The following is a 115,343-nucleotide window of genomic DNA, read 5'->3' as shown; positions in this document are numbered from 1 at the left end:
TCAAGATGGATTAAAGCACCTGATCCATCGGGAATAAACATGTAACCGTCTCGATCGCCTAAGAGAGTGTGACCTAAGAACGGATAGACATAGAGACTAGCCATGCGATAACGATCGTTCTCCTCCACAATTTGATCTTGAGGAACATCTACCGTTATACCTAAATCAGTTAAAGTCACGCTTACTTTAAAGCCAATTTCAAGCTCAGGATAGTAAATATCTGCTTCAAAACCATCTGCAGTACGCGTCACCATTTTATCCGGATTTTCAGAATACATATCGGCGCGGTATACCACAATATTTGTTCCAACTAGGTACTCCATCACAATGCCTGATTGGGTGAAATTTTGCCAAGTTTCATTACTACCAATTGGCTCATCTACAGTAGAGTACATCAACGCTCCTGATTCCTTTTCTCTTAGAATAATAGATAGATTCTCCTCTTTTAAATACAACTCGTAGTTCTCATTTTCAATGAAAAATGGGTGCCCATTAATTGCATCTTGTTTAGTATCAAGTACTAAAGCCAACCCCTCTTGTTCTTCAAGTAGCTCCTCAAGCTCTTCTTCATCAAGTTCAACCTGTTCAGGCTCTTCAATTGGAGGTGCTTGCCCATCTTCACTATCCACACCAGCTTCTTGGTCAGGCTCAATATCAATCGGCGTTTGTGGCCCAGTGATTTCCATATCTTCTTGATCACCAGTCAAGAGAAAGACAGCGAACCAGCTGACCAAGCCAATGAATAGAATTAGTTTAATTAAACGCATTGGTTTAACGGTTTTCAATGCGATACACCCCCTCATTGAAGACTGATACAATAAATTGAAACATCTGTACAACTAAAATGTAAATAATAAATAAGAAAAGTATGGCAATGATCATTAAGAATAATGTCAAGAATATTATCTTGAACGTTTCACGGATGGTGTAGTCATTTATCTCTTTAATCATCAGGAAAACAAGTACAGCAATCCAGACATAAACGATTGTGTTTGCCAACCCTAATAAATACGCCTCATTATAAGTTAAGACATTGCTTATTAAAATAATAAATGGTTTAAAGAAAAAATAAGGGGCAAAGGCATAGACAAAGGCTGTAAATACATGTTTGAACTTTCCTTCACCTTCATTAATAGTCGTAATTAAATAGTTCGACCCCAGTACAAGCGCGGTTACGCCAAAGAACATGATTGAGTCCATACCTAACGTGTATTCGCCATCTCTTACATAAGTAAAGATAAATCCCGAGAAATACTTTTCCATAATAAAAAGAAGATAAATTACGAACAACCAAAAACTAGCCGACCACATACTTCCTTTTCCTTCATATTGAATACTGTAAAAGCTATTAAGTGGATGACGAATCATTTGTTTCATAAAAACAACATCTTCAAGAAAAGTTAGGTTGTAGCGTTTCTTAATCCGCTGGAGAAAGCGCAACCAAATATGATACCTCTTCTCAATTAACGTTAAGATCCTAACTACTATCGTAATGACTACTAAGCTAACAATAACGGATACTAAATTCTCTCTCAGCCAATCATTACGAATTTCCCAGAAGGCATCAGAGTATCCTTCATGGTATTTCGCCTGCCTAAAAGAGGTGAGCGCTTCTGCGTAATCCTCTTCTTTAAACAAGGCTTCACCTAAACCCAAATAGGCAAAATCAAAGAGACTATTAAGGCGAATAACTTCCTCCCACGGTTCCTTACTTGCTTGATAATCACCATTTTGATAAAGTTCTAATGATGTATGGACTAGATTAGCAAACTCAGTTGGTTGAAAAATTTGAATTTGATTACGATCTTGATCAAGGGCGTAAATACGATCATTTTGATCAACCGCTATTGATGACAGTCTACGAAATAAGCCAACCCGTTGACGACCATCATCCTGTCCACCGAAGACAAACAATAAATTTCCTTCACTGGTATATTCATAAATGAAACCGTCTTCACTTGCGACAAAGATATTATCGAGTGAACCCACCTCAACAGCGGCTGGAAAAGCGTCTGCCACACGCGTTTGAAGGATATTTTGCCCGGCGACATTTAACTTTCTAATTGCTTGTACCCGTTCACCTTGCGAAACTGAATAGACTAAGCCACGATCATCAATACTTATATTTGTTGATGTAGGAGGCACAATATCAATCATCCGGCTTAATTGTTCATCGTTAAAAATAGCCCGCCTAAATACCGTCATCGGAGTTACCGCAGTTGCATTCGGTGCAAAATAGCCTAGAAACTGTCCCGTATTCGCATTTATTTGAATAATACCATTTGAGTTACCACGCGAAATAATGTAAATGTTATCCCTTTGGTCAACAGCTACCTTTAGCGGAGTAAAATTTGCATGCTCACCAAACAAAATACTTTCTGGTCGCCCAAAAGCTTGAAGAAGATTACCTTCAATTGAATAGACATATACGTGTGCGTTTGATTCATCTGCTACATATATTTTGTCATCATGCGAGATAAACAGACCGGTTGGACGTGATAATTCTTCCTCACCGAACACGCTAACTAAATCTCCTTGCGCATTCCCGACAACAATCCGCCCATTTCCGGTATCGGCTAAATAAATTAAACCATCTGCGCCTATTTTCATATCTTGAGCTTGTGAAAAGATTTCGTCGCCGAATTTAACAATGGTTTCTGTTACCATGTATGCCGTTTGGGTTTCAACATAACGTCCATAGCCGTCTTCGGTAAAAGTTCGGTAAGCTGTATTTGCTTTAGTTATTGGAACAATGGACAAAAACAAAGTAAATCCTATTAGCAAAAGCAACGCTATTCTTTTTAGTCGTTTCATCATTAACACCTACTTCAATCCAGAATGCGCCATTGTATTCATGACCTTGCTTTGTAAAATGATAAACAGCACTAAGTTAGGTACGAACATAATAAGCGAGGCAACTGCTGCCATCCCTTGACCAACTACAACATTTGTTTGTGCTGCCAGCGTGCTCATAAAAAATGCAAGGGTTCGCATATTCTCACTCGTTGTGTAAAGTGTTGATGTTTCTAAATCATTCCATACGAGTTGAAATGCTAGGATCGCAGCAGTAGCAATTGCCGGTTTAATTAAAGGCAAGATGATTTTCCAATAAATCTTTAAATCGTTAGCGCCGTCCATTACAGCTGCTTCTATCAATGAGTCGGGAATTTGATCAATAAATTGTTTAATAAGAAACAATCCGACTGGCATTGCAATTAACGGTAAAATATGGGCCAAAAACGTATCTTCAATACCTATTAATGATACCGTTAAAAACCTTGGAATCATAACAGCGATTGGCACGAACATTAAAGCCGTGTTATTCATTTCAAGTAACAATTTCTTCCCTTTAAACTGTTTTTTGGATAATGCATAACCCGCTAAGGTAGACAAGGCAATAGACAGGATAACAACCAAAACGGTAACAAATATACTGTTAAACAAATAGCGACTTAGAGGGATACCCGATGATTCAGCTAATTGAAACAGGTTACGAAAATTCTCTGTTGTTGGTTGCTGAACAAAGAATCTTGGCGGAAAAGCATAAAGCTCATCAAGTGGCTTAAATGCATGATTGACAATAAAAACAATCGGAAGCGCCATAAATATGGAAAATGGCACTAAAAATATATAAAATTTTAGCTGGCTACGGTGAAACCGCTTAGGATTTATACCGCTACTTTTGAAAGCCATCTCATCATTCCTTTCTTAAGTTTCACTAAACAATTTTTTAGAAATATAGGCAAACAGGTAAATAATGAGCAATAAAATAACAGATAAGGCAGCAGCATAGCCCATTTCAAAACGGATAAAGCCGTAATCTTCAATGTGATTAACCATTAATTGACCGGCATAAGACGGCGTTGGATTAGCTCCTGTTAATTGGACACCAACAGCACCTGAAGAGAAAGTACCTACAATAGCCATAACTGCGCCAAAAAGCATTTGCGGTCTCATCGATGGAATGGTGATGTAGATGAGTTCCTGAAAACGATTTTTAACCCCATCAATAGCACCAGCTTCATACAATGACTCATCAATATTTAGTACACCTGACATCATTGCGAGAAACCCTACCCCCATGCTACTCCAGAGCGCGACAACAATCATAATAAGTAAGATATAGCGTGTATCCTGAAGCCAGATGATTGGCTCCGTAATAACACCCATATTCATTAAAATATTGTTGGCATAGCCTAACTGATTACCACTGAAAATAACGCGCCAAACTACTGCCATAGCAATACCAGCTGTCATTGATGGCGAATAGAAGATCAAAGCGAAAATTGTTCGTGGTATGCGGGTAAGTTGGGCAAGTATCCAAGCCAGAATAAACGATAAAATATAACCCCCCGGCCCAACAATAACAGCAAATAAAATAGTATTTGGTAGAACATATTGCATAAAAATTTCATCTTGTGTTATTAAATTAATGTAATTCAGAAAGCCGATAAAATCTGGCGCTTCAATTGTGTTAAAATTAGTAAATGATAGAAAAATCGCCATTAAAACAGGTACAATGATAAATAGTGTAAATAGTGAAAGATACGGCAATAGAAAAAGATATGGATTTTTCTTGTTTCCCTTCATACTTAATCCTCCCATAGCTCTTCAATACGTAATTCTGGATTCAGATAAGGATCAATTACCTGACCGTTTTCCATAAACCCAAATTCTTCAAGCTTACGCACCGTTTCTCGATTAATACGCTTACTTGCCAAGTCAATAGCTGTTCGTAAATTATCGCCATCCAGCACAACTGCATTATAAGCATTACTCAACTCTCGTTCTAATAAGTAACTACCAGGTACACGAGGAACTTCCGCAATCCACTCAGCTTGTTCTAACACAACATTTTTATGGCTACTTGCCCATGGTAAATCTGCATAAGCAGATAAATTGGCGGTATTCCACATGTATTCTGGTCCATAAGTGGTCTGCAAGGTATTTCCAAAGGCTACCTGAACTTCAGTTGATGACCACCACTTTAGAAAAGCCCATGCTTCTTCAGAATTTGCTGTGTCTTCAAAAATCATATTGCTTTCTGCTCCCCCGGTTGACCATCGTTCAATTTCACCTGTCTCATTTTCAATTCCTGGTACTAACGCAATATCCCAAACGTTAGCAATCTCTGGTGCTGCATTAAGAATTAAATTGTACATATAGTAATCTGATATTCCAATTGGAATAGATCCATCCCTAAACTGTTGATAAAAACTCGGCACATCATAAGGAACATTGTAAATGGTAAAAAGATCAGTAAGCAAACGCATACCTTCGATTGCCTCATTTTCATTTAAACGTGTTCGATGAATCGTTTCCCCATAAAGCTGACCACCACTCTGATAGATAAGCGGCATCGTTCCGGCAAATATTTTCATTCCCGGCATACCAGCTGTAGGATAGAAAAAGTTCATGCCACGTCGCTGAAGTTCTGGCAAATAAGATCGTACTTCTTCAATAGTATCTGGAATTGCTAAATCCAGCTCTGCTAGGATATCTTCTCGGTAAAACATAACCCAAAAATTCATTGTATCTGGTAATGCATAAATACTATTACCAATCATGGCCGGCACAAGCATGCCAGGTGCAAAATCACGAGATACTTCGTGAAAATCGGCAAACTCAGTCAGATCTTTTAATGCTCCCCTAATACCAACTTCAAAAGGAAGTGCATAATTAACACCCAGCGCAACATCAGGTGCTTCTCCAGCTGCGTTAGCTAAAATTAGTTTGTTTTGGTCAGGCATAAGTGATAAGTCAACTTCAATACCCGTTTCTGCTGTAAAACTTTCATCGATTAAACGTTGCATAATCTCAACATATTGTCTCGGGCGATTAACCCATACTTGCAGGTGGTCTGAATTAACCTGACTCACCTGATAATCTTGCTCGCCAAATGTATAGAAAAATCGCTCAACATTTGCCCATATTCTAGTCAAAAAGCTTGGTTGTACAGGAATATCAGCTGCATCTTGATAGAGATAAAATTGATCTATACCAATACCATTGTTATTCATATCCTGAAGCAAATTACTTAAATAGGCTGTTACTGAGTTAGCACCTGTTGATAATTCCGCTTTCCGACGAGCAAGCTTCTCCACTTGATCAGCTAAACTTCTAAGCTGTTGCTCAGCAATCGTTAAACCGGAGAAAGCACCAATTTCATTCCGATTAGGATTAAATGCTTTTACACTCTCATATAAATTTGCTAATTCATCAGCCCATTTCATTAACCGTTCGGTCACTCCAGGTATATAAACCTCAACGTTAATATCTCGGTGCCGATCAACTTCTGGTCCAACTAAATTGGTTAATTCCAATGAGAGTGATTGAATTTCTTGAATTAGCTGTTCAACACGTTCTAGCGTTGCTTTAATGGGTTCAAGCGTAATTTGATAGCTAACTGTATTTAATCCAGCTTCAAGATAAATAGGTATCGCTTTACCCGCATGATCACTCAACGTATGATGCGTGTACTGCGACGCATAAGAAAACGGATAATCACGTAAAGCTTGCACGGGTATTACATCATTTATCTCAATATTCATAAAAACTGGGAAGTCGACTTTGGCATTCTGTTGATAATGTAAACCAAGATAATAATAACCAGATTCGGGAACTTCTATTTGATAGTAAATCTTATCACCTGCAGATTTAAAAGCACCCGGATCAATATGATTTAACACACGCTTACTTCGACTACTTGGTGATAAATTAACGTTAAAGGATGCATTTGCTCTAATTGACGAATCGTTTCGTTTTAATAATTCACTCGCAGCCTCAACTTCAATATAATGATCGCCTGAAACCTGCACATCTTCATGGTCGGGCAATTCTATTCTAGGAGCCAATTCAATTGTACGTATAAGTAAATTGCCTTCTGTGATTTTTAAACTCACTTCATTTTCACCTTGATCAAGCTTAATAAGAAATGGTAGACTATCGCGATAGCTTGAATCAATAACATATTTCTGTTGCCAGTCTTCTATTTTAATTGGTTGAGGAATAATCTCATTGCCATACTTATCAACCTGGACCGTTTCAGGATTTTTCCAAGCATTTTCAAAAACAATATTACGCATCTCATAGAAAGGGAAGGTACCATTAACTTTCATCTCAAGCTGGGTTGGCAGTACACTAAATCCGTCAATTTGATAGGTAAAGCCTAGATGATAATAGGCTGTTTCTGGGGCATTAATAACGAACGTTGTCGTTTCAGCCTGGTCAGCTTTAATAACTTCGATCCCTTGAAACGTCATGACACGACTAGCTTCTACTTCACCCATTTGATCATAAACAATTACCTGCCCATCGTAGTAAGGCGCTTCAAGCTCATCTACATAATTGCTATAACGATTCGCTTGTTGAACATTACTTTTGTTCATTTCATTTAATTCGGTAAGATTAGTTTCAGCCTGTTCATCTGCCTCTTCTGTAGTTGCCGTAACTTCAATATGTCCTAACGGTATACTAGCTAGATAAAAAAACACTGTCATTACTATTAATTGAACATTGCATTTGCAAAGCACATTCCTCACCCCTGATATATCATGATCTACGTTCTAACTTTAAATTTGAACAGCTAAGTTAACGCTCTATTTACATATAAATATATACGTATATGTAAGCGTTGTCAATAACACTATTGTAAATCACTTAGTTTTTTTTGCTTTCAATTAATGTTTTTGTTAAGATTAAAAGAGGGATTTTAGATCAATAAACAGTTTGATTAATCTTTTTATTAATCAAACTGGATAACATGTGGTCTTTACAAACTAAACCACAGTTTTTTATTTTTATTAATTTACAAATAGAAAGGAACGCGGCGCATGCAACTCTATATTGATGATCATTCATTACCCGTTTTTAACGCTTTAGCAAGTCCTGTTCGCTTAAAAATTATTCAATTACTATCTGATCAGCAATTAAACTTAAAGGAACTGTCTGAAGCGCTACAAATTAGTAGTCCCATTGTTAAAAAGCATGTTGAAAAGCTTGAAATAGCAGGAATCATTCGAACAGAGAAGGTACCTGGTAAATCTGGTATTCAAAGACTATCTATTTTAAAAGTAGATCATATTGAAATTAATTTTCCTAAGAAGATTCAACAATCTTATCTAATCTATGAGACCTCTGTTCCAATCGGTCATTATACTAATTTCTCTGTTCAGCCATCCTGTGGACTTGCATCAGATAAGGATTTTATTGGTCCTGTCGATCAATCCAAGTATTTTTTAGCACCTGAACGTGTGACAGCAGGAATTTTATGGTTTACGCAAGGTTATATTGAATACAAGTTGCCAAATTACCTTGAAGCAGATGATCAGTTAAAGCAAATCGATATTAGTTTTGAAATATCCTCTGAGTTTCCTTTTTCGAACTCAGTTTGGCCTTCCGATATAACATTTAGCTTAAATAATATTGAACTTGGCACATGGCAAAGCCCTGGTGATTTTGCCGACACGCGTGGTAGTCTCACGCCTGAGTGGTGGCCCAACAATATTAATCAATACGGCCTATTAAAAACATTACGCATCACTACGCATGGCACGTATATGGATGGAGATAAGCTTTCGAATGTAACAATTGACGATATGGATGCAAATACAGATGGTTGGACAATTCGAATAGAGGTTAAAAAAGATGCTGAGCACGTTGGAGGCGTAACCCTTTTCGGAGATAAATTTGGAAATCATAAACAAGACATCGTGTTTAAAAGCTATTACATATAAACTGTTTTGTTGAATTCTAAACGAGTATACGCTAAGTACAGATATTGATTTTACAATCTTTTACCTATCCTAAAAATAGATAAGCACCTATTATTTATCATATACTCGTTGTTTTAATTAAAAAAGTTATGAGGAACTCATTTCTTTGTCTATTTTCTAATAACTCTTGCCTTAACACGTTGCTTAGTCGATTCAACTTGGTCACCCGGTTGACCAAAATATGGGCTGCCATCATAATTCCAGAATAAGCGCTGAATGCAAGCATGTCGATTATGATCGTACAACGAATTTCCTTGAATCTCTTTGTATGGTCGCGCGTGATAGATTATAATAGTTTCACCATGTTCATCTACTGAAAAACTGTTATGTCCTGGTCCGTATAATGATGTTTGTTCTGATGTAATAAAGATCGGTTCCGTTGTCTTCGTCCAAGCGCTTGGGTCAAGTAGATCGGCATCTTCATCCGCTTCCAGATAACCCATGGCATAGTTATGATCTGTCGCATTACCAGAAAAGACAATAAACACCTTACCATTCCCTTTCAAAAAGGAAGCTCCCTCGTTTACAGCGAGGACACTATTTTCCCAAGCATATTCAGGTGTTGACAATAACACTTGATTTTTTATGGTCCAAGGATTCTCCATTTCACCAATATACAGATTTGAAATGGTATCATTTTCAACCTTTTGTGCCCAAACAAGGTAACGTTTCTGCTGATGCTCAAAAGTTGTTGCATCAAGTGAAAAACTTTGAAAATTGGTATTTATCTGCCCTTTCTCTCTCCATTCACCCGTTAAAGGATTTGCTGAGTCACATTCCAACACATACGGACGAATAGCCCATACATCATCATGCTCTCCCGCCGCAAAATGAATGTACCATTTGCCGTTAATATAATGAATTTCTGGTGCCCAAATATGCGCTGACATCACGCCAGCTTCATGTTTTTCCCATATCACAATTTCTTCAGCATTTGGTAAGTCTTTAATTTCACGCGCTCGCCTTAGGACAATCCTGTCATACAATGGATATGAACCCGTAAAGTAGTAAAAACCATCCTCATGTTTAAGTAAGTATGGATCTGCACGCTGCTCAATAAACGGTGTAGGATAAGCGTCAACAATTAATTCACCTGATACAATATCAGGATTACTAGCACTTACTTGATTATCCCAAGCAACCGGAAAAGAAGCGACTAAATCATTTTCTAAATTTACTTTTACTGATGTAGGCAAGGCCGGCTGCTGATCCCCTATTACCTCAATCTCTACTATTGGTACGTCTTTAATCTTCATTGGTCATTCCCTCTCTTTTCCAACTTAATGACTAGCTGTTATTAGACTATATTTGTTATTTAATGGTTAAGCATGTATGTTTATTCAGTTTATTTTTCATATTCTAAACTCACAAAATGAGCAGGCCTTTTTCACTCTGGGAAAAGACGACAAAATTCCTTTGTCAACTCCTGTCCGTAAGATTAATGAAGTAGCGGTTATCTGCTGAAGTGAATGTCCTTTATTGTGTCTAGTGTAGATCCACCTCTTGATAGAGCGTATCAATTGCTCGCTCAGATAAAGCACCCTCAAAAATAACTAATTCATCAATTAAACCTTGATATGGCGGGTCCCAATAGTTGACACCCAAGGCAAAGTAACCGGTATTAGCTGTCAAATAATTTGTTAAACCCTTACTGGTAAATCGTTGTTCACCATCAACGTATACTGCTACAGTATCCCCTTCCACAGTAAATGCTAAGTGAGACCACTGATTTTCCCTAATATGAAGTCCTGTTGGCGCATCATACCAATCATCACTTCCTGACCAGAGCATGGTCTCACCTATGTGGCCATACGGCACCATACTAAGCCAGTTCTGCTCGCTTGTAGAAGCAAAAAAAGCTGGTGTATGAGTCGTTAACGTTGTCGGGTTAACCCAAAAGGCAACAGTGTATGCGGACGAATTAATGAGTTGATCTGGTAATGCAATACCCGATTCCCCATTAAATGAGGCTGCTTGGCCACTAACACCTGCTTCAAAGCTTAAGTTACCACCCTCCAAACCAATTCTTTCACCTATTACCTCGCCATCTGCCCATACCCCCGTCTCATCTCCTAAATCACCCTCAAAAGAATAGTGAGCAGTGAGCGCGACCTCATGTTCAGCAAGAACAGTTAATGTAAATGACTTGCTTTTTGACACCTCATCATTTGTAATTGTCGCTGTCAACGTGACGCTTACATCCTGATCTACCGGCCGATTAACAATACCCTCTGTAGAGATAACGGCTTCATTTGACGATGCCCACACAATTGTCGTCTGGCCAAACCCGGTAGTGGCTAGGGTTAAGTCTGAAACAATTTGATCTTGATTAGCAATAGTTAGTGCCTTGTCAACACGGTCTACAATATCCTCTGGTGTAGCATTTGCGCTCGGCGATTGCATTCCCCAAATCGACACCCCATTATCAGACAGAGCAGTAAAGGACATGACCATTTGCTTAGCCGCCTCATCCCAAGTCTCAACAAACACACCTTCATACGTCAAATTATTAATGGTTATGGCAGTATAATAACCGTCACGCGCCCATGTCCCATCAATTGCCCCAGATATGGTGCCATCCTCATGAAGATTAATTATTTGCGAGACTTTCACATTTGCATCATTATCCTTTTGATGATTAATGAACTTATAAGCACCGAGCACATCCACTGTTTTAAAGGAATCACTGAGAACCTCACCAGAGAAACGTTTTGGCGCGACAACTGGCCATCCATTTCGATTCATAAACAGTTGATGAATCCGTAACTCATGCGCTTCACCACGATTAGGAAATCTGGTATGAAAAACCAAATAAGATGTTTCCGTTTCAGCATTATAGTAAACAGAATTATGTCCCGGAGACATGTACCCTTGACCAGGCCCAAAGCCCGGCTCACCTAACTCCCTGGCAAAAGAGAAATTACCCATTATTTTATTTCCAAAAGCCGCATGACTAACATCACCAGGTAGCACAGCAGGCTGACCTGCCGCATCAAGATAAGGCCCATCGGGAGCGTCGGAACGGAATTGCCTCATGTGGTATGCACCGTCTGCTTCTAGCCAACCATAGGTAACGTAAAGATAATAGTAATTATGGTTAGGATCGTAATGAATATAAGGGCCTTCACCCGATTTATAATACCCACCAGAGATCTTGGTGCCAAAATAGCGATCGATTAATCTCCCATCTGCAGTTTCCCCATCTTCCCCTGGATGAACGACTCGCCCCGTTGATTTATCAAGCTCAAGCAAGAAAATACCACCCGACCACGAACCGTAGCTCATCATTAAGCGTTCATTAGCATCAAAAAACAAATTGGCATCGATGGCATTGGGGTAATCTCTGTTATTGTATTCACCATCATTTGTAAACCAGTTCGGGTTTTTTTCATTTATCATATCTTGCTCAATTAGAGCGGCTATATTTGTTTCATCCCAACGCTTATTAACCGTGCTCCGTTCGTCATAGCTCTCATGCTCGGTAAATCCTGAATAAACTAATGTATCAACATACTGATACGGCCCTTCAATGTTCTGAGCAACTGCAAAGCCAATTGCTGAACGGATATAGGTTGATGAAGCACTGTAGACAAGCATAAATGCACCAGTTGTACCATCTTCATTGACATAATAATTATTCCAGAATATTTCTGGCGCCCAGACCGAGTAACCCCCATAACTATCAGCGTCATTCTCTCCCGCCCAAGCAAACGATTCCGCCAAGTTAGCGGAAAGGTCACCATACAGAACGTTATCAGGGGTTGTGTAGCCATTAGTGAAATGTGTCCAATTTAATAAATCAGCTGATTTTGCTGCTGCAATGTGCGTCCCAAATACGTAGAAGGTATCATTAACTTTAATAATTGAAGGATCATGTACGGACACTTCATTAAAATTAATATCCTCAAGTGCGAATTCCGTCACTTTATCTTGCCCCTCTCTCAGTCTAGCCTTTCCTAAAAATCCATCAGATATCTGAATAATAAATATGAAAGCAGTTATGAGACCTAGTAAAGCTATTAAAAGAATAATTATTTTTTTCTTATCCATTTTCCACCTCTTTTGTAAGCGCTTTAAAATTTGTACTTACATTTTAATTCTGTTTTTGCAACTTGTCAATAAGTTATGGTTAAACATCCACCTGTTATTTTTGACTTAATAACTGTAAAACGTTATCTCACCTTAAGTTAAAACCAAGGGCTATTAATTATAATTATTGTTACAATCAACAACAAATACAACTCTATGTACACTATATATTTCTAGCCAATAAAAAAACGCTTGGCTAATTACTAACCAAGCGTTAAAAAGCTCTGTTCATCACTTATGCTAATGCCCCTGTAAGATCTTCAATTAAATCATCAATATCCTCGATGCCAACAGAAATTCTAATCAGTCCATCTACAATACCCAACGCTAGTCTTCTTTCTCTTGGAATTGAGGCGTGAGTCATTTTAGCAGGAATAGAAATTAAGCTTTCTACCGCACCCAAGCTTTCCGCTAAAGTAAAATACTTTACTTGTGATAAGACTCGGTCAGCAGCTTCTTCACTTCCTACATCGAATGAAATCATCCCGCCATAGCCACGGGCTTGCTTACTTGCCAACTCATAGCCACTGTGCGATACATCCCCAGGATAATACACTTGCTTTACCGACTGATGCTCAGCCAAGAAAGCGGCAATCTTTCTTGCATTATGGTCTATCGCCTCCATTCTAAGCCCAAGTGTTTTAATCCCTCTCATCAGTAACCAAGCATCTTGCGGTCCCAGAACAGCCCCAACCGAGTTTTGAATAAAGTGAACGGAATCTGCCAATTCTGCTGAATTAACAACAACGAGTCCTGCAACAACATCACTGTGACCACCTATATATTTAGTTGCACTATGAACAACGATATCCGCACCTAAATCAATTGGGTTTTGAAAATAAGGTGTTGCAAAGGTATTATCCACGATTACTGTTAATCCCTGCCGATCTGCAAGCTCAGAAACAGCTTGAATATCGGTAATTTTAAGTAATGGGTTTGTTGGTGTTTCTACAAAAATAGCCTTTGTTTCAGGTTTTAGTGCTGTTTCAATCTCTTTCAAATTCGCTGTATTAACAAATGTATAGCTTAATTGAAAGTTCATCAAAACCTTTGTGATCAGGCGGTACGAACCACCGTAAACATCATCAGTAATAATAATATGGTCACCAGGCTTAAATAACATCATCACACTAGTAATGGCTGCCATTCCTGAAGCAAAGGCAAATCCGGCATAACCATTTTCTAAGTCTGCTATTACCGTTTCAAGTGCATGGCGAGTCGGATTCCCAGTTCTTGAATATTCATAACCAGTATGTTTGCCTGCTTCAGGCTGCTTATAAGTGCTTACTTGGTAAATGGGTACGGAAACAGCGCCAGTTTGTTCATCTCCCGTAATACCACCATGCACCATCTTCGTTTTTTGACGCATGTTAAATACCTCCTTCATAGATCTGTTTACTTAAATATCGTTCACTACTATCAGGAAAAACCGTAACAATATTGCTATGCGCCGGGGCAGTCTTCGCCTCTTCAAGCGCAGCATGCATGGCCGCCCCAGAAGAACTGCCAACTAGTAAGCCTTCCTTTCGTGCCAGCTTAGCAACGAGTTCAAATGCTTGCGCATCTGGAACTGTATGAATGGCATCGAAATGATCAAGATTCATATAGGGCGGGATGACTTCCATACCAATCCCCTCGGTTTTATGTGGGCCTGAATGACCACCAGCAATAATAGAGCCCTCTGGTTCGACAATGACCGTTTTAATAAACGAATTTTTTTCTTTCAAATAACGCGCCGTCCCTGCAAATGTACCCCCGGTGCCCGCTCCTGCCACAAAGACATTAATTTTACCAGCTAATTCTTTCCAAATTTCTGGTGCCAGTGACTGATAATAGGCCTCAGGATTAGCAGGGTTCTCAAATTGTTGCGGCAAGTAACTATTAGGGTACTGTTTCTTCAAATGCTTTGCCTGCATAACTGCCCCCTGCATGCCGAGGCTGGAATCTGTCTGGACAATTTCAGCACCTAAAGCTCTCATCACCGTTTGCTTTTCAATACTAAACTTCTCAGGCACACAAAAAATAACCTTAAGATCGTACTTTAAAGCGGCTAAGGCTAAACCAATGCCGGTATTGCCAGCAGTCGGTTCAATTATGGTCCCACCTCGTTTAAGCTGGCCTGTTGCTAATGCCTGCTCAACAATTGCTTTTCCTAATCTATCCTTTACACTTCCACCCGGGTTAAAATATTCAAGCTTCGCAAATAGTCTTACGTCATTCTCTCGTCGAAAGCTTTTAAGCTCAATTAATGGTGTATTACCAATCGTCTCATGTACATCCTCAAATCGCGCCATTTCTTACGCCTCACTCTTCTTTAAATACAATCGACCATTGAGACCGTTCGTTTAACATTTCTTGCGCAATTGCTTGCGCATCAATTAAGCTATGACTGGCTGCCCAGCCGCATTGGACTTCATTGCACGCAGGAACTTCAGTCGCAATCATAACATCTTCTAGCGTTACCGCTAATGCTTTAATAATGTCATCATAGCTATCATTGTTTAATACTGCTAGGTAAAAGCCAGTTTGACAACCCATTGGCCCAACATCTAACACATTGTCCAAATGATCTCTAATCTTCTCTGCTAATAAATGCTCGAGTGAATGCAACCCGGGCATTTCCATGTGTGCTTCATTAGGCTGTTTAAAGCGAAGATCATATTTATAAACTTTATCCCCATTTACCCCTGTTGTAACCCCAACTAAGCGGACATAGGGTGCTTTAACTTTGGTATGATCAAGATTAAAACTTTCTACATTCATTTTTTTAACCATATTTTAAACCTCCTTTTTCTTCTCAGCAAAGATAATCCAAGCAAAGTCATTCATCTGTTGGAAGGAAACACTAAATCCAGCTTCTATAAAGATTTTTCTTAACGTTTCCAGCAATGGATAATATTCTGTTCTTAAATCTTGTGCTAAATTATAAGCTAAATTTGACTCCGCCTTTTCAATAGCAGCTTGCTTTTTAGTCTCATCTTGAAAAAGCGTATCAGCAAACACCACTCGACCATTAACTGGAAGTAGTTGATTGTACTTTACGATCGCCTCCTGCTTTTCTGCATCAGTCAAATGGTGAAAAGCATAGGAGCTCACGATAGTATCAATCTCTTTATCAAACGCAGGAAAGTTCAAAAAATCTCCATCATAGATATTGATAGTCGGTATTTTTTCTGATGCCTTGGCTCGCATTGCCGGAGAAGGCTCAATTGCAATAACTTGCATGTTAGCATCATGTAGTTTTTTCGTCAGATTGCCTGTTCCACTACCGAATTCTACAACAACACCTGTAGCTTGCTTGACAATTTGATCGAGAATTTGATCATAATGCAAGAATACGTCGTGATATTCATTATCCAACCCAGAAACCGTATTGTCATAGTCATCTGCCCATTTATCAAATAAACCTAAAAACTCTCTCCCCATCTTGTTTACCTCTCTCCTTAAATTCTTACTATATAACTATGAATTATAGGATTAATAGGTTTATAATTTATCATATTATTTTAAATAAAGCAATAACCCCCTTGTCTAACAAGAGTCTTCCTGAACTTACTTAACAAAAAAAGCGGATGATTTGATATCACCCACTCAACGTTCATTCAATAATTTTATTTTTCAACAGACCAATTCCTTCAATTTCAAGCTCAACTTCATCACCAACTTGTAAAAAAGTTGGTGGATTTTGCGCAAAGCCAACTCCATCAGGCGTACCTGTTAAAATAATATCACCTGGCTCCAACGTCATTAACGAGGAGATAAAAGAGATAAGATATGGAATATTAAAGATTAATTGATTGGTATTACCCGATTGTCGCTCATACCCATTTACCTTTGAGGTCAGCTTTAGATGACCTGGATCTACTAGTTCATCTGCTGTTACCAGCCAAGGTCCTATTGGCGTCGAGCGATCAAGTGATTTTCCTTGGAGCCATTGTGGCGTCCGTTTTTGCAAATCCCGTGCAGAAATATCATTACCTATCGTATAGCCTGCGATGTAGTTAAGCGCATCAGTTTCTGCAACATCCGTTGCTTGTGCACCCATAACAATGACAAGTTCAACCTCATAATCAAGCTTAGTTGTTTTTTTACTTTTGACAATCTCATCATCCGGGCCAATCAGCGCATTAATAAACTTAGCAAATAGTACAGGATGTTGCGGCACCTCACTTTTCATTTCCTTAACATGGTCACGATAATTGGTGCCAATACAAATGATTTTCTCTGGGCGTGTTACAGGTGGACCCAGCTTAACATCATGCCTCGAAAACGAATATTCATTTAAATGCTTAGCTTGATAAAATTGTTCTACTTTCTTTGCTAGTTCGAAGTTTAACAATCCGCCTTGATAAAATGAAACAGGGTCTGCTGGGCAAATAAAAGTACGCTCAGGCTGTTTTAACTGTGCCTGCATATATTCAGTCGCTTTACCCAAATCAACGACCTTATCGCCGCGCATAAAGCCCATCCGATAATCTGCCGCACTGTTATTTAACTTATAGGTTACGATTCTCATTCTTTAATCCCCTCCTAAGCCTTACGATCGTTAGACTAAATTGATTGGAACACCATGCTCTAGTGTATTGCCAATTGTACAACCTCGCTTTGCTGATTTAATAACTTTACTCCTTGTTTTATCATCGATATTCCCAATAAGTTCTACTTTAACGTCAAGCTTCTCCATTCGTGATGGACGCGCATCAACTGCTTTTGTCGCAGAAACCTCAATGGTATAGCTAGATATATCAAGATTGTCTCGCTCAGTAATTGAATCAATATTAAGCCCCATACATAGCGCAACAGAGCTACACAAATAATCAACTGGCGAAAACCCATCTTGATTACTTTGACTCGATCTCCCAATACTAACAGTGCCATTGTCATTAATTGCTTGATAATCTGAATGTTTATCTTTTTTTAACACAATCATGTTACATACTCCTCGCTATTGATTTATTATTCTTAAGACCGCGTAATTCCCTTGCGATCGAATTTACTTTGGTATCTCTTCCACTTGGCATTGCGAATCATTTGATTGATAATTTCTGAAAAAATTAGCCCAAGCGCAATCGCTCCAGACAACATGACTACTCTAGCTGCTAACGGAATAGCTAAATCATAATTATTCTGTACAAATTGACGCATAGTATTATATGCTACCCCGCCAGGAACCAATGGCATAATACCGGATACAATAAAGATGATAATTGGTCTTCTAAACCACTTGGCAAAAACTTGGCTTATGACAGCAACTACAACTGAAGCGGCTAGAGTAGCTAAAATCGCATCAAGCCGATACATGGTCATTACTGTATAGACCGACCAGCCTATCGCTCCAGAAAACCCACATTGTAGCAGCACCTGCCGTGGGACATTAAATATTATTGAAAAACAGGCGGTAGCGATAAAACTAACGATTAGCTGTTCAATTAGCATTCCATCCACTCCCATCTTATCGTTCCCATACTTAGACGATAAAGAAAATAACTGCAATACCTGCTCCAATTGCAAGTGCAGTTAAGCATGCATCTGCACCCTTGGTTATTCCTGACACGAGATGACCAGCCATTAGATCACGTACCGCATTTGTAATCAGTAAACCCGGCACGAGAGGCATAACAGCACCTATTATGATACGATCAATATCCCCCCCTATACCAGCATTCACTAATAAAAATGATGAAAAACCCATGACCATTGCAGCAAGAAATTCAGCAAAAAACCGTACTTTTATTAATTGATGAAAATAGGTAACCATACCATAACCAATTCCACCAACAAGCATTGCCGAGATAAAGTCATACCATTGACCACCAAACATAATCATGAAACAACCGCTTGACAAGGCAGCAGCTAGTAGCTTAATCAAGGTAGGATAAGTGTCCTTTTGCTGTGCAACGACCGTTAACTGTTCATAAGCATCCTCAATGATAAGCTTTTCCGCTGAAATGAGTCTTGAGATGCTGTTCACTTGTGAAACCTTATGTAAGTCCGTCTCACGCTCAACAATACGCACAAAATTTGTCGGCTCCGTTATATCTGATGCGAACATAATTGCTGTTGGTGTAGCGTGGCTTTGAGCTCCCTCAAAACCATAGGCCTGAGCAATACGCACCATGGTATCTTCGACTCGATATGTTTCAGCACCATTTTGAAGCATAATCTTCCCCGCTAATAAACAAACCTTTACGACATACTCTCGCTTCATGCCATCCCCCCTATACTTAGGCATAAATAGATTATCGTCTCTGCATCCAAGTATGATAAACAACGATTAGTAGCGCCCCAACTAATGCCATTACGCCCATTGTTAAATACAGAACACTACCACCAAACTGCTCCAGCAGATAGCCACCACCTAATGCACCAATAATTCCAGAGATACCAAAGAAAAAGGTCATAAACATTAAATGGCCTGTTGCCTGAAGCTGTTTAGGAATCAGTCGGGTAACATACTGGAATGCGGCTAGATAAAAAACGCCAAAGCAGACCCCGTGAAGAACCTGTAACAGCACGATAATTAGCGGGTCTGATACAAAGCCATACGAAAGCCATCTTAACCCATAAAGCATGCCCGCAAAGGCCATAAAAATAAGCGGATGGTATTTTTGATACCACTTACCCGCAAACATAAAAACAGCCGCTTCACTAGCTACACCCATAAACCAGGCCCAACCAACCAAATTATCACGCCCGCCCAGGCTACTAATAAATAATCCAATAAAATTATCATTGGTTCGATGCGTTATGGTAACAAGTAACAAGACAGCTAAATATGCCAATAACCGTTTGTCCTTTAGTAACACCTTTATATCACTAAGCTGCACAGGCTTCGTTTCCACCTTCATATCGGTTAAACGTAAGCTAACTATTAAGACAAGACTTGCCATTATTACATATGGAATAACTAAGTATTGAATACCAAACCACCCCAATAACTCACCTACTAATAATGAGCTTAAGGCAAATCCGATTGAACCCCATGTTCGAATGGCTCCAAACGACACACCTAATGCTGCCGCACGCCGCTGTGATAAACTGTCAGCTAGCGGACCAATGGCGGAGGAGAAAAAATAGAAGGCAACAGCTAACGCAAAAATTAGCGTAAGGGTTCTCATTTGAAAGAAGACAGCACTACTAATGACTAAACCAATTGAAGTAGTAATTAATACTTTCTGAACCGTTTGATACTTATCACTCATAAACCCCCAAAATGGCTGTGAAAAAATAGATACTGCCGGTCCAATAGCTAGCACCCAACCAATTTCTTGTCCAGTTAAGCCTCGATATGTAAGCAATAATGGCAAAAAACTTACCACCATTGTGTTTGCCCCGTGAAAACAAAATAGGAGCATTTTTAGTGGAACTAAGGCGTGTTTTTCAGGCACGACATCCCCTCCTTACACTTATTTCTCTAATAGATTCATTATAAGTGTTTGTATTAGGAAAGAAAAGAGGATGAGCTTCAAACAAAGTAAATCTTTAAATATTTTTGGGGGCTTTATCTCTTACTGACTGATAGCAACTCAACAGGCATGACCAAAGCATCCCCCAAAAATGCCCTCTAAACAAATTAGCTTATACTGACTGTTTAGCTGCAAAAAAAAGTCATTAACAATTCCCTACACCTGACCAAACTATATTTTTCAGAAAATATTTTGCTCTCTACCAGGAATAAAGGGGCGTCTTGTGTCATTATGACCAATAATCGCATATCTATTTGATATAAGAAGAACTCCTACTAATAACCCAATCCATAATGTTTTTATCATTCTTACTTTCAAGCAAAATCATCCTTTCATCACTTCTTTCTATCTCAACTTTAGCACAGTGAAACCAGTTCTTATGCCTCGACCGCGTTTGGGGGCGCCAGTATACAATACCTATATGGAGTTTCTAACATTATTATCTACTTATTTTAAAATCATATGTGAGTTATTTACAAGTTATCATTAAGTAAGAAAAAGGAATTATGCTTATGATTAACGATTGGACAACGCGTTCAGGATATAGGCGTTGAAAAAAAGAAAAGATAGTGTCTATTGCAACAGAATTCATGTAGTGATAAGGCTAGCTGTTTTCAAAAACAGCACCACATTTCTCGGATAATAAAAAAGAGAGGGGTCTCATACTCGGATTGAGAACCCCCTCTTTTCTTATAAGTATATCCATTGTTCTTTTAACGCTTTTAGAACTGCGTTCGTGCGGTCAGGAACCTCCAGCTTGTTTAAAATTGAACTAACATAGTTCTTAACCGTCTTATCGGATAAGAACAACTCATTTGCAATACGAACATTGCTATAGCCCTTAACCAATAACTGTAAAACTTCCCATTCCCGCTTAGACAATACACCTATCGGTGGCTGGAGTTGCTTACTTTGCGACCTTGCATATAGCTCAACGAGACAGGATGCAAGCACCGGCGAAACAAAACGCTTTCCTTCTAAAACAAAATTAATAGCTTTAGTCAATGTCCTTTCATCAATGTCATAATAGAGGTAGCCATTTAAGCCAATGGCAAACAACGACGTGGTACAAGGGGCATTAATATCCTCAACCCAAGCTATAACTTTTTTGTTTAGCGAGCTAAGATGGCGAGCTAGCGGTTCCACTGAAACAGGTGTATGTATATCAATAATAATTAAATCTGATTTCTCACCTAAATGAATCAGCATATGTTCATCCTTCTCATCACAACATGTTATCCGGCTGTCAACAAATTGGCGCTTTAATAATTCAATAATGCCATCACGTAATAGGGAAGATTTTTTAATAAACAATAATTCCATCACCTAATTAATCACTTCTTTTCTCCGAGAATTTACAAAGCTTTAACTGTCTCATTCTTGCATATAAAAAAAGCGCTAATACTCACCAACTTATGACATAATGTTACTTTTTTTAACCATAATCGTCAACTAACTTAAAAGCTATTACTGGAAATATAAATAGCAAAAAGGATTTTTTACACATATATACATTTATTCCGATACTTTTAGCACAATACTTATTTCATTAATATCTAATTAGTAATAGCTAAAACTTACTATTTACCTAATAGGTATCCAGATATTCTTACACTTATTATAGCAGGACATTTTGACTAAGAATAGATAAACCGCGAAATTTGTAGGTGTTTAGACTTATTTTTCGACATTTTTTCTTGTCTTCATTAATTAAGAACCAAATTGCGCTTTTAAAACGAATAAATACTCTGACTTGTGCATAATAATAAGCCACAGCTTCGCTTCCCACTTTCACAGGAATGCATTTACCCAAACAAAAAACGTTAGGTTCCCCTAACGCCATTACAACCATTATTTAATATCTCTACTCACTCTGCTGAATTCCAAAGCGCGCGTTAATTTCGCCACGAAGCAATTCTTTTCGCCCGTTCCTTTCTTGCTTACGTTTCCTGCGTAACATTTCTTGGCGTATCTCAAATGTTTGCACACCCTCTTCTCGTTTGTTTGCAATATCCATGAGGTGTTCCACATCTAAGAATGAATATTTACGATTGCCTTTAGGCGATCTTTCTGGAAAAATTAATTTTCGCTCTTCATAGTAACGTATTTGACGTTCAGATAAACCGGTTAATTCGCTAACTACGCCGATCGTAATTACTTTTCGTTCTTTGTACGATGTCTCATGATGCATTCCAATCACCACCATTTTTTCACATTTGTGATATCTTTTCTATCATTATAACGTTAACTGTTAATTAAATCGAACTTTTTGTAAGAAAATCTAACAAAAGCTATTAACATACCCTTTTGGCTTTAAATCTAACAAACGGTCATGTATAATTTGTCATGACAGATAGCAAAAGAGACTTTTCGTTATCATGATGATAAAGGAGGTAATTGTGTGGAGATAAATATTTCTCAACCAGCTTATAAGTGGTTAGTCGATGAGTTGGAGTTAACTGACGGTGATGCTATTCGTTTCTTTGTGCGGTACGGTGGTCACAGTGGAGCACAAGCAGGTTTCTCTCTCGGAATAAGTAAGAATGATACACCATTTGAACCAGCTGTAGAAGTTGAAGTAGCTGGCGTTAATTTTTTTATAGAAGCTAAGGATGAATGGTATTTTGACGGTAAGGATTTAAAAGTTAAATACTCGCGGAATAGAAGTGAAATTGAATTTGCTCTTGAATAATTGGCATCGTATAGCTGCCCATATGCATAATCATTGATCAGTTGAACCGGACAAGTCTTATTGCCCGCTTCAACTGATATTTTTAGCGTAGTTAACGGCTAAGATTAGAATAGGCCCGAAGCTCTCCCTTGATCATCTAAATCCATTTTTAGCGCTGCTGGTTCCTTAGGCAGGCCCGGCATTGTTAACACCTCACCAGTCATGGCCACGATAAAGCCCGCACCAATTGATGGGCGTAATTCTCTAATTTTAATTATAAAATCTCTTGGTCGCCCGATAAGATTTGGCTGATCGGAAAGTGAATACTGTGTTTTCGCCATACATATCGGTAGCTTATCCCACCCATACTTATTAAAAAGCTTTATTTGCTCCTCGGCAACGGCAGACAGTTCTATCCCCTTCGCACCATATACTTGTTTAGCAATGTGCGTCATTTTTTCTTTTATACTCGCTGATAGATCATACAGTGGCTTGAACGAACTATTATCCTGCTCAATAGTCGCAAGCACTTGCCTTGCCAACTCCTCACCTCCACGACCACCATTAGCCCAAACTGTTGTTAATGAGACCTCAATCCTACGACGAGCACACCAAGATTTAATAAAATCAATTTCTTTTTCCGTATCTGTTCCAAATTGATTAATAGCCACAACTAGCGGTAAGCCGAACGCTTGAATTGTTTCCACGTGCTTTTCTAAATTGACTATTCCTTTCTCTAATGCAGATAAATTCTCTTCGACCAAGAATTGCTTATCTAAGCCACCATGCATTTTGAGGGCACGTATTGTGGCCACAACGACAACGGCATTTGGGGTTAAATTTCCGACCCTTGCTTTAATATTCAGGAATTTCTCCGCACCTAAATCGGCTCCGAAACCCGCTTCTGTTACCACATAATCGGCAACTTTACTCGCAAGCTTCGTCGCAACAATACTATTACACCCATGTGCAATATTGGCAAACGGACCACCATGGATAATTGCGGGTACACCTTCAATCGTTTGGACAAGATTAGGCTTTAGCGCCTCCTTAAGTAACAATGTAAGCGCACCTTGAACATTTAAGTCACGCACAAATACCGGTGTCTCGTCTAACTTATAGCCAACTACAATCTTTCCTAAGCGCTCACGAAGATCTTGATAGCTTGTAGCCAAGCATAATATTGCCATAATTTCTGATGCGACCGTAATATTAAAACCATCTTGCCTAGGAATACCTTGTTTAACACCACCCAAGCCAACAACGACCTCGCGCAGTGAACGATCATTTAAATCTAAAACTCGCTTCCACGTAATGCGTCTCGTGTCAATCCCACACGTATTTCCTTGAAAAATATGATTATCAATAAAAGCGGATAAAGCATTATTAGCCGTTGTTATCGCATGAATGTCGCCAGTAAAATGCAAATTAATCTCTTCCATGGGAACAACCTGTGAGTATCCTCCTCCAGTCGCTCCACCCTTCAGACCCATAACCGGACCTAATGAAGGCTCTCTTAATGCTACTACCGTCTTCTTGCCCAACCTTTGCAACGCTTGACCTAATCCAACACTAACTGTCGACTTCCCTTCCCCTGCTGGCGTTGGATTAATTGAGGTAACTAGTATTAATTTCCCATCTTGCTTATCAGCTAAACGATCAATTAGGTCTAATGAAAGCTTAGCTTTATAATGACCATAAGGCTCCCACTCATCTTCACGAATATTTAACCTCTCAATTACTTCATGAATTGGCTTTAATTTCACCTGATTGGCTATAGCTAAATCCGACTGCATTCAAACAACTCCTATCTTCTGAAAAATCGTACATTCTTGATGATTAATTATTAATTATTCGTATTATAACATTGTTTTTGTTAAAAATGTTAGTAATCCAAGCGTTCTCTTAGAAATTAATTAACAAGCTTGTTAATCGGGTTGTATATCAAATAGCGTTGGTTAGATAATTTCCCAAGATTAGGCGGAAGCAAAAAAGAGCCATACGAATATTTGCTTAACTAACACTATTTGATGAAGAAGCGTTAATCGTTAAACAGCGATTTATCATGTTGATAAATCGCTGTTTAACTAACTATTTAATTTTATCCTTCAAGAAAATTTTCATACGTTGCATCGCTTCAGTTAACTGTTTCATAGATGTCGCATATGAACAGCGAACATAACCCTCCCCACTTTCACCAAAGACATGACCAGGAACCACCGCTACACGTTGTTCATTCAGGAGCGCTTCTGCAAATTCCTCCGAGGTCATGCCTGTTTCCTTAATCGATGGAAAGACATAAAAAGCTCCTCCAGGCATGTGACATGGTAAGCCCATCTCATTTAAAGCCTTTACAACATAATTACGGCGTTGACGATAGCTATTCTTCATTTCTATTACACTACTCTGACTATTTCTCAGCGCTTCTAGTGCACCATATTGCGCCATTGTCGGTGCACACATAATCGTATACTGGTGAATTTTTGTCATAGCAGCAATAATAGCCTCTGGAGCTGCCGCATAACCTAAGCGCCAGCCAGTCATTGCAAAGGCTTTAGAGAAGCCCGAAATTAAAATGGTGCGTTTCTTCATGTTTTCTATTGAGGCAAAACTTGTGAATGATTCATCATAAAGGAGATCAGCATAAATTTCGTCAGAGACGACCAACAGGTCATGCTCTTCAACAACTCGTGCAATCTGATTCAGTTCATCAAGGCCAAGTGCCGCTCCAGTAGGGTTATTAGGGCTACAAATTAAAATGGCCTTTGTTTTATTCGTAATTGCTTGTTCAATTTGACTCGCTTGGATTTTAAAAGCAAATTCCTCAGTTGCTTCTACTACTACAGGTTCTCCACCGGCTAACTTAATGGTCGGTGCGTATGACACAAAGCTTGGCTCTACGACAATGACTTCATCTCCTGGATTAATAATTGCTCGAAAAGCAATATCAATAGCCTGACTTGCCCCTACAGTAATAAGGAGTTGCTTCTCAGCGTCGTAACTAACCTGATAGCTTGTTTCTAAAAAAGAACTTAATTCCTGTCGGAGCTCTAACAAACCAGCGTTAGCAGTATACGCGGTATAGCCTAACTCAAGCGAATGAAAGCTTGCTTCTATTACATTCCAAGGCGTTACAAAGTCTGGCTCACCAACCCCTAAAGAAATAACATTGTCCATTTTCGAAGCAAGATCAAAAAAACGGCGAATTCCCGAAGGCTTTAACTCATGAATATGATCGGCAATAAAGTGAGCGGAGTGATCAATCATGGCGTCACCATCATGCGGCGATCCTGGTCGTCATTCTTATCAAACACAACACCATCATGCTTGTACTTCTTTAACACAAAATGCGTTACTGTCGAAACCACTGAATCTAGGGTTGAGAGTTTATCTGAAACAAACCGACTAATCTCCATCATCGTTTGACCTTCAAGCGTAATTGATAAATCATAAGATCCGCTCATTAGGTAGAGAGCTTTGACTTCAGGAAAACGGTAAATGCGCTCTGCTACATGATCGAACCCCTTTCCTCTTACCGGTGTTACCTTAACTTCAATCATTGCTGTTACACTCTCATGCTTTAAAACCTTTGCCCAATTGACTAACGTTGAATAACCTAAAATCACACACTCATGTTCTAGCTTTTCAATCATGCTAGCCACTTCATCTATACCAAGATCTAACATACTTGCAATTGTATCAGCTGGCAAACGCCCATTTTTCTCTAAAAGCTGCAGCAACTCTACTTCCTTCTGTTCCATCTTTGACACCTGCTTTTCATTATAGTGAAATTCATTTGAATATTTAGAAATTATTCTTTATCGTACTACAAACTTGTATGAAGGTAAACAGGATTTTTTTACGATAAAGTCTTAATTGTGCGTTACTAACCGATACAAATGCTTAGCATATGCTATAAAAAATTATTTTTCAAAAAGGAGCTTAACAGAATGTCCTATTCTTATACAGATATGATTGCCGCCTTCAAAATCGGAGCTGCACATCCCGGTGGTACTAATGCCACAAAAAAAGCCATTAGCAAAATGATAACTTATCCCCATGATAGCATATTAGACGTTGGCTGTGGCATTGGTAAAACCCTAGGTTATCTTGCTACCATCACAAACAGCAAGCTTTATGGTGTAGATGCACACCCGAGAATGATCAAGCATGCCCGAGCCCATCTTGATCAATTCGCTCAAGTCATGCTCTTCCATTCAACGATAGCTGCGCTACCGATTAAAGATGAGTCAATCGATTGCATACTGGCCGAATCAGTCACCTCTTTTACTAATATCCATAGTAGTTTAAAAAAATATAACCAACTCCTTCGTCCAGCTGGTATTGCTTGCCTAATTGAACTTACGCTTGAACATGAATTAGAAGATGAGCTTCACAACGAGTTCTGTTCTTTCTACGGTTTAAATAGACTACTGTCTAAAGATGAGTGGTTAACACAGATCAAAGCCGCTGATTTTGCCATTACAGAAGTTATTAGCCTGAAACCAGAGTCTGGGGAGACTTTAGACATTGAGATAGATAATGACATCGCACCTGCTTACTTTGAACTGATGGCCTATCATTATGCACTAATTGAACAAATAAGACCAAGTCTCAGTAGCTATCTCTTCGTCTGTCAAAAAAAACCTAGACAGCCATCATGAGCATTTATCATTCTCACAACTTACTTGAAAACTATTTAAATTCTGAGAAGGATCATACAAGTTTAACCACTACCATTATAGAACCACTATCCACTGTCATTGATTCCCTTGCCCTAGTTGACTTAAAATGGCTTTTGGAGCAGCACGGTCTGTTTCAACCAGCCGCTAACAATCATAAACAGATAGAACAATTATTGAATAGTGATGTTTGGCAGCAGGTTGATGACCTTTACAAGCATTTTCAGGAGCAGTGGCATGGCCCTGATACCAAGATCATCCTACTCCCTGCTGATTTAAACAATAACGTATTAACCAAAAAATTCAACTGTATTTCCGGATTAACCGTGCAAGCTACCATCTTTCTTTTTATAACTGACAAAATATTACCTGAACAGCTAAAAGCATTAATTGTTCATGAGTATAGCCACGCGTATCGATTGAGCACAACTCGGCGTTTAACTCTGCTAGACACAATTATTCTAGAAGGCGTTGCCGAGTACCTCGTTCATGCATACTGCGATAGCAATCTGCAAACATCCGGGTTATTCTCTTCACCTCTAAAAAAAGCATCTTTTCTTTCCGTTTGGAATAAATGGGTCAAACCGAATTTAACTATTTACGAAAGGCATCCGCTGCATAGTCGGATTATGTATGGTAACGTTGAGGATCTACCAGACTTAGCTGGCTATCAGGTTGGTTACTATCTTGTTTCGGAGTGGGCAAGACAAACTAACGCCAGTAGGACCCTTGTCCTAAATACACCAGCAGAATTATTTTTATCGATCCTTTAAACTTCAGCGTTTATCCTCTACATTACTTATATATTTATCATATGTTGTAGTAAGTGTTCAAAAACATTGGTTGAACATGATGATTTTCTTCTGTAGAGAAAGGAGCGATAACATGTCTGGCCATTATCATACCTGCTGTCAAAACATTGGTAGACCTGTATCCATTCGGACAGTTGATGGTAGAGAGCATCGAGGGGTCATTCGTAACGTTACCCAGTCACACGTTTATTTAGAACCTTTTGGCGGACGTCCTACGGGTCACAGTTGGGGCTATTGGGGCTGGGGCGCTGGTTCCGGCTTCGGATTAGGAATTGCATTAGGCGCAATCGGTACATTAGCAATCCTACCCTGGTTCTTTATTTAATTCCAGAGTATCTTTAATTCTGGATCATTCACAAGCGACTGGGACAAAAGCTTAATTAGATAAGGAAAATCCGAACATTATGTCTGAAAGCGTATAGCGCTTCGGTAAAATACTTCGCTTTCCGTGGGCACGGCTTCGGCTAACTGTGTGAAGAAAGACACTTCACACAGTGGATCCTCAGCTCATGCTGTTCCCACAGGAGTCTACGTATTTTACCTACGCTTAATCAGAATGTTCGGATACCCTGTTTCAATATTTAGTTATGTCCCAGTCGCTTTTTCACCTGTTAATGATCAGCAGAGTCTTGTTTGACATTTGTTTGATCAATTAGTCGTTCCGCCATTTTTCGATACATATTACTGTAATGAATAAGTGAAACAATCATTAGAAACGTTTCTAATTGCTCATCCTGATTAGGTAATTGACCTTGAATGCTGGCAGTCTGCTGTTCAAGGGATTTGACAAAATCACTTGATTGCATATCCATTAATGCCGAATAAGTCTGATAGATTGAAGCTAAGTCTTCGCCCCGCTCCTCAATAGTGGTAACAAGCTGCAAAACATGACTAATATCCTGGATGGATAACGCTCCCTTTAACTGGTAAATCCATTGAATTAACATGATGTGTGCTTCCGTGTACTTTTTGTTTTTTATTGTTGGAAGTAATTTCCCCTTTGCATAATTATTAATCATTGTCTTCGTCAATATTTTTTCATCAGGCTGCCGTTTACTATTATGATAAGTTTGTTCAAACAATTGCGTAACCTGATCCATGTATAGTGCTAATGATGGAATATTATCTGCCTTAATATAGGTATCTTGATGAAGGTCTTTAAGTATCTTAATCAAGTCTGTCATAACGAATCCCCGACCCTTCTTATTATTCCCTCTCATTATACGATAACGATTAGACGTCGTAAAGGTTGACTCATTTATATATTATGATATTATATTATATAGTATTAAAAACTATATAAAGGGGTTGTTTTTACATTGATAAGGTTTAGAGAACCACTAAACAGCTTCACTCACCTTTTTGGTGCTATTTTCAGCTTAATCGCTTTAGTGGCTATGCTTGTGAAAGCTGTTTATACACAAGGATCAGTTACAGTGCTCCTGTCTGTTTTAATTTTTGGAGTTAGCTTAATTTTACTTTATTGTGCTTCAACCATTTATCATGCTACTTTTGCTAAACAAACTGTAATAAAATGGTTGAGAAAAATTGATCATGCTATGATTTTCATTCTAATAGCGGGGACTTACACACCCTTTTGCTTAATCGCGCTAGATGGTATGTTTGGTTTAATTTTGCTCATTGTTATTTGGACAATTGCTTTAAGTGGTATTATTTTTAAGCTAACTTGGTTTAGCTGTCCTCGTTGGTTTTCAACATTACTGTATATATTAATGGGCTGGCTAATTGCTTTTGCCTTTGTCCCGCTCTCCCGGACAGTAGAACCAATCGGACTATCATTACTACTTATCGGTGGGATTATTTATACATTAGGAGGCATCATTTATGCCATTAAACCAAACTGGATAAAAACCAAGCACCTTGGCTTCCACGAGGTGTTTCACCTCTTTATCTTAGCTGGGTCATTGGCACATTTCTTGAGCGTTTATCAATACTTATTATAAACAGATAGCCAGCTTTCTATTGTCCAAATAAAAAAAGTATAGATAAAGCCGCTCACTTAAACCAAGTGGCCGTTTTATCTATACTCTTCAAGCATTTAATGATGTCTTCTGGCAAAGTCAACAAACCGAAATCGATCGGGTCGATGCCGAGACTCAGTGTATTGAAATAATTCTGCATTATCTAGATATACATAATTTTTAATAACCACAATATTTTGAAAGCCCGTCAAATCTAGTAACGCTTTATCTTCCACCGTTGGTTCTTCAACAGTAATTTCTTTTTTAGCAAAGCTAATTGTCAGATTAAGCTCTCCCTCAAGATATGCATAAATAGAATCCTGGCAAATTTGTTCAGTTAATGTTGGTACAACACGCGCAATTAAATAATCCTTATCAAGGATAACGCGTTCACCTGAGAAGTCTCTAATTCTGGTGACTTGCCAGACCTGCTCTTGATCATTAATTTGCAACTGCTTTTGCATGTGACGATTTGGGCTAATTAGCGACAGTTCATGGACAACTGTCTGAATCTCTTGATCAAGCTTTTCAGCTAACTCTTTAAAGCTGACGAGTCCAGAAACCGGGAAATCAAATTTATTGCGCTCTATTACAACAGAACCCTTGCCACGCACCTTTTGGATATAGCCATTTTGCGACAAGAGATTGAGTGCTTTCCTAATCGTTTCACGTGACGTTTGATAGGTATCCTTCAGTTCATTTTCGGAAGGTAAATATTGATCAACTTGCCAGTCGCCATCCTCAATTTGCTCCGCTAATTCTTGATAGATCAATACATACTTATTTTTCATATTTAACGCCTTACCTTCACATCAAATTTGTGATTAAGGAGTTACCCGATAAACAATTGCTTCATATGGTCGTAGTTCACCCTTTAATGCATGACCCGTTTGACCATTGTAATTGCCTATCAATACCTCTTCATTGCTCCACTCTCTCAAGCCCTCATGGCTGAGATCATAGTTTGCAGGTTGATTATAGAAATTATTTAAAACAATTAATTGTTCATCCTGATCCTTCCTCACATATGCAAAAATAGCACGATCCTCTGGTAAAATCAACCGATAACTGCCTGTTGTGACGATGTCGTATTGTTTTCTAAGCTTAATTAATGCCTGATAATAGTAAAAAATCGAGTCGACGTTATTAAGCGCCTGTTCAGCATTAACAGTTGGGTAGTTTGCAGCAACATTGATCCACGGCTGCTCAGCGGTTGTAAACCCAGCATGCCTGTCACCATTCCATTGTACCGGCGTTCGAGAATTGTCCCGCGATTTTTGCTTTAAAATAGCCATAATAGTTGGTTCAGGTAGCCCTTCTTCTCGTTTCATTCGATACATGTTTAATGATTCAACATCACGGTACTGATCAATATCATCAAAATTAGGGTTTGTCATCCCAAACTCTTCACCTTGGTATATATACGGGGTACCTTGCATCAGGTGAATAGTTGTTGCGAGCATTTTTGCAGATTGCTCATGATAACTACCATCATCGCCAAAACGGGAAACAACACGCGGTTGATCGTGATTACACCAGAACAAAGCATTCCAGCCGCCTCCTCGATGCATTCCCACCTGCCAATCAGATAAAATTTGCTTTAGCGCTTGAAAATCAAACGGCGCCTTCGACCATTTTTCACCACCGGGATAATCCACTTTTAAATGGTGAAAACTAAACGTCATGTCAAGCTCCTCACGCTCAGGATTCGTGTATTTAACACAGTTCGCAATTGAGGTTGATGACATCTCACCAACCGTGATCAGCTTTTTCCCTTTAAAGACATGCTGATTCATTTCGTGTAAGTACTGGTGAATCTTTGGTCCATCTGTATAAAATTTCCGACCATCTCCAGGTGCAACTGAGCCATCATCATCAGGAAAGTCTTGATCTTTCGAGATTAAATTAATAACATCTAAACGGAAGCCATCTACACCCTTGTCAATCCAAAAGTTCATCATTTCATAAACAGCATCTCTCACTTGTTCGTTCTCCCAATTAAGATCAGCTTGCGTCTTATCAAATAAGTGTAAATAATATTGGTCGGTATCTTGATCATATTGCCACGCATTACCACCAAATTTCGACTGCCAATTGGTTGGCTCCTGACCATTCTTGCCGTCTTTCCAAATATAAAAATCACGATAGGCATTGCCCTTACCACTAGCAGATTGTCTAAACCAATTGTGCGCTGTTGAGGTATGGTTAACGACAATATCCATTATGATTTTTAAGCCCCGCTGGTGCGCTTGCTCAAGCAAGCGATCAAAATCCAGCATCGTACCGTACTCACTAAAAATTTGATAATAATCAGCGATATCATAGCCATTATCATTTTGTGGTGATTCGTAAATAGGGGTTAACCACAGCACATCAACACCTAACTTTTTTAAATAATCCAATTTTTCAATAATACCGTTTATGTCCCCAGTTCCAGAACCGGTTGTGTCATTAAAGCTTTTCGGATAGATTTGATACACAACAGATTTTTTCCACCAAGCTTGCGTCACCTTCTCATCCCCTTATAGTCATTTATCTGGAATTTTTTAATTTTACAAACCACTTCAAAAAGTAGTAACAACCATTTCACATTGGGAAATGGTTGTTACTGCTTGCCTATTTACCTAATCGTTCGTATGCATTTTTTCCCATCTTGGTTTTTGCTAAAGCAAAAGTTAACACCAACGGAACTGCAATTGCTACTGCCATGGCGACTCCAAACATCAGATAATGCGCCGATTGAATAGACAAGATCCCTGGAAGCCCACCAACGCCAATTGAATTAGCCATAACGCCACTCCCAACCGAGATTACTGCAGCTATGCTCGAACCAATCATCGCCGCCAAGAATGGGAAACCATATTTAATGTTAATCCCGAACATCGCTGGCTCAGTTACACCTAGATAACAAGAGACAGCAGCTGGAATCGAAACCTGTTGTTCCTTCTCATCACGTCTATTTAAGAAGATCATTGCCACAACAGCTGATCCTTGGGCAATATTAGATAAGGCTATCATTGGCCATAAGTTAGTACCCTCAAAAATACTCATTAATTGTAAGTCAATAGCATTAGTCATGTGATGTAGTCCGGTTATAACCAATGGTGCATAGGCAAAGCCGAACACTGCTGCAAACAACCAACCAAACGCTGAGGTTAAGCCAGAATAGACTACATTAGAGATCCAATCACCGATTACCCAACCAATCGGTCCTAAAATAACATGGGCAACAATAACCGCTGGTAATAAAGCAAAAAGCGGCACAAAAATCATTGAGATAACATTTGGGATGATTTTACGTAAGCCTAATTCAAGATAAGCAAGGACAAAACCGGCAAGAATAGCTGGAATAACCTGTGCTTGATAGCCAATCATATCAACTGTCGCAAAGCCAAAATCCCAGAACGGAATTTCTGTTGCTTCAGCAACACCATAAGCATTTAATAATTGTGGAGATACCAACGTTATACCTAGTACAATACCAAGTATTTGGGTTGTCCCCATTTTACGCGTAATCGACCAAACAATCCCTACTGGTAAGAAATGAAAGATAGCTTCCCCAATTAACCAGAGAAAATCATTTGCTCCACTCCAAAACTGTGATAACTCAACAAGAGCTTGATCATTATTAGGTCCGAAATTTGGTAGTTCGCCAATTACATTACGAAAACCTAATATAAGACCCCCAACCACTAATGCAGGTATTAAAGGTGTAAATATCTCAGCAAGATTGGCAATTAACCGTTGAATAAAGCTCATATTTTGCTTAGCCGCAACTTTAGCATCCTCTTTGGATGTGTCACCGACACCCGCTATTTCACTAAACTCATTATAAAATGTCGCAACATCATTACCAATAATAATTTGAAATTGACCCGCATTAGTAAAGGTTCCTTTAACAACATCCATATCCTCAATCTTTTGTTTATCCGCTTTATCATTATCGTTTAAAACAAAGCGCATTCTTGTGGCACAGTGTGTTACTACTGAAATATTCTCATTTCCACCAATATGTTCCAAGAGCTCTTTTGCTGACTCTGTATACTTAGCCATGTTCAAACCCCTTTCTCCTAATTAATAATTAAATTAACCGAATAAAATAAATAAATGCATAAATAACTTGTATATACAAGTTACCTGTTCACGCTTTCATTTTAACTTGTATATACAAGTGAGTCAAGAGGTTTTTATTTTATTTTTTAAAAAAGGCTTGATCGACGTAACCACCCGCTTTATGAATTTCAATCAGCACATCTTCCACATCTTCTTCTTTAATTTGAAAACTAAGTACAGTATTTCTAGATTTACCTGAAGCGTCATCTTCGGCTGCTACATAATAGGCACTCGCGTTCGAGGTACCGACACTTGAATCTGGTGTATCACCAATTGTTGTCCCCGTTTGAATAAGTGGGACAACAAGATCTAAACCACTAGTTGCTTCCAGATAATCAATTAAAACATCTTGGGTATCGTATTTACTAAGCTTCGCCTTTAACTGTTCCGCTTCATCCTCATCATGTAAATAAACTTGAATTGCTCTAACCATGTTCTTCCCTCCTAAAATTTATGTTGTCAAGATAAACTTTCCCCATATTTCAAAAATCAAACATGGTATCGAGTAAGAGGGATAAGTTAATTCTGAATATGCGGTTGTTTTCGGGGCGGATTTCCACGACTTGGACTGTTTATCTACGATACTGCACCACATTTCAGCGTCCTGGACTGTTTATCCGCGATACTGCGCCACATTTCAGCAGCGTGGCAAAAACATAGCGTCCATCCATCTCATCCCAAAAAAAACAAGCTAGAAAAAGTAAACTTTTTCTAGCTCATCCATTTAGGTGGTGTATTTTTACTCCAATATACTTCTCCAATTGGGTAATGCGCTTCAAATTCATCGTCTTGCATATGATAATGGAAATTAAACCAATAACCGTCCAGTGGGCGTTTCTCTCTTCTTACATGAAATTTAGCGACAATTTGATCGTCTTTTTCACTATATAAATCAAAGATGCGCTCACCATAGCCGGCATGGTGCTGACCAATTAGTTGAAAATCAGTTGGCTCATCTACAATTTCATTAATGACATATTCAATATGAGGTAAAATTTCCTCAATGACCTGCTGATCGACTTGGTTTAAGATCTTGGGACCTAGCTTTGTCAAAGTCAACTCCCGCGCTTGAAGGCGGCATGCTTCAACAGGATCAGTTAAGGAATCCGCGCTGGCTTGTGCATCAATGACTGGAGCATGATTAAAGAGTAGTTCAGTAGTCTTTTCAGATTGGGCTCTTTCCGAACCAATCGCCTTATTATCCACTGTAGACTCAGCATCAACATCTAACGGCGGTACATAAATGCCTAACGTTAAAATTGCAACTGTTGTAACAAATAATTTCTTCAACCATAACTTCATCCTGCTGCCCCCTTCCCCAATAAACTATTAATCTTATTTTACCATAACTAAGTGGAAAGTCTATGAGGAACCCAACTATTCAACAAAAAAGCTTAAGTTGTTCTAAACCTATCATTTACAAACATAAGCAAGCCCGTAAACATACGATAATTGAGAACAGGACAGCTAATATCATCTGCCTGCTAGTTGTCGCATTTATCCTGCGGGCTGTATTGAAAGTGGGGAGCTTAATGTCAAAAACAAGCAATCTAGAAAAGCATTTTGATGATTTCCGAACTCAAACTATCGGTGCAAACCATTACTTCACAACAAAATATGGAACTTTCCCGCTCCTTTACGCCGATTGGACGGCAAGCGGGCGTTTGTATCACCCGATTGAAGATAAATTGTCAAATATTATTGGCCCATGGATTGGTAATACGCACACTGATCATAACACAACAAGTAGTATAATTACTGAAGTTTATCATCATGCCAAAAAAGTAATCAAGGCTCATGTAAATGCCTGTGAAGATGACCTCGTCATTGCGACTGGAGCTGGGACAACAGCCGCACTAAATAAACTTCAACGCTTACTAGGCATCCGCGTACCGGCTGCGTTAACTAATACGTTAACCATCACAGAGCAGGAGCGCCCAATTATTCTTACCTCATTAATGGAGCATCATTCAAATTATTTATCATGGAAAGAAACCATTGGAAATGTTGAGGTCGTTCAATTATCTACAGAGCACCAAATTGACTTAAATCATCTTGAACAACTATTAAAGAAATATCAAGACCGCCGGATGAAGATTGGTGCATTCACTGCTTGTTCTAATGTAACAGGCATTAAGACTAACTTTCATGCAGCAGCAAAGCTCATGCATCAGTATGGTGGTAAGTGTTTTATTGATTATGCCGCCTCTGCACCCTATGAAGAAATAGACATGCATGTTGATGAGTTGGATTACTTTGATGGCATCGCCTTTTCACCTCATAAATTTCTAGGGGGACCAGGATCATCAGGGCTATTAATTGTAAACAAGTCATGTTTAAGCTCAGCAATTCCTGACCAGCCCGGTGGCGGAACGGTGTTATACACAAATAAATGGGGGAAATATAAATATCATTATGATCCTGAAACACGCGAGGATGGTGGAACACCAGCAATTATGCAAACAATTAAAGCCGCACTTACACTTGATCTCAAGCAGGAGATGGAACCTGCTTTAATTGCCCAAAGAGAACAAGAAATTCTTACAGAGTTTTTACCAAAGCTAGCTAAAATAAATGGTGTAACTATCTTAGGCTATCCCAATAAAGAAGCACGACTTGGTATTATTTCTTTTACAATTCAAAATATGCACCATCACCTTATTGCATTGTTATTGAACGACCGCTTCGGTATTCAAGTAAGAAGTGGCTGTTCCTGTGCTGGACCTTATGGACATAGCTTATTAAAACTAAGTAAAAACTATTCAAATAAAATGATTAAAAAAATTCTTGCTGGTGATCAGTCCTATCGTCCTGGTTGGGTGCGGGTATCATTGCACCCAACTATTCGCGACGATGAACTCGCGTATCTCCTCTTTGCTATTGAACAAGTCACGATTCACTATTTCCAATGGCAGGCTGACTATAGCTACGATAAAGCAACAGATCGTTTTCAAGCACGGTCTGCTGGCTCGACGCCTTCAATCGTTCCTTTACTCTTTAACGATTAAAGAACCATTGATAAAAGACCATATGTAGCAAAGGCATTCCAAATCATATGGATAGCAATTGTTACCCATAATGATTTTGTTTTAAAATAAGCAGTTGTAAGGAGTAATGCCATAATGGTTACTGAAAGTCTATGCCCCGGATGGAGCAAACCGAAAATAATAGATGAACTTATTAAGCCCAGTAGAAAACCTAGTTTTTTATTTAAGAAACCAAACAAGATACCACGAAACAGAATTTCCTCGGTAATTGGAGCTAGTAAAACAAAAGCTACAACTAGAAAACTTATATTCATTGCAGTGAGTTCCATTTGATCAATGCCAAACAGGCTAACCTGACTGCCTTCCTCTTCTAAGGATAAGAGATTAATAATGATATGTTGCGAAATGTAGGTAAGCCCCATTGTCGCGACAATATAAACATAGGTGGTTATCTTTTTAAACGGCTCCATTGAAAATTGATTGCTAATAAAACGCCTAACTGATCGAAAAATTAGGAGTGCTAGTCCAAAGGCAACCGCATCAAGAAGCGCAGCGTATTGAATCATCATTAAGTAATGTGTTAGATCAGTCTCGATTATAGCACTAATAATCGAAAGTACTATTGCCGCAACAAAGCTAAGGACAATACTAAACCCAGGGTAAGCAATAACAAATAATAGCCATTCCTTCCATTTTAATTCATTTCTTAGCGGTGATAATTCATTATTATGCGTTAAGTCAGTGTGACGTAAATAATTGCCTTGCATATGCACGCTCCTTTAATTAAAAATCTCACCTCATTATAGCAGAATGTAATTGGCATATCACTAGAAATATACAAACTATTTCCATTTTTATTTAAAGATGTGCGTGTTCTTTTTCCGTACTAATAATATTAGTATAACAACAGTACCAGCTAGCACATACGCTAGGGTACTAACAACTTGGGCATGATCCTGATTATTTACGCCAATACCTACCAGAGCCCAGACAAACACAAGGGGAAAAAATACGTCTCGCTGTGCATATCTAAACCAAGTTGCTAATCCACCAGCTAGCAGCAACAGCCCTATTGTCCAGGTTTGTTGAGCTAAGCCTAGCCCAGCCCAATTTATTTCAACCAAGTAATAGCTAATATTGGCAATCGTTGCTACACTAACCCATGCTAAATAGATTGAAAAGGGAAGCTGATCAAAAAAGGACAACGCGCTTCGCTGAATTTTTTTATACAGGATAATTAAAGTGAGCAATAAAATAACCATAACGATAACTGTTGCTCCAAAAAATTGATAGTGCCAGAGCAAAATCCAACTTATATTAAGGAGACAGGATAGCCAAAATAAATAGTGACTATGAACATAAACACCAAGTTCACGTCGATGCTCCGGCCACTGCCTGAACACCCAGATAAGTAATAGTAAATAAATTAAGCTCCAAATACTAAAGACATAGCCAGCTGGGGTGAATAATACATTTAAGCGATCTGATATCTCACCGCTCTCCATTCCATTAATTGGGATAAGATTGGCTAGGGCATTCACTACGATAACAGCCATAAGCATAATTAAATTAAGCCAGAATTTCATGTTAGGTTTATCCTCCTTTTATTTGTTGATAGGCAACTAAAGCCTGCTCTCGTGCTACCTTATGCTTAACAATAGGTTTTGGATAAGTCGTTCCTAATTTTACATTTGCCTGTGTTAATTCATCATTATTTGCCTGATCGGGATTAAACAAATGTGGTGGAGTTAATTGCTTCAGTTCAGGCACCCAGGCTTTAATAAACTTTCCTGTCGGATCAAACTTCTCTGCCTGCAAGGTTGGGTTGAAAATTCTAAAGTACGGAGCCGCATCGAAGCCCGATCCAGCTATCCATTGCCAACCAAGTGTATTATTTGCTAGGTCATAATCAATTAGAGTCTCCTTAAACCATTGTTGCCCTGCCCGCCAATCAATCCGCAAGTGCTTTGTTAGAAAAGACCCTACGACCATCCGCATCCGATTTGATAACCAGCCCATTTCCCACAACTGCCTCATCGCAGCATCAACTAACGGGTAGCCTGTCTTCCCTTCTCTCCACGCCTGAAATAACACCTCATCATCACGCCAATCGAAGTAATCAAATTCTGGCCGCATTGACTTATAACTCACCTGTGGATGAGCGGCTAATTGTTGGTAAGCAAAATCTCGCCAAGCTAGTTGTCTTAAGAAGGCCCAGCTTCCCTTTTCAATAGCAGCCGTTTTTTCACCAGCAGCTCCAGCTAAATATTCTTGTAGCCTAGCCCAGATAATTCGAGGGCTAATTGCACCGACAGCTAAATACGGTGATAAACTAGAGGTACCATCTTCGATTGGGAAATCTCTGTTGTCATGGTAGGTTAATACCTTCTTCTTAATAAACTGTTCTAATATCTCATGAGCTGCCCGTTCACCAATTCGCCAGTGCGGTTGTAATTTCCCCATCCACTTTTCTTCTTTAATCAATAGCTTGCTTTCTGTTTGCTCTACAGATTTTATACCTTTATATTCTGAGGGGCCTTTAGTTGGTTTAATAATTTCTTGCTTCATCATCTGCTTCCAGAACGGGGTAAATACTTTGTATGGATCTCCTTGAGCAGTAGCAATTGAGCCTGGTTCAATTAACATATTACTGTGAAACAGCTTTACCTTTACGCCTTTTTGTTCAAAAACACGCTTCAACTCGTAATCATAGGCATTTTCCTCAGCTAGATGGCTTTGGTTAAAATAAATAGCATCAAGCTGATAGTGCTGTATAATAGTAGCCAATTCTACTTGAGGGTCACCTTTTTTGATAATAAGAGCAAGACCCTGCTGCGCTAAATCGTCAGCTAATTGATTCAAATGCTCTTTAACAAACCAATCCTGAGCAGAAGCAGCTCGATTAGCAATGGAATGAATATATACGGGGAGAATCTCCCCTCGGTTACCTGCTTCATTCAAGGCTGGGTGATCTTGTAGTCTTAAGTCCTCTCTAAACCATACTAAAATCCGCATTCTTTAATCCTCTCTTTCTAATCGTAATGCTAGTATTCCCGAACAAACCTAATTAAAAACCAGGTGCAGAACAACGTGCAATACAAAAAAAGATCAACTGTTAGTTAGGATTAAACTAGCAGCTGATCTTTTTTGATTTTTGTTATAGGCTTGCCTTATAAATTATTAATAAATACACGGATAACATCAGTCCCTGCTATCAATGTCCCAATAGAACTCCCTAGATTAGCTAAAACGATAATAACTAAAATGCGCGAAACTTTATTGCGCCAGAATCCCTTAACCGTGTAAACATCCTCATTTAATTGCTCGAAATCAGCAACTTGAGGCTTTTTAATATAAGCCTGTACCAAGCCCGCAAACCAACCCGCAGCTAAAAATGGGCTGAGTGACGTAAACGGAGAAGCAACAAATGCCGTTATTGCTGTTAATGGGTGCCCTAAGCCAATAAATACCCCAATTGCTGAAAAAGTACCATTCCATAGCAGCCAGCTCGTTAACTGCTGCCAACCTGCGATTGGATTCATGATGAATGTTGTAATCATCATGCCCACAATCGCAATTGGAATTATCCAACCTAGCCGCTTGGGCCATTTTGATTTTTTGGGTACAGTATTTAATGCATCCAAATCATGATTCTGAGCCAACTCTTTTTTTATACCTGGAACGTGGGCAGCACCCAGAACAGCGACGACCTTCTCTCCAGGAGCTGTTTTAATCTTTTCAGCTAAGTATTGATCACGCTCATCAATTAATGGTTTTTTCAGCTTAGGGAATGACTCGGTAAACTCGCTCAGAATGCTATCAATGGTATCCTGACTTTTCATTTTCTCTAATTCTTCCTCTGTAATGGTTTCATTTGAGAATATCCCTGCCAACACCTGTGTTAACAATTGCATCCTGCCCTTTACACCTACCCCACCCCAAACTCGTGAAAAGGTAATCTGGATATTGCGGTCAGCTAAGACAAGCTCTGCATCATGCTCCTGTGCTGAATGAATACCTTGAATCATCTCTTGACCTGGCTTAATATCAAACTGTTTTGCTATTCTTTTTTGAAACGAGGAAATAGCTAAATTCATTAATAATAAAGTCGCTTTTTTTTCTTTAATAATTTTAAAAATATCAGTATTTTTCCATCTGTTTTGATCCATGATCGCTTGATAACGTTGCTCATCTAGCTCGACACAAACTGAATTAGGTTTTTCTTCATCAATGACACGTTTTACTTCTTCAGCACTATGCTTTGACACATGAGCAGTTCCAATTAAGATAAAGGTTTTATTATTCTGTTCAATTCTCGTTATAGTATTTTGTTGCTCCGACATTCAGCTACCTTCTTTCAACATGATCTATATCTTTATTAGTATAACGCATTTTCTGACACTTGGATATTAATGACTTAATCATTTTATAAACGGGGATTGATGGTTCGTCATATTTTTTTACATCTATAGCTTGCACCTTATTGATTAGTCATTTATGAAAATTCTCTTATTATGATAAATATCATCTTCAAAACCGATTGAAAATAAAGAATAAACCATTTAAAGCCTGTTTAATTTTACTAAAAATTAGAAAATTACATTTATACCTCGTTATTAATCTTCAAATTAGAATGTAATTATCCATTATTCATATTGTTATTTAATCTGACAAAGCTTAAACTGAGCCATAACATAAATAATTCAGATTTTTCGAAATACAATAAAAGTAAGTATGCTAAGGAGGACCTATAATGTCAAAAGAAGTAGCTACAAACTACGTAGAAAGTGTTTTTGAAACCGTAAAAAAAAGAAATCCTAACGAGACAGAATTTCATCAAGCCGTTGAAGAAATTCTCCATTCTCTAACCAATGTTTTTGAATTAAATCCTTCATATATTGATCACGCAATTTTAGAACGATTAGTTGAGCCAGAACGCATCATTTCTTTTCGTGTTCCATGGGTAGATGATGCAGGCAAAGTGCAAGTGAATCGAGGCTTTCGCGTTCAATTTAACAGTTCAATCGGGCCATATAAAGGTGGTCTTCGATTCCACCCATCCGTTAATGCAAGTATTATTAAATTTTTAGGTTTTGAACAAATCTTCAAGAATTCCTTGACTGGTCAGCCTATTGGCGGCGGTAAAGGAGGAGCTGACTTTGATCCTAAAGGGAAATCTGATAACGAAATTATGCGCTTCTGTCAGAGCTTCATGAGTGAGCTTGCCAAACACATTGGTCCCGATACAGATGTACCAGCTGGCGATATTGGCGTTGGCGGAAGAGAGATTGGCTACCTGTTTGGTCAGTATAAGAAAATGCGCGGGGGTTATCAAGCAGGGGTTCTTACTGGAAAAGGGATAGACTTTGGGGGTAGCTTAGTGCGTACTGAAGCAACAGGCTACGGGGCTGTTTACTTTGTCCAAGAAATGCTAGCAGATAAAGGTGACAGCTTACAAGGAAAAACCGTTGTCGTATCCGGGTCTGGTAATGTCTCCATTTACGCGATTGAGAAAGCAGTGGAACTTGGCGCTAAGGTAGTAGCTTGTAGCGATTCAAATGGCTATATTTATGACAAAGAAGGCATTAAGCTGGAGACAGTTAAGCGCCTTAAAGAAGTTGAGCGAAAACGTATTAAAGAATATATTAACGAGCATCCTAATGCTAAGTTTTTTGAGAATGGGACTGAGATTTGGTCAATCCCTTGTGATATCGCGCTACCATGTGCTACTCAAAATGAGTTAGACGAGTCTGCAGCTAAGCAATTAGTGGAAAATGGTGTTAAGGCAGTGGCAGAAGGTGCAAATATGCCATCAACGTTAAAAGCAATTGAGGTTTTCTTATCACACGGGATTCTATTCGGACCAGCTAAAGCTGCTAATGCAGGTGGAGTTGCAGTTTCAGCGCTTGAGATGGCCCAAAATAGCTCCCGAATTCCCTGGAAGTTTGAAGAGGTTGATAAAAAGCTTCAAGATATTATGAAGAACATTTATAAAAACTGCATCGAAGCAGCTGATCAGTATGGTAAATCTGGCAATCTTGTTGTTGGCGCAAACATTGCTGGCTTCTTAAAGGTTGCCGATGCTATGATTGCACAGGGCGTTATCTAAATTCTTAATTAACAAGCGCCCAATATATCATAATATATTGGGTGCTTGTTGTTTTTGCTTAGGTAAATCAAACACTTCCTGTAAATGGATATCCAAATACGTTAACCATTCTGGTAGCTCAGGTTGCTTTGCAACACGATGCAACGAAAAGGTCTTTAACGGTTTCATACCGATAAAAGCATGCGTTCGATGAAGCGGAAATAAGACATCATCTAGTGATTTGCCTTCAAAAAAACCACCATGGCTGTTAAATTGATCAGCTGGTGCACTCCAAGTTGTGGAGAGCATATAATGCTTATCCTTAAACAATCCTCCTCGACCATACTGTTCACTTTGTTCAAAACACACACCTGACTTTATCACGCGATCAAAATAAGTCTTTAATTTTCCAGGTATACTAAACCAAAAGATCGGCGTTTGATAAATAATGCAGTCAGCCCATTTATACTTTTCCTGCTCCTCTTCAATTAAGTAGCCCTGATCAATAATAGTCTCCTTAAGTTCATAACTACCTGCTAGTCTTTTTTTTATATGATTCGTTAACTTCTCATTTAATCTACCTTGACTGTTCGGGTACCATTCATGTCCATTAATAATAAGAATTCGCTTCATTTAATCCCCCATCCCATTTGTACTAATCTATTTTATGACTCAAATAAAAAAATATGAGGAAAATTTAATCATATTATTTTTATCGGAATTATGTGTTATACTAGTAAAAAGCTAGGAGAGGTGGTTTAGTATGAAGAGTATTCCTATTATTGACCTAAGAAGCTTCTTGTTTATTCTGCTTATCAGCGTTATCTTTTTTATTTTCTAATTGTTTCAACATACCCGTCTCCTATTAACTATAGGCTGTTAACAGTGGGCTTCAAAACAAATCATGTTGTTATGACTACCACCTTTAAATGATTAGTTAACATAAAAAAAGACATAGACGAGACAAATTAAAACATTTGCTTACCTATGCCAAAAACTACTTAATTATTTGGTTTTGTTCAAATTCTGTAATATAATTGACTAGTGCTAGGACACCTTCATAAGGCATGGCATTATAAATACTTGCCCGCATTCCCCCTACAGAACGGTGCCCTTTTAGGTTTTCAAAACCTCGTTCTTTGGCTCCTTCTAAAAATGCTGCTTCGAGCGCCTCATCTCCTGCTTTGCTAACAAATGGAACATTCATTAATGATCGATCTTGCTTGTCTATTGGCGACTTAAATAACAAGGACTGATCGAGTTTATTATATAATAATTCCGCTTTGTGCTTATTGAGGGCTTCCATCTCAGTTAAACCACCCAATCCCTTTAGCCATTCAAATACTAGCTTTGCGACATAAATGGAAAAAGTAGGTGGGGTATTGTATAACGAATCAGCGGTAGCGTGCGTCTGATAATCTAACATAGTTGGTACTGATTGAGGTGCCTGACCAATTAGATCGTCACGAATGATAACAAGGGTCATGCCAGCTGGTCCAATATTTTTTTGAGCTCCCGCGTAGATTAAGCCAAACTTTGACACATCTATTGGTGTTGATAAAATATTTGATGACATATCAGCAACTAATGGGACATCTCCTGTATCTGGTATTTGATAAAAGGTTGTCCCCTCAATGGTATTATTAGTCGTAATATGCACATAGTCTGCTTCAGGATTAAACGAATCTATTGTCAGCTTTGGAATTTGATTGATCGTATCTTCTCCAACAATTCGCACCTCACCATACTTTTTCGCTTCATTATAGGCTTTTTTCGACCATGATCCGGTTAAGACGTAATCAGCCTGTTTACTTCCTATCAGTAAATTTAAGGGCACCATAGCAAACTGCTGTGAAGCACCACCCTGTAAAAACAGTACTTTATAGTTATCTGGTATACTAAGTAGCTCTCTAATTAACAGTTCCGCTTCATTAATAATTGCTTCAAACAAATTTGAGCGGTGACTCAACTCCATAACCGACATACCCGATTCGGAATAATTAATAAGTTCCGCTTGCACTTGCCTTAATACGTCAGCCGGCAGTGTTGAAGGACCTGCTGAAAAGTTATATACTGGCTTCATTAAAAACACCTACCCTGTTAGATTTTCTTACATTATTCAGCAAAAAAACAGCCCTAATCACATTTAAGCTACTAAGCAATTTCTATGTAGCAACTTTAAATTGCATGTTGAACTAACTCATTTTAAATAGTTTATCAAGTAAACACAGTATTTTCAAGGCGAATTTTCTAAAAATTTTTACAATTAATCAATTATAGCTACAATAATTTTTGTGGTATGATAGGGTATGAGGAGGATGTTATGCAGACCATTATCTTTGATGTTGATGATACTTTATACGATCAATTTATCCCCTTTCAATTAGCATTTAATTATACTTTTAATTACTCACTTTCTCATGATGAACTGTATCATCTTTTTCTCGCTAGTCGCGACTATAGCGATCAAGTTTTTGAAGCTGAACAAAATGGCGAAATTTCATCATTAGCATTACAAATTTTCCGTATTACCAAAGCTTGTGCAGATCTTGGTTTATTAATTGCCGAACATGAGGCGATAAAATTTCAACAATGTTATCAACATTTTCAAACTAAAATAACACTTTTCCCAGAGCTTTACAAAGCACTTGACTGGCTCATGCAGCAAAATGTGCAGATTGGCATTCTAACAAATGGCAATACTGAACATCAACAAATGAAAATTGACCAACTGTTACTACAAAAGTGGGTACAGCCTGCACATACTTTTATTTCTGCTTCAATCGGACATGCAAAGCCGAGCATAGAGTTATTTCGATTTATCGAAGGACAAATGCAGCTTGATCGTGGACAAACATGGTACGTTGGCGATAGCTTTACCAATGATGTAATGGGTGCTAAGCAGGCTGGCTGGCAATCACTTTGGTTTAATCACCGCTATCGCAAACAACCCAAGGATATGCCTGCTCCTAATCTAGTTGCCCACAGTCCAGATGAACTTTTAAAAGCAATCCGTTCTTTATCTACTAGCAAAAAAAGCGTATGACAGGCTCGCAATACCCTGTCATACGCTTTCTTGCTATTGAGTTAACTTAGATGATAATCAATCAAATACCGTACCTCATTAGAAATCCAAGTAATTCTTCTTTATATTTTGCTGGATTGACACGGTTAGCTAGCCCATGTCCAGCTCCTTCAATAATGACTAACCTTTTCTCCGCCGAACAGGCTTGGTAAAGCCGATGTACCATCTCAGTTGGAACAAATGCATCCTGATCACCATGGATGAACATAATGGGGATGGTTGCCTTCTTAACCTGCTTTAGTGGCGAGGCTTCGTTAAAGCTGTAACCAGCGAGCCATTTTGAAACAAAACTGGTTGTATAAATGAGTGGAAAAGCAGGTAAGCGATACAGTCGCTTGAGCTGGTAGGCAAGCTGCTCTTTAACAGACGTGTAGCCACAATCTGCAATAATTGCTATCACCTGCTCTGGCAGCTGTTCGCCACTTACCATCATAACAGTTGCCGCTCCCATTGAAACACCGTGTAATAAAATATCACTTCCCGCGCCACAATTCTTTATAATCATGGCAAGCCAATCGAGATAATCAATTCGTTCCTTCCAACCAAATCCAATAAACATCCCTTCACTTCTGCCATGCCCCCTTGCATCGGGAACCAAAATGTTGAAATTAAACTCCTCATGATAGAGCCGTGCAAATTCCTTCATAATTTGCGCATCACAAGCATAGCCATGTGCAAGTACGACAGTCTTATTTGTCTGATTTTTTGCCGGAAGATAGTAAGCATGGAGGTTTAACCCATCTCTACTCGTCAGACTCCAGCATGAGAAAGGTTGGTTATCCCACCAAGTCTGGTCTGCCTCTATTAGTTTCTTTAAGCTCGGGTCTTTCTTTAAATTAACATCCCCAACAATAAACGGTGTTTTCCCTCGTAAAATGGCCAGTCTGAAAAAGTAAAAGCTCAAGCAGCTGAGTATGACAAATAACAAAAATATGAACATTATTAAATAAATCACTTAACTGTATCCTCCCACGATGATTTAATAGACATCCATTCATGCTCAAGCATACCCATTTCATAAAGGTTCCAATACACGTCCCCAACCTTTCGCGCCTCTCTTAGCAAGCCCTCTTGTTTAAAACCGATCTTTTCGTAACATTTTACTGCGGACACATTAAAATCAAATACGCCTAAGCTTGCTCTATGGAGACCAAACTGGTCAAAGATAATCCGGCAAGCGCGCAAGATAATTTGTTGTCCATAACCTTTTCCTCTTAGGGATTTATCTGCAATTAGAACTCGGGATATCCTTGCATTAGATTGAGAATGATTAACTGCGGCAAGCTGTAAGTGACCAATTACTTTGTTAAGCTTCAAATCAACGACGCGATAAATGTAGCGCTCAGAATAAGCAGAATTAGCTCCTTCTATATACGCCTTTAGTTTTTCATAATGAATAGGGTGAACCAGTTCAGACCCTGCCCATTGAAACAACTCTGCCTCAGTCATTTGCTCACACCATTTTATGAATTGTGGAAAATCACTCTCATTAAAATACTCAAGTTTAATCATGGCTTTGCTCACCCCTTATGCTGTTATTATATTTTAGCAAATTATCTTGTTTTTTTCGCTTTTAATGGATTAAAGCACTTTTTTAAAGAATACTAATTTGGAGGTGATTACAATGAATATTCAATCAGGAACATACTATTGGCCAACAACTTTAGCTGATTGCCCAAGCTATCCGCCATTAACCAAAAATATAACATGTGATATCTTAATTGTCGGTGGCGGTAGCACAGGGGCTCAAATGGCTTATCAACTTAGTAATTGCGACAAAAATGTGGTGCTTATTGATAAAAATAAAGTTGGTTCCGGTAGCACGAGCGCCAATACCGCCCTTATCCAATATGCGGGCGAGCGTCCTTTCTCGACATTAAGTCATACATTTGGTTATCCTACTATGGCTACGCACTTGCAATTATGTCGTCAAGCTATTGATGAGTTAGCGGACCTTTCTCAGCAGATTAACTTCGATAGTCAATTTGAGCGCAGAGATTCCCTTTACTTTGCAACCGTCCCTGAAGATCTTGACCAATTAGAAACGGAGTATCGTATTCTTAAGGATGAAGGTTGTCAAGTCTCCATACTTGGTGAAAATGAAATAAAACAGCGCTATCATTTTTCAAAACCTGGGGCGATTTATTTTCACAATGATGCGCAACTTAATCCATTTTCTTTTACCCACGGCTTAATACATTATGCCGCTGAACAAGGTGTCTCCATTTATGAACAAACTGAGATGAATGGCCATAAATTTGAGGCAGATGAAGTCATTATCTATACAAAGAACGGTTATCAAATTAGGGCAAAGAAGGTTATTTTTTGCTGTGGTTATGAAGGGGTTACCCTTAAGAATGATAAAAATATTACCTTTAGTAGTACTTATACCGTCACAACAGCACCTATCGATCCATCCGAAATTTGGTATAATCGGACAATGATCTGGGAAACAGCTCGGCCATATGTTTATATCCGCACAACGGCGGATAATCGTCTTATTATTGGTGGACTGGATGAAACGACGATTTATCCTGAATATCGTGATGCCAAGCTAATTAGTAAACGCGATCAGTTAATCGAAGCATTAAATAAACTGTTCCCGTCGATGCAGGTAGAGCCTTCATCATTTCTGGCTGCTCAATATGGCGGAACCGTCGATGGTCTTCCAATAGTCGGTAAGTACGAGCAAGCTCCAAACTGCTACTTCGTTTTTGCTTTTGGGGATAACGGCATTGTCTATAGCCAAGCGTTAACAAAATTAATCGCCGAGGAACTTATTGAAGGAAAGAGCGAGGCGCTAGAGATCTATCATCAGGCACGGCCATTATTAAATACAACTACAAAAAAGTAACAAGGAGCGTAATCACCTCCTTGTTACTTTTTAATTAAATCATATCTTGCATTGAATAAACATCGACTGAAATCGTTTCTTCACTTGTTTGACTACGAGGTATAAAGTCAATCTGCCTAACCTCACCAGGAAGTAAGTCAAAATAATTATTCGTAAAATAACCAAGAGCAGCTGTATCTAACCAAATATTTTTGGCAAATGCCGTGCTGTGTACGTTAAACACATTAGCTTCAGCTGTTGGTGTTACTGTTACTAATGATTTCGGCAACTGTAATTGTTTTGTTCTGACCAAGTAATGGAGCTGCTGATCAATCTGCTTTCCATCGATTTCTAAATTAGCAACAATGACAACAGCTTCCCGATCGTAATGACCAATTAATTCTTTAATTGCATGTACAGCTATCACCGTGCTTTGCCCTTTATTTAGCAAACAATCTTTACTTGTTTCATTAAGTAATTCACCAGTTAATTTATAGGCTTGAATGATGAGTTTGGCCTTGTTTGTTAATAGCCGATCGGCTATGCCATGAAATTCAAGTTGATCTTTCGTCTGAACGACTGATAAGATAATTGGCTTGAAAGCTTTTTTAACAAAATATTGCAAGGCTTTCCAGCGACCAAAGTAGTCTATGCTTGACCAAGAAGCAACTGGCCAGCAATCATTAATTTGCCAATATAACGTTCCCATACAATATGGCATGTTACGGCGATGCGCTTCAATTGCTGTCTTTATTCCTTCAGCCTGTAGTACTTGGCTCATATATAAAAATGAGCGAAAATCCTTTGGCTCCGGCAAGTACTCATCCATATACGTTTTAATGAGGCGATTGCCAGCCCCATTTTTTTGATGATGAAGCATGACTTTTGATTCAATTGCTAAATCACGCTCTTCGTGTGCAAAGCTGTCAATTGTCCGAAGCTCTGGAAATGACTGAAAGCCATATTCGCTCATAAAGCGTGAAATATTGTCGTTATATGCTTCAAACGGTTTTTTACCGTGCCAAACATCCCAGTAATGTAAATCGCCACTACCACTCGCTTTAGTTGCATGCTGGTGCTCGTCATCAGTAAGCGCGACAAGTGGTGAAGATGGCCAGTATGGCTCATTTGGAGCGTAGCTAGCTACTTGATCAGCAAGAATATGATGAAAGATTTCTTGATAATCATGCCAGATTTTTTCGCGAGTTGGCTGATCATAATCCTGCTTCCAGCCCCAACCTGCTTCTTCTTTGTAATGGGCCCAAGCTGCATCAATCTCGTTATTGCCACACCAGAACACAATTGATGGGTGGGAGCGTAGCTGCTTTAGCACATCGGCTGCTTCTTGTTTAACATTTTCCAGAAAAGCTTCATCGCCTGGATACATGCTACAAGCAAACATAAAGTCTTGCCAAACAAGTATGCCCTGCTCATCACAGAGCTGATAGAAATAGTCATCCTCATAAACACCGCCACCCCAAACACGGAGCATGTTCATATTCGCAGCCACAGCACTTTTTATTTCGTATTGAAAACGTTCTTTTGTAATCTCAGTTACAAAACTATCATTTGGAATATGGTTTGCACCTTTAATAAAAATTGGCTCACCATTTAACTCAATATAGAAACTCGTACCATGTTGATCGGCATTGCGAACATGCTTTACGGATCGTAAGCCTGTTGTTACTTTACCTTGAGCTTGTAGCCCGCTCTCGTTTTTAAGCTCAAATTCAAAGGTGTATTGATGTTGCTCGCCATAGCCATGGCACCACCAAAGCTTCGGATTGTCAATTACAAGCTCAAGCTTAAGCACATTTTCACCAGGCACCAAGCTAACATTCTCTTTCCAGAATAGCTCCTCTGTTTGAATCGTTGCTTCACCAGACCAAGTGCTATCAGCTTGTACAATAACCTCAGCATCTACAACCGCACGTTCTTCGGTTATCGACTTTTGATTAATATAGAAGTCGTTTACTTTTGTCTCAGACCAAGCTTTTAATTCTATTGGTTTCCAAATACCGCTTGTCACAAAGCGCGGTCCCCAGTCCCAGCCATAATGATAAGGGGCCTTACGCGCAAAAATACTAACCTTCCGATCTCCTAGTTCACCCATCTCGGAATCATCATTCGAGGCTGGCAAATGATAGCCTAGCGCAGCTAGCTTAGGAAGATCCTCTTGGATGGGGGATTTTAAGTGAACAGTGAGTGTATGGTCCCCTACTGATAGCAGTGACTTGACATCGACGTGCCAGACACGAAACATGTTATTTGCTTGTAAGATTAATTGATCATTTAAATATACATCCGCGTATGTATCTAAGCCATTAAACACAAACTCGATACTAGTCTCGTTTAGAAGCTCTTGATCTACGGTAAAGCTAGTCTCATATTCCCAGTCTACTTTATCAATCCATTGAAGCGCTTTCTCATTGTCGCCATCAAAAGGATCAGCAATCTTACCATTCGCACGTAAATCAGTGTGCACAAAGCTTGGCACATGAGCACTTAGCCATTGTTCTTCCCCTTTCTGACGGAACTTCCAATTGTCAATCGTTATTGTTTGCTCTGTTTTCATAATTGCGATCTCCTCTTCACTAATATTTATTCTACTAAGCGCTTACTGCCATTAACCTAACAAACCTTGGGCAAGTACCTAGCTTTTTTCCGACAAATTTATTAGTCGTTTTTTATAGCGTTTAGAAAATAAGCATGATAAACTAACATTATTAGCTAATCGATAACTTTATTACTTATGAGGTGATTATATGACAATTTATATTAACTATGCAAGTCAAGAATTTCATTTGCAAAATAATGATGTAAGCTATATTTTTCGCGTGCTCGAAAAAACCAACCAGCTTGAGCATTTATACTATGGCAAAAAGGTTACTCATCAAAAATCCTATTCCCACCTAATTGAACGGGAAGTCCGGACTGGTTGTAATATTGTCGAGGACGATCACACATCTTCTTTAGAACATATTAAACAGGAGTACCCGAGCTATGGAACCACAGATTTCCGCTATCCAGCTCATTTGATCAAAAACGAGCACGGTTCTCATGTGACTAGCTTTCAATTTGATAGCTACGAAACAGTACCAGGTAAGCCTAGCTTAGAGAATCTACCTGCCACTTATGTAGACGAGGATGAAGAAGCAGAAACACTCATTATTACGTTAAAAGACCATGTACTTAATGTTCGCCTCCAATTGTTCTATTGTATTTATACCGAGCGCCCTGTAATAACAAGACATTGTAAATTCATTAACGATAGTAATCACATCTACACCCTTGATACCGCCATGAGTATGAGTGTTGACTTACCCGATGACCAGTTTGACATGCTCCAATTGAATGGTGCGTGGGCACGAGAAACACATTTAGCCGCTAAACCACTTTCTAAAGGGTTACAAGCTGTATCAAGTACACGTGGAGCTAGCAGTCATGTTCATAACCCATTTTTAGCGTTAAAGCGCCCTGACACTAATGAGCATTCCGGTGAGGTATATGGCTTTAGTCTGGTTTATAGCGGGAATTTCCTTGCGCAGATTGAAGTGGATAATTATGATGTCAGCCGAGTAATGCTTGGTATTAACCCATTTTGCTTTGCTTGGAAGCTAGCGGCAGGACAATCCTTTCAAACACCTGAGTGTGTAATGGTTTATTCTAGTCAGGGGCTTAATGCAATGAGTCAAGCCTTTCACACCTTATATCGCGATCGCCTTGCCCGAGGCTACTGGCGCGATCGGACCCGCCCAGTCCTGATTAACAACTGGGAAGCTACTTATTTTAACTTTAACGAAGAGAAAGTTTTAGACATTGCTACTACAGCTAAAGATCTAGGTATTGAGTTGTTTGTTCTAGATGATGGTTGGTTTGGTGAACGGCACGATGATTCCTCTTCATTAGGGGATTGGTTTGAAAACAAGGATAAGTTACCTAACGGCATCAGCGGACTCGCTGAGAAAATTGAAGCACTTGGCATGAAGTTTGGCTTATGGTTCGAACCAGAGATGGTTAGTAAGGGGACAAAGCTATTTGATCAACATCCGGACTGGATTATTGCGACACCAGAGCGAACACCTTCACATGGGCGAAATCAATATGTGTTAGATTTTTCAAGGCAAGAAGTTGTTGATCATATTTATAAACTAATGGATGATGTGATTGGTAGTGCAAACATTTCATATATAAAATGGGACATGAATCGCTATATTACAGAGGCCTATTCAAGTGCCCTGCCATCTGACCAGCAAGGCGAAGTGTTTCACCGCTATATCTTAGGTGTTTATCAGCTATATGAACGTTTAATTAAAAAGTATCCGGAAATTCTCTTTGAATCATGTGCTGGGGGTGGTGCAAGATTTGACCCTGGTATGCTTTATTACGCACCACAAACTTGGGCTAGCGATGATACCGATGCTGTTGAACGACTAAAAATTCAATATGGTGCTTCTATGGTGTATCCACTTAGTGCCATTGGTAGCCATGTTTCCGCTGTCCCTAACCACCAGGTCCATCGAAGTCCATCAATTCATACGCGGGCAAACGTTGCCTACTTTGGCACCTTTGGCTATGAATTGGATATTACCAAGCTTACTAATTCAGAGCAGGATAGCATTAGAGCACAGACAGCATTTTATAAAGAGCATCGCTCGCTAATTAGAAACGGTCATTTCCATCGCTTGCAAAGTCCTTTTGATTCAAACGAAACAGCTTGGATGGTCGTGGCAAAGGATAAAAAAGAAGCGCTAGTAGGTTATTACCAAGTTCTTGCAAAACCGAGCGAACGCTATAAGCGTATTAAGCTAACTGGCTTAGATCCTAATCACCAATATGAAGTTAAGCAACTTAACAAAACCTACTACGGTGATGAATTAATGAACATTGGTCTTATTCTAGCCGAAGACTACACAGACCGAACCAGTGAATATTGGAGTAGAGAACGTACTGGCGATTATCATTCACAATTGTTTGTGATTAAAGCTGTGTAAGAATTAGAAAGGCGAAATCGAAACTTATATTAGATGACTTGTCTAGCTTTTGTTGTGTAAAACGAAATGAATCATAAATCAGGGGGATGTACCAATAATTGTTAGCACCACCGGCATGGGACTGCGGTTACTCGCCCCACCAAAAACACTTGCACCCTAAAGGCATGACCAAAGTATCGCCTTCCAAAGCGTAGTCTTTGAACGAATTAAGCTTTTATCACTATTTAAACAAAAGATCAAAGAGAGGAGCATAAGCTCATTCCCTTTGATCTTTTTAGAATTTAGTTACTAGAAATTTAATTAGATATCGCCTGACAGGTTCGAATTAGACTCGTTAAAGCTTTTGTAAATTCTTAACCGAATCTCGCTTAACAATTTTCCCCTTTACTAAGGTTCGACCGATAACCTTATTCTGACCGTTTACTTTTTTTATCATTAACCTTACTGCATGGTTCACCATATTTTCAATATCGATTGCTACCGTAGTTAACTGCGGGTCGGTAATCGTTGCATAAATATCATTGTCAAACCCGACCACTGAGCAATCCTGTGGTACTGAATAACCTTGCTCTTGAAGTGTTTTAACTAAGCTATTTGCTACTTGATCACAATTACAGACAAAGGCCGTTGGTAAACGTTTGGGCAACGTTAATGGCATCAAAATCCCCTTTGAATCACGATCATTAATAAGAATAGCTTGATCCAATTCGATATTGTGCTCCAACAATGATTTATAATAACCTAAGAACCGATCTTGGATACTACTAGTTGAGTAGAGATTACCGACAAAACCAATCTCGCTGTGTCCGTTGTGAATTAAATGATTTGTTAAGTCATATGCACCATAAAAATTATCAGTAATAATAGCGTCGATATCATCATGCTCATCATAAAAATCTAAGAAAACCATCGGGATATTAATTGACTTAACCCGATTAAGATAGTTTTGATTAATTTGGCCAAGAAAGATAAACCCATCTACCTTTCCTTCCTTATAAACACGCGGTAAATTTAGCGCCTCTTCATCTACACCGGTTAGTACATTCATAATGCCATAGTAGCCGTGCGCTTCTAGTTTAGCAGAAAGATACTGATAAGCTTCAAAGTAAAAAGATTGTGAAATGCCGCCAGAAAAACGCTCCGGAATAACGATACCTATATTGTATGTTTTTCCCTCTTTCATTGAGCGGGCCATGGAATTGTAGCGATAGCCCATTTCATCCGCAAGCTGCTTAATCTTCTCTTTTAACTCCTCACTTACACCTTCTTTATCATTTAAGGCTTTTGATATCGTTACACTACTAACACCAATTTTATTGGCAATATCCTTCATCGTTACGTTACTCTTCATCTATCCTACACATCCTATCAACCAGATACATGATTGGTCGGTTCATTTAAACGACACCGCCGTTAACTTAGCCGATTACTTTATCAGTTTAATCCTATCATATCAAACAGCATCTCACTGCGCAATAAAATATCTTAACCGTAAATATCGGCGTTAGCGACTTCCCAATCCGTATGAAATACACCCGCCCGATCATTTCTTTCATAGGTATGAGCACCAAAAAAGTCGCGCTGTGCTTGTAACAGGTTAGCATTAGAGTGAGCGGTGCGATAGCTATCATAGTAGCTTAATGATGACAAAAAGCAAGGTAATGCTATTCCTGATCCAACCGCTTCTCTCACAACAAAACGTAAGGATTGCTGGTATGCCTTTGCTTTTTCTAAGAAGAAATCCGAGAATAATAAGTTCTCAAGCCCGGGATTTTCTGTATATGCTTTACAGATGTCATTAAGAAAGCTAGCACGAATAACGCAACCACCACGGAAAATGCGCGCAATCTTTGGCAATGGTAGTAACCAGTTATATTTTTCCGATGTCATTTTAAATTGATTAAACCCTTGGGCATAGGCACAAATTTTACCCATGTAGAGTGCTTGTCTGATAAACTCAATCCACTGTTGCTTATCGAGCTTCCGTTCATCCTGATCAGGTCCGGATAACAGCGCAGCCGCTTTCAGGCGATCTTCCTTTAAGGTAGACATGTACCGGGCGAATAAAGACTCGGTCATAATCGACGAAGGAATTCCTGACTCAATTGCCTGCAAGCTAGTCCACATACCGGTCCCCTTCTGGCCAACCTTGTCCAAAATGACATCAATAAGAGGTGCGCCAGTTATGGCGTCCTTCTTCCGCAATATTGTTGCTGTTATTTCAATCAAATAGCTGTTAAGCTCTCCGGCGTTCCACTGGTCAAATAGGCTAGCAATTTCCTCTAGCGAAAGCTTAAGTCGGTACCTTAATAAACTATAAGCCTCAGAAATTAGCTGCATATCTGCATATTCAATGCCATTATGAACAGTCTTTACAAAGTGACCTGAACCTTCAATACCCAAGTACGTACAGCACGGCTCACCGTCTACTTGTGCTGCAATTCTAGTTAAGATTGGTGCCACCAGTTGATAAGCCTCTCTATCACCACCAGGCATAATAGCCGGCCCTTCTAATGCACCCACCTCTCCCCCTGAAATACCTGCACCAATAAACGCTATCCCATCTTTTTTCAAGTTATGATAACGATTTGCAGTATCCTTGAAGTGTGAATTCCCTCCATCAATGATAATATCCTTTTTCCCTAGTAAAGGTCTTAACGCTTGAATAACACTATCAACCGCATCGCCCGCTGTCACCATTAAAAATATTTTTCGTGGCACTTCCAGTGACTCGACAAAATCAGCTAGTTGATAAAATGGCGTCATTTGCTCATCTTTAACACGTCCGATTAATTGATTCGTAAGGTCACTTGTATAGTTATAAACAGCAACGCGTTCTCCTTTTCTAGCCATATTTAACGCAATATTACTGCCCATAACACCCAGTCCAATGACGCCAATTGAATGCTTCATATATGATCAACTCCCTTTATTCATTAGCTGCCTGAAAATCAGCTATTCGTTGGTAATTTGTTTTTAAATCGGCAGTTATACTGCTATAAATTGGAGCTAATTGCTGGTAAACCTGCTTAGCCTTCTCATCTGGCTGATGATGATGGCTGTGACCAAAGAATGCTGAACTTTCTTCTAAACTAGTTATTTCCCCAAGGGCATATAGGCCAAGTATGCAGGCACCTAAACAGGAACTCTCATGGCTTTCAGGTACGGTTACTTCAACAGCAAAAATATCTGCGAGCATTTGCCGCCATAATGGTGACCTGGCAAAGCCGCCCGTTGCTCGGATCATCGTTGCCTTTGTCTCCATCATCTCTGTTAAAGCTTGATACACCGTAAAGAGGTTAAGAATTACTCCTTCTAATGCTGCACGGATTAAATGTGCTCTTTTATGTGCTAGTGTTAGACCAAAGTAAGAGCCTCTTACATCAGGATTCCAAGAAGGCGCTCGTTCGCCGGTTAAGAAAGGATGAAAGATTAACCCATTTGAACCCGGCGCAACACTCTCTGCTAACTGCATAATTAAATCGTAGGGATCAGTAGCAGTCCTTTTTGCTTCCGCCACTTCACTTGTACAAAGTTGATCCTTTATCCATTGGAGTACCACACCACCATTATTAACCGGACCTCCAACTACCCAGTGGTGCTCAGTTAGCGCATAACAGAACGTCCTCCCTGCACTATCAGTCCTGGGCTCTGTTAGTGTAGTCCGCACAGCACCACTTGTACCAATCGTGACCGCAATATCACCACTGCCTATTGCATCAACTCCTAAATTGGACAACACTCCATCACTAGCTCCAATAATAAAAGGTGTGTTGCAATCAAGGTTAAGCTGATTAGCAACCTGTTGCTTTAGTTGTGTGAAGACAGCTGTAGTTGGGACTAATGTTGAAAGATTATCCTTCTCGATCCCAGCAACAGTTAGTGCCTGTTGATCCCAATCAAGGTTCTTTAAGTTCATTAATCCAGTGGCAGAAGCAATGGAATGATCCACTACGTACTGATTAAAGAAACGCTTAAAGACAAATTCCTTAATCCCGATAAACTTATCTGCTTTTAGAAAAATATCCGGTTGCTCATGCCTTAACCAGCTAATCTTGCATAATGGTGACATGGGATGAATAGGCGTTCCTGTCCTTTGATAAAGATTCAGTCCATCATGATGCTGCAAGATATCTGTCGCCCATGCTTTGCTGCGATTATCTGCCCAAATAATACATGGCGTAATCGCTTCGTCTTTATCATCAATAGCAATTAAGCTGTGCATTGCGCTACTAAATGAAACAAACATAAGGTCATTGTGTTGATTAGTAATTTGCCTAATCACCGTGATCACAGCCTGATAAATTTCTTCTGGATCTTGTTCAGCTACATTTATATTAGGCGTGTACAGCGGATACTCTTGAGCTGCCTGTTGAAGCACATTACCCGTTTGATTGTATAACACTGCCTTTGTGCTCGTTGTGCCAATATCAATCCCTAGCATAAGCTTAGTCATTGGTAACTTCTCCCTTGTTTAAAGTTTGTTGTGTGCGCCAAAGCTGATCAATTGTTTGTTGGACATCATCAAAATTGTGATGAAGCGACTGGTTCATTAACTGCCGATCCTTTTGATTAATGGCATCAATGTATAATTGATGATTTTCAATTACCCTAGAAAAATCCTCAACGTTTGCCCGAAAACGCTGACGCATTGACAGTAATATTAAGCTTTCCATTATTGGTCGGAGGTTTTTCCATATCATTGAAATGTAAGCATGATCAATGCCTTGAATAATCGTTTCATGGAAAAGTAGATCTTGATGGGCAAACTCGTCTGCATCACTATAGTCAATGGCAACCTTCATCATTTGGACAATTTTACTTAATTCCTTAATTAACGGATTAACGTTCTGACTTACCAATCGCTCAAACACGAATGTCTCAATTAAAATGCGGACATCATACATTTCGGTTATGTGTTTTTCAGTTAATGCATGAACCACAGCCCCCATCCGTTCAAGGCGAACTAAGTTTTCACTTGCTAACAGTTTCAATGCCTCTCTAACTGGCGAACGACTAACGTCAAAATCATTAGCAAGCTTATTCTCAGATAAAACCGTCCCTGACTCGATCACCCCCGCAATGATTTGGATTCTAACCTCACAGGCAATCCGCTCTCCTGTTGAAGCCCTAACAAGCCATTTTTCTGGATACAGCCTTTCTTGATCAAGTACCATTTGCAACCCCCATAACATTCAAGTATACTTGTATACAAGTTAGTATACACGAATATTGTCAATTACTCAATAATAGCTTTGCTACTTGATGTTTGCAGTTATTTTCTCGCTACTGCATACATATCTTTTGCAAGATAACATTAATAGGGGTAAGCTTTTGTAAAAAAGATGTGGATAGATTATGTAAAGGGGTTGCTTATTGAATGTTAACGATTCGACAGGTTAAATTAATCCACATACTGCTTGAGCACGAGCACGAAGTATCAAGTCGAGATCTGGCTAAACTATTGGACATCACAACCCGAACGGTTCGAAATGATATTAAAATAATAACACCCATTATCGACAGACACGGCGCTAAGCTCGAAGCTGTAGCTAGTAAGGGCTATAAGCTACTTGTTGCCGATCAAGCATTATTGAAGCTGTTTTTGGCTGAAGCGGATTATTACCAGACAAATTCAGATGCACATATTATCCCTGTCGAACCAGCTGATCGTGTTTACTATATAATCCTTAAGTTATTAAGTGTAAATCATTATTTAAAATTAATTGATCTGGCTGATGAACTATTTATTAGTGAGTCGACAATTAAAAAAGATTTGAAAGCTGTTAAAGCACAGCTCCATCCCTTCAGACTCGCTTTAGACAAAAAACCCAACTACGGGGTGAAAATTAGTGGTCAAGAAGAACAGCGTCGTTATTGTCTAACCCATTATACTTTCTCTGCAAACCAAACAAATAACGAACTTGAGAAACAAGAGCTATATAACAGGATTAAAGATTTGTTCGGGACCGATATTACCTTTCAATACTTTCCGATCTCTGACGAAGGTTTATCAAATTTGGTTGAACAACTTTTTATCATGTGCCTAAGAATTATAGAAGACCAACTGGTTGAACAAAAAAAACATAATGTGTTACCAGCTAAAAATGATTTTTTATATCAGACAGCACAAGAAATTGCATCAGCATTAAGTCGAACACTTACAATAACACTACCTAATACTGAGGTTCTCTATATACGTGATCTTCTACTAGCAGCAAAGTTGATTACTTATAATCAGCACGACAAAGATCCTGCTACAGTAAGCCATTATTATAATCAAGCGGACAGGCAACTAGCCATTACTTTGATAGAAGCTGCTGATAATCAGTTTGGGTTGAATTTATTACTGGATGAACATTTAGTCAACGGACTTGCCCTTCATCTCATACCAACTATTCATCGGCTAATGATCGGCATGCCAATTTACAACCCGCTACTGTCCGATATTAAGCTCAAGCAGCCGTTTGCTTTTGATATTGGAATTTATATGATTGAAAAATTATCAGCGTTAATAAATCTGAGCATCAATGAAGATGAAGCAGCTTATTTAGCTTTACATGTTGCTGCTGCTTTGGAAAAATCTAAAGTTAAACAGAATTTTAAACGTTGTATTGTTATTTGTCCAAAGGGGCTTGCATCTTCTTATTTTATTTATTATAAACTACGGGAAAAATTTGATCAGGAATTAAAGATTGTTGACTTGATTACTAAACAAGAGCTCAAATCTTATCCAATGAAAGACCTCAATTTCGTCATCTCTGTTGACTATTTGGAGGAAGAGCTACCCATTCCAATATTAGTTATCAATCCGATTATTGGAGCAAGTGATGTTGACAAGATTAAGCGCGCTTTAAGCGAAGATTCAAGAAATGTCCTAAATTATACCGACCCTGCTCGTACTTTTTTCAGAAAGGATTTCAAAGAAAAGGAAGAGGTCCTTGATTTTCTAATTGCAAAGCTAACAGAGCAAGGGTTGGTTAATCGTCACTTTAAAGAAGCCATTTATCAACGTGAAATCATGTCACCTACTTGCTTTGGCAACTCGGTAGCGATCCCTCATCCAATAGAACGCTTAACAGACTCCACCTTTTTGGCAATCTGCACATTAAGAAATCCTATTGACTGGGATGGACGGCGGGTACAATTTATTTGCATGCTTAGTGTTAAAAAGGATGATGATCAGAAACTACAGGAGATTTTTTCTTTTCTTGTTGGCGTTGTTGAAGACCTTACCTTAGTAGAGCAGCTCGTCAATGTGAACTCGTATCAAGACTTCACAAGTCTAATTGAGGCAAAATTAACTGCTATTCATTAGGGCGGTCACTAGTTAGTCAGAGACACACTACGTGTCTCTGTTTTTTATTGTGCTTATTCTCCGCCATGCGATAAGAATAGTTATACTTAAAAACGGGTAACTTATATTGAAGTCAATCTGTGTTAATTGTTGTTAGCTTATCCCTCTTCAACAACAGATTTATCGGCCTCAAACTAATGATCTATCTCATTTTTCCTACATGTGTAGGAAAAAGAGTAGATGTAAGTGTAAGCGTTATTATATTAAGGTTTAGCTATATCAAAATAAAATCAACCAAGGAGGATTTTTAAAATGAAAAGAATACTACTTGCCTGCTCTGCTGGCATGTCAACAAGCTTACTCGTTACAAAAATGGAGGAAGCTGCTAAGGAGCTCGGCGAAGAAGTGGAAATTTGGGCAGTTGCTCAAGATAAAGCACCAGAGGAGATGAAACGAGCGGATGTCTTACTAATTGGACCGCAAATGCGTTTCATGAAGAAAAAATTCGCCGTTACTGCAGAGGAAGTTGGGATTCCACTTGATGTTATTGATCCAGTTTCCTATGGTCGTATTGATGGCAAGGCTGTTCTTAATAAAGCCTTTGACTTAATTGGTAATTAAATAAAGATAAATTAGAAGGGATAACAGCTTATGAATACGTTTATGGATAAACTTGAAAATATATTAGTTCCAATAGCAGAGCGCTTAAATAATAACCGCTACTTAACTGCGCTTCGTAATGGGTTTATGGTCGCCTTACCTTTAATAATTTTTGGTTCTATTTTTGTCGTTCTAGCAAATCTACCATTCCTAGATCGCGTTATCGGTGAAGAGGCGTACCAGGCTTACCGGAATGCGCTTGGCCCAGCTTCCGCAGCCACATTAAGTATTATGGGTTTATTTGCAATAATTGGAATTGGCTATAAGATGGTTGAACAACGCGGTGGTGAAGCGATTTATGGCGCAGTGGTAGCGCTCGCCTCCTTTCTCGTTCTTACACCTCAGGTTGTAGATAACACATCTGGTGTCGTTCCTACATCAGCACTTAGTGCAGAAGGTATGTTCTTAGGAATATTCACTGCTTTTATTGCGTCTGAGCTTTATCAACTGTTTGTTAACAAGAACTTAACAATTAAAATGCCGGCAGGGGTCCCAGGAGCAGTATCACGATCGTTTAGTGCTTTAATTCCAATTACCTTGACATTAACCATTTTTCTTGTCATTCGCATTATTGTTAGTTTTACACCGTTTGAGACTGTCCAAAATTTAATTTACACCATTATTCAGGAGCCTTTAACCGTTCTTGGTAGTGGATTGCCCGCAACGCTTATTGCCGTGCTATTAATTCAAGTATTTTGGTTTTTTGGCTTACATGGTCAAATCATTGTTAATTCAGTTTTTGATCCTATTTGGTATGCATTAAATGATCAGAATTTAGCAGCCTCTCAATTAGGCGAAGAATTACCAAACATTGTAACTAAACAATTTTTTAACACCTATGTCGTAGGGCTTGGGGGTTCGGGTATGACCTTCGCAGTTGTCATAGCATTATTCCTTGTCGTACGCAGTAAACAATTGCGCGAGCTTGGAAAGCTTGGTGGACCAGCGGGAGCATTCAATGTCAACGAGCCAATCATTTTCGGCCTGCCAATCATTATGAATCCACTTGTCCTAATTCCGTGGTTAGTCGCGCCAGTGGTTGTCACGATTGTCACTTACTTTGCTACAGCAGTTGGCTTTGTACCTAGACTAACTGGGGTTATCGTACCATGGACCACGCCTGCACTTATTAGCGGGTACTTAGCCACCGGAAACAATATTATGGGAGCTGTTATGCAGTTAATTAACATTGGAATTGTTTTTGTCATCTGGTTCCCGTTCATCAGATTATTAGACAAGCAATACTTACAAAGTGAATTAAATAATGACTAACTTAAAGGGTTTACTAAAGGGGGAGCAATGATGACACAAGCATTAACAGAGATTGCCTTTCAAATTATCTTGTATGCGGGAAACGGCAAGTCAAGTGCAATGGAGGCCATTCAAGAGGCTAAAGAAGGTAATTTTACAGAGGCAGACGCTAAAATTATTGAAGCTAGTGAGGAATTAGGAAAAGCACACAAATATCAGACCGAATTACTACAGCAAGAAGCACGGGGTGAACAAGGCGGGGTAAATGTCATCCTCGTTCATTCACAAGATCACCTAATGACGGCAATGACCGTTCGAGACTTAGCAATTGAAATTATTGAGATTTATCGTAATAAGTAAAGGAGGCTAACCATGACTAAAAACTATCAATTCCCTAGCGGTTTTTGGTGGGGAAGCGCTGCTTCAGCTACGCAAACTGAAGGATCACATAATGGAACAAAAGGAAAAGACATATGGGATCATTGGTTCGAGACAGAGCCAAATCGCTTTTTCGAAGGGGTTGGACCGTATTATACCTCTGACTTTTACAATCGCTTTAAAGAAGATATTAAAAACATGAAAGCAACAGGACATAATAGTTTTCGGTTATCTATTGCTTGGGCACGATTAATTCCAGCAGGTACTGGAGAGGTTAATCAAGAAGCGGTCGATTTTTATAATCAAGTGATTAACGAGTTAATTGCTAACGAAATCGAGCCTTTCGTCAACTTATATCATTTCGATATGCCGATGACCCTGCAGGAAAAAGGAGGCTGGGAAAATCGTGACGTCATTGATGCCTATGTAGCATATGCGCAGCAAGCTTTCGCTTTGTTTGGTGATCGTGTCAAGACATGGTTTACCTTTAATGAACCGATTGTCCCAGTAGAGGCTGGATATTTATATGATATGCATTATCCAAATGTAGTTGATGCAAGACGGGCAATTCAAGTTGCTTATCATACCATGCTGGCTCATGCCGGTGCAGTAAAAGCTTACCATCAAGCATATGACGGTAAAATAGGAATTATCTTAAATCTTACACCGTCATATCCGCGTAGCCAGCATCCAGCTGACTTAAAAGCTTCGCGCATTGCTAATTTATTCTTTAATCGAAGTTTCTTAGACCCAGCTGTAAAGGGAGAATACCCAGCTGAGCTAATTGAATTACTAAAGGAGTATGGGCATTTACCTACCACCTTACCAGAGGATCGCGCATTGCTAAAAGAAAACACTGTCGACCTATTAGGGGTGAACTATTACCAACCCCGTCGAGTAAAGGCAAAGGATCACCTCCCTAACCCGCACAGCCCCTTTATGCCAAGCTGGTTTTTTGATCGCTACGAAATGCCTGGTCGAAACATGAATCCGTATCGTGGTTGGGAAATTTACGAAAAGGGAATTTATGACATAATGATCGACCTTAAAGAGAATTATGGTAACATTGAATCATTCATCTCAGAAAATGGGATGGGTGTTCAAGATGAACAACGTTTTATTAAAGAAGGTCGAATCGAGGATGATTATCGAATTGAATTTATCAAGGGGCATTTAAAATGGTTGCACAAAGCAATTAGCGAAGGATGTAATGCCAAAGGCTATCATCTCTGGACCTTTATGGATAATTGGTCCTGGATGAATGCTTATAAGAATCGTTATGGCTTTTTCTCAGTTAACTTAGAAACGAAAGAAAGAACAGCTAAAAAAAGTGCAAGTTGGTTTGCAGAAACTGCACAAAAGAACGGCTTTAGTGAATAAAAAAACTTTAGAGCGTAGCCTAATTCTGCTACGCTTTTATTCTAGCTTACTTATTACTTCTTATTCATATAGGAAATATCAATGCTAGGCTTAACCTTGACAATGTAAGAACATAAAGCCAAATTAAAAAGGAAATTTGGGGTGTGACAGAAATGAAAATGGTTTTTCGCTGGTTTGGGCATGACGATCCGGTACCGCTTAAGTATATTAACCAAATCCCTGGTATGTATGGCATCGTTAGTGCGCTTTATGATATACCCGTCGGTGACGTATGGCCGCTAGACAAAATCACTAAACTTAAACAAACAATTGAGGAGGCCGGGCTTCACTTAGAAATTATCGAAAGTGTACCTGTTCATGAGGATATTAAGCTAGGTCACCCTACACGAGACCAATATATTAGCAATTATCAGGATACCATTCGTAATTTAGCCAAAGCCGGTATTAAAGTAATCTGTTACAATTTTATGCCGGTCTTTGACTGGACTCGGACCCAGTTGGATAAACAGCTCCCTGATGGATCATCAACATTAGTATTTTACAATGAACAGCTTGAAAAATTAAGTCAAGATAAAAATAACCTAGCACTTCCTGGCTGGGATACCTCATATCAAAAGCAGGAATTACAGGCATTACTAGAGGCTTATCAAGATAAAACAGATGAGGATCTTTGGGCGAGCTTAAGCTATTTCTTAAAAGCGATCATTCCAGTCGCTGAGGAATGTGATATTAAAATGGCAATTCACCCTGACGATCCACCTTGGTCATTGTTTGATTTACCCCGTATTATCAAAAATGAACAAAGTTTAGATCGCTTAATTAGTATCGTTGACAGTGACAGTAATGGGCTAACGCTCTGTAGTGGCTCATTAGGCTGTGACGCTAATAATGATGTTATTAAGCTTGTTAAAAAGTTCGGACAAAAAAACAAAATCCATTTTGCTCATATGCGTAATGTAAAAATTCTAGACAATCGTGATTTTGAAGAGTCAGCGCATTACTCTGCTACTGGTAGTTTAGATATGTCTGGTATCTTAAAAGCATATGCTGATTCCAACTTCAGTGGCTATATGCGCCCTGATCATGGACGGATGATTTGGGGTGAACAAGGCCGAGCAGGCTACGGGCTTTATGATCGAGCACTTGGCGCAAGTTATTTATTAGGTATCTGGGAAGCATTCACAAAGGAATAGGGGATGAAAAAAATTATGGACAAAATTAAAATTCCAGAAGATTTCATATTAGGAGCTGCTGTTTCTGCTTGGCAAACAGAAGGGTGGTCAGGAAAAAAGGAAGGACAAGACTCATTCCTTGATTTATGGTACAAAAATGCCCAGCACGTTTGGCATAACGGCTATGGACCAGCAGGGGCAACAGACTTCTACAACCGTTATCAGGAAGATGTTGCGTTAATGAAGGAAATAGGACTTACCCATTTTCGCACCTCAATTAATTGGTCACGCTTTTTAACTGACTATGAAAATGCGGAAGTCGATGAAGATTATGCTAATTACATCGATAATCTTATCAATGTACTACTCGAAAATGGTGTTGAGCCCATGATTTGCCTAGAACATTATGAAGTACCCGCTGTATTATTTGAACAATATGGTGGTTGGGGGTCTAAGCATGTTCTAGAACTCTTTTTAAAGTATACTGAAAAAGTGTTTGAACGCTATGGCGATCGAGTGAAGCACTGGTTTACTTTTAATGAACCGATTGTCATTCAAACACGCGTCTATTTAGATGCTATTCGTTATCCCTATGAGCAAAACACGAGCAAGTGGATGCAGTGGAACTACAATAAAGCCCTTGCAACAGCACGAGTGGTGAAGCTTTTCAAGGAAAAAAAACTGGATCAAACTGGTGCAAAGATTGGTGTCATCCTGAACCCGGAGGTTACTTATGCCCGTTCTTCAGCCCCACATGATCAGGAGGCTGCTCGCATTTATGATCTCTTCTTTAATCGGGTCTTTCTTGATCCCTCCATCAAAGGTGAGTATCCACAGGAGTTATGGCAACTGATGGACAAGCACAACATAACGTTTGACTACACTGATGCAGAGCTTGAGATCATTAAAGCTAATACGGTTGATTATGTCGGGTTAAACCTGTACTTCCCGCACCGTGTTCAAGCCCAAACAGCAACTTGGAACGATGAAGTTCCTTTTCACCCAAGCTATTATTATGAAAAGTTCGAGCTGCCTGGCCGGAATATGAATCCGCACCGGGGTTGGGAGATCTATCCTGAAATTATGTATGACATGGCGATGCGGATGAAGAACGAGTATGGCAATATTGAATGGTTTATTGCCGAAAATGGCATGGGTGTTGAAAATGAGCACCGCTTTAAGGATGAGACAAACATTATCCAAGATGACTACCGAATTACCTTTATTCGCGATCATATTTACCAGCTTTTGCGGGCAGTAGCGGATGGTGCAAATTGCCGCGGTTATATGCTGTGGGCATATTCAGATAATGTTTCGCCAATGAATGCTTTTAAAAATCGCTATGGCTTGGTTGAGATTAATTTAGCCGATAACCGGAACCGCAAACTTAAAAAGTCTGCCTACTGGTACCGTGATCTGATTCACTCTCGACTACTTGACATAGATAGTGAACAAGTTTATAAGTAAATGAGGTTTACCGAATTTTCAAAAAGGGAATGCTATTAATATTACACCCCCCTTAATAAAAAGCTCGTTAGCGCAGTACTGCGCTAACGAGCTTTTTAACGTCTTGAATAACTCATTTCCGTTTTAAAACGGAAAAACTACACGTGGTAATGAAAGCGTTTCTAAAATAGAATGAGGTTGTAAGCGGTATACATCATTTATTAAAGGAGGAGAAAATAGTCATGAAAAGAATTTTATTAGCATGTTCTGCCGGCATGTCAACGAGTCTACTTGTATCAAAAATGGAAGAGAGCGCAAAAGAGCGCGGTATTGATGCAGAGATCTGGGCCGTTGCTCAAGATAAAGCACCTGAAGATATGAAACGTGCTGATGTTCTATTAATTGGTCCACAGATGCGTTTTATGAAAAAGAAATTCTCAGTCACAGCGAACGAGGTGGGCATTCCACTTGATGTCATTGATCCTGTCTCTTATGGACGCATCGATGGTAAAGCTGTTCTTGACAAAGCTTTAGAACTTATTGGTGAATAATAATACCTTTTAAAAACAATAAAAAGGAGGAAGAAATATGAATAAATTTATGGAAGTATTAGAAAATGTTCTTATGCCAATTGCTGATAAATTAAACAACAACCGTTATTTAACAGCGTTGCGTAATGGCTTTATGGTTGCTTTGCCGTTAATTATTTTTGGTTCAATCTTTGTTGTTATTGCTAATTTACCATTCCTCGACAAAGTATTAAGTGAAAGCGCCTTAGAATCATATAAAAATGCATTAGATCCAGCATCAGCTGCCACTCTTAGTATCATGGGTCTTTTTGTAATTATTGGTATTGGTTATAAAATGGTTGAACAACGTGGTGGCGAATCTATTTATGGTGGGGTTGTTGCAATTGGTGCACTCCTTGTGCTCACTCCGCAAGTATTAGATGGTACGGGTGGCGTTATCCCAACTTCAGCTATTGGTGCACAAGGTATGTTCTTAGGGATTTTTAGTGCCTTTATTGCCGCTGAACTCTATCAATACTTTGTTAATAAGAAATTAACGATTAAAATGCCAGCTGGTGTTCCAGATGCAGTTTCTCGTTCGTTCTCAGCACTTATTCCAATTGCTTTTACATTAACAATTTTCTTAGTTATTCGAATTATTTTTAGCTATACTCCGTTTGATACGGTACAGAATTTTATATATACTATTATTCAAGAGCCTTTAACTGTTCTCGGAAGTGGTCTGCCAGCTACCATTGTAGCCGTGCTTTTAATTCAAATCTTCTGGTTCTTTGGCTTACACGGCCAAATTATTATCAACTCAGTTCTAGATCCAATTTGGTTTACACTTAACGATCAAAACCTTGCCGCTTATCAGGCTGGTGAAGAACTACCTAACATCGTTACCAAACAATTTATTGATACGTTTATTGTAGGTATTGGTGGTTCTGGGATGACACTTGCTGTTCTAATTGCAATCTTTGTCGTAGCAAAAAGCAGACAAAACCGAGAGCTTGGTAAGCTTGGTATTGGTTCAGGTATCTTTAATGTAAATGAACCCGTCATCTTCGGTTTACCAATCATCATGAACCCTATGGTTGTTATACCGTGGTTACTTGCACCAGTTGTAGTTGCTATCGTTACTTACTTTGCCATGGCAACCGGCTTTGCACCACGGCCTGCTGGCGTTATCGTCCCTTGGACAACACCGGCATTAATTAGTGGATTCTTAGCAACAGGTAACAACATTATGGGTAGTGTTATGCAGTTAATCAACATGGCAATTGTATTTGTTATCTGGGTACCGTTTATCAAAGTTATTGACAAACAGTACTACGAAAGTGAAAAAAATGCTGCTTAAGCATTTATAAACCAAGCATGCGTATTTCCCTTTATAGGGAAATACGCATGCCATTTAATGGACTTTAATCAAGGGGGACAACAACATGGAACAAACAATGACAGAGATTGCATTTCAAATTATTTTATATGCAGGTAATGGAAAATCCAGTGCAATGGAAGCCATTCAGGAAGCCAAGGAAGGTAACTTTGAGGCCGCTGATTTAAAAATTAAGGAAGCGGGCGAAGAGCTGGGCAAAGCACACAAATTCCAAACTGAGCTACTTCAGCAAGAAGCTCGTGGAGATGGCCAAAGTGTCAATGTCATCCTTGTACACTCTCAGGATCATTTAATGACATCAATGACAGTAAGAGATTTAGCTATCGAGATTATTGAAATTTACAGAAATAAGTAAGGAGACAACACAATGACTTTAAATTATCAATTTCCTAAGAACTTCTGGTGGGGCAGCGCTGCTTCAGCTACACAAACTGAAGGCTCAAATAATGGTGTCAAAGGCAAGGATATCTGGGACCACTGGTATGCAACAGAACCAAATCGGTTTTTTGAGAATGTCGGTCCTGACACAACATCTGATTTTTACAATCGTTATCAAGAGGATATCAAGAACATGAAGTCGATTGGACATAACACGTTCAGAATGTCAATTTCATGGGCCCGACTAATTCCTGGTGGCGTCGGTAAAGTTAACGATGATGCAGTAATCTTCTATAATAACGTGATCAATGAACTGATCGCCAATGATATTGAACCATTTGTAAACCTCTTCCACTTCGATATGCCACTTGAGCTCCAAGACCAAGGCGGCTGGGAAAATCGGGATGTGGTTGAAGCTTATGTAAACTATGCAAACGAAGCTTTTCGTTTATTCGGAGATCGAGTAAAGACATGGTTTACCTTCAACGAACCTATTGTTCCGGTTGAAGGTGGCTATTTATATGACTTCCACTACCCAAATGTGGTTGATGCTAGAAAAGCGATACAGGTTGGTTATCATACCATGATTGCACATGCAAAGGCTGTACAAGCTTATCATCAGACGCAGGATGGGAAAATTGGGATAGTGTTAAACCTTACGCCTTCTTATCCCCGCAGCCAAAACCCTGCCGATTTGAAAGCTTCCCATATTTGCGATTTATTCTTTAACCGTAGCTTTCTTGATCCGGCCGTTAAGGGTGAGTATCCAGCAGATCTAATTAGCCTATTAGAAGAGTATGGTCATTTACCTCATACTGAGGAAGGCGATAAGGAACTACTTAAAGAGAATACTGTTGACCTGCTTGGTGTTAATTATTATCAACCAAGACGTGTTCAAGCAAAGGCTCATCTACCTAATCCATACGGTCCATTCATGCCGGACTGGTTCTTTGATAATTATGAAATGCCTGGTCGTAAAATGAATCCTTATCGTGGTTGGGAAATCTATGAAAAAGGCATCTACGATATTATGATTAATTTAAAAGAAAACTATGGCAATATTGAATCATTTATTTCTGAGAATGGCATGGGCGTGCAAAATGAAGAACGCTTCCTAAAAGATGGTCGAATTGAAGATGATTACCGCATCGAATTTATTAAAGAGCATTTGAAATGGCTACACAAATCTATTACAGAAGGCTGTAATGTCAAGGGCTATCATCTGTGGACTTTCATGGATAATTGGTCTTGGTCAAACGCTTATAAAAACCGCTATGGTTTCTTCTCTGTCAATTTAGCAACACAAGAACGAACAGCTAAGAAGAGTGCCTCTTGGTTTGCAGATGTCTCGAAGCAAAACGGCTTTAACGATTAAGAATGCATGCTTAGAGCGTAGCGATGAAAATTGCTACGCTTTTCAGCTTATTATCGCCACAACTGAAAGTCCCCTCCCCTTTAGCTTATTTTGTCACCTGAATAAAGGGGTATTCACTAGACCGGGCTTCTTTTAAATAGATCGTACTAAATCTTATTTTTTTCGTTAATTATCTAGTCATATTAGTTCCTAACAAGCTATAATGAACGTATACGCTTTATTGCTAAGCTCTAGGGATCAAAAAAGGGGATGATAAATTGAACTCCCGGATCATTATTATTTTGCGTGAGCTAATGGCATCAGATAAGCCGATTACCAGTGAGTATTTAGCCCATGTTCTAGATGTCACTTCTCGGACAATTAGAGAGGATATTAAAGGGCTTGATTACGAACTACGTAAGCACGGGGCAAGAATCAAGTCTACTCGCGGAACAGGCTATGAGCTCATCATTGAGGATGACTTGGATTTCCGGCAATATCTTAATCAATTTGTTGAAGGTCAAATTGATGGCGATCATTTACTTAATTCACCCGATGCACGGGTCCAATACTTATTAAAAAAATTTTTACTTTCTGAACATTACCTTAAACTCGACGAGCTCTGTGATGAAATGCATATTAGTAAGTCAACGATCCAAAGTGATTTAAGACAAGTTAAAAAGCTACTCGATAAGCATGATATCACACTCGATAAGAAACCCAATTACGGCTTAAAGGCAATTGGTAATGAAGTTAAGCTTCGGTTCGCGATGTCTGAGTATATTTTCGACCGCAGCCGTTCTGCTTCTACTACCATTTGGCAGGATCAATTAACGAGAATTGCTGACATCAATGCTGAACAACTTGAACAAATTTGGATGCTATTAATTAATGAAATTCGTGAACATAAGATATCATTGTCTGATATTGCAATTAATAATTTGTTCATTCATATCGCTATTGCTTATAAGCGCATTAAAAGTGGACATCACGTTTCACTCATTACCCAGGATATTGACGAAATAACTAAACAGCGTGAATATCGTGTAGCGCAGAACATTGTAACTGCTGCTGAACGAATACTCGGTGTCACCTTTCCTACCGTTGAGGTAGCCTATATCGCTATTCATTTGCTCGGTACCAAAATGGTTAGTCAAACAAATATGAGTGAGACAACCATTGAAACGATTATGGATCAACCCATTCAATCAATGACGACACAAATATTAGATGCCCTTGAAGCGAAAATGCACTTAGGTATTCGTCATGATAAGGAACTTATTATCGGCCTGGGTTTGCACTTAAAACCCGCTATTAACCGGTATAAATACGGCATGAATGTGCGCAACCCCATGTTAAATGATATTAAGCAGAACTATACCCTTGCATTTGAAGCAGGGATTGTCGCTGGACTGGTGTTAGAGGAATTGATGGGCGTTGCCATTGATGAAAATGAGATTGGCTATATCGCGTTGCACATTGGTGCAGCTATTGAACGGAAAAAAATGCAAACAGGGCCAATTCGTTGCTTTATCGTCTGCGCCTCGGGTTTAGGAAGTGCTCATTTAATTAAATATAAGCTAAAGTCACAGTTCGGCTCCCGGATTGAGATACTTGGCACAACTGAATATTACAAATTACAGCAGGTTCCCTTTGACAAAACAGATTTTATTGTTAGCTCAGTTCCAATTCACCAGGATGTCCCGGTTCCTGTAATTGAAGTTAATGCAATTTTGACTGAGAAGGATATTGTTAAAATTGAAGCGTTTGTCGAAGAGGATGTTAACAGTGTGTTTGAATATATTCGAGAGGATTTACTCTTTTTAAGTAAACCCTTACAAACAAAGGAAGACGTCCTTACCTTTTTAGTCAAGCAATTACAAGATAAGGTAGCCCTACCTAATAATTATCTAGACTTAGTTTACGAAAGGGAAAGTATCGCACCAACCGCCTATGGTAACTTAATTGCAATCCCTCACCCCATAACAGCGCAAACCAATGTAACATGCCTAACCATCTGTACACTTAAAAAGCCAATTGATTGGGCTGGTAATCGTGTACAGTTTGTCTGCTTATTAAACGTTGAGAAAGATAGCAAAGAAGATTTGCAAAACATGTATGAAATGCTTGGGAAAATGGTCGATAACCCTGCTTTAATTCAGAGTTTAACTCAATGTACCAGCTATCGTGAATTTATTAACACCTTGATAGCCTTAAATAATTAATAGCTACTTAATCATTCATCTTAAGTCATTAAGTAGTAGTCAACTTTAACGTAAAAAAGGAGGATGAATATATGCAATATGCTGTCGGAATTGACATTGGCGGCACAAAAGTCGCAATTGCGCTTGTTAACGAACAAGGGAAAATTGTTTCAGAGGATAAATTACCAACTGATCTAACCATAGCGCCAACAGAAATGATTGAGCGCATTATAGCATCCGTTAATCAACAGTTAGATGAACAAGTTCTCTCGGACTCTGACCTTATCGGCATTGGGATTGGTGCACCTGGACCGCTAAATAGCAAGGAAGGACTTATTACAAGTCCACCAAATTTAAAGAATTGGCGAAACATACCGATCGTTGAACAATTTAAGAGCCATTTTACTGTACCCATTCGTTTAGAAAACGATGCTAACGCAGCTGCTCTAGCAGAGAGATGGTTAGGGGCAGCACAAGCTACCAATGACTTTGTCTATCTAACGATTAGCACAGGGATTGGAGCGGGCATCTATGTAAATGGTCAATTGGTAACTGGCTTACGTGGCAACGCAGGTGATTTTGGTCACACAGTTATCAATCCTAGCTACGGTGAATGTGTGTGTGGTCAGCATGGTTGCTTAGAGCATATCGCTTCAGGAACAGCCATTGCCAGAAAAGGCTCACAGCTCGCTGGCAAATCCTTATCAACTGTAGAAGTAATTGAAGCCTATCAGCAAGATGATCCCATCTTGAAACCTTTTGTTCAGGATGTCTTTCGGACAATCGGTATTGCTTGTGTAACATTAATTAATACGTTTGATCCTGAAAAAATTGTCCTTGGCGGTGGCGTAACTAAGGTGGGTCATGTATTATTTAAAGAGGTGGAGGAATACGTCAAGACTTTTGCATTGAACCCCGCTAGCAGAGCAACTGAAATTGTTCCAGCAAAGCTTGATCAAAATGCCGGCGTCATTGGTGCCGCTGCACTTATCCTTCAAGGATAAAGTGAACCTTCAATCAGTGAAGTGTACTGATTGTTAGCACCACAGGTGTGACCTAATAACGGCCTCTGAACCAATCGGGCCTTTACTGACTGTTGATAGCGCACTTTGCATACTTGGATTTTCTACCTATCCTTGATGTGGGGAAGTTTACAGTTAGTTATCCGTGATAAATTACACAAAGGGGGACGATATCATGTATGATGCACCTATTTTTTTACAGCCTGTTTTTCAGGAGCGCATTTGGGGGGGGCGCAAACTAAAAACCCTGTTCGACTATAACATTCCGAATGATTTAACTGGAGAGGCTTGGGTTATCTCTGCTCATGAAAATGGTCCATGTACCATTGTTAATGGACCACTAGCTGGAAAAACGTTATTGAATGCTTGGGAAGATGCACCTGAGCTATTTAACAAGGCAGTAGATAATCATGAAGCTTACCCTCTGCTCGTGAAAATTCTTGATGCCGCAAACGATTTATCTGTTCAGGTACACCCTAACGATGACTATGCTCAAAGAGTAGAAGGTGTACCCTATGGAAAAACAGAATGCTGGTACGTACTACAGGCTGAAGAAGGGGCTGAAATTGTCTTTGGTCACCACGCTCTTTCAAACGATCAATTTGAGGAATTAGCCAAAACTGGTCAATGGGACAAGCTATTACGTCGTGTTCCTGCTAAGGCTGGCGATTTTATTTATGTCCCTAGTGGAACGATTCATGCAATCGGAAAAGGCATTGTAATTCTTGAAACGCAACAAAGCTCAGATATTACCTATCGTGTTTACGACTATGATCGCACAGATGATCAGGGACAAACACGGGAGCTCCATTTAGCTTCTTCAATCGAGGTTACTACTGCGCCACATGTCGAGCCAAGCTTTTCGCAATCGGAAACAACCATTGAAGGATTGAAGATTAAACAACTCGTTAAAGAGCATTACTTCACCGTTTACCATTGGACGTTAAGTGGGTCCGTTACATTAGAGCGAGATTGTGATTTCGTGCAGATTAGTGTCGTTGATGGTGAAGCAACATTAACTGTAAATGAAACGACTTACTCAATTAAGAAGGGTGAGCATTTCATTATTCCCGCTACTGTAGATAGCTACAGCCTTTCTGGCCAAGCCAGCTTTATTGTTTCACACACATAACGAGATTAACCCTAAAGCCTACTAAGGCTTTAGGGTTAATTTTATTTTCTGAGACAATTATTTCATAGTGCTTTATTAAGTTTTTAAAACCCAATTTTAGACAAAAACTTCAACTCTATATTTCAACTTGATTACAAAACATGATAATCTCTTGATAAATTTTAGGCATTTAAGTATGGTATTAGTGGACTACCATAGATTATTTAGAATAATGTAATATTTAGTCGAATTCATTTCAGAAAGGAGTAGGCGAATGTGAGTCTAAGGAAATTTAGACCGAGGATGCTCACGTTTACGATTATATCTAATCAAGCACATAAGCAAACGAGACAATTGTATTTCCCTCGTATCTTATTAGTTGTGCTCGCTATCATTGGTTTAATACCTATTATCTTACTAATCTACAATGTCTTGTTGAATGATAATTTAGCCACAACTAACAAACAGCTTAGTGAACAAGTAACCCTTTTAGAAAATCGTAAAGACACTTTAGTAACTGAAGTTGAAGTACTAGAAAATGAACGCGATACAGTCATTGAGCGCTTTGAACAACTTAATGAAATAGAAGAAAAATTTCACCAATACATAAATGAAATGCCCGAAGAAGCTTTAGGTGGAATTAACATTCCTTTGCTAGATGAAGAAATTAACCAGCTATCTCAGCAACAATCACTACTAGAAACAACTGAATGGATTGACCGCTACCACCAAACAATAGCGAATATTGAGCAACTGGAGCATAACCTGCAATATATTCCGACTGCATGGCCAACAGAACCAGACACCATTACATCTGCCTTCGGACCACGATCTGATCCATTTAATCGCACACAGTCCATCCACTCAGGAATAGACGTTCGGGGCGCAACCGGAACACCAGTGTTTGCAGCAGGTGACGGTGTCGTCACACTGGCTGAATTTTACGGTGGCTACGGCAATACGATTCGCATCTCACACAATGATCGCTACATAACTCTGTATGCACACCTTTCGGAAATCAATGTTGAGCAAGGTGAACAGGTCAAAAAAGGCTCAGTGATTGGGGCGATTGGTAGTACCGGACGAAGCACTGGACCCCACTTACACTATGAAATATTAAAAGATGGCACGCCTGTTGATCCAGAGTTTTATTTGGATTTTTTTGAACAAGAATAAACCCCATTTAGGAGCTGTTAGCATGTTAAGTAAGAAAAACGAAAAAATGATTGATACGGTTATTGGAAAAGACACAGTAATTGAAGGAAAAATTAAACTTCCTTCTAGCCTGAGGATTGATGGCAAGGTCCTAGGAGAAATTGAATGCAATGGTGATGTTTATATTGGAAAAACAGGTTCTGCAGAGCCTTCAATTAAGGCTAAGCATGTCATTGTAGCTGGTGAAGCTAAGGGAGCAATTTATACTAACCAAACCGTACATGTTGAAGCAAGTGGTTCAGTTACTGGCGACATTGAATCGTCTGGTATTATTATTGATGAAGGTGGCTTGTTTGTCGGTACTAGTAAGGTTAATGTTAACGAAAGTAAACGACCGAGAGGGAAGATTGAACCCATCACCGCTGCAGAGAGTAAAGCTTAAAGCTGCAAACTACTATGTATTGAAAGAACGAGCACACACGCTAAGTGCTGGTGCAAGTTCTTTCATTTACAGAACACTCTCTAAATTATTTTAGCTACTTCCTGAGCTTGTTGTTCAACTTGTTCAGCTACAGAAAAAAGATCTTCAAAATCATTAGCAGCTAACGATAACTCCTGCTGCATCTCTTCCATATTATCTTTTACTAAGGAAGTACTTTTAGCAATTGCTTGTATCCCCATGGTAATCTTCCCAATTTCCGATTTTATTTCATCAATTGAAGCATCAACGCCATTAGCAAGCTTTCTAACCTCAGTTGCGACCACATTAAAGCCACGCCCATATTCTCCTGCACGGGCAGCTTCAATCGCAGCATTTAATGCAAGTAAGTTTGTTTGCGATGCAATATTGCGAATTGTTTTAACTATACCTTCAATTGATGCTGTTTTGGCTTGTAACGCAGTTAATGTATCTTGTCCTTCTTGGTATACTGATGTAACATGATCAACTTTCTTTGCAACAAATTGACTTTGCTCGACACCAGACTTAGAGCGAGCATATAATTCCGTTGACTGGTCATTTAACTTGTTTACGACCTGCTCCACTAACTTTTGTCGTTTCGTTAAATCGGTCGCAACTTTCAACACTGCAACTACCCGCTGCTGCTTATTAAAGACAGGCATATAGGTTGCTTCTAGGTAAACCTTGTTACCTTTTTTGTCTTTTCGTTCAATTTTATTTTGAAATCGTTGACCAGACCATAATTGCTCCCAAAACGCTTGGTAAGCCTTACTTAAGGAAAAGTGATCATAACAAAATTGTTTATGATTCATCCCAATCATTTCATTTCTAGTATAATGCATTGTCTTTGCAAAATTCTCGTTCACATATTCTACTTGTTGCATGCGATTAAAACGAATAATTGCTAAATTGTGCTCAAGTGCAGCAAAAACCTGCTGATTTATCTCACTATCAAATTTTTCTTTGTTCGCTAATAAGGTCACTTTTCATCCTCCTATGGGTCAGACTATAACTTAAGTCCTGAAGTCTTAATACCCATAATTAGCTACCGGTAAACGCCAACCATCATTTTCGATTTAATACACGATTTTTAGTTACGGCACATTTTTTTGAGAAGTTATTAGCAAAAGTTAAGTTTATTGGGAAAAATCTCGATTTCAAGACTTTACTGTACATATATTTTCTTTTTTATGCTACACTACATTAAACCGGTTTAACTAACGCGTTAGTCGGGGTTGAATTGACAGGAGGAGTTTCAGATGAGCTTTCACAAAAAGCCAGCCACTTATATTAAAAGTCTTAGCTTAAACGTACAGGATTTAACAAAGATGAAGGAATTTTATCAAACTGTCCTTGGCTTTGTTGTCATTAAAGAGGGAGATCGCTTTGTCCAATTAGGAATTATTAACGAGCCCCCTTTACTAACACTAATTCAGGATAACAGCTATAAGAAAGCAACGATTAAAACCACCGGTCTCTATCATTTTGCGGTTCTTTTACCTTCTCGCTCTGAACTTGCCAGATTCTTAAAACACCTTATTGGTATAAATATACAAATAGGTGCGTCAGATCATTTAGTTAGTGAGGCCATTTACTTTGATGATCCTGAGGGTAACGGCATTGAAGTCTACGCAGATCGACCACCAGAATCATGGAGCTGGCAGAATGACTTGGTAAAGATGAGCATCGATCCGCTAAAAGCTAACGAGTTACTCGAAATAGCTCAAGAATTATCAGACTGGCAGCAAGCACCGGCTACTACTGTCCTTGGTCATATTCATTTACACGTTAGTGATTTAACTGCTGCTGAGCATTTCTATACCCGTGGATTAGGCTTTGAAGTTGTCAGCCGCTTCGGTGATCAGGCTTTGTTTATCTCAACGGAAGGCTACCATCATCATATTGGTTTAAATACATGGAACGGTGTTGGGGCACCGCCTGCAGCCGCTCACGATACTGGATTACGCTCATATACAATTGTCTATCCTGATGATGAAAAGCAAGTAGGAGTAATTGAAAAGTTGCACGGACTAGGCTATGAAACGAATAAGGATGAGCACGGTATTTATGTTTTAAGTCCCTCTCATATTAAGCTTTATTTAGCTGTTTAACTCGTGAATTGATCTTAAAAAAGACTTGGCATTTAATTAACCAAGTCTTTTTATGATTGCTGAATTAAGCTCTGATGGTGATGTTACACCTGATATTGCCAAACCCGTTACGAAATCTTTCTTTAAATTTGTGAGCACCGCTGTCACACCGCGTTGCCCCTTCACCAAGCCATAAACATAGGGTCTTCCTAACAGCACTGCATCTGCACCTAAGGCTAACGCCTTAATAATATCAGCACCCCGTCTAACCCCACCATCCATTAGGATAGTCAATTCATTGCCGACCGCTGTCACAATTTCCGGTAACGCGTCTAAACCACTTATGACCCCATCTAACTGCCGCCCACCATGATTTGAAACGATTAAACCATCGACACCGAGTGCCGCAGCACGCCTCGCATCTTCAGGATGTAATACACCTTTTAAAATAATTGGCAACTGCGTTTGTTCTTTTAACCATTCAATCTGACGCCAAGTTAGATTCTGCTTAAATAAAATTGATTGAATTGTTTTAATAAAGTCTGCCTTTGTTAACGACTGATCGCTATTATATTTCGCTTGAAAAACCTGATCACTTACAAAGTTTTCAATACCTGCTCCCGTCTGCATCGGGAAATAATGGTTAGACAGATCTCGTTCTCGCCAGCCGAGAAAGGGTGTATCGACGGTCACGACAATACCCGCATATTGAGCTTGCTCTGCGCGTTTAATGAAGCTTACTGCAACATCGTGGTCATTTGGCCAATATAGCTGAAAATAATATGGGACATCATTCATGAGCTTTGCAATTCCCTCAATTGAAACAGATGATACAGTGCTTGTAATAAAGGGGAAGCCATTCTCGGATGCGCTACTAGCTGACGCCCGCTCCCCTTCCGGGTGAACAATACCCTGAAAGCCAACTGGTGCCAATAAAATTGGCACCTGATGCTCACGACTAAATAATTTAACTGTGGGGTCTTGTGCCGAGACATCAGCTAGCACTCTTGGTATTATTGACCACTTCTCAAATGCCTGTTCATTATGTCTAAGTGTCGTCTCGTTACCCGACCCACTTTGAATATAACCAAATGCACCTGGATCAAGCTCTTGTTGAGCAAGTTCTTCCCAATCATGAAAGGAAAACGGTAAGTCTGTTTGAAATCGCTCCATACTGCTCATATAAAATCCCTTCCTTAATCCTTTTTAGCACGGGACGCCAATACATTACCAATTGATTGAATTGCCTGAATGATAATGATTAAAATAATAATAGTTACGTACATGACCTCTGGTTCATAGCGCAAATGACCAAAACGATAGGCAACATCACCAAGACCACCTGCACCAACCAACCCAGCCATTGCAGTCGCTCCAATTAAGCCAATTACGGCTATGGTGATACCTAGGATGATAGATGGCCTAGCCTCGCGAACCATCACATGCCAAATTATATCGCGTGTTTTTATCCCCATTGCTTCATATGCTTCAAGTACACCTCTATCAACCTCTAACAGTGCCGACTCCATCAACCTCGCAATATAAGGAGCGGTAAAAACAACTAGTGGGAGAATAACACCCCGCACCCCCATCGAAGTACCTACGATAAAGCGCGTAAAAGGCAACAATGTGAATAATAGAATAATAAATGGAATGGAGCGAATAATATTAATAACAATATTCAATGATTGATAGATAAATTTATTATTGTAACTTTTATTTGGTCTCGTGATAACAAGGAGTATTCCTAAAGGAAGGCCAATGATTATCGAGATAATTAACGAAATACTTACCATTTGGAAGGTTTCTATTGTCGCTTGCCAGATTAGCCCACCCCAGCGATCAATCTGATCAAAAAAATTAGCCATTAACCTTCACCTCACTCACTTTAACACCCTGTTCAATTAAATAATGCAAAGCCTTATCTGTTTCAGCTTTGGTACCTTGAATATGGGCAGTAAGCTTACCAAATGGACGGTCCTTAAGCTGTACAATATTTCCAGACAGAATATTGCTATGAATATCAAATTTCTTTGCTAACATTGATAGTGCGGGTTGATCGGCAGATTCCCCAACAAATGTTAATTGAATAATTGGGCCCCTTTGAGCCAACTCTTCAATAATTTCGTTGGGAATGTCACTTGGAAAAATACTACTAACAAAGCGTTCTGTTGTTGTAGTTTGGGGATCACTATAAACATCAATAACATTACCCTGTTCAATAATTTCACCATTTTCCATCACAGCAACACGATCACAAATCTTTTGTATAACATGCATTTCATGAGTAATCAGCAGGATGGTAATGCCAAATTCCCGATTGATCTTTAATAATAAATTTAAGATCGAGTCTGTAGTCTCTGGATCTAAAGCACTGGTAGCCTCGTCACTAAGTAAAATATCCGGTTCGTGTGATAGGGCTCTGGCTATTGCAACACGTTGCTTTTGCCCGCCAGATAATTGATTAGGAAAAACATACTTTTTGTCGGATAACCCAACAATATTAAGATACTTTTCAACACGCGCTTTAATTTCTGAAGCAGGTATACCCGTTAGCTTCAAGGGAATAGCGATATTATCATACACATTCGCTGTCTTTAATAAATTGAACCCTTGAAAGATCATACCAATATTCTGTCTAGCTTGACGCAATTGGTCATTAGTAAGTTTGCCTAGTGTTTGACCATTAACAATGACTTCACCAGATGAAGGCTTCTCTAAAAAATTGACACAGCGAACCAGGGTACTCTTCCCTGCTCCGCTATAGCCAATCACACCAAATATCTCACCTTGATTTACTGTTAAATTCACGTTTTTTAATGCAAGAATGGCGTGGCCCTTCTTTTTTGATTCAAATTTTTTCGTTACATTTTTTAATTCAATCATTCAATCTACCCCTTAACTTGCTTGTTACTGAAGATATTACCACGACGCTACGACTGAGCCCTCGAAAGTATCTTCAATAAATTGTTTAACCTCATCAGAATGGTAAATATCAATTAATGTCTGAACAACTGGATCATCCTCATTCTCTTCTCGAACAACGAGGAGATTAACCCATGGTGAGTCACCTGGTTCAATGAAGATAGAATCTTCTGTCGGAACATAACCATGCTCAATAGCAAAGTTAGTATTAATTGCAGCAGCTGCTAGTTCCTCCAATTGTCGCGGAATTTGTGATGCTTCTAGTTCAATAAAGTCAAGATTTAATGGGTTTTCTTCAATATCTAATACTGTTGCCGCTGCTCCCACACCTTCGGCTAAAGTAATTAGACCAGCATCTTCAAATAGCATAAGTGCTCGCGCACCGTTAGTGGGATCATTTGGAAGCGCTACTGAATCACCATCTTGAAGTTCGGACACATCACCGATAGCAGATGAGTAAATCCCCATTGGGAAATTTACTGTTGTTGCCACATCAACGATATCTAAACCACGATCCTCTTTAAAGTTATCTAGGAATGGTTTGTGCTGGTAGCTGTTTACATCAAGCTCACCTTCAGCCAATGCTGTATTGGGTATAACATACTCTGTAAATACCTCTACATTAATGGTTAAACCCTGTTCTTCTGCTAATTCCGCTACCTTCTCAAATATTTGCTCGTGTGGACCAGCCGTAACGCCTACTGTAATTTCATCTTCTGACAGTGCCTCACCCGCACTATCTCCGCACGCTACCAAGGCAACGACAGTAATAAATAAACCTAGTAAATAAACTAATTTTCTCATAATTAAACTCCCCCTTTTATCCATGAACGAATGTGTACTTCTTTTTTAAAAGAAAATAAAAAAGGACGCTTCTTATCTGCTTAGATATGAAGAGTCCTTATATAAATTAAGTGTACTCTCCTTATCTTTTCAAGCTCATACTAGCTTGCTGGAATTGGCACAGTGACATCACATGTCTGTTGCCGAGGCTTCAAAGGGCCAGTCCCTCCACCTCTCTGGATAAGAATTGTTCAATTCGTTATGTGATTGTGATAATTACTTTACAATGGCTTTTAAAAGAAGTCAAACCTTTTTTTTGTTTTATCAGAATTTTTTTATAATAGCTTATTTTTGTAAGCGATACAAATTAGCTCGACGATCCTGATAAACAGGAATAGTCTTTCGAATACGATCAACCTCTAACATGTCAATCTCTGCATAAAGTGTCGTCGGCTCTTCCGCAGCCTCAGCGACAACCTTACCCCAAGGATCAACAACAAGTGAGTGACCACCGAAGCGGTTATTCGCATCTTCTCCTACTCGGTTACAAGCAATGACATAGCACTGGTTTTCAATTGCGCGGCTAATAAGTAAGGTGCGCCAATGGTCAATTCGTGCCTTGGGCCACTCTGCTACGACATAAAGAAGCTTTGCTCCATTAAGCATATGGGTACGAATCCATTCAGGAAAGCGAATATCATAACAAATAACGCCAGCTGATACGTAGTTATTTAGAATAAATAATCCCTGATCCTCCCCCTCCGCTAGATATTTATCCTCGTCCATTAGTCGAAAGAGGTGAGCTTTGTCGTATTGCTTTTCTACTTCCCCGTTGCTATTAATTACAATTAAAGTATTGTAAAATTTATCATGCTTACGATTAGCAATAGAACCTGCTACAAAGTGAACCTGATGCTTTCTTGCCAGATCTGCAATAAAGGTGATTGTATCTTGCCCATTATCCTCAGCAATCTCGTTGAAACGCGTAAGGTCATAACCAGTTGTCCACAGTTCTGGTAGCATAATTAAATCTACCTGCCCTTGAGCAACTATCTTTTCCACTTGATTCTTAACATAAGCACGGTTGACCTCTGGTAAACCAAAAGCAATATCCATCTGAATAAGCGCAAGTTTCATTATTTACCTCCTAAATTCACTTAGATAGCAATCCAAGCCTCTAACCGCTTCATAGCGTGAGCCACTGATTCTTTAGATGCATTTTCCATAAGATGAATAGACTCACTGGGCCTAGTGGCCGTTTGAGCAACGCACTCAAACGCTAAGTCTAATTGGTCTTTTACACCTAACTCTCTGAGCGCTGCCGGTAAGCCTAGACGGCGATAGTAAGGCAAAAGCTCCTCGATTTCATCAAACCGATTCTCCAAAGCCAATTGCACTAATATACCATATGCAACCTTGTCACCGTGTAGCTGTTCATGAGTCTCTGCCAAAGCAGTAAGCCCATTATGAATAGAGTGTGCTCCTGCAATTCTACCATACCGTTCCCCGAATCCGCCAACCATCCCACCTGCCATAATAATAGTTTCAATTACTTGGAGATACGCAGGTGTTAATTCCTTGTTTTCGTGATCGACAATTGCCTGTTCACCATACTTTAGTAGAAGATCACGACACAATTGTGCTGCATTTAGAGCAATAGTAACTGCTAATGGTTTACGCTTTAATTGTCGTGCTAAGACATCAGCCTCATACCACTTTGCAATCGTATCGCCAATTCCAGCTCGGAGAAAGGCAACTGGTGAATTCAGAATAAGCTCCGGTTCAACAGCCACCAGATAAGCATTTTGGGCATAAACAATATGCTTGATAAAGGTACCTTCTTCATTGTAAAAAACACTTAATGGTGTCCATGGTGCACAGTTAGAAGCTAAGGTTGGCACAAGTAAATATGGAATGTTTAGCTTTATCGCACAGGCCTTGCCAAGATCCAATATCTTTCCGCCCCCCACCGCTAAGATATATTCAGCCTGCTCTATTTCTGCCTTTGCTGCTAAGCGATCAACTTCAGCTTCGGTACATTCACCACAATACCTGACTCCAGTCAAATTTAAATTAAGCTTATCCAGATAGGGCTTAGCAACTCGCCATGATTGCTCACCGTGAATGAGCAACCCCTTTTTCCATTGCTCGTTAATGACTGCTTGCTGTAATGCTTGAAGAGACCCTGAGTGACAACGATATAGATTGGGGGCCCCTTGAACTTGAATAGATTCCAAAACCATCATCCCCTTAAATGCTTGCGTTAGTTGTTGCAAATTATCCCACTCGACCACTATTGTGTCAAGATTCATAATTGTCATAATTCTCTCTTTACATTTGTGACAACTTTGACTATGATAGTCTTTAAAACTTCGAATTTATCATAAAGAGGTGTTAAACCGTGAATACATTTCCATCCTCAACAGCGTTAGAGCGCCTACCCGACCAGTTCTTTGCGCGTTTAGTCAACAAAGCCCAAGCTTTGGTGCAAGCAGGCCATGATGTCATTAATCTTGGTCAAGGAAATCCAGACCTGCCGACACCTCATTATATTGTTGAAGCATTACAGAAAGCAGCAGCTAATCCAGATTATCATAAATATTCCCCATTTCGTGGTCATAGCAAGCTTAAGGAAGCTGTTGCAAGCTATTATTGGCGAGAGTATGGCGTAGAGTTGGATGCAGAGCATGAGATAGCAATCTTACCTGGTTCTAAAACTGGGTTAGTAGAGCTGAGTCAATGCTTACTAAACCCTGGTGATTTAGCTTTATTACCCGATCCAGGCTATCCCGATTATATGTCGGGGATTGCACTTGCACACGCAAGAACAGTTATGATGCCGTTGCTAGAAGAAAATAACTTTTTACCTAACTATAACGTTTTAACCACTGAGCAGTTGCATGAGGCGAAACTTATGTTTCTCAATTATCCAAATAACCCAACGGCAGCTACAGCATCCCCTGCTTTTTTCGAGCAAACCGTGTCATTAGCCAAGACTCATAATATTTGTGTATGTCATGATTTCGCCTATGCAACCATTGGATTTGATGGTGAAAAGCCGCGCAGCTTTCTACAGACAGAAGGCGCAAAAGATATAGGCATTGAGATGTTTACCTTATCCAAAGCCTATAATATGGCGGGATGGCGGGTTGGGTTTGCCATTGGTAATCGCTCTGTTATTAAACAGATTAATTTAATTCAAGATCATCTTTATGTCAGTTTGTTCGGGGCAATCCAAGATGCTGCCAGCACGGCTTTACTTGGCCCACAGGATGAAACAATTGCTTTGACGAAAACCTACGAAACACGGAGAAATAAATTTGTAGCGGCGTTAGAGGAAGCGGGTTGGCAAGTCAAAGCCCCAAGCGGTACCTTCTTCTGCTGGCTCAAAATACCTGATCACTTTACATCGCAGACTTTCGCTGATTACTTGCTGGAGCATGCGCATGTCGTCGTAGCCCCTGGAAACGGCTTTGGTGAATGTGGTGAAGGCTACGTCCGTACTGGCCTTGTTACTCCCTCAGACCGTTTAGTAGAGGCAGCAGTAAGAATAAAAAACCTAAATCTTTTTCACTCAACTTTCGCACACTGAAGATAGTCATCAAGCCTTGAACTTGTTTAGGAGAGTCGGTATGCACGACTTTCTTATCAATGTGGCGAGCTGTATCGTTCGGAAAAGCAATGGATTCGCTTTCCGCGGAGTTGGGTACTTAGCATGAATTAATCCAATCGTGCAAAATCAAAAATTGAAGTACAAAAGAAAGTGAACCTTCCTTTATCGTTGACGGTGGCGATCTAACAGAATAATTAAACGAATACCGCTAAATGTATGCTCACTTACTTGTACGTAAGTGAGTTTTTATTGTGCAGCTTACTACCTTTCTGCGTAACTAATTTCTTCTCAATGTCGTCTTATTAATTATAGTAAACTCTCTTTAATAGTTTATCATTATGTTTAGCAGTTCTATAATAACCGATTACACATAGACTTATGATAAAAGCGGACAAGCTAATTGTTTTAGTGTAAGATAGAGAGTGGGTTATTGAAAAATTACCCTTTTTGCAAATAAAGGAGGCATTTAAATGAAACACCTTATCCCAAAAGCAAGTATATTATTAATGGCCGTGGCATTTTTTCTATATACGTTACTCCCACCTGTCTTTGCTGATGCAATTGAAGGGGAAGTAATTATTACATTAGGTGAGGATTTGTCGGCTGAACAACGAGCAACCGTTTTATCTGACCTCGGTGTTGAGGATGAAGATGCCTACGAAATTATCTATGTCACAAATCAAGAGGAACACAATTATTTAGGTGAATACATTCCAGCTAGTCAAATCGGATCAAATGCTATTTCTTCAGCAAAAATTACCTTACGCAATGATAATACCGGAATTGCCGTTACGACCAACAACATTAACTATATTACTGGCGCCATGTACACAAATGCCCTTGCAACTGCTGGTGTTAGTGGAGCTGAGATTTATGTCACCGCTCCGTTTGCCGTCTCCGGTACAGGTGCTTTAACTGGAATTATAAAAGCATATGAGGAGACTACTGGTGAAACCATTAATGAAGAACTTAAACAAGCCGCTAACGAAGAAATGGTAGTAACTGCTGAATTAGCAGAAGACGCTGGAATTGATGAGGATACGGCTGTTGATTTTATGAACCAAATTAAAGAGCGGATTGAACAGGAAAATCCACAAACAGCTGAAGAACTTCGTGACCTAATTTCACGACTCGCGAACGAGCTTGGCATTAATTTAACGGATAGCCAGTTAAGTCAGCTTGTTGATTTATTTAATAAATTAAGAAACTTAAATATTGATTGGGGCAAAGTAACGGATACCATTGAAGCAACTCGGAATTGGTTAGGTGACTTTGCTGAAAGCGAAGAAGGGCAAGGCGTTATTAGAAGTGTGGTAAACTTTTTTGAAGCCATCTGGGACTGGTTTTTATCAATATTTTCTAATAATTAATTAGTAATACTTCTTAATAACTCAACTTTCGCACACTAAAAATGGTCATTAAGCCTTGATTGTGTATGGAAGAGTCGGTGTGCACTAGCCCTGTTGACTTTCTTATCTGTTTAGTGCGCCATACGTAGAGCTGGCTGAAGCCAGCTTAGCTGGACTGTTAATGTGAAAGTTGAGTACGTAAGCATCTGAAGCTATGCGCTCTGATTAATTAAGAGCATCTATCCCAGGTGCTTATTTTTATTGTGACAAGGAGAGAGTTAAAAATGAAAAAAGCTGTAATAACTGGAACCAATAGTGGATTCGGCTTCCTTACTACTTTAGAGCTGTTGGAGGCCAATTATTACGTTATTGCGACGATGCGCATGACCGCTGATTCATCCCGATTACTAGCAGAAGCACGTAAACGTGGACTTGCCAACAATCTAGAGATTTATCGCCTTGACGTTACTGAACTGGAAAATGTGCTTAATTTTAAAGACTACCTCGCAGAACAGCACACCCATATTGATGTGCTAATTAATAATGCTGGCTATTGCCAGGGTGGCTTTATTGACAATTTAGCTGATGCCCAATGGCGACACCAGCTAGATGTAAATGTAAATGGCGTCTTCTCCCTTACTCATCATTTATTACCCTTACTTAAACTGTCAGATCGCGCACAAATTATAAACATTGGTAGCATCAGTGGTTACATAGGGTTACCTGGTATGTCGGCTTATTGCGCTTCTAAATTTGCCTTAGCTGGCTTTAGCGAGAGTCTTAGAATTGAGTTGCTTAAGGATAATATCTTTGTTTCTCTAGTTGCACCTGCCTCCTTTAAAACAGCGATCTGGTCAAAAGGCCTTGCTCAAATTAATGAAACACAAAGCACACTTAAAAAGACAGTCTTAAATTATGCCCTGCAAGCTAGAGATAAAGGTCAAGATCCTAAAGCGGTAGCCAACTTAATTAAGCGTATCTGTCAATCAAGGAAACCCAAGCTTTATTATACTATCGGCAAAGGCGCACACTTGCTTCTCTTGGTCAAGCGACTCCTACCTTGGCGTACGCTAGAATACTTTATTTTAAAACGGTTAGCTAAGTGAAAATAACATGACGCTTTAATCAGTTGGGGTTTCTCTATCATCCCCTAATTGTTAGTACTCCAGGTATGCAGCCAATGTCTAACCAAAGTGCCATCTCTGGACGAACCAGGTACTTACTGGCTGTGTTAGTCTGCGCTAAATCTTTTCTTACATTTAAGCCAATTTCATGAATGCACACTGCAGTTACTCGTCACTTTTGTTGAAGCTAATCATAGACTAACATAAGCATGACTAGGCATTTGACTGTGCTAATTAAAGTAAAAAAAAATGAAAGAAGGCTGTTTAAATGAATGAGAACTTACGCGTACCAACTGCAACACCTGTACCAACGGCTGCTCCACCTGAAATTGCTCCATTAAGTATTGGAGGCCAACAAGGAGCTCGAGGCATAAGAAGATGCTTATTTACCAACACTTACATCTGGTTAAATAACGGTCAGCAGTTTTGGTATTTTCCAACCTTCGTTACACGCCAGCGGATCAGTGGGTTTAGATGGGGGAGACTAGGATGGGTTTATCACAGCATTAACCCTAATCAAGTTTGGAGCTTTCAATGTATGTAACTAACCCGTTCATAATAGCAAGTAGTCAAACAGTGGTGCGTGATCACGCACCACTTCTCTCCATCTTTTCACGATGTTCGCTGCCCCACTTGGCCATAAAATAAAGCGTCGCTTCTAAATTCCTACCATATGTCGTTAGTTCATACTCTACTCGCGTTGGTAATTCATCATATTCCATTCGTTTAATTAGTAAATCCTGTTCTAACTCGCGCAATTGCTGTGTCAGCATTTTTTTACTAATCCCCGACACTTTCCTATGCAACTCATTGTAGCGAATAGTCCCCTCTAACAACTGAAACAAAATAATAGCCTTCCATTTACCACAAACGACATCCATTGTTACCTCAATTGGATGATTTTCTGTCTCTCTCATCGCTTTGTGCTCCTTATTTTTGTAGGCACCAAAAAGTGCCTACTTGATTTTTATGCCTTAATCTCACTATGATAAACTTGTCAAACAATCTAGCAGTTTTAATAATTTTATACCCAAAAAGGAGGTGAATTAAACCTATGACTAAAGTTTCACCGAAAGACATTCAACAGGCTATAGGAAAGAAAATATTACATAATAAGGCTATCTTAGCTAGCTATCGTTTGGATACTGCTAAACCTGCAGTTCAGCTTCCGGATTGGCGAGAAAGACTAATTGAGATTTATGCAGATCACATTAGCCAAGCAACCGATTTTATGATGTTACGCGATTGGTGCGATCAATTTACTAGTGTACTAATAAGTGAGGATTTATCTATTAGGCTTGCCATTGAACAAGTTAAAGTCTGTCAGGATGCCGTTGAGACCATTATGATTGAAGAAGCTAAATACAATGCGCTTAGCTACACAGATTTTTATTCTGTTATTAAAGACTTTAATAGCTTAGCCAATCAAGCTGGTCTTTATTTAAGTGAATGTTACATTACGCATTACGTAAAAAAATATAATGAATTTGAACAATTAGTTAAAGAATTATCTACCCCAATTGTACAAATATCAGACCAAATAGCCATCATTCCGATTATTGGGACACTTGATGAGGAACGAGCTGATTCATTAATTGAAACTGCTCTTTATGAAGGACGATCATTAGGCGTTAGGACTATGCTGATTGATTTATCCGGTGTTCCAATCGTCGATACCATGGTTGCCGGCATTTTAGTTAATCTGAATGAAGCCTTAAGTGTAATAGGGATTCAAGTTATTCTTAGTGGGATAAGGCCCGAACTTGCACAAAAGCTTGTCCAATTAAATATTAACTTTCGTTCTATTCATACTTTTGCAACCCTCTATCGTGCGATTCAATTTTTAAAAAAAGCAAATTAGCCAGCGATCGCGGATAAAGCTCCTTCGTTGCCATCAAGCCGAAGGAGCGAACCGATTAAGAAAACAGTTTCGTTTATTCGACTTGTCTCATCTGGTCTTTTTCTCTCCCCTCACCCCTGTGCTCTATTAACCATCCAGTAGTAATGGATTATACGCTTTATCCAACCGTAATCATTCCACCTCTTAAAAGATAGCGCTTTCAAACACTTATTCTCATACCTTAAAAAAGGTTGACATTAAATATACCTTATGTTCTAATAAGGATAAAGTCAGGGTTGTTACCATTATAAATGGGCTATACGTGACTGATTGACAAAGTTAATGGGTTAGCTAGCTGATGTAATCTCACCCGAGGAGATAGAATCTGTGGAAGTAAATAAAGTAATTAACAACAACATTGTCAAATCTATTGATAGCGCAAACAATGAAGTGTTAGTAATGGGAAAAGGGATTGGTTTTCAGAAGAAGCCTGGTGATCCTATTCATGAAGAGGCAATAGAGAAAGTATATACAAGCAATAAGGACATGACTACGAGTAAGCTTACCCAGCTACTTGCTAACATTAAATTAGAGCATGTTCAAGTTGCCAATGAAATTATTAGCTTTGCCAAAGCATCATTAGGAAAGAAACTAAGTGAAAACATTTACTTAACACTGACCGATCACATTGATTACGCTATTGAACGTTTTCAAAAGAAGCTACCAATTAAAAATGCCTTACTATGGGAGATTAAACGTTTCTATAATCATGAGTATCTAATTGGAAAAGAAGCCATTTCAATTATTAAGGCTAAGCTTGGTATTGCATTGCCAGAGGACGAAGCAGGATTCATTGCTTTGCATATCGTCAACGCAGAGCTTGACATGTCTAAGGTTAGTGAAGTGTCTGAAATGACGCAAATTATTCAAAACATCCTTAATATTATTAAGTATTTTTATAAAATTGATTTAGATGAGTATTCCCTAAATTATGAGCGCTTTATCACACATTTGAAATTTTTTGTTCATCGTTTATACCGTGGTGTTGAGCTCGAGCAGGATAAAGACGCCGGTTTCTTGTTTATTTTAAAAGAACGCTATAAGCAAGAGTATGACTGTGCCCTAAAAATTCGCGAGTATATTATTAAGGAATTCGGTCGCGATCTTAAAGAAGACGAGATGATCTACTTAACTATTCATATCAGAAGAGTAACAGGCTCGTCAATTTAATTAAATAATTAACATAGGATTGTTACTGGTTGTGCAGGCTATACCTAAATAACTCCCCCTGTTTAACAAGAGGTTATCAGGAGATTATTTAGGTATTTTTTATTTCATATTTCAGGAGGAACGAACATGAATTATCCAGAATTAGCAAAGACCATTTTGGAAAATGTAGGTGGCGAAAAAAATATTAACAATGTTGGACATTGTGCAACAAGGTTACGCTTTAATTTAAAGAACAACGATTTACCAAATACCGAACAGTTAAAAAATACTCCCGGGATTATGGGCGTCGTATCTAAAGGTGGGCAATACCAAGTTATTATCGGTAGTGATGTTGGCAGTGTTTATAAGGAAATGGCTAAACAGGCTCCCGAACTTGGTGGAAATAATGACGAGGACGATAAAAAGGATGATCGCAAAGCAGTGGCCAAGGTTATTGACACAATAACCGGGATCTTCACACCTATCCTTCCTGCCATCACTGCAGCTGGGATGTTAAAGGCTGTCCTTTCTTTATTAGTAGTTTTTGAACTGGTTAATAACGAAAGCCAAACCTATCAAGTCGTTAATTTTATGGCCGATTCCGCCTTTTACTTTTTGCCAATTTTATTAGCTGCTTCATCAGCGCAAAAATTTAAAGCAAATATGTTTTTAGCGATGATGATTGGTGGTATCTTACTTCACCCGAATTTTGTCACCATGGTTAATAGTTTAGAAGCAGGTGATGGCATCAGCTTGTTCGGCTTACCGATTTCTGCCGTGACTTATGGCTCATCAGTTATTCCAATTATTTTATCCGTATGGTTCATGTCTTATATTGAGCCGATTGCTGATCGCATCTCACCAAAGGCAATCAAATTCTTTAGTAAGCCGCTAATTACGATTGCTATTGTCGGGACGTTTGCTTTGGTTGTCATTGGACCTTTAGGTCATTATATTAGTGAGCTTATTTCATCAGGTATTACCGCTTTAGAAAACTTTAGTCCATGGCTTGTTCCATTAATTATCGGAGCGTTATCACCTTTGTTTGTTGCTACTGGAACACACTACGGTCTTGTTCCGATTGGAATTAACAACCGGATGGTAAATGGCTATGATACGGTTATTTACCCAGGTATGCTTGCTTCTAATGTTGGACAAGGCGCAGCAGCGCTAGCCGTCAGCTTTAAAAGTAAAGATTCTACAATTAAGCAATTAGCTTCTACAGCCGGCTTAACCGGACTGTTTGGTATTACTGAACCAGCACTTTACGGGGTAAACCTGCGCTATAAAACACCGTTATATGCCGCTATGATTGGTGGGGGTGTCGGTGGTCTCTTTATGGGTATTTTCCGAGTCAGAAACTTTGCTGGTGGTTCACCAGGCATACTCACTTTACCAAGCTATATTGGTGATGACACATTAAGTCATTTCACCTTTGCGATTATTGGTGCTGCAATTAGTATCGTGGTTGCCTTCATTGTTTCATATATTCTGTACAAAGATCCAAGTAAGGAAGAAGATGCACTTGCCGCCAGTAAACCAGGAAGTGTGACAGATCAGACCGAAGAAAAGCAAACAGGATCAGCAACTGAAGAAGTGATCTACTCCCCAATTAACGGTTCTGTTGTCCCACTAGCTGTTGTAGAGGATGGAATGTTTTCGGAGGAGATTCTAGGTAATGGGGTTGCAATTAAACCTGCTGATGGCGTGGTAACGTCACCTATTTCTGGGACTGTAACAGCTACCTTTGACTCAAAGCATGCAATCGGTCTAACGAGTGATGATGGCCTCGAGCTACTTATTCATGTCGGAATTGATACTGTTCAGCTTAATGGGGAAGGTTATCAGTACTTTGTTGACAAAGGGCAGAAAGTAACTGTTGGTGATAAACTAATTGAGTTCGACCTAAACGACATTGCCAGCAAGGGATATAAAACTATTACACCAATTGTTATTACAAATTCTGCTGATTTTGGTGATATCATTAGTTTAACTGAATCAAACGTTGCACAAGGTGAGAAAATTATTAAAGCCATTCGATAACATGGTTTTCAATCAGTGGGGGTTTTCTCTATCCCCCACTGATTATTAGCATCATAGGCAACATCGACAGGGATAACCAAAGTGCGTGCTCTAAACGATTAGACTTTTACTGACAGTTATTCTGCACTATTATTAGCAGGGGTTATTAGCTTATTTTGAAGCTTTTATCACCTGATCTTTTAGAAGGAGGAGCATTATGGGATTTAGAAGGGACTTTTTGTGGGGTGGCGCAACAGCTGCCAATCAATGTGAAGGTGGCTTTGATGAAGGTGGTAGAGGACTAGCTAATGTTGACGTTATCCCCACCGGTGAGGACCGGCGAGCAATTATTACCGGCCAGCAAAAGATGTTTAGTTTTGATAACGAGCACTTTTATCCGGCGAAAACGGCAATTGACATGTACCATCATTATAAGGAGGATATTGCTCTGTTTGGAGAGATGGGATTTAAAACCTATCGACTATCAATTGCTTGGAGTAGAATCTTCCCTAAGGGTGATGAAGCTGAACCAAACGAAGAAGGTCTTCAATTCTACGAAAATCTCTTTAAGGAATGTCATAAGTATGGGATTGAACCACTTGTAACTATTACACATTTTGATTGTCCGATGCACTTAGTAGAAGAATATGGTGCATGGCGCAATCGAAAGCTGATTGATTTTTACGAAAATCTATGTCGGGTCATTTTCACCCGTTACAAAGGTTTGGTCAAATATTGGTTAACATTTAATGAGATCAATATGATTTTGCACGCCCCATTCCTTGGTGCAGGTTTATATTTTGAAGAGGGAGAGCATGCCGAACAGGTGAAATTTCAATCTGCTCACCATGAGCTCGTCGCTAGTGCCTTAGCTACCAAGATAGCTCATGAGGTTGACCCCAACAACCAAGTCGGGTGCATGCTTGCGGCTGGACATTACTATCCCTATTCCTGCAAACCAGAGGATGTCTTTAAAGCTCAACAATCTGATCGTGAGAATTACTTCTTTATTGATGTACAAGCTCGTGGAACCTATCCAGCTTATGCATTAAAAGAGCTTGAAAGAAAAGGGGTTGAGATTAAGATGGAGGATGGTGATTTAGCGCTACTCAAGGAGCACACTGTTGACTTCATTTCTTTCTCTTACTATTCATCTCGAGTCGTTTCAACCGACCCTAAAGTTAACGAAAAGACATCAGGTAACTTATTTGCCTCTGTAAAAAATCCTTATTTAGAAGCAAGCGAATGGGGTTGGCAAATTGATCCGCTTGGTCTTAGGATTACAATGAATTCACTCTATGATCGCTATCAGAAACCTCTTTTTATTGTCGAAAATGGATTAGGTGCAGTTGATACACCAGATGCAGATGGATACGTAGCTGACGATTACCGAATTAATTATCTCCAACAACATATTCAAGCAATGAAAGACGCAGTTGATCTAGATGGGGTTGATTTACTTGGCTACACATCATGGGGCTGTATTGATCTTGTCAGTGCCGGAACAGGTGAAATGAAAAAGCGTTATGGCTTCATTTATGTTGACCGTGATAATGAAGGCAACGGTACCTTGAAACGAACAAAGAAGAAATCTTTTAATTGGTATAAACAAGTTATTTCTTCAAATGGAGAAGATTTGACTAATCATTAGTTATCCATGATGGCCTAGCAGTATAATTCGCTAGGCCATTTCCAATATAGGATTAAAGCATTCTTCCTAATGGTCCGTCTTCATTAATAATTTCGCTTAGGTCATAAATCGAGATTGGAAAATACTGAAACCCAAAAGCATAAGCAACTAATTCATACAACTGAAAGAAAATCACCAAAGTTTTATCTGCAATATAAAAATCCTGATCAGGTTTAATTGCTTCAAACGGTTGTAGCAATGGTAGGTCACGTTGCTTAATTTGAGCCGCAACATGTGCAGATATTACCTCTACATAATTAGTCCCTGGCTTAAACAGTTCATTTAACTGATAGACGTTAAGCTCGGGCAGATTAAACGTTAACCCTTTTAAAAAAGTCATACCATGCGCAGCCTTGTCATGATAGGTGTAATTTGATAGTACTAAACTTAAAACCTGCTGCTGATTGTTTTTTAATTCATATAGACCTAGCATCTCAACAATTGGAGTAGTAAACTCTGTTTCTTGAATCTTAATTAATTGTTGTACCCCGTTAACAATTTGCATATTGACAAAGTATTGAACTGATTGGTCAGCGAAATCAGTTAGTACCGGAAAGTACACCGACATTTGCGGGCTTGTTGAGGTGCATTCCGTATTTATAGATAAAGGTAATTCTTGATACATCATTCTACCCCCATTCTTCTTTATCATATGCGTAGAAGTAGAAGATACAGAACTTAGATTTTTTGGATAGCCAAGACTTATGAAGGGCATCACGCTTTTTACAAATACTCCTTATCAAATACTGATGGATAAACGATAATAAAATCATTTTGTAATTAAGCTATACTTAATAGCTAAAAATAATCAGTATATTTGTAATAGCTTGTCAAACACTATAAAACAGTAGTGTTTTATCTCTAAACAACAAAAAATCGTTATGCTTGACATATAAAACAGATCCTTTATAATAACTTATATCGAATTAGAATAATTATCGTTAATAACATCTACTTTTATGAGCTGATGGTAATTATTCAACAACAATTTAAAGGAGGAAGACAATTTATGTCTCTTATTGGTACAGAAGTACAACCATTTTCAGCACAAGCATTTCAAGCAGGAAAAGATTTCTTTGAGGTAACAGAAGAAAACTTGAAAGGTAAATGGAGCATTGTTTGTTTTTATCCAGCCGACTTTTCTTTTGTGTGTCCGACTGAACTAGAGGATCTACAGAAAGAATACGCAGCACTTAAAGAATTAGATGTTGAAATATATGGTGTATCTACAGATACGCATTTTGTGCATAAAGCATGGCACGAGCATTCAACAGCTGTAAGCTCTATTGAGTATCCACTTATTGGTGATCCATCTCAGGTTATTTCTCGTAACTTTGATGTTTTAGATGAAGAAGCTGGTCTAGCTGACCGTGGTACCTTCATCATTGATCCAGATGGTGTCATTCAAGCTGTTGAAATTAATGCTGGTGGTATTGGTCGTGATGCAAGCACATTAATTAATAAAGTAAAAGCAGCTCAGTATGTCCGTAAAAATCCAGGTGAAGTATGTCCGGCGAAATGGGAAGAAGGATCGGAAACACTTAAGCCAAGTCTTGATATTGTTGGAAAAATTTAAGGAGTTTGATAAGTATGTTAGATCAAGACATTAAACAGCAACTAAAACAATATTTAGAGCTTTTAGAAAACGACATCGTCATCAAGGTTAGCCTTGGTGACGACAAGTTTTCTCTAGAGACTAAAGAGCTTGTTGATGAAATCTCATCAATGTCAGCACTGATCTCAGTTGAAGAGGCAAGCTTAGACCGCACGCCAAGCTTTAGCATTAGTCGCAAGGACGAAGTAACAGGTGTTACCTTCGCTGGTGTTCCACTTGGTCATGAGTTCACTTCTTTAATTATGGCGCTTCTTCAAGTAAGTGGCCGTGCACCCAAGATTGAAGCCAGTCAAGTAGAGCAAATTAAAGCAATTGAAGGTAGCTATAACTTTATCACTTATGTCAGTCTGTCATGCCACAACTGTCCAGATGTTGTGCAGGCATTAAATGTCATGAGTGTGTTGAACCCTAACATTACCCATACAATGGTCGAAGGCTCAGCTTTTAAGGATGAGGTCGAAAGTAAGAACATTATGGCGGTCCCATCCGTTTACTTGAACGGTGAATTTATGGAATCTGGTCGAATGACACTTGATGACATCTTAGCAAAGATCGGTTCTGGTCCTGATACTAGCTCAATTAATGAAAAAGATCCATTTGATATCCTTGTTGTTGGTGGTGGTCCAGCCGGAGCAAGTGCTGCCATTTATGCTGCAAGAAAAGGCATTCGCACAGGTATTGTTGCTGATCGCTTTGGTGGTCAAGTAATGGATACACTAGGGATTGAGAATTTCATTAGCACTTCGTATACTGAAGGACCTAAGCTCATGGCGAGCGTTGAGGCGCACGTCAATGATTATAACGTAGATATTATGAAAAGCCTCCAAGCAACTGGTTTAGAAAAAAATGAACTCTTTGAGGTCGCACTAGATAATGGTGCAACATTAAAAAGTAAAGCAGTAATTATTTCAACTGGGGCACGTTGGCGTAATATTGGCGTACCTGGTGAAGCAGAGTTTAAAAACAAAGGGGTCGCCTATTGCCCCCACTGTGATGGACCATTGTTTGAAGGTAAGCATGTTGCAGTTATTGGTGGCGGTAACTCAGGTGTTGAAGCTGCGATTGATTTGGCCGGTATTGTTAAGCATGTAACGGTGCTTGAATTTTTACCTGAATTAAAAGCTGATGCAGTGCTGCAAGAACGGCTACACACCCTACCAAATGTTGATGTTGTTTTAAATGCACAAACAACAGAGATTACCGGAGATGACACAGTAAATGGCATAAGCTATATTGATCGTGAGACGAATGATCACCATCATATTGAGCTTGCTGGTGTTTTCGTTCAAATTGGTCTAGTTCCTAATACCGATTGGCTAGGGGACACCGTTGAACGTAATCGAATGGGTGAAATTGTCGTTGATAAGCATAATCAAACAAGTTTGAAAGGTGTGTTCGCTGCTGGCGATTGTACCGATACCCCCTACAAACAAATTATTGTTTCAATGGGTTCTGGTGCCACAGCATCACTCGGCGCCTTCGATTATTTGATTCGAAATTAAATTATTTAAAAACCATGTTAGCCAGCTTTGGTTAGCATGGTTTTTTGCCGTATACACCTTTATGTTTCTTCATTAGTATGGATAACGAGTAATCGGACAGGCTAATAACACTAAATCTTAACATTAGGGCAGGGCATTAAATGGATTATTTAAGTAATTCCGCATTAATCATTGGCCGTATTATTACGATCATCCCACTACTACTTTTTATTGTTCTTTACATGGGTAAGCGGGCAATTGGACAATTACCAGTATTTGACTTTCTCATTATTATTGTACTCGGTTCAGTTGTTGGGGCAGATATTGCCGACCCAGACATCGAGCATTTCCCCACTATTGTGGCAATCATTTCCATTGCCTTATTACAACGTACCATTGCCAATTGGAAGCGCGCAAGTCAGCGATTAAACAGATTGTTAACATTTGAACCAACTGTTGTCATTACTAATGGTCAGCTATTATATAAAAACCTACGCACAATTCGCTACACAACTGATATTATTTTCCAAATGCTCCGTGAAAAGGATGTCTTTGATATTAATGATGTGGAGACAGGTATTATTGAACCCAATGGCGTACTTACCGTATTAAAAAAGAGCGACAAGCGCAATGTTACTAAGGCTGATATTGGCTCGTTAGAAGCTCAACCCGCCATTACCTTTCCTGTCATTATTGAAGGTGTCATTGATCGAGATATTTTAAAACATGTCAAAACGGATGAGCAATGGTTATTTAGACAACTAGATCAACGTAACATTGGCGATCTTAACGAGGTCTTTTTAGCAACGATAAATAGCAAGTTAGAGCTGCATGTTACATTGAAAAATCTAACAAATATAGAAATTCCATTAATTAAACTATAGCTAAGTAAAAGCCCTTATTATACTCAATTCTATAAACGACAAGCAGCTTCCTGTGCATTTATTACTTCAGCAGCGTTTGACCATTTTAAAACCGTACCAACAAATCGTTTCACATCTAAATCAGCCATTTGATAGGTTGCTCCTGTGTTAACTGCACCAATTGCATCTTCAATTACTGACACCTTAAAGCCGCGATCAAAAGCGGCAACTGCTGTAAAAAAACAACAGAACTCTGCTTCAAACCCTGTAATAAACAGTTGGTCTATTTCTAGTCTCTCCAAGACGCTCGCCAATTCAGTTTTAAAAAAACCACTTGGTGTTTGTTTTTCAATAATTATTTCCGCATATGGCCGTAGCACTTTATTTATCTTTGAACCTGAGTTGTCACGATGTAATGGACTCTGGTGATCTTGGTCAAAGTGCTGTAAGAAAATAACAGGTCGATTCTTGGCTCGAAATGCTTGAATCGTTACCTCTATCTTAGCAATTTCTTTATTAAATGCCCCACTCTTAATAATTCCATCTTGCACATCAATAACTAATAATGCCTTCATTTAATCTCCATCTCCCATAGAACATAGTTTGCTGCACTATTTAGAAAAGCCTGGTGAATCAACAAAAGTGATTGCTCATTACTATTAAACACAAGCTGGTGATGTGGATAAGCTGTTGATAAATACCGGTGGCCCTCACATGAACATAGATACCCTGACGTTCTTACAAGAAATAAGCAAAGTCCTCTGTGCCAAATTCGCTAGCTTAAAAGTCAGCATGTTCTCCTTTAGCATTCCCGTGATTTCCTGTGCTATGATTAGAGCGCTTGAAAGCTATTTAAATAATTACCTTCTATTAGGCTACTGCGATCCCACCATTAATTGTCCAACTTTTCCTTCCTACTTTAAGGCGATCTTTGATGTCACACGAGCACACCATCTTCATTCCCTCCCGTGATTTTAATTACAAACTTATCCACAGCTCTTTAGAGCCAAATGATCTTAATTTCTTCTCATTAAAGCAAGCAATATACAGCTCCCTAGAGGAAAGCGCTGGATGATGGTGACGGTGGCGGCGCCAATTATTGTCTCTTCCCCTTACTCGACAATTTGAACGGCACATCTTGATATGCATGGCTGATGAATGCCATTCCTTCTTCTCTATCATTGCTATTACTATGTATGATAGTTAATTATCGTCCGCCCAGCACTAACAAAAAAAATAGGTGCACCAAAAATGGCACCCTATTACTTAGCTTAATTTCTTGTTAAAATATGGTCAACCACACCATATGCTTTAGCCTCATGAGCAGATAGAAAATAATCACGTTCAACATCGGTTGCAACCTTATCAACCGGCTGTCCTGTGCGATCGGCAATAAGTTGATTAATCGCTTGACGTTGCTTCAAAATTCGACGTGCATAAATGTTCATATCGGTTGCTTGACCCTTTACCCCACCCGAGGGCTGATGGAGCATAATTTCTGCATTTGGCAAAGCATAGCGCTTTCCCTCTGTACCAGCAAGCAGTAACAGTGCTCCAAAGGAAGCTGCCATACCAATACATATTGTTTTAATATCCGCTCTTACGTGCTCCATCGTATCGAGCATGGCAAAGCCAGCTGAAATCGAGCCGCCTGGGCTATTAATATAAATTGAGATATCTGCCTGGGTATCCTGTGAATCAAGGAAGAGCAATTGTGCAGTAACACTATTAGCCAGGGCATCATTAATCTCTGAGCCAATAAAGATAATTCGATCTTTTAGTAGCCTTGAATAAATATCGTAGCTTCTTTCCCCTGTTGCTGTCTGGTCAATGACGTATGGTATCGGTATACTCATGAATAGCACCCCTTTTCAATAATAACTGCTAAGCACACATGTAAATGGTTGCGGATTGCCCTAATGATTGCTGACTGATCGCATACAATGTTGCTACAGATAATTGCTCGTTCAGTAGCTGGGATAGTAATTGGTGATCACCACTTTGTAACGCTTGAACATACAATTGCACACGAAGGATTGACTCTTCGTCCGCCAACTCAACATCTTTATCTAATTGACCCCGGACATATCGATCAACATTTTGCCTTGCACGAAATAAGCTTGCTTTAACCGCTCCAAGAGACGTTTGTGTTAACTGCGCGATTTCTGCTAATGAACAATATGTGACATCCGCTAACAAGAACATAATAAGCTGTTTAGTCGTAAGGTGGGTAACAAGCAAATTTAATAGACAAGTAAGCTCACTTGTATCACTCACTGCTCGACTTGGAATTTGCAAAAGCGCCTCTTGGTCAATATTTGTGCAAGGTAAATTCTTACGACGCCTTTGATCAATCCATAAATGCTTTGCGATGGTCGTGAAATACGCTGTAGAAACTGTAAACTCCTTATCACCCAGTCGTTGGTAGGCTTTAAGCCACGTTGCTTGCATTAAATCCTCCGCATCATGATAATTTTGTGTAAACAATAAGCACGCCTTGCGCAGCGAAGATTGATGTTGCTGCCAACTTTCATTAAAATGCATGTTATTTACCCCCTTCATTTACTTAAACGAGAGAAATCTAAAAAAAGATACGGTCTAACCCTTATTTTATCAAAAAATAAAAAACATGACGGCAAAAAGAAAAAACCTCTATGTTATAGAGGTTTTTTCTTTTTTTACCATTTAAGTTAGATCAGCACCATTTGACTCAATGACTTTTTTATACCAATGGAAGGATGCCTTCCTTTTCCGTTCAAGGGTTCCATTGCCATAATCATCTTGGTCTACGTAAATAAAACCATATCGTTTTGACATCTCAGACGTACTTGCAGAGATAAGATCAATACAGCCCCAGCTAGTGAAACCTAACACCTCAACCCCACTCTCAATGGCCGCTCCTACCTGATCAATATGGGCACTTAAATACGCAATGCGATAATCATCCTGAATTGACCCATCTGATTCTACCTTGTCATATGCCCCTAAACCATTTTCAACAATGAACAAAGGAACTTGATAACGATCATACATTTTTCTTAACGTTGTTTGTAATCCTTTCGGGTCAATCTGCCAACCCCAGTCTGATGCTTCTAAATAAGGATTTTTTATGCCGCTAAAGAAGTTTCCCTTATCCTTCGCTTTGTCAGGATTTCCACTAGCTACCATAGACATATAATAACTAAATGACAAGAAATCGACTGGATGTGCGGCAAGAAGTTCTTCATCCCCTGGCAACTTCTTAATTTCAATACCATTCTTTGCAAAATAGCGTAACATGCTAGTGGGATATTGACCTCTTACTTGGACATCGGTAAAAAAGAGATTACGCTGATCAGCCTCTAAAGCAGCCAGTACGTCATCAGGGTGACACGTTTCAGGATAGGCTTCCATTCTTGCTAGCATACAACCAATTTGTGCATCTGGAATACTGTCATGGCAAGCCTTCACTGCTAACGCACTTGCAACAAACTGATGATGTAAGGCTTGATAGATAGACTGCTCCTGATTAGCTAGGCGATCAACTAACATCCCACTACCAATATAAGGCGCTAAAGATGAAACGTTAATTTCATTGAAAGTTAACCAGTACTTTACTTTCTCTTTATAACGGTCAAAAAGTACTTTTGAGTATCTAACAAAAAATTCAATAACACGTCTATCCTCCCAGCCATTGTACTCGCGCACCAAGTGTAAGGGCATTTCGTAATGAGATATCGTGACTAATGGTTCAATGTTATATTTCAAAAGCTCATCAAAGACACGATCATAAAATGCAAGGCCCTCTTCATTTGGCTCTAACTCATCTCCATTAGGAAAGATACGCGGCCAGGAGATCGACATGCGATATGTTTTAAACCCCATCTCAGCAAAAAGTGCAATATCCTCTTTGTAGCGATGATAGAAATCAACGCCTCTTCTTTTTGGGAAGTTATCACCTTTCTCACCTGCCAATAGCGCTTCAAGCTCAGCCTCACTTTTGACATCCATCTCAATTTGTTTACGCTCTTCCTTAGGTACAAACGTCACCATATCAAAAATAGATAGGCCTTTACCGCCTTGATCAAACGCTCCCTCCACTTGATTTGCTGCTGTTGCCCCACCCCAAAGAAATCCTTTTGGAAAACGACTTTTTGTCATTCTACATTCCTCCTGTTTAAGTAAATAATTAATGTCTATCTTTAGCTTACCTTGCCCTAGCTAACTTTAATAGCTACTTTTACATTTCTGTTCTAATTATCCTGCCTAGTTACTTGTGACAAAATTGTAACACACTGTGTCATATGATATACTTTGATTTATAAGCTTACTTCGTCATAATGATTGGCTATTAAATTAACGCAATACGCTTGTTGTTATTCTTTTCATTAAGAAAGCAGGGATTTAGGTGTTCACAAGTCAAATAATTTCATCATTTAATGATTTAGAGATGGGCATTTATCATTATATTTGTCAGAATATCGAGAAAGTTGCCTACATGCGCATTAGAGAGCTTGCAGACGCTACCCATGTTTCAACTGCAACCATTCTGCGATTCTGTAAGAAGCTTAATTGTGAGGGCTTCTCAGAATTTAAAACCAAGCTTAAGATGGAGCTTCAAGAAGGGAAAAAGCAGCCAATTAAAAGTAGTCAGCATGCGATACTTGAATTTTTTGAACGGACGCTTCATGCTGATCGTGATGAACAGATTGGACGGGCTGCCAGTCTTGTTTCGGACGCAGAAAATGTTATCTTTATTGGTAACGGTAGCTCTGGTATCTTGGCCGAGTATGGGGCAAGATACTTCTCAGGTTTAGGCAAATTCTCGACTTATATTAAAGACTTCTCTTATCCCTTACATGCCAAATTAAAAAATAAAAGTGTGACAATTGCTTTATCAGTCTCAGGAGAGAACCCTTTTACTATTTCTCAGGTAAATAAGTTAAAGCAAGAAGGAAGCAAGATTGTTAGTATTACCAATAACAAACTTTCAACAATTGCCAAGATCTCTGACGTCAATATCTCCTATTATATTACGGAAGAGTTTAATCTCCATACCAACGTGACCACTCAAGTCCCAGTTATTTTCCTAATTGAAACTATTGCACGAGAGATCTATCAGCTGTAGAATATAATTAGCGAATGATTAGCAATCAACCGACTTTATCTGATGGGTGTGAGTCACTATTTATCTCATTTCAGGAACGTTAGTGTTACTTTGGTCTTTTACGTTATTATTACTTAAGTTTTTTCTAGCAGCTCGATTTGAAATCCATCCTGGACCGTTGTTTGTTTTTTTTATTCTTATCGGTTTTTGCTTAAGTGGCTATTTCTATTACTTACATTACAAATCAACAAACAGCAACTGCTAAGCACCGCTCAATCCAAGGTGAGCGGTGCTTTTGAATTGCTAATACAGGAGGTCTGACCATGAATAAAAAAGATATTGCTAACCTAAAGAAGCAATTTAAAAAAGAAAATGATTTATTACATATCAGTGAGATATTTAATGTTTATATTATGAAGGAATCGAGTGAGGTCTATCATCAGCAGAGTCGACCCTTTAATATTCTAGATCAAGATGAACAAGAGCTGTTTCTAGCGAACTTTAAAAAGGTATTAACGGGGGCAATTGATGAAAAGCTGTTTGAATTAAAATTTCAAACTGATTGTGAAGACCCAAGTCAGCTTATTCTCCACCAAGGCTTACTTACTGATAATGGTGAAGATTGGAAAGCACAAATGCTGAAGCTAGTAGAAAAAATGCTCGCTGAGCGTGAGTACGATATGGATATTGTTGTTACCTTTGTAAAGGGCGATTACTTAAAACCAATGAAGAAATCGAATACGGATACAGAAGAAAGTGACCGGGATGCGGTTTATTCTCATCAATTTATTTTGTGCAGTATGAATAAAACACAGGACCCTAAAAAGGAACTCCTTTTTGACTATGTCGAGAAAGCCTTTAAATATAATGTCATTGTTGATCCGATTATTAACTTAACTCAACCAATTGGCGGCTTTCTATTTCCGTGCTTTACTGACAATAGTGCCGATGTTAATCACATCCTTTACGCAGCACCAAAAGCAAATGAACCAGATGTAGAATTTATTGATACGGTCCTTAATGCTGAGGAGTCGATTACTGCTCAAGAGGACAAAATTATCTTTGAAGAGATTGTCCGTGATGCAGTTGGGCATAAATTAAATACAGCTACACTTGCTAATGTTTATGAAGAAATTAATCGCGTTGTTGAAGAACAAGATTCAGAGGAAGAAATCGCTCGGCTTGACTACAAAGATGTCGAACAAGTCTTGAAGCATAGTGGGGTTGAAGATATTGATACTGAGAAAATCCAGACAGCCTTTCATAATGTGATTGATGACGACCAATATGAGTTAAAAGCCAAAAATATTGTCCCTAAATATAAATCAAAATCGATTAAGATTAATACAAAGATTGCCAATGTTGCTGTTAGTCCTGAGGATTTACGGCACGTGCGCCAGGTCCACTTCGCTGGAAAACGTTATTTAATGATTGAAGTTGAAGAAGATACTATTATTGATGGTTTTACCATGATTCCAGAGTTATTTGGGGAGAAGGCTGAAGGCTAAGCTAATAAGCGAAGAAGAGCGAACAGCTTAATAAACGAGCTGCTCACTCTTTTTAACACTTTCACTACAAAAAAACTGGTAAAGGATCAGGGAAATCCTGAGCACTTTCTCGTTCTGCTTTAGTTAACAAGCAGGCATCTAGCTCCTGCTCAATAGCAATTTTATTAAGATTATGACCAATGAAAACGAGTTCAGTCATACGATCGTCCTGATAATCAGCCCAACTCTTTGCCAACTCCGGCTCCCGCTCAAGCATTTCCTCACGCTCTTCTGTGGTATGGCTTATTAGCCACTTACCTGCAGCCTCAATAGTTAGCATTGAACCTGCCTGTGAGAGCAGGCAAGCGATATTAGGACGAGATATAAGCCAGAAAAAACCCTTTGCACGGACAATCTGTTTTGGCCAGCAATCTAACCAGTTAGCCAGACGTTGGGGGTGAAAAGGTTGGCGTCTTCGATAAACAAACGAGTTAATTCCATACTCCTCTGTCTCTGGAACGTGCTCTTCATTCAATTCCTTAATCCAGCCTGCTCCTTGACTTACTCGCTCAAAGTCAAAGCTTCTTGTATTTAACACATCCAACGGATCAACCTGACCAAATTTTGTCAAAATAATTTCGGCATCTGGATTCAGCTTTTTTAGTAGACCTGTTAAGAAGTTAGTACTTTCTTCTGGTACCTGATCTGTTTTATTTAGTACAATAACATTTGCAAATTCAATTTGATCAATTAATAAGTCTACAATACCACGTTGATCATCCTCACCTACCGCTATTTTACGATCAAGCAACAACTCTTCTGACTGATAATCCTGCCAAAATTGCTGTGCATTAACGACGGTGACCATCGTATCAAGTTCAAATAGTTTATTTAAGTCAATGTTTAGCTCTTCGTCATAATAAACAAAACTCTGCGCTACTGGAATTGGCTCTGACACTCCACTAGATTCAATGAGAATATAATCAACATCTAGCTGTGCAAGCTTTTCAAGTTCAATTATTAAATCTTCTCTTAGAGTACAGCAAATACAGCCATTACTCATTTCAACTAAATTTTCTTCAGCTCGAACAAAGCCACCATCCTTTACTATCTTCGCGTCGATATTAATCTCACTCATATCATTAACGATAACAGCAACCTTTAATCCTTGCTGATTAGTAAGCAGGTAATTAAGTAATGTTGTCTTACCCGAACCTAAAAAACCACTTAAAACTGTAACAGGTATCCTTTTTCTCATTCTAATCCCCACTTTTAATCTAGATAGATTTTACTTGCTGTTGCCCCATGCTGAAGTAAGTACTTCCCATGATAGCCTGCTGTCGTTTGATCAACCTGAGCAATAACAAGCTGACAAACACGCATACCTACCTTTAGTTTAACCGGGACACGATTTGCATTAAACAGCTCAAGTGTCACTTGACCGTTAAAGCCTGGATCAATCCACCCCGCATTCTGTATAAAGACACCTAGCCTACCAATTGAGCTTCTTCCCTCTACGAAAGCAGTCAAATTATTAGGAAGATGTACTGTCTCTATAGTTGTTGCTAACATAAAGGTATGGGGAGGAATAACAACAGATTCTTCCTCGCTAATTGTTAATTCATGATAATGAGCATTATCATTGACTGACAGCATCGGAGTAGACATCTCATCAAGGATAAGAAAATGTCCACCTAACCGTAAATCAATTGACGCTGGTTGAATGGTTTGAGGTTCAAAGGGTTCAATAGTAATCTGATTAGTTTCAATCATTTCTTTAATTGTTTGACCCGATAAAATCATTTCTGCTTCCCTCCACTAGGCTAACTGCCAACCATATGGATCAGGATACTTTGACCAATCCTCTTCCATTTCCAGATCACTTAATAAGCAGTGGTCAAGGTCAGAATTAATTTCTTCTGCATTCATATCAATACCAATAAAGACAAGCTTCGTATGACGATCGCCATGCACATCGTCCCATAAATCCTGTATTTCTTGATTTGATTGAATAATTTGCTTTTGTTTTTCAATTGGCAACGAAGCAACCCAATAAGCAACAGGCTCAACTTGAACAGAAGGTCCAGCTTGGGATAATAGTAGAGCCAGTTTATTATGAGAGGCACACCATACTATTCCTTTTGCACGAACGATTTCTTTTGGTAAATTTTCATACCAGCTAATAAGTCGCTCAGAGTGAAACGGTCGTCTGGCCCGGTATACAAATGAACCAATGCCATACTCCTCAGTCTCAGGTGTGTGATTAGCGGCTCCAACATTTAATTCCTGAATCCATCCTGCAGAATCACTTGCCTGATCAAAGTCAAATAAACCAGTATTTATAATTTCACTAGGATCAACTTTACTTTTTACTGTTCGAATGATTTTGGCACGAGGCTGAAGCTTTGCTATCACGCCCTCAAGCTTTGTTAGCTCGTCTTCTGAGACTAAATCAATTTTATTAAGGATTAACACATCACAGAACTCAATTTGATCAATTAAAAGATCAGCGATATGACGTTCATCATGCTCACTAACTTCTTGCTTTCTGTTAAGCAGCAAATCTCCCGAACCAAAGTCAGCTAAAAAACGATTAGCATCAACAACAGTTACCATGGTATCTAATCGACAAATTTTTGTGAGATCAATATCCATCTCCTCATCGATGTATGAGAAGGTTTGTGCAACAGGAATAGGCTCACTAATTCCTGATGATTCAATAACGATGTAGTCAATCGAACCTTGCTTCACAAGTTTCTCAACTTCGACCAATAAATCTTCACGAAGTGTACAACAAATACAACCATTTGACATTTCCACTAGTTTTTCCTCAGTCCTTGAAAAACCGCCCTGAGTTTGAACTAACTCGCTATCAATGTTCACTTCACTCATATCATTAACAATGACAGCAACCTTCAATCCTTCGCGATTATGCAAAATATGATTTAAAAGGGTTGTTTTCCCAGACCCTAAATAACCACTTAATACAGTTACAGGAATTCGACTCACTAGATTTACATCTCCTTTTTTATTTTCATTAAATCCATAAGAAAAGTAGGGCTAAAAGCCCCGTACTAACTATGCTAGTAACAAATTGTTTAATCATCATTGAACCTGCCGTTCTCCAATTTAACTCTCTTCCAACACTAACAATTGTAACAAGACAAGCAGACAATGTAGATGCTAGGTAAACTAGCAAAAACACTTGATTAATTGATAAATGACTTAGCATCATGCCTTGCCCTTGATTCAAAATCATTAGCCCGTCCTTTCTCAAAAAGGAAAAAACTAATCCTGGAGCAACCTCGCCAGGTAAGGAAAAGATAGAAAGGATTGGGCTTATTAATTGACTTACCCAGGTTAACACGTTAAATAATTCAAGAAATGCTGCGACGACACAGATAATTAAAAAGATTGGCATCGCTTGAAATAGAAATTGCTTAATGACCTCGGATACCTTCCAAGCCATAGCTCTCTTGTCAATACCCTGCAAAGGTGGCAATGGAGCTACTCGATTTAAATCATGCTCCTGAGTTCCTGACCAGATTTTTGTATGGATAGCCCCGACAAGGCAAAGCAGGCTAATGTATGGAAGAAATAGCAATGGTGCCCCTACAGCATTAAAAATAGAAAGTGTTGCTCCAATTTGATAGCTACATGCTGATCCGAAACTTATTAAGGAAACACAAGAAGCTCTTGTGCACTGGCTACAACTTCGACTTTGCATAACCGCTACGACATTGCATCCAAAACCAGTCAGAACAGGTAGTAAATCGCGTCCAGTTAAACCCATTTTTCTCATCCAAGGATCTAATGATGAAGTTAAGTGCTCTTGTAAGCCAGTCTCTTCTGTTATTACCGTCATCACACTCATTAACAGTACGACTGGGAATGCCCAAATAAATGAATAGCTTCCTAGTGTCAGTAGACCGTAATCACCAACCATCAACACTGCCCACCATTCAGCCGTTCCTTCAAATAGTTTGGCAATTGGTTCGAGAGCATACAATTCTACAAGAGGCTCTAACCAAACAACAAATAGATAAGACAAGTAGACTGGCACAGCAAAGATTAACATGATTATTAACAAGGCAATAAGAGAACCTATAATAGGTTCTTGCAGAAATAATAGTTTCTGTGGTTCATTATTACTTAACTGATCAGGTAAGAATGTTAAAACACTGGCTGTTGCTCCCCATATAGCAGATTGTTTTATGCAATTCATTACATTATCTTGCATTTCTGAAGTCAGATGCCTAGCATTAACCCATGTAACAGGCACACCTAATAATGCTTTTATTCTCTTCTGCTCAAAAGGTTTTGGTTCATACTTATCTGCATATGTTACAACAATCGCAACACGCTTCCCTTTTAAACTAACTTGCTTATACAAGTTTAGCAGTTCAGTTCTTAAGCGAGTTGACATCACAACAACTAAGATGACTTCTGACCAAGAGGCTTCTTTGGTATAACTTAGGGCTAGCTTGGTCGTCATACTATCGCCTTCTACTTGGATACCCGGGAGATCAGTTAACCGTATACTTGTATTCGCTATTGTTTGTGCTTCTCTTGCTGAAATAGTGGACCCTTTTACATTGCGCGCTACTGACCGATGATCCCCTGTTAGTTGGCGAAAAATTGCTGATTTGCCAACTGATTCAAAACCTATCATGGCAGCATTTAGCATAGTCGCTTGCTTAGACTCAACCCCTAGCATTGACAAAGCTCTCCACACATGGATAAGTCATTAAGTACAAAGTTCTCTTGTCGATAAGCCTCGATAGCAGTTAAATCTAGCCCTAATTGTTTACCAATTGCATGTGCAACTACCGCAAAACGCTGACGAAACTTATAAATATAGCAAAAAATATGAGAACTATGACGCAACTCTGGGCCGACAATGTACAGCCCCTTCGTCACTACTGATTCATCTTTTTCATTCACCAATGCTTTCCCATGTTCACCATACTTAATAAGATTACTAATTATACTTGTTCCACCAATAAAACCAGTCGCTAAGATTGGACGTTCCTTCGTTAACAAGCTCGATCCATTATTTGTATAGACATGATAACCATTTTGATCTGCTTTTAAATGAGAAACCCCAGCTTCTTCAATAATTTCAATGTGCCCCGAATTAATGTAAGATCTAACTCGGTTATAAGTATAGGTTGATAAAGCGATACTCGGATCGCTGTTACCTGTTTCCCATGTTTTAGACTTGGCAAGAACCTTTGAGCATTTACCTAGACGGGCCAACTGATAAGCCGCATCCATCCCACTTTCAAATCCACCTATAATAATGTAGTTATCTCCTTTTAAATCACTCCATGAATTGACATGACTATTATGTCTGGCATGTTGTGCGCCAGGAAATGGATTTAAGTTGGGGTAACAGTACTCACCAGCCGCCCAGATAACATATTTACTCTTGTAAAACCCTTTATTTGTTATTACTTCAAACTGGTTATCGTGCTTTTCTATTTTGTTAACGTAAACCCCTGTTTTTATTGGTATGTCAAAGTGATCTACTATTAATTCAAGGTATTGCGTATAAGCCTCTCCAGTTGGATGCTCCATATCTAACGTAAATGCTGGAGATGTTTTGGGTACAATTGCATTTAAATCTGTTTGGCCATACCCTTGCGCTGGGAAAGAAGGGGTAATGAAGCGCATCTCTTTTGGCCATCTATGAAATGATCCTCCAATCCCCTTTTGTTCAAGGATAAGATAAGAATGGCAATTCATTTGACTGAGTAGGGCTGACACACCAATACCCGATGGGCCAGCGCCAACAATGATAACATCGACAGTTTGCTCCATATTAGCTCCAACCCCTTTTCTTGATTAAACAATTAATGTTATTAAGGTCTTACCAGCTCGCTTTTTTCACACCAGGAATTTGACCTTTATGCGCATATTCACGAAATGCAATACGAGACATATTAAATTTACGCATATACCCTCTTGGACGCCCAGTAATTTCACAACGGCTGTTCAACCGTGTTGGTGAAGAATCTCGTGGTAACTTTCTCAAGGCTTGATAATCACCTTTTGCTTTTAACTCTCTCCGTAAATCTGCATACTGTTCAACAAGGGCTTGACGCTTTTTTTCTTTAACTATTTTAGACTTCTTAGCCATATTACTCATCCTTTCAAATTAAACTAATTCAAAAAAGTAAATCGTAATGATTACGTTTTAAGAAAAAGTATACCATTTTTAATCATTAAAGTAAATAGTAACGATTACGATTTATTTTTTTAAAAAAAGGGCTAGTTCTAGAACAGTATTATACTGAACTTAAACTAACCAATCTGGTAAATTTCTTTAGAAAACTTAACATTCGAGCAGCTTTGCGCACTTTTCACAATTTAAATTTTTTCCTCATATCATATTTCACTATTAATGACTAAAACGTTAATAAATTTTCAAGGGTAGATCCATCCAATTGTTCTTTTCTTAGGTCTAAGACAACGCCGGTGTGATCAAGCATTACCACACGATCACAAATTTCTGCAATTAGCTCCGGATCGTGAGTAATAATGAGCGTATAATGATCAAGTGCTGCTTCTTTAATTATACTTGAAACTCTTAACATATTTTTACCATCAAGACCTGAAGTCGGTTCATCAAAAATTAGCACGTGTCGCTGTTGAAGAAGACCAACTGCAATTATCAAACGCTGCCGCTCACCACCAGATAAATTATATGGGTGTGTAAATCTTACATGCCATAAATCAAACTTCTTCAGCAGCTTTTTAATCTGATCCGCTGAGCTTTGCACATGACCAATAAGCAGCTCATTATAGGAACTATCACCAAATATTTGATAAATAGAATCTTGCATAACCATCCAGACCGATTTTAAACGCTCTCTCTTATTTAATGGTTTCCCAGCTATGAGAAAATGCCCAGTCATGGCTTTCTGTGTACCAAGAATAGTTTTGGCAAAACTTGTTTTACCAACACCATTCCTTCCAATAATAGCTATAATTTCTCCTCGACTTTGTGTTAAGTTAATCGAATTTATCAACTGTTTTCTTTTAACAGCAATACTTACATCATTTAAAACTAAGGGATCTTTATCAGGTATTTCTTTTGTTAGCCGATCAGGTTTAATAGCTTTTATACTTAACTTACGGATACCAAGCTCTCCTCTAAGTGCATCTGGCAGTGAGAAAAACTCCCTATTAGTATAAGTCTTCATTACTTTACCTTCCTGAATATAGATAAAGCGGTCGACAACATCACGTAAGTAGTAGACACGATGCTCAGCAATAATAATGGTTTTCCCAGTATCTTTAACGCTTTGCAACAGTTTTTTAAGTAAATTTGTCCCTGAAAGATCTAAATTTGAGCTTGGCTCATCCAAAATCAGCGTGTCACTATCATTTATTAGAGCAGTTGCAATAGCTACCCTTTGCTTCTGACCACTAGAAAGAGAGTCTAAAGCGCAATCTAGCAAATGGCTAATGTTAATTAGCCGTGCGATTTGCTTAACTTTCTGCTCAATAAAACCTCTTTCCAACCCATTATTCTCAAGCTCAAAGTCTAATTCATCCTTTACTTTATATGTAAAAAATTGGCTTTTAGGATCTTGAAAAACAACACCAGTTTTTTTAATATAAGCTTCATAATTAGCTTCTGTTACCAACTCTCCGTTTGTAAATAACTGCCCTGAGAAATGGTCTTCTTGGTAGAAATGCGGAATTAAGCCACTAAAGACTTTTAATAAGCTCGACTTACCTGATCCTGATGCTCCTACAAGTGCAATACATTCACCTTCCTTAACAGCTATGTTTATGTTACTTAAAATGCGTTTTTCATTTTTAATAAAATTTATATTACTTAGTGTTAGCATACATTTTACCCCTCGTTCAAATAATCACCGTAAAAAAATCAGCCAGCTAGAAAAATAAAAAGCAACGTAAAAAGGATGGGGAGTATTAGCAGGTCAAATTGAGTCAAAGAGTTAGAGTAAAGGGTTGTACGCCGCTTCTCAATATCCATACCTCTCATAAAGCCATTCATGGATAAATCTTCACCTAAGCTAATAGTTCGCATTAATAACGGGACAATTGAGTACTCAAATATTCTTAAAGGATGCTGCCAATTTCTTATGTGCTTGTAAGATATCCCTCTCAACATTGCTGCCTCTTGAAAGGTCTTGTTTTCACTAATAAGAACAGGAAAAAACCTTAGCATAACACCCAACGTTGTAACAATATTTTTTTTTAGCCTCATTGCTTGTAAGGCAGAAATGAGTTGTCCAGTTGGTACCTCACTTAAAGAAGCACCTAAAATTAAAGTTGGTAAAAATGGATATTGTTGTTACCTTTGTAAAGGGCGATTACTTAAAACCAATGAAGAAATCGAATACGGATACAGAAGAAAGTGACCGGGATGCGGTTTA

At 39.0% G+C, this 115,343-nt stretch carries 102 protein-coding genes, 2 pseudogenes and 1 riboswitch (1 of these 105 cut by a window edge); of the genes and pseudogenes, 42 read left to right on the top strand and 62 right to left on the bottom strand.

Annotation, left to right across the window (positions count from 1 at the left end):
- The 5 genes in view from BM000_RS07895 to BM000_RS07875 are tightly spaced (at most 15 nt apart) and all read right to left on the bottom strand, a layout consistent with a single transcriptional unit that may run on beyond the window.
- Positions 1-785, bottom strand: partial view of a DUF5696 domain-containing protein gene (locus BM000_RS07895; protein ID WP_091496617.1) — the 5' end (the start) only. It extends 1,582 nt beyond the left edge of the window; 785 of the gene's 2,367 nt are visible here — the first part of the coding sequence; it begins with the start codon at positions 783-785; the stop codon falls past the left edge of the window.
- Positions 772-2,817 (bottom strand): YIP1 family protein, encoded by a 2,046-nt coding sequence (locus tag BM000_RS07890; RefSeq protein WP_143063910.1) that lies wholly within the window; start codon positions 2,815-2,817, stop codon positions 772-774. Before BM000_RS07890 ends, BM000_RS07895 begins: the two co-directional genes overlap by 14 nt.
- 6 nt (positions 2,818-2,823) lie before the next feature.
- Positions 2,824-3,693, bottom strand: a complete 870-nt coding sequence (locus tag BM000_RS07885; RefSeq protein ID WP_091496613.1) for a carbohydrate ABC transporter permease — start codon at positions 3,691-3,693, stop codon at positions 2,824-2,826.
- 15 nt (positions 3,694-3,708) lie between these two features.
- Entirely contained in the window at positions 3,709-4,590 is an 882-nt protein-coding gene (locus BM000_RS07880) for a carbohydrate ABC transporter permease (protein ID WP_091496611.1), read from the bottom strand.
- A 2-nt stretch (positions 4,591-4,592) separates the two neighbouring features.
- On the bottom strand, positions 4,593-7,532 hold the full coding sequence (locus BM000_RS07875; protein ID WP_091496609.1) for an extracellular solute-binding protein: 2,940 nt from the start codon (positions 7,530-7,532) through the stop codon (positions 4,593-4,595).
- 300 nt (positions 7,533-7,832) lie between these two features.
- Here BM000_RS07875 and BM000_RS07870 point away from each other — a divergent pair, with 300 nt between their 5' ends.
- Complete coding sequence (locus tag BM000_RS07870) at positions 7,833-8,735, top strand: ArsR/SmtB family transcription factor (protein ID WP_091496606.1); 903 nt, start codon at positions 7,833-7,835, stop codon at positions 8,733-8,735.
- A 149-nt stretch (positions 8,736-8,884) separates the two neighbouring features.
- On the opposite strand, the gene BM000_RS07865 is transcribed toward BM000_RS07870, so the two are convergent.
- From BM000_RS07865 to BM000_RS07800, 13 genes are all read right to left on the bottom strand, one after another.
- Positions 8,885-10,030, bottom strand: a complete 1,146-nt coding sequence (locus tag BM000_RS07865) for a family 43 glycosylhydrolase (RefSeq protein ID WP_091496603.1) — start codon at positions 10,028-10,030, stop codon at positions 8,885-8,887.
- Positions 10,031-10,259: 229 nt separating this feature from the next.
- A complete protein-coding gene (locus tag BM000_RS07860; protein WP_091496600.1) occupies positions 10,260-12,824 on the bottom strand; it encodes a LamG-like jellyroll fold domain-containing protein in 2,565 nt (854 codons plus the stop codon).
- 274 nt (positions 12,825-13,098) lie between these two features.
- Positions 13,099-14,232: a bifunctional cystathionine gamma-lyase/homocysteine desulfhydrase gene (locus BM000_RS07855; protein WP_091496597.1), complete on the bottom strand. Its 1,134-nt coding sequence runs from the start codon at positions 14,230-14,232 to the stop codon at positions 13,099-13,101.
- A gap of 1 nt (position 14,233) precedes the next feature.
- Positions 14,234-15,157, bottom strand: coding sequence for a PLP-dependent cysteine synthase family protein (locus BM000_RS07850; RefSeq protein ID WP_091496594.1), 924 nt, complete (start codon positions 15,155-15,157; stop codon positions 14,234-14,236).
- 10 nt (positions 15,158-15,167) lie between these two features.
- Positions 15,168-15,638 carry an S-ribosylhomocysteine lyase gene (locus BM000_RS07845; RefSeq protein WP_091496591.1) on the bottom strand — a complete coding sequence of 157 codons (471 nt, stop codon included), beginning with the start codon at positions 15,636-15,638 and terminating at the stop codon, positions 15,168-15,170.
- A gap of 3 nt (positions 15,639-15,641) precedes the next feature.
- Positions 15,642-16,289 (bottom strand): class I SAM-dependent methyltransferase, encoded by a 648-nt coding sequence (locus tag BM000_RS07840; RefSeq protein WP_091496587.1) that lies wholly within the window; start codon positions 16,287-16,289, stop codon positions 15,642-15,644.
- Between the two features lie 172 nt (positions 16,290-16,461).
- A complete protein-coding gene (locus BM000_RS07835; protein ID WP_091496583.1) occupies positions 16,462-17,379 on the bottom strand; it encodes a fumarylacetoacetate hydrolase family protein in 918 nt (305 codons plus the stop codon).
- A 30-nt stretch (positions 17,380-17,409) separates the two neighbouring features.
- Positions 17,410-17,793, bottom strand: coding sequence for an OsmC family protein (locus BM000_RS07830; protein ID WP_091496581.1), 384 nt, complete (start codon positions 17,791-17,793; stop codon positions 17,410-17,412).
- Between the two features lie 32 nt (positions 17,794-17,825).
- Positions 17,826-18,299, bottom strand: a complete 474-nt coding sequence (locus tag BM000_RS07825; RefSeq protein WP_091496579.1) for a threonine/serine exporter family protein — start codon at positions 18,297-18,299, stop codon at positions 17,826-17,828.
- 31 nt (positions 18,300-18,330) lie between these two features.
- A complete protein-coding gene (locus BM000_RS07820) occupies positions 18,331-19,071 on the bottom strand; it encodes a threonine/serine exporter family protein (RefSeq protein ID WP_091496577.1) in 741 nt (246 codons plus the stop codon).
- A gap of 31 nt (positions 19,072-19,102) precedes the next feature.
- Entirely contained in the window at positions 19,103-20,251 is a 1,149-nt protein-coding gene (locus tag BM000_RS07815) for an MFS transporter (RefSeq protein WP_091496575.1), read from the bottom strand.
- 768 nt (positions 20,252-21,019) lie between these two features.
- Positions 21,020-21,652, bottom strand: a complete 633-nt coding sequence (locus tag BM000_RS07810) for a response regulator transcription factor (protein ID WP_091496728.1) — start codon at positions 21,650-21,652, stop codon at positions 21,020-21,022.
- Between the two features lie 541 nt (positions 21,653-22,193).
- Positions 22,194-22,520, bottom strand: a complete 327-nt coding sequence (locus BM000_RS07800) for a MerR family transcriptional regulator (RefSeq protein ID WP_091496571.1) — start codon at positions 22,518-22,520, stop codon at positions 22,194-22,196.
- A gap of 210 nt (positions 22,521-22,730) precedes the next feature.
- On the opposite strand from BM000_RS07800, the gene BM000_RS07795 reads away from it, so the two are divergent.
- Positions 22,731-23,021: a HesB/YadR/YfhF family protein gene (locus BM000_RS07795; RefSeq protein WP_091496569.1), complete on the top strand. Its 291-nt coding sequence runs from the start codon at positions 22,731-22,733 to the stop codon at positions 23,019-23,021.
- Positions 23,022-23,125: 104 nt separating this feature from the next.
- Here BM000_RS07795 and BM000_RS07790 read toward each other — a convergent pair whose 3' ends face one another.
- The 3 genes from BM000_RS07790 to BM000_RS07780 form a co-directional block, all read right to left on the bottom strand.
- A complete protein-coding gene (locus BM000_RS07790) occupies positions 23,126-24,796 on the bottom strand; it encodes a formate--tetrahydrofolate ligase (RefSeq protein WP_091496567.1) in 1,671 nt (556 codons plus the stop codon).
- Between the two features lie 295 nt (positions 24,797-25,091).
- Positions 25,092-26,267 carry an aminotransferase gene (locus BM000_RS07785; protein WP_091496565.1) on the bottom strand — a complete coding sequence of 392 codons (1,176 nt, stop codon included), beginning with the start codon at positions 26,265-26,267 and terminating at the stop codon, positions 25,092-25,094.
- Entirely contained in the window at positions 26,264-26,761 is a 498-nt protein-coding gene (locus tag BM000_RS07780; RefSeq protein ID WP_091496563.1) for an Lrp/AsnC family transcriptional regulator, read from the bottom strand. Before BM000_RS07780 ends, BM000_RS07785 begins: the two co-directional genes overlap by 4 nt.
- A 189-nt stretch (positions 26,762-26,950) precedes the next feature.
- On the opposite strand from BM000_RS07780, the gene BM000_RS07775 reads away from it, so the two are divergent.
- The 3 genes from BM000_RS07775 to BM000_RS07765 all read left to right on the top strand — a co-directional run bounded on the left by BM000_RS07775 (position 26,951) and on the right by BM000_RS07765 (position 28,819).
- On the top strand, positions 26,951-27,664 hold the full coding sequence (locus tag BM000_RS07775) for a class I SAM-dependent methyltransferase (protein ID WP_177178250.1): 714 nt from the start codon (positions 26,951-26,953) through the stop codon (positions 27,662-27,664).
- Complete coding sequence (locus BM000_RS07770; RefSeq protein ID WP_091496559.1) at positions 27,661-28,455, top strand: DUF2268 domain-containing putative Zn-dependent protease; 795 nt, start codon at positions 27,661-27,663, stop codon at positions 28,453-28,455. Before BM000_RS07775 ends, BM000_RS07770 begins: the two co-directional genes overlap by 4 nt.
- 112 nt (positions 28,456-28,567) lie before the next feature.
- Positions 28,568-28,819 (top strand): hypothetical protein, encoded by a 252-nt coding sequence (locus BM000_RS07765; RefSeq protein WP_091496555.1) that lies wholly within the window; start codon positions 28,568-28,570, stop codon positions 28,817-28,819.
- Positions 28,820-29,105: 286 nt separating this feature from the next.
- On the opposite strand, the gene BM000_RS07760 is transcribed toward BM000_RS07765, so the two are convergent.
- A complete protein-coding gene (locus tag BM000_RS07760; protein ID WP_091496553.1) occupies positions 29,106-29,678 on the bottom strand; it encodes a DUF1836 domain-containing protein in 573 nt (190 codons plus the stop codon).
- A gap of 135 nt (positions 29,679-29,813) precedes the next feature.
- Here BM000_RS07760 and trhA point away from each other — a divergent pair, with 135 nt between their 5' ends.
- The gene (trhA, locus tag BM000_RS07755) at positions 29,814-30,458 is read left to right on the top strand and encodes a PAQR family membrane homeostasis protein TrhA (RefSeq protein ID WP_091496550.1); all 645 of its coding nucleotides are present in this window, start codon (positions 29,814-29,816) and stop codon (positions 30,456-30,458) included.
- Positions 30,459-30,553: 95 nt separating this feature from the next.
- On the opposite strand, the gene treR is transcribed toward trhA, so the two are convergent.
- From treR to BM000_RS07730, 5 genes are all read right to left on the bottom strand, one after another.
- Positions 30,554-31,267: a trehalose operon repressor gene (gene treR, locus BM000_RS07750; RefSeq protein ID WP_091496548.1), complete on the bottom strand. Its 714-nt coding sequence runs from the start codon at positions 31,265-31,267 to the stop codon at positions 30,554-30,556.
- Positions 31,268-31,300: 33 nt separating this feature from the next.
- Positions 31,301-32,986: an alpha,alpha-phosphotrehalase gene (gene treC, locus BM000_RS07745; RefSeq protein WP_091496546.1), complete on the bottom strand. Its 1,686-nt coding sequence runs from the start codon at positions 32,984-32,986 to the stop codon at positions 31,301-31,303.
- 106 nt (positions 32,987-33,092) lie between these two features.
- A complete protein-coding gene (treP, locus tag BM000_RS07740) occupies positions 33,093-34,529 on the bottom strand; it encodes a PTS system trehalose-specific EIIBC component (RefSeq protein ID WP_091496544.1) in 1,437 nt (478 codons plus the stop codon).
- A gap of 139 nt (positions 34,530-34,668) precedes the next feature.
- Positions 34,669-35,022, bottom strand: coding sequence for a hypothetical protein (locus BM000_RS07735; protein WP_091496542.1), 354 nt, complete (start codon positions 35,020-35,022; stop codon positions 34,669-34,671).
- Between the two features lie 278 nt (positions 35,023-35,300).
- Positions 35,301-35,891: a YpjP family protein gene (locus tag BM000_RS07730; protein WP_091496540.1), complete on the bottom strand. Its 591-nt coding sequence runs from the start codon at positions 35,889-35,891 to the stop codon at positions 35,301-35,303.
- A 230-nt stretch (positions 35,892-36,121) separates the two neighbouring features.
- On the opposite strand from BM000_RS07730, the gene BM000_RS07725 reads away from it, so the two are divergent.
- Positions 36,122-37,597, top strand: a complete 1,476-nt coding sequence (locus BM000_RS07725) for an aminotransferase class V-fold PLP-dependent enzyme (protein ID WP_091496538.1) — start codon at positions 36,122-36,124, stop codon at positions 37,595-37,597.
- On the opposite strand, the gene BM000_RS07720 is transcribed toward BM000_RS07725, so the two are convergent.
- The 4 genes from BM000_RS07720 to BM000_RS07705 all read right to left on the bottom strand — a co-directional run bounded on the left by BM000_RS07720 (position 37,594) and on the right by BM000_RS07705 (position 41,919).
- Entirely contained in the window at positions 37,594-38,343 is a 750-nt protein-coding gene (locus tag BM000_RS07720) for a CPBP family intramembrane glutamic endopeptidase (RefSeq protein WP_091496536.1), read from the bottom strand. The genes BM000_RS07725 and BM000_RS07720 overlap by 4 nt on opposite strands.
- Positions 38,344-38,430: 87 nt before the next feature.
- Complete coding sequence (locus BM000_RS07715) at positions 38,431-39,162, bottom strand: TspO/MBR family protein (RefSeq protein ID WP_091496533.1); 732 nt, start codon at positions 39,160-39,162, stop codon at positions 38,431-38,433.
- Positions 39,163-39,169: 7 nt separating this feature from the next.
- Positions 39,170-40,591, bottom strand: coding sequence for a cryptochrome/photolyase family protein (locus BM000_RS07710; protein ID WP_091496531.1), 1,422 nt, complete (start codon positions 40,589-40,591; stop codon positions 39,170-39,172).
- A 155-nt stretch (positions 40,592-40,746) separates the two neighbouring features.
- Complete coding sequence (locus BM000_RS07705; RefSeq protein WP_091496529.1) at positions 40,747-41,919, bottom strand: TraB/GumN family protein; 1,173 nt, start codon at positions 41,917-41,919, stop codon at positions 40,747-40,749.
- 410 nt (positions 41,920-42,329) lie between these two features.
- On the opposite strand from BM000_RS07705, the gene gdhA reads away from it, so the two are divergent.
- Positions 42,330-43,685, top strand: a complete 1,356-nt coding sequence (gdhA, locus tag BM000_RS07700) for an NADP-specific glutamate dehydrogenase (RefSeq protein WP_091496527.1) — start codon at positions 42,330-42,332, stop codon at positions 43,683-43,685.
- A 27-nt stretch (positions 43,686-43,712) separates the two neighbouring features.
- Here the strand turns inward: gdhA and BM000_RS07695 are convergent, their stop codons facing one another.
- Both BM000_RS07695 and serC read right to left on the bottom strand, forming a co-directional pair.
- On the bottom strand, positions 43,713-44,297 hold the full coding sequence (locus BM000_RS07695; protein ID WP_091496525.1) for an NAD(P)H-dependent oxidoreductase: 585 nt from the start codon (positions 44,295-44,297) through the stop codon (positions 43,713-43,715).
- Between the two features lie 364 nt (positions 44,298-44,661).
- Positions 44,662-45,747: a 3-phosphoserine/phosphohydroxythreonine transaminase gene (gene serC / locus BM000_RS07690; protein WP_091496523.1), complete on the bottom strand. Its 1,086-nt coding sequence runs from the start codon at positions 45,745-45,747 to the stop codon at positions 44,662-44,664.
- A gap of 240 nt (positions 45,748-45,987) precedes the next feature.
- Here serC and BM000_RS07685 point away from each other — a divergent pair, with 240 nt between their 5' ends.
- Complete coding sequence (locus BM000_RS07685) at positions 45,988-46,710, top strand: HAD family hydrolase (protein ID WP_091496521.1); 723 nt, start codon at positions 45,988-45,990, stop codon at positions 46,708-46,710.
- A gap of 61 nt (positions 46,711-46,771) precedes the next feature.
- Here BM000_RS07685 and BM000_RS07680 read toward each other — a convergent pair whose 3' ends face one another.
- The gene (locus BM000_RS07680; RefSeq protein WP_091496519.1) at positions 46,772-47,704 is read right to left on the bottom strand and encodes an alpha/beta hydrolase; all 933 of its coding nucleotides are present in this window, start codon (positions 47,702-47,704) and stop codon (positions 46,772-46,774) included.
- Entirely contained in the window at positions 47,701-48,261 is a 561-nt protein-coding gene (locus BM000_RS07675) for a GNAT family N-acetyltransferase (RefSeq protein ID WP_091496517.1), read from the bottom strand. Before BM000_RS07675 ends, BM000_RS07680 begins: the two co-directional genes overlap by 4 nt.
- A 112-nt stretch (positions 48,262-48,373) precedes the next feature.
- Between BM000_RS07675 and BM000_RS07670 the strand changes: the two genes are divergently transcribed.
- Positions 48,374-49,603, top strand: coding sequence for an NAD(P)/FAD-dependent oxidoreductase (locus tag BM000_RS07670; RefSeq protein ID WP_091496515.1), 1,230 nt, complete (start codon positions 48,374-48,376; stop codon positions 49,601-49,603).
- Between the two features lie 34 nt (positions 49,604-49,637).
- Here the strand turns inward: BM000_RS07670 and BM000_RS07665 are convergent, their stop codons facing one another.
- Positions 49,638-52,157, bottom strand: a complete 2,520-nt coding sequence (locus BM000_RS07665; RefSeq protein WP_091496512.1) for a beta-mannosidase — start codon at positions 52,155-52,157, stop codon at positions 49,638-49,640.
- Between the two features lie 190 nt (positions 52,158-52,347).
- Between BM000_RS07665 and BM000_RS07660 the strand changes: the two genes are divergently transcribed.
- On the top strand, positions 52,348-54,576 hold the full coding sequence (locus tag BM000_RS07660; RefSeq protein ID WP_091496510.1) for an alpha-galactosidase: 2,229 nt from the start codon (positions 52,348-52,350) through the stop codon (positions 54,574-54,576).
- Between the two features lie 334 nt (positions 54,577-54,910).
- Here BM000_RS07660 and BM000_RS07655 read toward each other — a convergent pair whose 3' ends face one another.
- From BM000_RS07655 to BM000_RS07640, 4 genes are all read right to left on the bottom strand, one after another.
- Positions 54,911-55,927, bottom strand: coding sequence for a substrate-binding domain-containing protein (locus BM000_RS07655; RefSeq protein ID WP_091496508.1), 1,017 nt, complete (start codon positions 55,925-55,927; stop codon positions 54,911-54,913).
- 134 nt (positions 55,928-56,061) lie between these two features.
- Positions 56,062-57,489, bottom strand: coding sequence for a decarboxylating NADP(+)-dependent phosphogluconate dehydrogenase (gnd, locus tag BM000_RS07650; RefSeq protein ID WP_091496506.1), 1,428 nt, complete (start codon positions 57,487-57,489; stop codon positions 56,062-56,064).
- A 16-nt stretch (positions 57,490-57,505) separates the two neighbouring features.
- Complete coding sequence (gene gntK, locus BM000_RS07645; protein ID WP_091496503.1) at positions 57,506-59,032, bottom strand: gluconokinase; 1,527 nt, start codon at positions 59,030-59,032, stop codon at positions 57,506-57,508.
- Positions 59,025-59,753: a GntR family transcriptional regulator gene (locus BM000_RS07640; RefSeq protein ID WP_091496501.1), complete on the bottom strand. Its 729-nt coding sequence runs from the start codon at positions 59,751-59,753 to the stop codon at positions 59,025-59,027. Before BM000_RS07640 ends, gntK begins: the two co-directional genes overlap by 8 nt.
- A 203-nt stretch (positions 59,754-59,956) precedes the next feature.
- On the opposite strand from BM000_RS07640, the gene BM000_RS07635 reads away from it, so the two are divergent.
- The 16 genes from BM000_RS07635 to BM000_RS07560 all read left to right on the top strand — a co-directional run bounded on the left by BM000_RS07635 (position 59,957) and on the right by BM000_RS07560 (position 77,734).
- Positions 59,957-61,894: a BglG family transcription antiterminator gene (locus BM000_RS07635; RefSeq protein ID WP_091496498.1), complete on the top strand. Its 1,938-nt coding sequence runs from the start codon at positions 59,957-59,959 to the stop codon at positions 61,892-61,894.
- 291 nt (positions 61,895-62,185) lie between these two features.
- A complete protein-coding gene (locus BM000_RS07630) occupies positions 62,186-62,494 on the top strand; it encodes a PTS sugar transporter subunit IIB (protein WP_091496496.1) in 309 nt (102 codons plus the stop codon).
- Between the two features lie 30 nt (positions 62,495-62,524).
- A complete protein-coding gene (celB, locus tag BM000_RS07625; RefSeq protein ID WP_091496494.1) occupies positions 62,525-63,805 on the top strand; it encodes a PTS cellobiose transporter subunit IIC in 1,281 nt (426 codons plus the stop codon).
- Between the two features lie 30 nt (positions 63,806-63,835).
- On the top strand, positions 63,836-64,144 hold the full coding sequence (locus BM000_RS07620; RefSeq protein ID WP_091496492.1) for a PTS sugar transporter subunit IIA: 309 nt from the start codon (positions 63,836-63,838) through the stop codon (positions 64,142-64,144).
- 12 nt (positions 64,145-64,156) lie between these two features.
- On the top strand, positions 64,157-65,542 hold the full coding sequence (locus BM000_RS07615; RefSeq protein WP_091496490.1) for a glycoside hydrolase family 1 protein: 1,386 nt from the start codon (positions 64,157-64,159) through the stop codon (positions 65,540-65,542).
- Positions 65,543-65,694: 152 nt separating this feature from the next.
- Positions 65,695-66,735 carry a mannonate dehydratase gene (uxuA, locus tag BM000_RS07610; RefSeq protein ID WP_091496488.1) on the top strand — a complete coding sequence of 347 codons (1,041 nt, stop codon included), beginning with the start codon at positions 65,695-65,697 and terminating at the stop codon, positions 66,733-66,735.
- A 15-nt stretch (positions 66,736-66,750) separates the two neighbouring features.
- Complete coding sequence (locus tag BM000_RS07605; protein WP_091496485.1) at positions 66,751-68,181, top strand: glycoside hydrolase family 1 protein; 1,431 nt, start codon at positions 66,751-66,753, stop codon at positions 68,179-68,181.
- A gap of 221 nt (positions 68,182-68,402) precedes the next feature.
- Positions 68,403-68,711 carry a PTS sugar transporter subunit IIB gene (locus BM000_RS07600; RefSeq protein WP_091496483.1) on the top strand — a complete coding sequence of 103 codons (309 nt, stop codon included), beginning with the start codon at positions 68,403-68,405 and terminating at the stop codon, positions 68,709-68,711.
- A 37-nt stretch (positions 68,712-68,748) separates the two neighbouring features.
- On the top strand, positions 68,749-70,029 hold the full coding sequence (gene celB, locus BM000_RS07595) for a PTS cellobiose transporter subunit IIC (RefSeq protein ID WP_091496481.1): 1,281 nt from the start codon (positions 68,749-68,751) through the stop codon (positions 70,027-70,029).
- 85 nt (positions 70,030-70,114) lie between these two features.
- Positions 70,115-70,423: a PTS sugar transporter subunit IIA gene (locus BM000_RS07590; RefSeq protein WP_091496479.1), complete on the top strand. Its 309-nt coding sequence runs from the start codon at positions 70,115-70,117 to the stop codon at positions 70,421-70,423.
- 12 nt (positions 70,424-70,435) lie between these two features.
- Positions 70,436-71,821, top strand: coding sequence for a glycoside hydrolase family 1 protein (locus BM000_RS07585; RefSeq protein ID WP_091496477.1), 1,386 nt, complete (start codon positions 70,436-70,438; stop codon positions 71,819-71,821).
- A gap of 257 nt (positions 71,822-72,078) precedes the next feature.
- The gene (locus BM000_RS07580; protein WP_091496476.1) at positions 72,079-74,025 is read left to right on the top strand and encodes a BglG family transcription antiterminator; all 1,947 of its coding nucleotides are present in this window, start codon (positions 72,079-72,081) and stop codon (positions 74,023-74,025) included.
- A gap of 71 nt (positions 74,026-74,096) precedes the next feature.
- A complete protein-coding gene (locus BM000_RS07575; RefSeq protein WP_091496474.1) occupies positions 74,097-75,008 on the top strand; it encodes an ROK family protein in 912 nt (303 codons plus the stop codon).
- A gap of 193 nt (positions 75,009-75,201) precedes the next feature.
- Positions 75,202-76,158 carry a mannose-6-phosphate isomerase, class I gene (manA, locus tag BM000_RS07570; protein ID WP_091496472.1) on the top strand — a complete coding sequence of 319 codons (957 nt, stop codon included), beginning with the start codon at positions 75,202-75,204 and terminating at the stop codon, positions 76,156-76,158.
- Between the two features lie 255 nt (positions 76,159-76,413).
- On the top strand, positions 76,414-77,313 hold the full coding sequence (locus tag BM000_RS07565) for a peptidoglycan DD-metalloendopeptidase family protein (protein WP_245751606.1): 900 nt from the start codon (positions 76,414-76,416) through the stop codon (positions 77,311-77,313).
- A 22-nt stretch (positions 77,314-77,335) separates the two neighbouring features.
- Positions 77,336-77,734, top strand: a complete 399-nt coding sequence (locus BM000_RS07560; protein WP_091496470.1) for a bactofilin family protein — start codon at positions 77,336-77,338, stop codon at positions 77,732-77,734.
- Positions 77,735-77,814: 80 nt separating this feature from the next.
- On the opposite strand, the pseudogene BM000_RS17220 reads toward BM000_RS07560, so the two are convergent.
- Both BM000_RS17220 and BM000_RS17215 read right to left on the bottom strand, forming a co-directional pair.
- A pseudogene (locus tag BM000_RS17220) lies at positions 77,815-78,216 on the bottom strand (methyl-accepting chemotaxis protein); the annotation flags it as partial.
- Positions 78,217-78,339: 123 nt separating this feature from the next.
- Positions 78,340-78,735 (bottom strand): annotated as a pseudogene (locus tag BM000_RS17215) (PAS domain-containing protein); the annotation flags it as partial.
- Between the two features lie 276 nt (positions 78,736-79,011).
- On the opposite strand from BM000_RS17215, the gene BM000_RS07550 reads away from it, so the two are divergent.
- The gene (locus BM000_RS07550) at positions 79,012-79,863 is read left to right on the top strand and encodes a VOC family protein (RefSeq protein WP_091496468.1); all 852 of its coding nucleotides are present in this window, start codon (positions 79,012-79,014) and stop codon (positions 79,861-79,863) included.
- Between the two features lie 36 nt (positions 79,864-79,899).
- Here BM000_RS07550 and BM000_RS07545 read toward each other — a convergent pair whose 3' ends face one another.
- The 6 genes from BM000_RS07545 to BM000_RS07520 form a co-directional block, all read right to left on the bottom strand.
- Entirely contained in the window at positions 79,900-81,024 is a 1,125-nt protein-coding gene (locus BM000_RS07545; protein ID WP_091496466.1) for an alpha-hydroxy-acid oxidizing protein, read from the bottom strand.
- A 14-nt stretch (positions 81,025-81,038) separates the two neighbouring features.
- Positions 81,039-81,710, bottom strand: a complete 672-nt coding sequence (locus BM000_RS07540; RefSeq protein ID WP_091496464.1) for a methionine ABC transporter permease — start codon at positions 81,708-81,710, stop codon at positions 81,039-81,041.
- Positions 81,703-82,728, bottom strand: coding sequence for a methionine ABC transporter ATP-binding protein (locus BM000_RS07535; RefSeq protein WP_091496462.1), 1,026 nt, complete (start codon positions 82,726-82,728; stop codon positions 81,703-81,705). The genes BM000_RS07540 and BM000_RS07535 overlap by 8 nt, the downstream gene beginning before the upstream one ends.
- Positions 82,729-82,764: 36 nt before the next feature.
- Positions 82,765-83,571, bottom strand: coding sequence for a MetQ/NlpA family ABC transporter substrate-binding protein (locus BM000_RS07530; protein WP_091496460.1), 807 nt, complete (start codon positions 83,569-83,571; stop codon positions 82,765-82,767).
- A gap of 118 nt (positions 83,572-83,689) precedes the next feature.
- A riboswitch (SAM riboswitch) is annotated at positions 83,690-83,797 on the bottom strand.
- A 98-nt stretch (positions 83,798-83,895) separates the two neighbouring features.
- Positions 83,896-84,687 (bottom strand): carbon-nitrogen family hydrolase, encoded by a 792-nt coding sequence (locus tag BM000_RS07525; protein WP_091496458.1) that lies wholly within the window; start codon positions 84,685-84,687, stop codon positions 83,896-83,898.
- Between the two features lie 20 nt (positions 84,688-84,707).
- Positions 84,708-85,871, bottom strand: a complete 1,164-nt coding sequence (locus BM000_RS07520; RefSeq protein WP_245751605.1) for an iron-containing alcohol dehydrogenase family protein — start codon at positions 85,869-85,871, stop codon at positions 84,708-84,710.
- Positions 85,872-85,951: 80 nt separating this feature from the next.
- Here BM000_RS07520 and BM000_RS07515 point away from each other — a divergent pair, with 80 nt between their 5' ends.
- From BM000_RS07515 to BM000_RS07500, 4 genes are all read left to right on the top strand, one after another.
- Positions 85,952-87,142, top strand: coding sequence for a pyridoxal phosphate-dependent aminotransferase (locus BM000_RS07515; protein ID WP_091496457.1), 1,191 nt, complete (start codon positions 85,952-85,954; stop codon positions 87,140-87,142).
- A gap of 491 nt (positions 87,143-87,633) precedes the next feature.
- Positions 87,634-88,533: a DUF1002 domain-containing protein gene (locus BM000_RS07510; RefSeq protein WP_091496455.1), complete on the top strand. Its 900-nt coding sequence runs from the start codon at positions 87,634-87,636 to the stop codon at positions 88,531-88,533.
- 263 nt (positions 88,534-88,796) lie between these two features.
- Entirely contained in the window at positions 88,797-89,618 is an 822-nt protein-coding gene (locus BM000_RS07505; protein ID WP_091496453.1) for an SDR family NAD(P)-dependent oxidoreductase, read from the top strand.
- A 286-nt stretch (positions 89,619-89,904) separates the two neighbouring features.
- A complete protein-coding gene (locus BM000_RS07500) occupies positions 89,905-90,180 on the top strand; it encodes a transporter (protein WP_245751604.1) in 276 nt (91 codons plus the stop codon).
- A 43-nt stretch (positions 90,181-90,223) separates the two neighbouring features.
- Here the strand turns inward: BM000_RS07500 and BM000_RS07495 are convergent, their stop codons facing one another.
- Entirely contained in the window at positions 90,224-90,553 is a 330-nt protein-coding gene (locus BM000_RS07495; protein WP_091496451.1) for a winged helix-turn-helix transcriptional regulator, read from the bottom strand.
- A 137-nt stretch (positions 90,554-90,690) separates the two neighbouring features.
- Here BM000_RS07495 and BM000_RS07490 point away from each other — a divergent pair, with 137 nt between their 5' ends.
- From BM000_RS07490 to BM000_RS07475, 4 genes are all read left to right on the top strand, one after another.
- On the top strand, positions 90,691-91,497 hold the full coding sequence (locus tag BM000_RS07490) for an STAS domain-containing protein (protein ID WP_091496449.1): 807 nt from the start codon (positions 90,691-90,693) through the stop codon (positions 91,495-91,497).
- Between the two features lie 366 nt (positions 91,498-91,863).
- Positions 91,864-92,706 (top strand): BglG family transcription antiterminator LicT, encoded by an 843-nt coding sequence (licT, locus tag BM000_RS07485; RefSeq protein ID WP_091496448.1) that lies wholly within the window; start codon positions 91,864-91,866, stop codon positions 92,704-92,706.
- A gap of 126 nt (positions 92,707-92,832) precedes the next feature.
- Positions 92,833-94,728: a beta-glucoside-specific PTS transporter subunit IIABC gene (locus tag BM000_RS07480; RefSeq protein WP_091496446.1), complete on the top strand. Its 1,896-nt coding sequence runs from the start codon at positions 92,833-92,835 to the stop codon at positions 94,726-94,728.
- Positions 94,729-94,924: 196 nt separating this feature from the next.
- A complete protein-coding gene (locus BM000_RS07475) occupies positions 94,925-96,358 on the top strand; it encodes a 6-phospho-beta-glucosidase (protein ID WP_091496444.1) in 1,434 nt (477 codons plus the stop codon).
- 52 nt (positions 96,359-96,410) lie between these two features.
- Here the strand turns inward: BM000_RS07475 and BM000_RS07470 are convergent, their stop codons facing one another.
- On the bottom strand, positions 96,411-97,022 hold the full coding sequence (locus BM000_RS07470) for a DUF3298 and DUF4163 domain-containing protein (protein ID WP_245751603.1): 612 nt from the start codon (positions 97,020-97,022) through the stop codon (positions 96,411-96,413).
- Between the two features lie 384 nt (positions 97,023-97,406).
- On the opposite strand from BM000_RS07470, the gene ahpC reads away from it, so the two are divergent.
- The 3 genes from ahpC to BM000_RS07455 all read left to right on the top strand — a co-directional run bounded on the left by ahpC (position 97,407) and on the right by BM000_RS07455 (position 100,377).
- Positions 97,407-97,973, top strand: a complete 567-nt coding sequence (ahpC, locus tag BM000_RS07465; protein ID WP_091496442.1) for an alkyl hydroperoxide reductase subunit C — start codon at positions 97,407-97,409, stop codon at positions 97,971-97,973.
- 14 nt (positions 97,974-97,987) lie between these two features.
- The gene (ahpF, locus tag BM000_RS07460; protein WP_091496440.1) at positions 97,988-99,514 is read left to right on the top strand and encodes an alkyl hydroperoxide reductase subunit F; all 1,527 of its coding nucleotides are present in this window, start codon (positions 97,988-97,990) and stop codon (positions 99,512-99,514) included.
- A 140-nt stretch (positions 99,515-99,654) separates the two neighbouring features.
- Entirely contained in the window at positions 99,655-100,377 is a 723-nt protein-coding gene (locus tag BM000_RS07455; RefSeq protein ID WP_091496438.1) for a DUF421 domain-containing protein, read from the top strand.
- A gap of 29 nt (positions 100,378-100,406) precedes the next feature.
- Here BM000_RS07455 and BM000_RS07450 read toward each other — a convergent pair whose 3' ends face one another.
- The 4 genes from BM000_RS07450 to BM000_RS07435 form a co-directional block, all read right to left on the bottom strand.
- Complete coding sequence (locus BM000_RS07450; protein WP_091496436.1) at positions 100,407-100,931, bottom strand: cysteine hydrolase family protein; 525 nt, start codon at positions 100,929-100,931, stop codon at positions 100,407-100,409.
- A 696-nt stretch (positions 100,932-101,627) separates the two neighbouring features.
- Positions 101,628-102,212, bottom strand: a complete 585-nt coding sequence (locus BM000_RS07445; protein WP_091496434.1) for an ATP-dependent Clp protease proteolytic subunit — start codon at positions 102,210-102,212, stop codon at positions 101,628-101,630.
- 28 nt (positions 102,213-102,240) lie between these two features.
- Positions 102,241-102,900, bottom strand: a complete 660-nt coding sequence (locus BM000_RS07440) for an RNA polymerase sigma factor (RefSeq protein WP_177178249.1) — start codon at positions 102,898-102,900, stop codon at positions 102,241-102,243.
- 141 nt (positions 102,901-103,041) lie between these two features.
- A complete protein-coding gene (locus BM000_RS07435) occupies positions 103,042-104,496 on the bottom strand; it encodes a glycoside hydrolase family 1 protein (protein ID WP_091496430.1) in 1,455 nt (484 codons plus the stop codon).
- Positions 104,497-104,743: 247 nt separating this feature from the next.
- Between BM000_RS07435 and BM000_RS07430 the strand changes: the two genes are divergently transcribed.
- A complete protein-coding gene (locus BM000_RS07430; protein ID WP_091496428.1) occupies positions 104,744-105,463 on the top strand; it encodes a MurR/RpiR family transcriptional regulator in 720 nt (239 codons plus the stop codon).
- Between the two features lie 302 nt (positions 105,464-105,765).
- Positions 105,766-106,950, top strand: coding sequence for a DUF4317 domain-containing protein (locus BM000_RS07425; RefSeq protein WP_091496426.1), 1,185 nt, complete (start codon positions 105,766-105,768; stop codon positions 106,948-106,950).
- A 64-nt stretch (positions 106,951-107,014) separates the two neighbouring features.
- On the opposite strand, the gene BM000_RS07420 is transcribed toward BM000_RS07425, so the two are convergent.
- From BM000_RS07420 to BM000_RS17180, 8 genes are all read right to left on the bottom strand, one after another.
- Entirely contained in the window at positions 107,015-108,187 is a 1,173-nt protein-coding gene (locus BM000_RS07420; protein WP_091496424.1) for a GTP-binding protein, read from the bottom strand.
- Positions 108,188-108,201: 14 nt separating this feature from the next.
- The gene (gene dcd / locus BM000_RS07415) at positions 108,202-108,732 is read right to left on the bottom strand and encodes a dCTP deaminase (protein WP_091496421.1); all 531 of its coding nucleotides are present in this window, start codon (positions 108,730-108,732) and stop codon (positions 108,202-108,204) included.
- Between the two features lie 15 nt (positions 108,733-108,747).
- Positions 108,748-109,938 (bottom strand): GTP-binding protein, encoded by a 1,191-nt coding sequence (locus BM000_RS07410; RefSeq protein WP_091496419.1) that lies wholly within the window; start codon positions 109,936-109,938, stop codon positions 108,748-108,750.
- A 28-nt stretch (positions 109,939-109,966) separates the two neighbouring features.
- A complete protein-coding gene (locus tag BM000_RS07405; protein WP_091496417.1) occupies positions 109,967-111,646 on the bottom strand; it encodes a nucleoside recognition domain-containing protein in 1,680 nt (559 codons plus the stop codon).
- A complete protein-coding gene (locus BM000_RS07400) occupies positions 111,640-112,752 on the bottom strand; it encodes an NAD(P)/FAD-dependent oxidoreductase (RefSeq protein ID WP_091496415.1) in 1,113 nt (370 codons plus the stop codon). The genes BM000_RS07405 and BM000_RS07400 overlap by 7 nt, the downstream gene beginning before the upstream one ends.
- A 49-nt stretch (positions 112,753-112,801) precedes the next feature.
- The gene (rpsN, locus tag BM000_RS07395; RefSeq protein WP_091496413.1) at positions 112,802-113,071 is read right to left on the bottom strand and encodes a 30S ribosomal protein S14; all 270 of its coding nucleotides are present in this window, start codon (positions 113,069-113,071) and stop codon (positions 112,802-112,804) included.
- Between the two features lie 268 nt (positions 113,072-113,339).
- Positions 113,340-114,791 carry an ABC transporter ATP-binding protein gene (locus tag BM000_RS07390; protein WP_091496410.1) on the bottom strand — a complete coding sequence of 484 codons (1,452 nt, stop codon included), beginning with the start codon at positions 114,789-114,791 and terminating at the stop codon, positions 113,340-113,342.
- Between the two features lie 38 nt (positions 114,792-114,829).
- A complete protein-coding gene (locus BM000_RS17180) occupies positions 114,830-115,174 on the bottom strand; it encodes an energy-coupling factor transporter transmembrane component T (RefSeq protein ID WP_177178248.1) in 345 nt (114 codons plus the stop codon).
- A 74-nt stretch (positions 115,175-115,248) separates the two neighbouring features.
- Here BM000_RS17180 and BM000_RS16990 point away from each other — a divergent pair.
- The coding region (locus tag BM000_RS16990) for a hypothetical protein (protein ID WP_342708161.1) at positions 115,249-115,343 on the top strand (95 nt) is incomplete at its 3' end.

Origin of the sequence: Amphibacillus marinus, assembly GCF_900110345.1 — a bacterium.
In the GTDB taxonomy this organism is placed as follows: domain Bacteria; phylum Bacillota; class Bacilli; order Bacillales; family Amphibacillaceae; genus Amphibacillus_D; species Amphibacillus_D marinus.
Note: the sequence above shows the minus strand (reverse complement) of the source record. Positions and strands in the feature narration are given on the sequence as shown.

Excerpts from the sequence above, each read along its gene's own strand:
- BM000_RS07890 (WP_143063910.1), bottom strand. The coding sequence starts at position 2,817 with ATGATGAAACGACTAAAAAGAATAGCGTTGCTTTTGCTAATAGGATTT.
- BM000_RS07885 (WP_091496613.1), bottom strand. The coding sequence starts at position 3,693 with ATGGCTTTCAAAAGTAGCGGTATAAATCCTAAGCGGTTTCACCGTAGC.
- BM000_RS07880 (WP_091496611.1), bottom strand. The coding sequence starts at position 4,590 with ATGAAGGGAAACAAGAAAAATCCATATCTTTTTCTATTGCCGTATCTT.
- BM000_RS07870 (WP_091496606.1), top strand. The coding sequence starts at position 7,833 with ATGCAACTCTATATTGATGATCATTCATTACCCGTTTTTAACGCTTTA.
- BM000_RS07865 (WP_091496603.1), bottom strand. The coding sequence starts at position 10,030 with ATGAAGATTAAAGACGTACCAATAGTAGAGATTGAGGTAATAGGGGAT.
- BM000_RS07860 (WP_091496600.1), bottom strand. The coding sequence starts at position 12,824 with ATGGATAAGAAAAAAATAATTATTCTTTTAATAGCTTTACTAGGTCTC.
- BM000_RS07855 (WP_091496597.1), bottom strand. The coding sequence starts at position 14,232 with ATGCGTCAAAAAACGAAGATGGTGCATGGTGGTATTACGGGAGATGAA.
- BM000_RS07850 (WP_091496594.1), bottom strand. The coding sequence starts at position 15,157 with ATGGCGCGATTTGAGGATGTACATGAGACGATTGGTAATACACCATTA.
- BM000_RS07845 (WP_091496591.1), bottom strand. The coding sequence starts at position 15,638 with ATGGTTAAAAAAATGAATGTAGAAAGTTTTAATCTTGATCATACCAAA.
- BM000_RS07840 (WP_091496587.1), bottom strand. The coding sequence starts at position 16,289 with ATGGGGAGAGAGTTTTTAGGTTTATTTGATAAATGGGCAGATGACTAT.
- BM000_RS07835 (WP_091496583.1), bottom strand. The coding sequence starts at position 17,379 with ATGAGAATCGTAACCTATAAGTTAAATAACAGTGCGGCAGATTATCGG.
- BM000_RS07830 (WP_091496581.1), bottom strand. The coding sequence starts at position 17,793 with ATGATTGTGTTAAAAAAAGATAAACATTCAGATTATCAAGCAATTAAT.
- BM000_RS07825 (WP_091496579.1), bottom strand. The coding sequence starts at position 18,299 with ATGCTAATTGAACAGCTAATCGTTAGTTTTATCGCTACCGCCTGTTTT.
- BM000_RS07820 (WP_091496577.1), bottom strand. The coding sequence starts at position 19,071 with ATGAAGCGAGAGTATGTCGTAAAGGTTTGTTTATTAGCGGGGAAGATT.
- BM000_RS07810 (WP_091496728.1), bottom strand. The coding sequence starts at position 21,652 with ATGGAATTATTGTTTATTAAAAAATCTTCCCTATTACGTGATGGCATT.
- BM000_RS07800 (WP_091496571.1), bottom strand. The coding sequence starts at position 22,520 with ATGCATCATGAGACATCGTACAAAGAACGAAAAGTAATTACGATCGGC.
- BM000_RS07790 (WP_091496567.1), bottom strand. The coding sequence starts at position 24,796 with ATGCAGTCGGATTTAGCTATAGCCAATCAGGTGAAATTAAAGCCAATT.
- BM000_RS07785 (WP_091496565.1), bottom strand. The coding sequence starts at position 26,267 with ATGATTGATCACTCCGCTCACTTTATTGCCGATCATATTCATGAGTTA.
- BM000_RS07780 (WP_091496563.1), bottom strand. The coding sequence starts at position 26,761 with ATGGAACAGAAGGAAGTAGAGTTGCTGCAGCTTTTAGAGAAAAATGGG.
- BM000_RS07775 (WP_177178250.1), top strand. The coding sequence starts at position 26,951 with ATGTCCTATTCTTATACAGATATGATTGCCGCCTTCAAAATCGGAGCT.
- BM000_RS07770 (WP_091496559.1), top strand. The coding sequence starts at position 27,661 with ATGAGCATTTATCATTCTCACAACTTACTTGAAAACTATTTAAATTCT.
- BM000_RS07765 (WP_091496555.1), top strand. The coding sequence starts at position 28,568 with ATGTCTGGCCATTATCATACCTGCTGTCAAAACATTGGTAGACCTGTA.
- BM000_RS07760 (WP_091496553.1), bottom strand. The coding sequence starts at position 29,678 with ATGACAGACTTGATTAAGATACTTAAAGACCTTCATCAAGATACCTAT.
- treR (WP_091496548.1), bottom strand. The coding sequence starts at position 31,267 with ATGAAAAATAAGTATGTATTGATCTATCAAGAATTAGCGGAGCAAATT.
- treP (WP_091496544.1), bottom strand. The coding sequence starts at position 34,529 with ATGGCTAAGTATACAGAGTCAGCAAAAGAGCTCTTGGAACATATTGGT.
- BM000_RS07735 (WP_091496542.1), bottom strand. The coding sequence starts at position 35,022 with ATGGTTAGAGCAATTCAAGTTTATTTACATGATGAGGATGAAGCGGAA.
- BM000_RS07730 (WP_091496540.1), bottom strand. The coding sequence starts at position 35,891 with ATGAAGTTATGGTTGAAGAAATTATTTGTTACAACAGTTGCAATTTTA.
- BM000_RS07725 (WP_091496538.1), top strand. The coding sequence starts at position 36,122 with ATGTCAAAAACAAGCAATCTAGAAAAGCATTTTGATGATTTCCGAACT.
- BM000_RS07720 (WP_091496536.1), bottom strand. The coding sequence starts at position 38,343 with ATGCAAGGCAATTATTTACGTCACACTGACTTAACGCATAATAATGAA.
- BM000_RS07715 (WP_091496533.1), bottom strand. The coding sequence starts at position 39,162 with ATGAAATTCTGGCTTAATTTAATTATGCTTATGGCTGTTATCGTAGTG.
- BM000_RS07710 (WP_091496531.1), bottom strand. The coding sequence starts at position 40,591 with ATGCGGATTTTAGTATGGTTTAGAGAGGACTTAAGACTACAAGATCAC.
- BM000_RS07705 (WP_091496529.1), bottom strand. The coding sequence starts at position 41,919 with ATGTCGGAGCAACAAAATACTATAACGAGAATTGAACAGAATAATAAA.
- gdhA (WP_091496527.1), top strand. The coding sequence starts at position 42,330 with ATGTCAAAAGAAGTAGCTACAAACTACGTAGAAAGTGTTTTTGAAACC.
- BM000_RS07695 (WP_091496525.1), bottom strand. The coding sequence starts at position 44,297 with ATGAAGCGAATTCTTATTATTAATGGACATGAATGGTACCCGAACAGT.
- serC (WP_091496523.1), bottom strand. The coding sequence starts at position 45,747 with ATGAAGCCAGTATATAACTTTTCAGCAGGTCCTTCAACACTGCCGGCT.
- BM000_RS07685 (WP_091496521.1), top strand. The coding sequence starts at position 45,988 with ATGCAGACCATTATCTTTGATGTTGATGATACTTTATACGATCAATTT.
- BM000_RS07675 (WP_091496517.1), bottom strand. The coding sequence starts at position 48,261 with ATGATTAAACTTGAGTATTTTAATGAGAGTGATTTTCCACAATTCATA.
- BM000_RS07670 (WP_091496515.1), top strand. The coding sequence starts at position 48,374 with ATGAATATTCAATCAGGAACATACTATTGGCCAACAACTTTAGCTGAT.
- BM000_RS07665 (WP_091496512.1), bottom strand. The coding sequence starts at position 52,157 with ATGAAAACAGAGCAAACAATAACGATTGACAATTGGAAGTTCCGTCAG.
- BM000_RS07660 (WP_091496510.1), top strand. The coding sequence starts at position 52,348 with ATGACAATTTATATTAACTATGCAAGTCAAGAATTTCATTTGCAAAAT.
- BM000_RS07655 (WP_091496508.1), bottom strand. The coding sequence starts at position 55,927 with ATGAAGAGTAACGTAACGATGAAGGATATTGCCAATAAAATTGGTGTT.
- gnd (WP_091496506.1), bottom strand. The coding sequence starts at position 57,489 with ATGAAGCATTCAATTGGCGTCATTGGACTGGGTGTTATGGGCAGTAAT.
- gntK (WP_091496503.1), bottom strand. The coding sequence starts at position 59,032 with ATGACTAAGCTTATGCTAGGGATTGATATTGGCACAACGAGCACAAAG.
- BM000_RS07640 (WP_091496501.1), bottom strand. The coding sequence starts at position 59,753 with ATGGTACTTGATCAAGAAAGGCTGTATCCAGAAAAATGGCTTGTTAGG.
- BM000_RS07635 (WP_091496498.1), top strand. The coding sequence starts at position 59,957 with ATGTTAACGATTCGACAGGTTAAATTAATCCACATACTGCTTGAGCAC.
- BM000_RS07630 (WP_091496496.1), top strand. The coding sequence starts at position 62,186 with ATGAAAAGAATACTACTTGCCTGCTCTGCTGGCATGTCAACAAGCTTA.
- celB (WP_091496494.1), top strand. The coding sequence starts at position 62,525 with ATGAATACGTTTATGGATAAACTTGAAAATATATTAGTTCCAATAGCA.
- BM000_RS07620 (WP_091496492.1), top strand. The coding sequence starts at position 63,836 with ATGACACAAGCATTAACAGAGATTGCCTTTCAAATTATCTTGTATGCG.
- BM000_RS07615 (WP_091496490.1), top strand. The coding sequence starts at position 64,157 with ATGACTAAAAACTATCAATTCCCTAGCGGTTTTTGGTGGGGAAGCGCT.
- uxuA (WP_091496488.1), top strand. The coding sequence starts at position 65,695 with ATGAAAATGGTTTTTCGCTGGTTTGGGCATGACGATCCGGTACCGCTT.
- BM000_RS07605 (WP_091496485.1), top strand. The coding sequence starts at position 66,751 with ATGGACAAAATTAAAATTCCAGAAGATTTCATATTAGGAGCTGCTGTT.
- BM000_RS07600 (WP_091496483.1), top strand. The coding sequence starts at position 68,403 with ATGAAAAGAATTTTATTAGCATGTTCTGCCGGCATGTCAACGAGTCTA.
- celB (WP_091496481.1), top strand. The coding sequence starts at position 68,749 with ATGAATAAATTTATGGAAGTATTAGAAAATGTTCTTATGCCAATTGCT.
- BM000_RS07590 (WP_091496479.1), top strand. The coding sequence starts at position 70,115 with ATGGAACAAACAATGACAGAGATTGCATTTCAAATTATTTTATATGCA.
- BM000_RS07585 (WP_091496477.1), top strand. The coding sequence starts at position 70,436 with ATGACTTTAAATTATCAATTTCCTAAGAACTTCTGGTGGGGCAGCGCT.
- BM000_RS07575 (WP_091496474.1), top strand. The coding sequence starts at position 74,097 with ATGCAATATGCTGTCGGAATTGACATTGGCGGCACAAAAGTCGCAATT.
- manA (WP_091496472.1), top strand. The coding sequence starts at position 75,202 with ATGTATGATGCACCTATTTTTTTACAGCCTGTTTTTCAGGAGCGCATT.
- BM000_RS07560 (WP_091496470.1), top strand. The coding sequence starts at position 77,336 with ATGTTAAGTAAGAAAAACGAAAAAATGATTGATACGGTTATTGGAAAA.
- BM000_RS07550 (WP_091496468.1), top strand. The coding sequence starts at position 79,012 with ATGAGCTTTCACAAAAAGCCAGCCACTTATATTAAAAGTCTTAGCTTA.
- BM000_RS07545 (WP_091496466.1), bottom strand. The coding sequence starts at position 81,024 with ATGAGCAGTATGGAGCGATTTCAAACAGACTTACCGTTTTCCTTTCAT.
- BM000_RS07540 (WP_091496464.1), bottom strand. The coding sequence starts at position 81,710 with ATGGCTAATTTTTTTGATCAGATTGATCGCTGGGGTGGGCTAATCTGG.
- BM000_RS07535 (WP_091496462.1), bottom strand. The coding sequence starts at position 82,728 with ATGATTGAATTAAAAAATGTAACGAAAAAATTTGAATCAAAAAAGAAG.
- BM000_RS07530 (WP_091496460.1), bottom strand. The coding sequence starts at position 83,571 with ATGAGAAAATTAGTTTATTTACTAGGTTTATTTATTACTGTCGTTGCC.
- BM000_RS07525 (WP_091496458.1), bottom strand. The coding sequence starts at position 84,687 with ATGAAACTTGCGCTTATTCAGATGGATATTGCTTTTGGTTTACCAGAG.
- BM000_RS07520 (WP_245751605.1), bottom strand. The coding sequence starts at position 85,871 with ATGACAATTATGAATCTTGACACAATAGTGGTCGAGTGGGATAATTTG.
- BM000_RS07510 (WP_091496455.1), top strand. The coding sequence starts at position 87,634 with ATGAAACACCTTATCCCAAAAGCAAGTATATTATTAATGGCCGTGGCA.
- BM000_RS07505 (WP_091496453.1), top strand. The coding sequence starts at position 88,797 with ATGAAAAAAGCTGTAATAACTGGAACCAATAGTGGATTCGGCTTCCTT.
- BM000_RS07500 (WP_245751604.1), top strand. The coding sequence starts at position 89,905 with ATGAATGAGAACTTACGCGTACCAACTGCAACACCTGTACCAACGGCT.
- BM000_RS07495 (WP_091496451.1), bottom strand. The coding sequence starts at position 90,553 with ATGAGAGAGACAGAAAATCATCCAATTGAGGTAACAATGGATGTCGTT.
- BM000_RS07490 (WP_091496449.1), top strand. The coding sequence starts at position 90,691 with ATGACTAAAGTTTCACCGAAAGACATTCAACAGGCTATAGGAAAGAAA.
- BM000_RS07480 (WP_091496446.1), top strand. The coding sequence starts at position 92,833 with ATGAATTATCCAGAATTAGCAAAGACCATTTTGGAAAATGTAGGTGGC.
- BM000_RS07475 (WP_091496444.1), top strand. The coding sequence starts at position 94,925 with ATGGGATTTAGAAGGGACTTTTTGTGGGGTGGCGCAACAGCTGCCAAT.
- BM000_RS07470 (WP_245751603.1), bottom strand. The coding sequence starts at position 97,022 with ATGTATCAAGAATTACCTTTATCTATAAATACGGAATGCACCTCAACA.
- ahpC (WP_091496442.1), top strand. The coding sequence starts at position 97,407 with ATGTCTCTTATTGGTACAGAAGTACAACCATTTTCAGCACAAGCATTT.
- ahpF (WP_091496440.1), top strand. The coding sequence starts at position 97,988 with ATGTTAGATCAAGACATTAAACAGCAACTAAAACAATATTTAGAGCTT.
- BM000_RS07455 (WP_091496438.1), top strand. The coding sequence starts at position 99,655 with ATGGATTATTTAAGTAATTCCGCATTAATCATTGGCCGTATTATTACG.
- BM000_RS07450 (WP_091496436.1), bottom strand. The coding sequence starts at position 100,931 with ATGAAGGCATTATTAGTTATTGATGTGCAAGATGGAATTATTAAGAGT.
- BM000_RS07445 (WP_091496434.1), bottom strand. The coding sequence starts at position 102,212 with ATGAGTATACCGATACCATACGTCATTGACCAGACAGCAACAGGGGAA.
- BM000_RS07440 (WP_177178249.1), bottom strand. The coding sequence starts at position 102,900 with ATGCATTTTAATGAAAGTTGGCAGCAACATCAATCTTCGCTGCGCAAG.
- BM000_RS07435 (WP_091496430.1), bottom strand. The coding sequence starts at position 104,496 with ATGACAAAAAGTCGTTTTCCAAAAGGATTTCTTTGGGGTGGGGCAACA.
- BM000_RS07425 (WP_091496426.1), top strand. The coding sequence starts at position 105,766 with ATGAATAAAAAAGATATTGCTAACCTAAAGAAGCAATTTAAAAAAGAA.
- BM000_RS07420 (WP_091496424.1), bottom strand. The coding sequence starts at position 108,187 with ATGAGAAAAAGGATACCTGTTACAGTTTTAAGTGGTTTTTTAGGTTCG.
- dcd (WP_091496421.1), bottom strand. The coding sequence starts at position 108,732 with ATGATTTTATCGGGTCAAACAATTAAAGAAATGATTGAAACTAATCAG.
- BM000_RS07405 (WP_091496417.1), bottom strand. The coding sequence starts at position 111,646 with ATGCTAGGGGTTGAGTCTAAGCAAGCGACTATGCTAAATGCTGCCATG.
- BM000_RS07400 (WP_091496415.1), bottom strand. The coding sequence starts at position 112,752 with ATGGAGCAAACTGTCGATGTTATCATTGTTGGCGCTGGCCCATCGGGT.
- rpsN (WP_091496413.1), bottom strand. The coding sequence starts at position 113,071 with ATGGCTAAGAAGTCTAAAATAGTTAAAGAAAAAAAGCGTCAAGCCCTT.
- BM000_RS07390 (WP_091496410.1), bottom strand. The coding sequence starts at position 114,791 with ATGCTAACACTAAGTAATATAAATTTTATTAAAAATGAAAAACGCATT.
- BM000_RS17180 (WP_177178248.1), bottom strand. The coding sequence starts at position 115,174 with ATGAGGCTAAAAAAAAATATTGTTACAACGTTGGGTGTTATGCTAAGG.